General features: G+C 72.9%; 121 protein-coding genes and 2 pseudogenes (1 of these 123 running past the window's edge). 41 read left to right on the top strand and 82 right to left on the bottom strand.

Annotated elements, in window-relative coordinates; genetic code table 11:
* A protein-coding gene (locus tag PKE99_RS23470; RefSeq protein ID WP_037047060.1) for an aminotransferase class V-fold PLP-dependent enzyme crosses the window boundary here: on the bottom strand, window positions 1-699 show its 5' portion. It extends 318 nt beyond the left edge of the window; the window shows 699 of its 1,017 coding nt (coding positions 1-699); its start codon is at window positions 697-699; the stop codon falls past the left edge of the window.
* A gap of 197 nt (window positions 700-896) precedes the next feature.
* On the opposite strand from PKE99_RS23470, the gene PKE99_RS23465 reads away from it, so the two are divergent.
* A complete protein-coding gene (locus tag PKE99_RS23465) occupies window positions 897-1,307 on the top strand; it encodes a secondary thiamine-phosphate synthase enzyme YjbQ (RefSeq protein ID WP_037047058.1) in 411 nt (136 codons plus the stop codon).
* A gap of 12 nt (window positions 1,308-1,319) precedes the next feature.
* Here PKE99_RS23465 and PKE99_RS23460 read toward each other — a convergent pair whose 3' ends face one another.
* Window positions 1,320-1,643 carry a hypothetical protein gene (locus tag PKE99_RS23460; protein WP_037047056.1) on the bottom strand — a complete coding sequence of 108 codons (324 nt, stop codon included), beginning with the start codon at window positions 1,641-1,643 and terminating at the stop codon, window positions 1,320-1,322.
* A 74-nt stretch (window positions 1,644-1,717) separates the two neighbouring features.
* On the opposite strand from PKE99_RS23460, the gene PKE99_RS23455 reads away from it, so the two are divergent.
* Both PKE99_RS23455 and PKE99_RS23450 read left to right on the top strand, forming a co-directional pair.
* On the top strand, window positions 1,718-2,698 hold the full coding sequence (locus PKE99_RS23455; protein WP_037047055.1) for a DUF8017 domain-containing protein: 981 nt from the start codon (window positions 1,718-1,720) through the stop codon (window positions 2,696-2,698).
* 129 nt (window positions 2,699-2,827) lie between these two features.
* Complete coding sequence (locus PKE99_RS23450; RefSeq protein WP_051737571.1) at window positions 2,828-4,558, top strand: serine/threonine-protein kinase; 1,731 nt, start codon at window positions 2,828-2,830, stop codon at window positions 4,556-4,558.
* Window position 4,559: 1 nt separating this feature from the next.
* On the opposite strand, the gene PKE99_RS23445 is transcribed toward PKE99_RS23450, so the two are convergent.
* The 4 genes from PKE99_RS23445 to PKE99_RS23430 form a co-directional block, all read right to left on the bottom strand.
* Window positions 4,560-5,918, bottom strand: coding sequence for an FAD-dependent oxidoreductase (locus tag PKE99_RS23445; RefSeq protein ID WP_037047053.1), 1,359 nt, complete (start codon window positions 5,916-5,918; stop codon window positions 4,560-4,562).
* Window positions 5,919-6,049: 131 nt separating this feature from the next.
* Window positions 6,050-7,792: a proline--tRNA ligase gene (locus PKE99_RS23440; protein WP_037047051.1), complete on the bottom strand. Its 1,743-nt coding sequence runs from the start codon at window positions 7,790-7,792 to the stop codon at window positions 6,050-6,052.
* A 422-nt stretch (window positions 7,793-8,214) separates the two neighbouring features.
* The gene (locus PKE99_RS23435) at window positions 8,215-9,345 is read right to left on the bottom strand and encodes an LLM class flavin-dependent oxidoreductase (RefSeq protein WP_037047049.1); all 1,131 of its coding nucleotides are present in this window, start codon (window positions 9,343-9,345) and stop codon (window positions 8,215-8,217) included.
* A gap of 13 nt (window positions 9,346-9,358) precedes the next feature.
* A complete protein-coding gene (locus PKE99_RS23430; RefSeq protein WP_051737570.1) occupies window positions 9,359-10,279 on the bottom strand; it encodes an alpha/beta hydrolase fold domain-containing protein in 921 nt (306 codons plus the stop codon).
* A 203-nt stretch (window positions 10,280-10,482) separates the two neighbouring features.
* Between PKE99_RS23430 and PKE99_RS23425 the strand changes: the two genes are divergently transcribed.
* From PKE99_RS23425 to PKE99_RS23405, 5 genes are all read left to right on the top strand, one after another.
* Window positions 10,483-11,322, top strand: coding sequence for a mycofactocin-coupled SDR family oxidoreductase (locus PKE99_RS23425; RefSeq protein ID WP_037047047.1), 840 nt, complete (start codon window positions 10,483-10,485; stop codon window positions 11,320-11,322).
* Window positions 11,323-11,416: 94 nt separating this feature from the next.
* Window positions 11,417-11,851: a PPOX class F420-dependent oxidoreductase gene (locus PKE99_RS23420; RefSeq protein ID WP_037047045.1), complete on the top strand. Its 435-nt coding sequence runs from the start codon at window positions 11,417-11,419 to the stop codon at window positions 11,849-11,851.
* Window positions 11,852-11,963: 112 nt separating this feature from the next.
* The gene (locus tag PKE99_RS23415; RefSeq protein WP_197040668.1) at window positions 11,964-13,229 is read left to right on the top strand and encodes a phosphodiester glycosidase family protein; all 1,266 of its coding nucleotides are present in this window, start codon (window positions 11,964-11,966) and stop codon (window positions 13,227-13,229) included.
* A gap of 46 nt (window positions 13,230-13,275) precedes the next feature.
* Entirely contained in the window at window positions 13,276-13,857 is a 582-nt protein-coding gene (locus PKE99_RS23410; RefSeq protein WP_037047043.1) for a VldE C-terminal domain-containing protein, read from the top strand.
* A gap of 4 nt (window positions 13,858-13,861) precedes the next feature.
* Window positions 13,862-14,509, top strand: coding sequence for a Dph6-related ATP pyrophosphatase (locus tag PKE99_RS23405; protein ID WP_231498246.1), 648 nt, complete (start codon window positions 13,862-13,864; stop codon window positions 14,507-14,509).
* Here the strand turns inward: PKE99_RS23405 and PKE99_RS23400 are convergent.
* From PKE99_RS23400 to PKE99_RS23390, 3 genes are read right to left on the bottom strand one after another with little or no spacing between them, the layout of a single operon-like run.
* On the bottom strand, window positions 14,493-15,254 hold the full coding sequence (locus PKE99_RS23400; RefSeq protein WP_037047041.1) for an MBL fold metallo-hydrolase: 762 nt from the start codon (window positions 15,252-15,254) through the stop codon (window positions 14,493-14,495). The genes PKE99_RS23405 and PKE99_RS23400 overlap by 17 nt on opposite strands.
* Window positions 15,255-15,296: 42 nt before the next feature.
* Window positions 15,297-16,442, bottom strand: a complete 1,146-nt coding sequence (gene metX, locus PKE99_RS23395; protein ID WP_037047040.1) for a homoserine O-acetyltransferase MetX — start codon at window positions 16,440-16,442, stop codon at window positions 15,297-15,299.
* A complete protein-coding gene (locus PKE99_RS23390; RefSeq protein ID WP_037047037.1) occupies window positions 16,439-17,749 on the bottom strand; it encodes a bifunctional o-acetylhomoserine/o-acetylserine sulfhydrylase in 1,311 nt (436 codons plus the stop codon). The genes metX and PKE99_RS23390 overlap by 4 nt, the downstream gene beginning before the upstream one ends.
* A 205-nt stretch (window positions 17,750-17,954) precedes the next feature.
* On the opposite strand from PKE99_RS23390, the gene yaaA reads away from it, so the two are divergent.
* A complete protein-coding gene (gene yaaA / locus PKE99_RS23385; RefSeq protein WP_037047035.1) occupies window positions 17,955-18,701 on the top strand; it encodes a peroxide stress protein YaaA in 747 nt (248 codons plus the stop codon).
* A 353-nt stretch (window positions 18,702-19,054) separates the two neighbouring features.
* Here yaaA and PKE99_RS23380 read toward each other — a convergent pair whose 3' ends face one another.
* A complete protein-coding gene (locus PKE99_RS23380) occupies window positions 19,055-19,810 on the bottom strand; it encodes an SDR family NAD(P)-dependent oxidoreductase (protein WP_037047033.1) in 756 nt (251 codons plus the stop codon).
* Between the two features lie 102 nt (window positions 19,811-19,912).
* Here PKE99_RS23380 and PKE99_RS23375 point away from each other — a divergent pair, with 102 nt between their 5' ends.
* Together PKE99_RS23375 and PKE99_RS23370 are read left to right on the top strand one after the other, a co-directional pair.
* A complete protein-coding gene (locus PKE99_RS23375; RefSeq protein WP_051737568.1) occupies window positions 19,913-20,494 on the top strand; it encodes a TetR/AcrR family transcriptional regulator in 582 nt (193 codons plus the stop codon).
* A gap of 206 nt (window positions 20,495-20,700) precedes the next feature.
* Window positions 20,701-21,549 carry a serine protein kinase RIO gene (locus PKE99_RS23370; RefSeq protein WP_156067671.1) on the top strand — a complete coding sequence of 283 codons (849 nt, stop codon included), beginning with the start codon at window positions 20,701-20,703 and terminating at the stop codon, window positions 21,547-21,549.
* A gap of 34 nt (window positions 21,550-21,583) precedes the next feature.
* Here PKE99_RS23370 and PKE99_RS23365 read toward each other — a convergent pair whose 3' ends face one another.
* Window positions 21,584-22,585 (bottom strand): RNA polymerase subunit sigma-70, encoded by a 1,002-nt coding sequence (locus tag PKE99_RS23365; RefSeq protein WP_037047029.1) that lies wholly within the window; start codon window positions 22,583-22,585, stop codon window positions 21,584-21,586.
* A gap of 121 nt (window positions 22,586-22,706) precedes the next feature.
* Here PKE99_RS23365 and PKE99_RS23360 point away from each other — a divergent pair, with 121 nt between their 5' ends.
* Window positions 22,707-23,354, top strand: a complete 648-nt coding sequence (locus tag PKE99_RS23360) for a dihydrofolate reductase family protein (protein WP_063739778.1) — start codon at window positions 22,707-22,709, stop codon at window positions 23,352-23,354.
* Between the two features lie 299 nt (window positions 23,355-23,653).
* The gene (locus PKE99_RS23355; protein ID WP_037047028.1) at window positions 23,654-25,042 is read left to right on the top strand and encodes a DEAD/DEAH box helicase; all 1,389 of its coding nucleotides are present in this window, start codon (window positions 23,654-23,656) and stop codon (window positions 25,040-25,042) included.
* A 60-nt stretch (window positions 25,043-25,102) separates the two neighbouring features.
* On the opposite strand, the gene PKE99_RS23350 is transcribed toward PKE99_RS23355, so the two are convergent.
* Both PKE99_RS23350 and PKE99_RS23345 read right to left on the bottom strand, forming a co-directional pair.
* The gene (locus PKE99_RS23350) at window positions 25,103-25,513 is read right to left on the bottom strand and encodes a LapA family protein (RefSeq protein WP_051737567.1); all 411 of its coding nucleotides are present in this window, start codon (window positions 25,511-25,513) and stop codon (window positions 25,103-25,105) included.
* A gap of 137 nt (window positions 25,514-25,650) precedes the next feature.
* Complete coding sequence (locus tag PKE99_RS23345) at window positions 25,651-26,109, bottom strand: GNAT family N-acetyltransferase (protein ID WP_037047026.1); 459 nt, start codon at window positions 26,107-26,109, stop codon at window positions 25,651-25,653.
* A 61-nt stretch (window positions 26,110-26,170) separates the two neighbouring features.
* Here PKE99_RS23345 and PKE99_RS23340 point away from each other — a divergent pair, with 61 nt between their 5' ends.
* Window positions 26,171-27,553 carry a mycothione reductase gene (locus tag PKE99_RS23340; RefSeq protein WP_037047025.1) on the top strand — a complete coding sequence of 461 codons (1,383 nt, stop codon included), beginning with the start codon at window positions 26,171-26,173 and terminating at the stop codon, window positions 27,551-27,553.
* A 99-nt stretch (window positions 27,554-27,652) separates the two neighbouring features.
* Window positions 27,653-28,636, top strand: a complete 984-nt coding sequence (locus tag PKE99_RS23335; protein ID WP_081924202.1) for an acyl-CoA desaturase — start codon at window positions 27,653-27,655, stop codon at window positions 28,634-28,636.
* Between the two features lie 56 nt (window positions 28,637-28,692).
* Here PKE99_RS23335 and PKE99_RS23330 read toward each other — a convergent pair whose 3' ends face one another.
* On the bottom strand, window positions 28,693-29,514 hold the full coding sequence (locus tag PKE99_RS23330) for a lysophospholipid acyltransferase family protein (RefSeq protein ID WP_231498245.1): 822 nt from the start codon (window positions 29,512-29,514) through the stop codon (window positions 28,693-28,695).
* Between the two features lie 165 nt (window positions 29,515-29,679).
* Here PKE99_RS23330 and PKE99_RS23325 point away from each other — a divergent pair, with 165 nt between their 5' ends.
* Window positions 29,680-30,381 (top strand): alpha/beta hydrolase, encoded by a 702-nt coding sequence (locus tag PKE99_RS23325; RefSeq protein WP_051737591.1) that lies wholly within the window; start codon window positions 29,680-29,682, stop codon window positions 30,379-30,381.
* Between the two features lie 147 nt (window positions 30,382-30,528).
* Here PKE99_RS23325 and PKE99_RS23320 read toward each other — a convergent pair whose 3' ends face one another.
* The 10 genes from PKE99_RS23320 to dxr form a co-directional block, all read right to left on the bottom strand.
* Window positions 30,529-31,098 carry a pyridoxamine 5'-phosphate oxidase family protein gene (locus PKE99_RS23320; RefSeq protein ID WP_037047023.1) on the bottom strand — a complete coding sequence of 190 codons (570 nt, stop codon included), beginning with the start codon at window positions 31,096-31,098 and terminating at the stop codon, window positions 30,529-30,531.
* Between the two features lie 31 nt (window positions 31,099-31,129).
* Complete coding sequence (locus PKE99_RS23315; RefSeq protein ID WP_037047021.1) at window positions 31,130-31,675, bottom strand: TIGR03086 family metal-binding protein; 546 nt, start codon at window positions 31,673-31,675, stop codon at window positions 31,130-31,132.
* Between the two features lie 46 nt (window positions 31,676-31,721).
* Entirely contained in the window at window positions 31,722-32,573 is an 852-nt protein-coding gene (gene map, locus PKE99_RS23310; protein ID WP_037047019.1) for a type I methionyl aminopeptidase, read from the bottom strand.
* A gap of 283 nt (window positions 32,574-32,856) precedes the next feature.
* On the bottom strand, window positions 32,857-33,240 hold the full coding sequence (locus tag PKE99_RS23305) for a DUF3054 domain-containing protein (RefSeq protein WP_037047018.1): 384 nt from the start codon (window positions 33,238-33,240) through the stop codon (window positions 32,857-32,859).
* Between the two features lie 980 nt (window positions 33,241-34,220).
* Entirely contained in the window at window positions 34,221-36,041 is a 1,821-nt protein-coding gene (locus PKE99_RS23300) for a penicillin-binding transpeptidase domain-containing protein (protein ID WP_037047017.1), read from the bottom strand.
* Window positions 36,042-36,087: 46 nt separating this feature from the next.
* Entirely contained in the window at window positions 36,088-36,924 is an 837-nt protein-coding gene (locus PKE99_RS23295; RefSeq protein WP_037047016.1) for a GNAT family N-acetyltransferase, read from the bottom strand.
* 100 nt (window positions 36,925-37,024) lie between these two features.
* Window positions 37,025-38,170 (bottom strand): flavodoxin-dependent (E)-4-hydroxy-3-methylbut-2-enyl-diphosphate synthase, encoded by a 1,146-nt coding sequence (ispG, locus tag PKE99_RS23290; protein WP_037047015.1) that lies wholly within the window; start codon window positions 38,168-38,170, stop codon window positions 37,025-37,027.
* An 87-nt stretch (window positions 38,171-38,257) separates the two neighbouring features.
* A complete protein-coding gene (locus PKE99_RS23285) occupies window positions 38,258-38,749 on the bottom strand; it encodes a phosphatase domain-containing protein (RefSeq protein ID WP_037047014.1) in 492 nt (163 codons plus the stop codon).
* A 39-nt stretch (window positions 38,750-38,788) separates the two neighbouring features.
* Window positions 38,789-40,081: a M50 family metallopeptidase gene (locus PKE99_RS23280; protein WP_037047013.1), complete on the bottom strand. Its 1,293-nt coding sequence runs from the start codon at window positions 40,079-40,081 to the stop codon at window positions 38,789-38,791.
* Window positions 40,078-41,253, bottom strand: a complete 1,176-nt coding sequence (dxr, locus tag PKE99_RS23275) for a 1-deoxy-D-xylulose-5-phosphate reductoisomerase (RefSeq protein ID WP_037047012.1) — start codon at window positions 41,251-41,253, stop codon at window positions 40,078-40,080. The genes PKE99_RS23280 and dxr overlap by 4 nt, the downstream gene beginning before the upstream one ends.
* Before the next feature lie 81 nt (window positions 41,254-41,334).
* On the opposite strand from dxr, the gene PKE99_RS23270 reads away from it, so the two are divergent.
* Window positions 41,335-41,586, top strand: a complete 252-nt coding sequence (locus PKE99_RS23270) for a DUF2631 domain-containing protein (RefSeq protein ID WP_037047011.1) — start codon at window positions 41,335-41,337, stop codon at window positions 41,584-41,586.
* A 16-nt stretch (window positions 41,587-41,602) separates the two neighbouring features.
* On the top strand, window positions 41,603-42,559 hold the full coding sequence (gene ligD, locus PKE99_RS23265) for a non-homologous end-joining DNA ligase (RefSeq protein ID WP_037047009.1): 957 nt from the start codon (window positions 41,603-41,605) through the stop codon (window positions 42,557-42,559).
* 57 nt (window positions 42,560-42,616) lie between these two features.
* Here the strand turns inward: ligD and mug are convergent, their stop codons facing one another.
* The 4 genes from mug to PKE99_RS23245 all read right to left on the bottom strand — a co-directional run bounded on the left by mug (window position 42,617) and on the right by PKE99_RS23245 (window position 45,954).
* Complete coding sequence (gene mug, locus PKE99_RS23260; protein WP_037047007.1) at window positions 42,617-43,171, bottom strand: G/U mismatch-specific DNA glycosylase; 555 nt, start codon at window positions 43,169-43,171, stop codon at window positions 42,617-42,619.
* Between the two features lie 78 nt (window positions 43,172-43,249).
* Window positions 43,250-43,705: a MarR family winged helix-turn-helix transcriptional regulator gene (locus PKE99_RS23255; RefSeq protein WP_231498244.1), complete on the bottom strand. Its 456-nt coding sequence runs from the start codon at window positions 43,703-43,705 to the stop codon at window positions 43,250-43,252.
* 60 nt (window positions 43,706-43,765) lie between these two features.
* Window positions 43,766-44,833 (bottom strand): ATP-dependent DNA ligase, encoded by a 1,068-nt coding sequence (locus tag PKE99_RS23250; protein WP_037047006.1) that lies wholly within the window; start codon window positions 44,831-44,833, stop codon window positions 43,766-43,768.
* Window positions 44,834-44,952: 119 nt separating this feature from the next.
* Complete coding sequence (locus tag PKE99_RS23245; protein ID WP_306470751.1) at window positions 44,953-45,954, bottom strand: LacI family DNA-binding transcriptional regulator; 1,002 nt, start codon at window positions 45,952-45,954, stop codon at window positions 44,953-44,955.
* Between the two features lie 348 nt (window positions 45,955-46,302).
* On the opposite strand from PKE99_RS23245, the gene PKE99_RS23240 reads away from it, so the two are divergent.
* The 4 genes from PKE99_RS23240 to PKE99_RS23225 are packed head-to-tail and all read left to right on the top strand — an operon-like array spanning window position 46,303 to window position 50,584.
* Window positions 46,303-47,652: an ABC transporter substrate-binding protein gene (locus PKE99_RS23240; protein WP_037047166.1), complete on the top strand. Its 1,350-nt coding sequence runs from the start codon at window positions 46,303-46,305 to the stop codon at window positions 47,650-47,652.
* On the top strand, window positions 47,649-48,590 hold the full coding sequence (locus tag PKE99_RS23235; protein WP_037047004.1) for a carbohydrate ABC transporter permease: 942 nt from the start codon (window positions 47,649-47,651) through the stop codon (window positions 48,588-48,590). The genes PKE99_RS23240 and PKE99_RS23235 overlap by 4 nt, the downstream gene beginning before the upstream one ends.
* On the top strand, window positions 48,590-49,465 hold the full coding sequence (locus PKE99_RS23230; RefSeq protein ID WP_037047002.1) for a carbohydrate ABC transporter permease: 876 nt from the start codon (window positions 48,590-48,592) through the stop codon (window positions 49,463-49,465). The genes PKE99_RS23235 and PKE99_RS23230 overlap by 1 nt, the downstream gene beginning before the upstream one ends.
* Before the next feature lie 30 nt (window positions 49,466-49,495).
* A complete protein-coding gene (locus PKE99_RS23225; protein WP_037047000.1) occupies window positions 49,496-50,584 on the top strand; it encodes an ABC transporter ATP-binding protein in 1,089 nt (362 codons plus the stop codon).
* 129 nt (window positions 50,585-50,713) lie between these two features.
* On the opposite strand, the gene rlmN is transcribed toward PKE99_RS23225, so the two are convergent.
* Together rlmN and PKE99_RS23215 are read right to left on the bottom strand one after the other, a co-directional pair.
* Entirely contained in the window at window positions 50,714-51,826 is a 1,113-nt protein-coding gene (gene rlmN / locus PKE99_RS23220) for a dual-specificity RNA methyltransferase RlmN (protein WP_037046998.1), read from the bottom strand.
* Between the two features lie 70 nt (window positions 51,827-51,896).
* Window positions 51,897-52,454, bottom strand: coding sequence for a hypothetical protein (locus PKE99_RS23215; RefSeq protein ID WP_037046996.1), 558 nt, complete (start codon window positions 52,452-52,454; stop codon window positions 51,897-51,899).
* 176 nt (window positions 52,455-52,630) lie between these two features.
* On the opposite strand from PKE99_RS23215, the gene PKE99_RS23210 reads away from it, so the two are divergent.
* Complete coding sequence (locus tag PKE99_RS23210) at window positions 52,631-53,119, top strand: Rieske (2Fe-2S) protein (protein WP_037046994.1); 489 nt, start codon at window positions 52,631-52,633, stop codon at window positions 53,117-53,119.
* Between the two features lie 11 nt (window positions 53,120-53,130).
* On the opposite strand, the gene PKE99_RS23205 is transcribed toward PKE99_RS23210, so the two are convergent.
* From PKE99_RS23205 to rpsB, 6 genes are all read right to left on the bottom strand, one after another.
* Window positions 53,131-53,859, bottom strand: coding sequence for a class I SAM-dependent methyltransferase (locus tag PKE99_RS23205; RefSeq protein WP_051737566.1), 729 nt, complete (start codon window positions 53,857-53,859; stop codon window positions 53,131-53,133).
* A gap of 37 nt (window positions 53,860-53,896) precedes the next feature.
* The gene (locus PKE99_RS23200; protein ID WP_051737587.1) at window positions 53,897-54,799 is read right to left on the bottom strand and encodes a phosphatidate cytidylyltransferase; all 903 of its coding nucleotides are present in this window, start codon (window positions 54,797-54,799) and stop codon (window positions 53,897-53,899) included.
* 102 nt (window positions 54,800-54,901) lie between these two features.
* Complete coding sequence (frr, locus tag PKE99_RS23195) at window positions 54,902-55,459, bottom strand: ribosome recycling factor (RefSeq protein ID WP_037046992.1); 558 nt, start codon at window positions 55,457-55,459, stop codon at window positions 54,902-54,904.
* Between the two features lie 32 nt (window positions 55,460-55,491).
* The gene (gene pyrH / locus PKE99_RS23190) at window positions 55,492-56,247 is read right to left on the bottom strand and encodes a UMP kinase (protein ID WP_051737565.1); all 756 of its coding nucleotides are present in this window, start codon (window positions 56,245-56,247) and stop codon (window positions 55,492-55,494) included.
* A 2-nt stretch (window positions 56,248-56,249) separates the two neighbouring features.
* Window positions 56,250-57,065 carry a translation elongation factor Ts gene (gene tsf, locus PKE99_RS23185; protein WP_037046990.1) on the bottom strand — a complete coding sequence of 272 codons (816 nt, stop codon included), beginning with the start codon at window positions 57,063-57,065 and terminating at the stop codon, window positions 56,250-56,252.
* A 94-nt stretch (window positions 57,066-57,159) separates the two neighbouring features.
* Window positions 57,160-58,029, bottom strand: a complete 870-nt coding sequence (gene rpsB, locus PKE99_RS23180) for a 30S ribosomal protein S2 (RefSeq protein ID WP_037046988.1) — start codon at window positions 58,027-58,029, stop codon at window positions 57,160-57,162.
* Between the two features lie 633 nt (window positions 58,030-58,662).
* Between rpsB and PKE99_RS23175 the strand changes: the two genes are divergently transcribed.
* Window positions 58,663-59,109: a M23 family metallopeptidase gene (locus tag PKE99_RS23175; RefSeq protein WP_037047160.1), complete on the top strand. Its 447-nt coding sequence runs from the start codon at window positions 58,663-58,665 to the stop codon at window positions 59,107-59,109.
* Window positions 59,110-59,121: 12 nt separating this feature from the next.
* Here the strand turns inward: PKE99_RS23175 and PKE99_RS23170 are convergent, their stop codons facing one another.
* The 4 genes from PKE99_RS23170 to PKE99_RS23155 all read right to left on the bottom strand — a co-directional run bounded on the left by PKE99_RS23170 (window position 59,122) and on the right by PKE99_RS23155 (window position 63,982).
* A complete protein-coding gene (locus PKE99_RS23170) occupies window positions 59,122-60,297 on the bottom strand; it encodes a FliA/WhiG family RNA polymerase sigma factor (protein WP_081924198.1) in 1,176 nt (391 codons plus the stop codon).
* Between the two features lie 10 nt (window positions 60,298-60,307).
* On the bottom strand, window positions 60,308-61,183 hold the full coding sequence (locus PKE99_RS23165) for a tyrosine recombinase XerC (protein ID WP_425566433.1): 876 nt from the start codon (window positions 61,181-61,183) through the stop codon (window positions 60,308-60,310).
* A 373-nt stretch (window positions 61,184-61,556) separates the two neighbouring features.
* Complete coding sequence (gene dprA / locus PKE99_RS23160; protein WP_231498243.1) at window positions 61,557-62,714, bottom strand: DNA-processing protein DprA; 1,158 nt, start codon at window positions 62,712-62,714, stop codon at window positions 61,557-61,559.
* A complete protein-coding gene (locus PKE99_RS23155; protein WP_231498242.1) occupies window positions 62,711-63,982 on the bottom strand; it encodes a YifB family Mg chelatase-like AAA ATPase in 1,272 nt (423 codons plus the stop codon). Before PKE99_RS23155 ends, dprA begins: the two co-directional genes overlap by 4 nt.
* Before the next feature lie 81 nt (window positions 63,983-64,063).
* Here PKE99_RS23155 and PKE99_RS23150 point away from each other — a divergent pair, with 81 nt between their 5' ends.
* The 7 genes from PKE99_RS23150 (at window position 64,064) to PKE99_RS23120 (ending at window position 68,992) form a co-directional block, all read left to right on the top strand.
* Window positions 64,064-64,423, top strand: coding sequence for a hypothetical protein (locus tag PKE99_RS23150; RefSeq protein ID WP_037046987.1), 360 nt, complete (start codon window positions 64,064-64,066; stop codon window positions 64,421-64,423).
* A 30-nt stretch (window positions 64,424-64,453) separates the two neighbouring features.
* Entirely contained in the window at window positions 64,454-64,669 is a 216-nt protein-coding gene (locus PKE99_RS23145) for a hypothetical protein (RefSeq protein WP_037046985.1), read from the top strand.
* A 95-nt stretch (window positions 64,670-64,764) separates the two neighbouring features.
* Window positions 64,765-65,130, top strand: a complete 366-nt coding sequence (locus tag PKE99_RS23140; RefSeq protein ID WP_037046983.1) for a hypothetical protein — start codon at window positions 64,765-64,767, stop codon at window positions 65,128-65,130.
* On the top strand, window positions 65,127-65,501 hold the full coding sequence (locus tag PKE99_RS23135; protein WP_037046982.1) for a hypothetical protein: 375 nt from the start codon (window positions 65,127-65,129) through the stop codon (window positions 65,499-65,501). Before PKE99_RS23140 ends, PKE99_RS23135 begins: the two co-directional genes overlap by 4 nt.
* Before the next feature lie 64 nt (window positions 65,502-65,565).
* Window positions 65,566-65,757 carry a hypothetical protein gene (locus tag PKE99_RS23130; RefSeq protein ID WP_037046981.1) on the top strand — a complete coding sequence of 64 codons (192 nt, stop codon included), beginning with the start codon at window positions 65,566-65,568 and terminating at the stop codon, window positions 65,755-65,757.
* A gap of 100 nt (window positions 65,758-65,857) precedes the next feature.
* Window positions 65,858-66,568, top strand: a complete 711-nt coding sequence (locus PKE99_RS23125; RefSeq protein WP_197040666.1) for a DUF2637 domain-containing protein — start codon at window positions 65,858-65,860, stop codon at window positions 66,566-66,568.
* A gap of 249 nt (window positions 66,569-66,817) precedes the next feature.
* A complete protein-coding gene (locus tag PKE99_RS23120; protein ID WP_051737563.1) occupies window positions 66,818-68,992 on the top strand; it encodes an FtsK/SpoIIIE domain-containing protein in 2,175 nt (724 codons plus the stop codon).
* 130 nt (window positions 68,993-69,122) lie between these two features.
* On the opposite strand, the gene PKE99_RS23115 is transcribed toward PKE99_RS23120, so the two are convergent.
* The gene (locus PKE99_RS23115) at window positions 69,123-69,719 is read right to left on the bottom strand and encodes a helix-turn-helix domain-containing protein (protein ID WP_156067669.1); all 597 of its coding nucleotides are present in this window, start codon (window positions 69,717-69,719) and stop codon (window positions 69,123-69,125) included.
* A gap of 125 nt (window positions 69,720-69,844) precedes the next feature.
* Between PKE99_RS23115 and PKE99_RS23110 the strand changes: the two genes are divergently transcribed.
* From PKE99_RS23110 to PKE99_RS23075, 8 genes are all read left to right on the top strand, one after another.
* Window positions 69,845-70,096: a helix-turn-helix transcriptional regulator gene (locus PKE99_RS23110; RefSeq protein WP_037046978.1), complete on the top strand. Its 252-nt coding sequence runs from the start codon at window positions 69,845-69,847 to the stop codon at window positions 70,094-70,096.
* Window positions 70,093-70,239, top strand: a complete 147-nt coding sequence (locus tag PKE99_RS23105; protein ID WP_156067668.1) for a hypothetical protein — start codon at window positions 70,093-70,095, stop codon at window positions 70,237-70,239. Before PKE99_RS23110 ends, PKE99_RS23105 begins: the two co-directional genes overlap by 4 nt.
* A gap of 154 nt (window positions 70,240-70,393) precedes the next feature.
* Entirely contained in the window at window positions 70,394-70,648 is a 255-nt protein-coding gene (locus PKE99_RS23100) for a hypothetical protein (RefSeq protein WP_037046976.1), read from the top strand.
* Window positions 70,648-70,860: a hypothetical protein gene (locus PKE99_RS23095; protein ID WP_037046975.1), complete on the top strand. Its 213-nt coding sequence runs from the start codon at window positions 70,648-70,650 to the stop codon at window positions 70,858-70,860. The genes PKE99_RS23100 and PKE99_RS23095 overlap by 1 nt, the downstream gene beginning before the upstream one ends.
* Entirely contained in the window at window positions 70,857-71,075 is a 219-nt protein-coding gene (locus PKE99_RS23090; RefSeq protein ID WP_037046974.1) for a hypothetical protein, read from the top strand. The genes PKE99_RS23095 and PKE99_RS23090 overlap by 4 nt, the downstream gene beginning before the upstream one ends.
* 106 nt (window positions 71,076-71,181) lie before the next feature.
* Window positions 71,182-72,222, top strand: a complete 1,041-nt coding sequence (locus PKE99_RS23085; RefSeq protein ID WP_051737562.1) for a bifunctional DNA primase/polymerase — start codon at window positions 71,182-71,184, stop codon at window positions 72,220-72,222.
* A complete protein-coding gene (locus tag PKE99_RS23080) occupies window positions 72,219-73,589 on the top strand; it encodes a hypothetical protein (RefSeq protein ID WP_037046972.1) in 1,371 nt (456 codons plus the stop codon). The genes PKE99_RS23085 and PKE99_RS23080 overlap by 4 nt, the downstream gene beginning before the upstream one ends.
* A 23-nt stretch (window positions 73,590-73,612) precedes the next feature.
* Complete coding sequence (locus tag PKE99_RS23075) at window positions 73,613-73,927, top strand: hypothetical protein (RefSeq protein WP_037046971.1); 315 nt, start codon at window positions 73,613-73,615, stop codon at window positions 73,925-73,927.
* A gap of 339 nt (window positions 73,928-74,266) precedes the next feature.
* Here the strand turns inward: PKE99_RS23075 and PKE99_RS23070 are convergent, their stop codons facing one another.
* From PKE99_RS23070 to trmD, 25 genes and pseudogenes are all read right to left on the bottom strand, one after another.
* The gene (locus PKE99_RS23070) at window positions 74,267-74,518 is read right to left on the bottom strand and encodes a hypothetical protein (RefSeq protein ID WP_037046970.1); all 252 of its coding nucleotides are present in this window, start codon (window positions 74,516-74,518) and stop codon (window positions 74,267-74,269) included.
* Window positions 74,519-74,574: 56 nt separating this feature from the next.
* Window positions 74,575-75,327 carry a WhiB family transcriptional regulator gene (locus tag PKE99_RS23065; RefSeq protein ID WP_037046968.1) on the bottom strand — a complete coding sequence of 251 codons (753 nt, stop codon included), beginning with the start codon at window positions 75,325-75,327 and terminating at the stop codon, window positions 74,575-74,577.
* Between the two features lie 132 nt (window positions 75,328-75,459).
* Window positions 75,460-76,077 carry a hypothetical protein gene (locus tag PKE99_RS23060; RefSeq protein WP_037046967.1) on the bottom strand — a complete coding sequence of 206 codons (618 nt, stop codon included), beginning with the start codon at window positions 76,075-76,077 and terminating at the stop codon, window positions 75,460-75,462.
* Window positions 76,078-76,089: 12 nt separating this feature from the next.
* Window positions 76,090-78,276 carry a hypothetical protein gene (locus tag PKE99_RS23055; protein ID WP_037046965.1) on the bottom strand — a complete coding sequence of 729 codons (2,187 nt, stop codon included), beginning with the start codon at window positions 78,274-78,276 and terminating at the stop codon, window positions 76,090-76,092.
* Between the two features lies 1 nt (window position 78,277).
* Window positions 78,278-80,155: a phage tail protein gene (locus PKE99_RS23050; protein WP_037046964.1), complete on the bottom strand. Its 1,878-nt coding sequence runs from the start codon at window positions 80,153-80,155 to the stop codon at window positions 78,278-78,280.
* Window positions 80,155-80,577: a hypothetical protein gene (locus PKE99_RS23045; RefSeq protein ID WP_037046963.1), complete on the bottom strand. Its 423-nt coding sequence runs from the start codon at window positions 80,575-80,577 to the stop codon at window positions 80,155-80,157. The genes PKE99_RS23050 and PKE99_RS23045 overlap by 1 nt, the downstream gene beginning before the upstream one ends.
* 161 nt (window positions 80,578-80,738) lie before the next feature.
* Window positions 80,739-81,068: a hypothetical protein gene (locus PKE99_RS23040; protein ID WP_271214912.1), complete on the bottom strand. Its 330-nt coding sequence runs from the start codon at window positions 81,066-81,068 to the stop codon at window positions 80,739-80,741.
* A complete protein-coding gene (locus tag PKE99_RS23035; protein ID WP_037046960.1) occupies window positions 81,065-81,469 on the bottom strand; it encodes a hypothetical protein in 405 nt (134 codons plus the stop codon). Before PKE99_RS23035 ends, PKE99_RS23040 begins: the two co-directional genes overlap by 4 nt.
* Before the next feature lie 2 nt (window positions 81,470-81,471).
* Window positions 81,472-81,891, bottom strand: coding sequence for a hypothetical protein (locus PKE99_RS23030; protein WP_156067667.1), 420 nt, complete (start codon window positions 81,889-81,891; stop codon window positions 81,472-81,474).
* The gene (locus tag PKE99_RS23025; RefSeq protein ID WP_037046957.1) at window positions 81,891-82,550 is read right to left on the bottom strand and encodes a head-tail connector protein; all 660 of its coding nucleotides are present in this window, start codon (window positions 82,548-82,550) and stop codon (window positions 81,891-81,893) included. Before PKE99_RS23025 ends, PKE99_RS23030 begins: the two co-directional genes overlap by 1 nt.
* A 27-nt stretch (window positions 82,551-82,577) precedes the next feature.
* A complete protein-coding gene (locus tag PKE99_RS23020; RefSeq protein ID WP_037046955.1) occupies window positions 82,578-83,870 on the bottom strand; it encodes a phage major capsid protein in 1,293 nt (430 codons plus the stop codon).
* A 186-nt stretch (window positions 83,871-84,056) separates the two neighbouring features.
* Entirely contained in the window at window positions 84,057-84,605 is a 549-nt protein-coding gene (locus PKE99_RS23015) for an HK97 family phage prohead protease (protein ID WP_051737561.1), read from the bottom strand.
* Window positions 84,602-84,808 carry a hypothetical protein gene (locus PKE99_RS23010; RefSeq protein WP_197040665.1) on the bottom strand — a complete coding sequence of 69 codons (207 nt, stop codon included), beginning with the start codon at window positions 84,806-84,808 and terminating at the stop codon, window positions 84,602-84,604. The genes PKE99_RS23015 and PKE99_RS23010 overlap by 4 nt, the downstream gene beginning before the upstream one ends.
* A 5-nt stretch (window positions 84,809-84,813) precedes the next feature.
* Window positions 84,814-86,250, bottom strand: a complete 1,437-nt coding sequence (locus PKE99_RS23005; RefSeq protein ID WP_051737560.1) for a phage portal protein — start codon at window positions 86,248-86,250, stop codon at window positions 84,814-84,816.
* A complete protein-coding gene (locus tag PKE99_RS23000; protein WP_156067666.1) occupies window positions 86,237-86,425 on the bottom strand; it encodes a hypothetical protein in 189 nt (62 codons plus the stop codon). The genes PKE99_RS23005 and PKE99_RS23000 overlap by 14 nt, the downstream gene beginning before the upstream one ends.
* Window positions 86,425-87,858, bottom strand: coding sequence for a terminase large subunit domain-containing protein (locus PKE99_RS22995; protein WP_037046952.1), 1,434 nt, complete (start codon window positions 87,856-87,858; stop codon window positions 86,425-86,427). The genes PKE99_RS23000 and PKE99_RS22995 overlap by 1 nt, the downstream gene beginning before the upstream one ends.
* A complete protein-coding gene (locus PKE99_RS22990) occupies window positions 87,855-88,238 on the bottom strand; it encodes a terminase small subunit (RefSeq protein ID WP_037046950.1) in 384 nt (127 codons plus the stop codon). Before PKE99_RS22990 ends, PKE99_RS22995 begins: the two co-directional genes overlap by 4 nt.
* Before the next feature lie 823 nt (window positions 88,239-89,061).
* Complete coding sequence (locus PKE99_RS22985) at window positions 89,062-90,483, bottom strand: recombinase family protein (RefSeq protein WP_037046947.1); 1,422 nt, start codon at window positions 90,481-90,483, stop codon at window positions 89,062-89,064.
* 34 nt (window positions 90,484-90,517) lie between these two features.
* Window positions 90,518-90,760 (bottom strand): annotated as a pseudogene (locus PKE99_RS22980) (magnesium chelatase domain-containing protein); the annotation flags it as partial.
* Window positions 90,760-91,128, bottom strand: a complete 369-nt coding sequence (locus PKE99_RS22975) for a YraN family protein (RefSeq protein ID WP_037047145.1) — start codon at window positions 91,126-91,128, stop codon at window positions 90,760-90,762. The gene PKE99_RS22975 and the pseudogene PKE99_RS22980, both read right to left, overlap by 1 nt.
* A 135-nt stretch (window positions 91,129-91,263) precedes the next feature.
* Complete coding sequence (locus PKE99_RS22970) at window positions 91,264-91,587, bottom strand: DUF2469 domain-containing protein (RefSeq protein ID WP_037046945.1); 324 nt, start codon at window positions 91,585-91,587, stop codon at window positions 91,264-91,266.
* Entirely contained in the window at window positions 91,584-92,384 is an 801-nt protein-coding gene (locus PKE99_RS22965) for a ribonuclease HII (protein WP_081924213.1), read from the bottom strand. Before PKE99_RS22965 ends, PKE99_RS22970 begins: the two co-directional genes overlap by 4 nt.
* Before the next feature lie 61 nt (window positions 92,385-92,445).
* The gene (lepB, locus tag PKE99_RS38865) at window positions 92,446-94,080 is read right to left on the bottom strand and encodes a signal peptidase I (protein WP_306470750.1); all 1,635 of its coding nucleotides are present in this window, start codon (window positions 94,078-94,080) and stop codon (window positions 92,446-92,448) included.
* Window positions 94,081-94,123: 43 nt separating this feature from the next.
* Entirely contained in the window at window positions 94,124-94,483 is a 360-nt protein-coding gene (rplS, locus tag PKE99_RS22955; protein WP_037046942.1) for a 50S ribosomal protein L19, read from the bottom strand.
* 165 nt (window positions 94,484-94,648) lie between these two features.
* A complete protein-coding gene (trmD, locus tag PKE99_RS22950; RefSeq protein WP_037046940.1) occupies window positions 94,649-95,401 on the bottom strand; it encodes a tRNA (guanosine(37)-N1)-methyltransferase TrmD in 753 nt (250 codons plus the stop codon).
* On the opposite strand from trmD, the pseudogene PKE99_RS38860 reads away from it, so the two are divergent.
* Both PKE99_RS38860 and PKE99_RS38855 read left to right on the top strand, forming a co-directional pair.
* A pseudogene (locus PKE99_RS38860) lies at window positions 95,379-95,657 on the top strand (MgtC/SapB family protein); the annotation flags it as partial. The gene trmD and the pseudogene PKE99_RS38860 overlap by 23 nt on opposite strands.
* Window positions 95,658-95,721: 64 nt before the next feature.
* Window positions 95,722-95,979, top strand: coding sequence for a hypothetical protein (locus tag PKE99_RS38855; protein WP_051737559.1), 258 nt, complete (start codon window positions 95,722-95,724; stop codon window positions 95,977-95,979).
* Here the strand turns inward: PKE99_RS38855 and PKE99_RS22940 are convergent, their stop codons facing one another.
* The 16 genes from PKE99_RS22940 to ftsY all read right to left on the bottom strand — a co-directional run.
* Complete coding sequence (locus tag PKE99_RS22940) at window positions 95,980-96,546, bottom strand: Clp protease N-terminal domain-containing protein (RefSeq protein WP_037046933.1); 567 nt, start codon at window positions 96,544-96,546, stop codon at window positions 95,980-95,982.
* Window positions 96,547-96,557: 11 nt separating this feature from the next.
* Window positions 96,558-96,773 (bottom strand): Lrp/AsnC family transcriptional regulator, encoded by a 216-nt coding sequence (locus PKE99_RS22935; RefSeq protein ID WP_037046931.1) that lies wholly within the window; start codon window positions 96,771-96,773, stop codon window positions 96,558-96,560.
* 111 nt (window positions 96,774-96,884) lie between these two features.
* Window positions 96,885-97,520, bottom strand: a complete 636-nt coding sequence (rimM, locus tag PKE99_RS22930; RefSeq protein WP_081924193.1) for a ribosome maturation factor RimM — start codon at window positions 97,518-97,520, stop codon at window positions 96,885-96,887.
* The gene (locus tag PKE99_RS22925) at window positions 97,498-97,737 is read right to left on the bottom strand and encodes an RNA-binding protein (RefSeq protein ID WP_037046929.1); all 240 of its coding nucleotides are present in this window, start codon (window positions 97,735-97,737) and stop codon (window positions 97,498-97,500) included. The genes rimM and PKE99_RS22925 overlap by 23 nt, the downstream gene beginning before the upstream one ends.
* Window positions 97,734-98,183 carry a 30S ribosomal protein S16 gene (rpsP, locus tag PKE99_RS22920; RefSeq protein WP_037046927.1) on the bottom strand — a complete coding sequence of 150 codons (450 nt, stop codon included), beginning with the start codon at window positions 98,181-98,183 and terminating at the stop codon, window positions 97,734-97,736. The genes PKE99_RS22925 and rpsP overlap by 4 nt, the downstream gene beginning before the upstream one ends.
* Before the next feature lie 147 nt (window positions 98,184-98,330).
* Window positions 98,331-99,173, bottom strand: coding sequence for a CPBP family intramembrane glutamic endopeptidase (locus PKE99_RS22915; protein ID WP_231498241.1), 843 nt, complete (start codon window positions 99,171-99,173; stop codon window positions 98,331-98,333).
* Between the two features lie 54 nt (window positions 99,174-99,227).
* Window positions 99,228-100,295 (bottom strand): amidohydrolase family protein, encoded by a 1,068-nt coding sequence (locus PKE99_RS22910; protein ID WP_425566431.1) that lies wholly within the window; start codon window positions 100,293-100,295, stop codon window positions 99,228-99,230.
* Complete coding sequence (ffh, locus tag PKE99_RS22905; RefSeq protein ID WP_037046924.1) at window positions 100,295-101,833, bottom strand: signal recognition particle protein; 1,539 nt, start codon at window positions 101,831-101,833, stop codon at window positions 100,295-100,297. Before ffh ends, PKE99_RS22910 begins: the two co-directional genes overlap by 1 nt.
* Before the next feature lie 207 nt (window positions 101,834-102,040).
* Window positions 102,041-102,664, bottom strand: a complete 624-nt coding sequence (locus PKE99_RS22900) for a P-loop nucleotide/nucleoside kinase family protein (protein ID WP_051737558.1) — start codon at window positions 102,662-102,664, stop codon at window positions 102,041-102,043.
* 223 nt (window positions 102,665-102,887) lie between these two features.
* On the bottom strand, window positions 102,888-103,226 hold the full coding sequence (locus PKE99_RS22895) for a P-II family nitrogen regulator (protein WP_037046923.1): 339 nt from the start codon (window positions 103,224-103,226) through the stop codon (window positions 102,888-102,890).
* A complete protein-coding gene (locus PKE99_RS22890) occupies window positions 103,223-104,500 on the bottom strand; it encodes an ammonium transporter (protein WP_156067664.1) in 1,278 nt (425 codons plus the stop codon). The genes PKE99_RS22895 and PKE99_RS22890 overlap by 4 nt, the downstream gene beginning before the upstream one ends.
* A gap of 90 nt (window positions 104,501-104,590) precedes the next feature.
* A complete protein-coding gene (locus PKE99_RS22885; protein ID WP_425566430.1) occupies window positions 104,591-106,927 on the bottom strand; it encodes a [protein-PII] uridylyltransferase in 2,337 nt (778 codons plus the stop codon).
* Window positions 106,928-107,117: 190 nt separating this feature from the next.
* Window positions 107,118-107,456 (bottom strand): P-II family nitrogen regulator, encoded by a 339-nt coding sequence (locus tag PKE99_RS22880; RefSeq protein ID WP_037046918.1) that lies wholly within the window; start codon window positions 107,454-107,456, stop codon window positions 107,118-107,120.
* 166 nt (window positions 107,457-107,622) lie between these two features.
* On the bottom strand, window positions 107,623-107,961 hold the full coding sequence (locus tag PKE99_RS22875) for a P-II family nitrogen regulator (RefSeq protein WP_037046916.1): 339 nt from the start codon (window positions 107,959-107,961) through the stop codon (window positions 107,623-107,625).
* Window positions 107,962-107,964: 3 nt separating this feature from the next.
* The gene (locus tag PKE99_RS22870) at window positions 107,965-109,323 is read right to left on the bottom strand and encodes an ammonium transporter (protein ID WP_051737584.1); all 1,359 of its coding nucleotides are present in this window, start codon (window positions 109,321-109,323) and stop codon (window positions 107,965-107,967) included.
* Window positions 109,324-109,612: 289 nt separating this feature from the next.
* Window positions 109,613-110,741, bottom strand: a 1,129-nt coding sequence (ftsY, locus tag PKE99_RS22865; RefSeq protein WP_271214911.1) for a signal recognition particle-docking protein FtsY, incomplete at its 5' end; no start/stop codon positions are given.

Genomic DNA, 110,741 nt, shown 5'->3' with positions numbered 1-110,741 from the left:
CAGCTTCGGCGGCAGCCCGGTGGTGCTGCCCCACGGGTCCTCGGCCGCATACCAGTTCGCGGCGTGCGGGACGAGCTCGAGATCCGGGTGCACCGCCATCCAGGCGGCGCCGCGCGGGGCGAGGAGCCACTTGTAGCAGGCGCCCGCGACGGCGTCGGCCCAGCCGAGGTCGAGCGGCGTCCAGCCGGCGGCCTGGGTGACGTCGAGCAGCACCCGGGTGCCGGACGCGCGGGCGGCGCGCAGGGCGTCGAGGTCGGCCAGCCGGCCGTCGAGGGACTGGACCACGCTGACCGCGACCACGTCGGCCTCCGGCGCCCGCTCCCCCAGCTCCTCGAGCGGCACCTCGGTGACCGTGATCCCGCGGCCCTGCACCGCGAACGGGTAGCTGACGCTGCTGAACTCGCCCTCGGCCACGAGGACCCGCGCACCGTCCGGGGTCGCGGCCGCGACGAGCCCGACCAGCGGGGACACCGAACCCGCGACGGCGACCCGGTCGGCGCCGACCCCCACGAGGCGGCCGAAGGCGGCGCGGGCCCGGGCCACCACGCCGTCGAAGTCCGTCGCCCGGCCGGTCCCGTGCCGCCAGGCGTCGAGGGCGCGGTCGACGGCGTCGGCCGTCTCGCGCGGCGGGACCCCCACGCTCGCGGTGTTGAGGTAGCCGTCGGGCACGTCGAAGATCCGTCCGAACGCGTCGCGCACGCCCCGACCCTACGACGGCCGCTGACCGCTGTCCCGGAACTCCCGACTCGCGCTGCCAGAACTCCCGACACGCGCTGCCAGAACTCCCGACACGCGCTGCCAGAACTCCCGACACGCGCTGCCGCAACTCCCGACTCGCGGGGGGCCACGGCGCGACTCGCGGGGGGCCGGGTGGGGGGCTCTCCTAGGGTCGGGGCATGCACACCGAGCTGATCGAGGTCCGCACCGGCGGCGAGGAGCGGGTCGTCGACCTGACCTCGCGGATCGCCGACCACCTGCGCTTCGTCGACGCGCGGGAGGGCCTGCTCAACGTCTGGGTGCCGCACGCCACCGCGGGCGTCGCGGTGATCGAGACCGGTGCCGGCAGCGACACCGACCTGCTCACCGCGCTGCGCGACCTCCTGCCCGCCGACGACCGCTGGACCCACCGCCACGGCAGCCGCGGGCACGGCCGCGACCACGTGCTCCCGGCGATCGTCGCGCCCTCGATGTCCGTGCCCGTGATCGACGGCGAGCTCGCGCTCGGCACCTGGCAGTCGGTGTGCCTGGTGGACACGAACGTCGACAACGCCGTGCGCTCGGTCCGGCTGTCGTTCCTGCCCGGATGACGGGGCGGGCGGTCAGAGGTCGCGGACGGTGCGGACGGCGGCGGCGAGGCCGGTGGCGGGGCGCAGCTCGCGGAGCCGGTGGATCGCCGCGACCTCGCCCTGGCGCAGCTTGACCTCGCGGATCTCGTCGATCTCGTCCTCGTCGAGGTCAACGGGAAGGTGGGCGACGGTGATGCGGCGCAACGGCTCCACCATGAGCAGCGCCGCGGCGGCCACGACCCCGGCCGCGGTGTAGGCGCCGCCGAGGACCAGGACGAGGGCCGCCAGCAACCCGACCGCCGGGATCGCCCAGAGCAGCCAGGGCATCCGCCGCCGCAGCACCTCCACCACGTCCACGCCGGAAGGACACCACACCCCGGCCACGGCCGCCATCATGATCAGCCGCGCGCGCCCGCGCTAGTCTCCGCGGCGTGGACAGACCGGACGGGTCGGACGAGCCCCGCCAGCCCGCGGACACCCCGGAGCCCACCACTGCCCCGGATGCCGAGGAGACCCCGAAGGCTCCCGGCGACGCCGCCACGACCGCCCCGGCCCCACCGACGCAGACCGGCGTCCCCACCGCCGACGCCACGCCGACCGGCCGCCCACCGCTCGCCGCCTCCGACGCCCCCCACTACCCCGGCCAGCGCTACCCCGCCGTCCCCGGGCGGGAGGGCGAGCCCGAGATCCCGGGCGAGCAGCCCTGGGGCCCGCCGCCCGGCCACGGCACACCGCCGTCCTGGACCCCACCGGCCGTCGAGCAGCGGCAACAGCGCACCGGCCGCTGGATCGCCGGTCTGTCCGCCGTGATCGTCCTCGCCCTCGCCGCGATCGGCGGCGGCGCCTGGTTCCTCGTCACCGCGCTCTCCGGCCCGATCGTCCCGGCGGGCTACCGGCCCGTCGACACGCCCTACCTCACCTATGCCGTGCCCGGCGACTGGACGCCGCTCGACGACGTCGCCGCCCGCGGCCTCGGCGTCGCCTTCACCGGCGGCGCGGACGCGCCCGGCTACGTCTGCCGCGGCGACCCCTACAAGCGCGGTACCGCCACCAGCGCGCTCGTCCAGGCGCCCGACGACCCGGCGACCCTCGCGCGACGCTTCGCCGCCGAGTTCGGCCGCTCCTTCTACACCAGCACCGCGGGCCAGGGCCCACGCGTGACGCTGAGCGAGCCCCGCACGGTGGAGATCGGCGACGCGACCGGGGTCGTCGTCGAGGCCGTCTCCACCACCCCGGTCGACGACGGCTGCCTCGCCACCGGCGGCCGCACCCAGGTGCTCGCCGTGCCGGTGGCGGGCGGCACCGCGCTGCTGGTCGCGAACGCCGACACCACCGGCGGTCCGGCGACGCCGCCGTTTGTCCCGCCGTCGACCGTCGAGGACGTCATCGGCAGCGCCGCCCTCCCCCGATGAGTCCGTCCCGGTAACACCGCCGCGCGTCCGCCCGAGATCGCGTGCGGTGGTGACGGTCCGATCTCGGACGGGCCGGTCCGGGTCCCGCGGCGGCTACCGTGACGCGACCGCGGGGTGTGAGGGGGCACGGTGCAGGGCACGACGTTCGGCCCCTACACGATCGAGGAGCTGCTCGGCCGCGGCGGCATGGGCGAGGTCTACCGCGCCTTCGACACCGACACCGACCGCGAGGTCGCGCTGAAGGTCCTGCCGTCCGCCCTGGCCGGCGACGCCGAGTACACCGAGCGCTTCCGCCGCGAGTGCCGGGCGGCGGCGCGGCTGCGCGAACCGCACGTCGTCCCCATCCACCGCTTCGGCGAGATCGACGGCCAGCTCTACCTGGACATGCGCCTGGTCGAGGGTTCGGACCTCGGGTCCTGGCTGGCGGCGCACGGCCCGCTCTCCCCCGCCGCGGCCGTCGCGGTGATCTCGCAGATCGCGAGCGCCCTCGACGCCGCGCACGCGGAGGGGATGGTGCACCGGGACGTCAAGCCGTCGAACATCCTGCTCGCCGGGGTCGGCGACGAGCACGAGGTCGACCCGGGCGAGGTGTTCGCCTACCTCTTCGACTTCGGCATCGCCAGCTCCACCGCGGCCGGCGAGGGCGGCGAGCAGCTCACCCGCAGCGGCACGGTCCCCGGTTCGGTCGCCTACCTCGCGCCGGAGCGGTTCCACGGGGTGCCGGCAGACCGCCGGGTGGACGTCTACGCCCTGGCCTGCGTGCTGCACCAGGCGCTGTCCGGGCGGCAGCCCTTCACCGGCGACCTGCCGACGCTGATGCACGCGCACCTCGCGGTGCCGCCGCCCCCGATCGGCCGGCCGGACGTGCCGTCGGCGCTCGACGAGGTCGTCGCGCGCGGGATGGCGAAGGACCCCGACCAGAGGTTCCCGACGGCGGGCGCGCTGGCCGCGGCGGCCCGTGCGGCCCTGGGGACCTCGGCCGGCCCCGTGCCGACCGCACCGCCGCCGCCGACCGGGGAGCCCCGGACGTCGACCTTCGGTTCCGGGCCGCCCACCCCCGCCTGGAGCGACCCGCGACAGACGCCCGTCGGCCCGCCCGCGCCGGCCTGGAGCGACCCGCGACGGGCGCCGGCCGGGATGGCCGCGGGCTGGTCGTCGGCGCCGGACACGATGGTCGGACAGGGGTGGCAGGCCCCGCCGCCGCGCAAGCGGACCTCCCGGGCGGCCGTCGCGGCCGTCGTCGCCGGGGTGCTGATCGTGCTCGGCGGCCTGGCCACCGCGGGCGTGCTGCTGGTGCGCGGCGCCGGTTCCACCCCGGCCCCCACCCCGACCGCGGCACCCACGGCTCCGCCCACCGCGGCGACGCCGCAGAGCGTGGCCCCGACCGTCGCCGCGGGATCGGGTGATGCCGCCCTGTTCGCCGACCTGCCCGCGGGGTTCTCCACGAGCAACTGCACAGCCGACGCGGGCACCGCCGGCACGATCGGCGCCGTGTCCTACCTGGAGTGCGAGAACGGCCCCGCCGACGGCCCGGACGGCGGCACCTTCACCCGGTACGACCAGCAGAGCCGGCTCGACGAGGGCTTCGACGGCGCCGCACGGTCCGCGAACGTCCCGCTCGTGGAGAACGGGCAGCACTCGAGCTGCAAGACCGGGACCACGATCGCGACCGGGTACAGCCAGAACGACGAGTTCGCCGGCCGCGTGGGCTGCTACGTCGACGCCGCGAGCGGGGCGGCGTACCTGTTCTGGGCGGACAACGCCGCCCTCGCACTCGGCTACCTCCGCCGCAGCGACGGCGACATGACCGCGCTCTACGACTGGTGGAGCGCCAACGACTTCAAGGCACCGGGTCGGTGACTCAGCCCACCTGCGACAGCTCCACCATCTCCGCACGCGGCACGACCTTGATCCGCTCGCGGCCGCGCTCCTCGCCGAGCCCGCGCTCGTGCTTGTCCAGCTGCAGCCAGCCGTCCCACGTCGTGTAGCGAACGCCGCGCTCCTCCAGCAGCTCGACGACGGCGGCCGGGTCCGGCACGGGGGCCGGGTCGAGGTCCGCGGCGTCGGCCAGGAGGCTGCCCACGGTCTCCAGCGCGCAGCCCTTGGTGTGCCCGATGAGCCCGACGGGGCCGCGCTTGATCCAGCCGCACGCGTACACCCCCGGTACCTGCTGGCCGTCGAAGTCCAGGACCCGGCCCGCGGCGTGCGGCAGCGTGCCGGACAGCGCGTCGAACGGCAGCTCGGGCAGCTCCGAGCCGATGTACCCGACGGCCCGGTAGAGGGCCTGCAGCGGATGGTCGGTGAAGACACCGGTGCCGCGGACGCCGCCACCGCCGTCGAGCTCCATCCGCTCGGTGCGCAGCCCGGTGACGCGATCGGTGCCGAGGACCGCGACCGGCGCGGCCAGGAAGTGCAGGTGCAGCCGGCGCAGCGCGGGATCGTCGGCCGGGCGGCGGTCGCGCAACGCCCAGTCCTGCAAGGTCTTCACGACCATCTGCGTCTGCCTGCTCTCGCGCAGGGCGGCGAGCGACCCGTCGTCGAATTCGACGTCCTCCGGGTCGACGACGACCTCCACGCCGGGGACGTGGTCCAGCTCGCGCAGCTCCATCGGCGTGAAGCGGGCCTGGGCGAGGCCGCGGCGGGCGAAGACGTGCACGTCCGTGGCCCGGTTCGCCGCGAGCCCGCGGTGCACGTTGTCGGGGATCTCGGTGACGAGCATGTCCTCGGCCTGTTTGGCCAGCACCCGCGCGACGTCGAGCGCGACGTTGCCGGCCCCGATCACGCCGACGTGCCGGGCCTCGAGCGACCAGTCGCGCGGGACGTCCGGGTGCCCGTCGAACCACTTCACGAACTCGGCGGCGCCGTGGCTGCCGGGCAGGTCGATGCCGGGGATGTCGAGGTCGCGGTCCCGCTCGCAGCCGGTGGCGACCACGACGGCGTCGTACAGGGTGCGGACGTCGGCGAGCAGCAGGTCGCGCCCGTAGGCGACGTTGCCGAACAGCCGGGCCGACGGGTTGTCGAGCACCCGGTGCAGCGCGTGCACGATCTGCTTGATCCGCGGGTGGTCCGGCGCGACCCCGTAGCGGACCAGGCCGAAGGGCGCGGGCAGCCGGTCGAACAGGTCGACGGTGCAGGGCGTGCCGGATTTCATCAGCGTGTCGGCCGCGTAGATCCCGGCCGGACCGGCCCCGATGACGGCCACCCGCAGCGCCCGCGTCATGCCCACTCCTTCGCTCGCGGAATCGATCGGTTCCACCGTAGCGAAGATAGGTGAGCCTTACCTAATGAAGACGATCACAGGCCCTCGAGCGGGCGACGGCCGCGAGAGCGACTGCCGCCACCCACAGGGGTTCAGCCGCGCACCAGGGCGGCCAACGCCTCGCCGGCACCCTCGCGGGCGATCTCCGAGCGCTCGCCGGTGCGGCGGTCCTTGACCTCGAGCTTCCCCTCGGCCAGGCCCCGCCCCACGACGACGATCGTGGGCACGCCGATCAGCTCGGCGTCGGCGAACTTGACGCCCGGGCTGGCCTTGCGGTCGTCGAGAATGACCTGCAGGCCCGCGGCCTCGAGCTCGGCGGCCACGGCCTCGCCGCCCTCGAGCAGCTCCGCGCTCTTGCCGGCCACCACGACGTGCACGTCGAACGGGGACACCGCCCGCGGCCAGACCAGGCCGGACTCGTCGTGGCTCTGCTCGGCGATCGCCGCGACCAGCCGCGAGACGCCGATCCCGTAGGAGCCCATCGTGATCCGGACGGGCTTGGAGTCCGGGCCGAGGGCGTCGAGGGCGAAGGCGTCGGCGTACTTGCGGCCGAGCTGGAAGATGTGCCCGATCTCGATGCCGCGCGCGGCCTCCAGCACCCCGGTGCCGTCCGGCGAGGGGTCGCCGGCGCGGACCTCGGCGGCCTCGATGGTGCCGTCCGGGGTGAAGTCCCGGCCCGCCACGAGGTCGACGACGTGGTGGTCGAGCTTGTCCGCGCCCGTCACCCAGGCCGTGCCGGTGACGATCCGCGGGTCGACCAGGTACCGCACGCCGTTGGTCTGCAGCGACTCCGGGCCGATGTAGCCCTTGACCAGGAACGGGTTGGCCGCGAAGTCCTTCTCCTCCAGCAGCGCCACCTCGGCCGGCTCCAGCGAGGCCTCGAGGCGCTTCATGTCGACCTCGCGGTCCCCGGGCACGCCGATCCCCAGCAGCTCCCACTCGGTCGCGCCGGGCTGCTTCGTCTTGACCAGCACGTTCTTCAGCGTGTCCGCCGCGGTGAACTTGCGGTCCGTGTGCGCGTTGAGGAAGTCGACGAGCGTCTCGATCGTCGGGGTGTCCGGCGTGTGGTGGACGACGGCGGCGGGCTTGTCCTCGACCGGCAGCGCGGGCGGCGCGGGCGTGGTGACGGCCTCGACGTTCGCCGCGTACCCGCCGGGGCCGCGCACGAAGGTGTCCTCGCCGGTCTCCGACTCGGCCAGGAACTCCTCCGACGCCGACCCGCCCATCGCGCCCGAGGTCGCGGCGACGATCACGTACTTCAGCCCGAGCCGGTCGAAGATCGTGATGTACGCCTTGCGGTGCTTGGCGTACGACTCGGAGAGCCCCTCGTCCGACAGGTCGAAGGAGTACGAGTCCTTCATGAGGAACTCGCGGCCGCGCAGGATGCCCGCGCGGGGGCGCTCCTCGTCCCGGTACTTGGTCTGGATCTGGTACAGGATGACCGGGTAGTCCTTGTACGACGAGTACTCGCCCTTCACCGCGAGCGTGAACAGCTCCTCGTGCGTGGGGCCGAGCAGGTAGTCGCCGCCCTTGCGGTCCTTGAGCCGGAACAGGTTCGGCCCGTACTCGGTCCAGCGGTTCGTGGCCTCGTAGGGCTCGCGGGGCAGCAGCGCGGGGAACTGGATCTCCTGGGCGCCCATGGCGTCCATCTCCTCGCGCACGATGTTCTCGACGCGCCGCAGCACCTTGAGCCCGAGCGGCAGCCAGGAGTAGACGCCCGGGGCCACGCGGCGGACGTAGCCCGCGCGGACCAGCAGCTTGTGGCTGGGCACCTCCGCGTCGGCCGGGTCCTCGCGGAGGGTGCGGAGGAACAGCGACGACATCCTGGTCAACACGCTGAGCAGGGTACTGCGCCACGAGCCGGTCCAGCACCGGCTCGGCCGCGCGCAGCAGCCGCGGCGTGCCGGAGCGGTCCGGGTCGGCCGGACCGGTCGGCATCCGGCCGGGGTCCACGCCGGAGAGCAGCGAGCGCCGCCAGGACGCGGCGATCTCGGGGCGGACCAGCCCCTCCGACGCCGCCGGGGCGCCGGGATCACCGGGGCCGGACAGGAGCCGCTCCCGGGCCCGGCGGATCAGCCGCTGGCCCTCCGGGCTCCAGCGCGCCGGACCCGGCCGCTGCCGGCCTTGCACGACCACGCCTGTGGACGACACCTGCACCATCCGACCTCCTCGTCGGCATGCCCCCGATCTTCTCGACCCTGCCTGTCGAACGGTCGTCAGGGCAAGGCCTGACGACCGTTCGGCCAGGGCGCGGGGATCATCCGCCGGCGGCCGCCCGGCGCTGGCGGGTGGTGCGGTGCTCGGTCTCGGTGTCGAACTTCGGGATGACGTGGTCGCCCATCAGCTTGATCATGCGCAGCGTCTCCTCGCGGCTCTTCACGCCGCGCAGCATCAGGAACTGGTCGGCCCCGGTGGCCTCCCAGCGGCGCAGCTGGGCGATCACGTCGTCGGGGTCGCCGACGATCGCCGCGCCCAGCTCGAGGAACCCGTCGAGGGCCTCCTCGGTGAGCTCGGGGAGCACCTCCGGCCACACCGGGAAGCCCTCCGGCCGCGGGAAGGTGTCGTGGTACCGGAAGACCTGCGACATCTGGTAGTGGTTGCCGCCGTTCAGGAAGTCGCGGCGCGCGGTCTCCCGGTCCTCGGCGATCGAGTTGAAGCCGTTGGCCACGATGAGGTTGTCGTTGACCCAGGCGCCGATCGGGTCGTCGCAGCGGGCGACGGCGTCCTTGTAGGCCTTGATCGCCACCTCGGTCCTCGGGATCTCGTCGAGGGAGAAGCCGAGCGCGCCCATGCCGCGGCGGCCGCACATCTCGAAGCTGGAGGTGTTGCCCGCGGCGTACCAGATCGGCGGGTGCAGCGGCCCGTACGGCTTGGGCAGGACCCGCCGCGCCGGCATGTCCCAGTACTTGCCGGAGAAGCCGGGGTACTCGTCCTGCATCCACATCTTCGCGAACTCGGGCACCGTCTCGAAGAAGATGTCCTTGGTCTCGTTCACGTCCGTGACGCCGGTGTGGAAGCCCTTCACCTCGTGGCTGCCGGCGCCGCGACCGACGCCGAACTCGAAGCGCCCCTCGGTGAGGTGGTCGAGCATCGCGACCCGCTCCGCCACCACCGCGGGGTGGTGCACGCGCGGCAGCGGGTTGAAGATCCCCGAGCCCACGTGGGCGCGGGTGGTGAGCGCCCCCAGGGCGCCGAGGAACACGTCGTTCGACGAGATGTGGCTGTACTCGTCGAGGAAGTGGTGCTCGGAGATCCAGATGTACTTGAACCCGGCCTGCTCCGCGGCCAGGCACAGCTCCAGGTCGTCCATGAGCACGCGGTGCTCCGCGTCCCGGTCGGTGCGGCGGTCGGCGGGCAGGTAGCCCTGGGTCAGGAAGCCGAACTCCATCGTCGCCGCCCCCTCAGACCGCGGCCACGTCGACGACCGCGCTGCGGACCTGGGCCCGGACGAAGGCACCGATCCGATCGACCGCGGCGGCGCCCTCGGGAAGCCGGTCGGCGAACATCTGGAACACGTGCACCATCTCGTACCCGATCTGCAGGAACGCCTCGCCGCCCGCGCGGAGCACGCCGTCGGCGATCCGCACGGCGTCGTCCTCGAGGACCTCGCTGCTGCCCACCTGGACCAGCAGCGGCGGCAGCCCGGCCAGGTTCCCCAGCAGCGGCGACGCCCGGTGGTCGGCCGGGTCCGCGCCCTGCAGGTAGCCCTGCTGCATCTCGGTGAGCACGGCCCGGCTCACGAGCGGGTCGACGGCCTCGCGGCCGGTCATGGAGTCGCCGGCGAGGGTGAGGTCGGCCCAGGGCGACATCAGGACGCCGGCCGCCGGGAGCGGGTCGCCGGCGTCCCGCGCCGCGGCGAGGACCGCCAGGGCCAGGCCGCCGCCGGCGGAGTCGCCGGAGACCACGAGCGAGGCCGGGTCGACGCCGTCGGCGAGCATCCCACGGTAGGCGGCGACGCCGTCGTCGTACGCGGCCGGGAAGGCGTGCTCCGGGGCGAGCCGGTAGTCGGCGAGGAAGACCCGGGCCCCGGCGGCCCGGGCGATCCGGGCCCCCAGGTCGCGGTGGCTGGTGGGCGAGCCGATCAGGTAGCCACCGGCGTGGAAGTGCAGGACCGTGGCCGCCGACCCCGTCGCGCCGCTCTCCGGGACCTCCACCCACGTGCCGCGCACCCCGCCGACGACGCCCTCGGCGAGCGTCACGTCGGCGGCCGGTTCGGGGCACATGCCGTCGAAGCCCGTCCGCATCTCCTCGAGGGTCGCGTCCTCCCGCAACCAGCCCGCGTAGGCCGCCGCGGCCATGTCGTTCACCCGTGCCGAGACCATCGCTCCTCCGTCGGTCGTGCGGGCCGCGCCGCCCGCGCCACGACGGAGATCACCAGCCCGCGGGTCGTCGCGGAGGTCTCACTCTGAGACCGGCCGGTCTCGGAACTGAGACCTCCGCACCGCCGACCCCGCTGCCTAGCGTCGAGGACGGGACCGGCGGCGTGGCTGGTCCGGAGCGAACCGATCGGGACGGTGGTGCACCCATGGGACGGATGGACGGCAAGGTCGCGCTGGTCACCGGGGCGGCGCGCGGGCAGGGCCGCTCGCACGCGCTGCGGCTGGCCGAGGAGGGCGCGGAGATCGTCGCCGTCGACCTCTGCGCGCAGATCGAGACCGTGCCCTACGGCATGTCGCAGCCGGAGGACCTCGCCGAGACGGCCAAGCTGATCGAGGAGCTGGACCGCCGGGTCCTCACCCGCGAGGCCGACGTCCGGGACTCCGCCGCGCTCGACGCCGCGGTCCAGGCCGGACTCTCGGAGTTCGGGCACATCGACGTCGTGTGCGCCAACGCCGGCATCTTCAGCTACGCGCCGGCGTGGGAGATGACCGACCAGATGTGGGACGAGATGCTGGCGGTCAACGTCACCGGCGTCTGGCGGACGCTCAAGGCGGTGCTGCCGTCGATGATCGAACGCGGTCAGGGCGGCTCCCTGGTGCTGACCAGCTCCACGGCCGGGCTGCGCGGTTTCGCCAACATGGTCCACTACACCGCGGCCAAGCACGGCGTCGTCGGGATCATGCGGACGATGGTCCAGGAGGTCTCGCAGTACGGGATCCGGTGCAACACGGTGCACCCCACCGCCGTGGACACCGACATGATCCAGAACCGGCCGATGTACGAGCTCTTCCTGCCCGACGCGAAGCCCGAGGAGCTGACCCGGGAGCGCTACGGGGAGGCCTTCCAGGCACTGCACACGATGCCGCACCCCTGGGTCGAGCCGCGCGACATCTCCAACGCCGTGCTCTGGCTGGCCTCCGACGAGTCCCGCTACGTCACGGGCCAGACCGTCGCCGTCGACCTCGGGTTCATCGAGAAGGTGTAGAGCAGCTCCGCTGCCCGTGCGCGGTAAGTGGTGCTCCGGCACCACTTACCGCGCACAGCGGAATGGACGGCACGGGCTGCGGGTTGGGCCGGGTATGACCGCGGCCACAGAGTTCGACCCCCACGCCCTGCTCGCCGAGAGCCGGCTCGCCGTGCTCGCCACGATCAAGAAGGACGGGGTGCCCCAGCTCTCCCCGGTGACGCCCTTCTACGACCGCGAGGCCGGCACCATCTCGGTGTCGATGACGGAGGGCCGGGCCAAAACGGCGAACCTGCGCCGCGACCCGCGGGCCGCGCTCGAGGTGACCAGCCCCGACGGGTGGGGCTGGGCCACCGCGGAGGGCCCGGTGACGCTGACCGGGCCGGGGGCGAGCCCCGACTCCCCCGAGGTCGAGGCGCTCGTCGAGTACTACCGCCGCGCCGCCGGTGAGCATCCGGACTGGGCGGAGTACCGGGAGACCATGGTCGCGGACCGCCGGGTGCTCATGACCATGACGGTCGAACGGGTCTACGGGGCCCGGATCCGGTAACCCGACACGGGAACGTTCCTCCACTGCGGAGTGAACCGCGTGTCGCTCCCTCGGAACTCCTCGCTCTTCGTGGTCGCATTCCCCCGGAACACGGTCTCCGGGGGGAGCGGACATGCGGATGGGGATCCTGTCGACCACGGTCGGGCGACTGCTCGTCACGGTCGGTGCCGGACTGGTCCTGCTGGCGCCGGCGGCGAGCGCCGAACCACTGCCACCGCCGCCGGACCGGCCCGAGCGGATCGTCGAGTCGCTCTCCGAGGCGGTCGAGGTCGCCCCGGGGGTCACGCATCGGGACATCACCACGACCACCGCCGCCGGCAACGTCATGGGCGACGTCGTCGAGGTCGACCTCACGACGCCCGGGGTGCGGGCCGACCTGCTCACCCCCGGCGCCGTCGCCGCCCGGGCGCCGATCAAGGGCATGGCCGACGGCAGCGGTGCCGTCGCCGGGATCAACGGGGACTTCTTCGACATCGGCCGCACCAGCGCGCCGGCCGGGCCGGCCGTGCAGGACGGCCGCTTCCTCAAGGCCGCGGTGCCGCAGGGCCGCCGCGCCGCGCCCGCGGTGCCGGGCGCCGAGATGGACTACGTGTTCGCGGTCGGCACCGACGGCGTGGCCCGGGTCGACCGGCTCCCGCTGCGCGGCGAGGTGCGGCGCGCGGGGATCGAGCGGGTGTCCTACCCGGACCGGACCGAACAGGACTCCCTGCCGATCGTCGCGCTCAACCAGCACGCGGTGCCGGTCAACGGGATCGGGGTGTTCACGTCGGACTGGGGCGACGTCGACCGCGCCCGCACGCTCTGCGGCTCCGACACCGACCGGGACGCTCCGTGCGCCGCCGACCAGGCCGAGGTGGTGGTCCGCGACGGCGCGGTGACCGCGGTCCGCCCGCCCGGGGCGGGCCGGCTGCCCGCGGAGGAGACCGCGCTGGTCGGCCGCGAGCAGGGGGCCGTGGCGTTGCGCGGCCTGAAGGTCGGCGACCGGGTGACCGTGGACTACGCGCTGGTCCCGGCGAGCGGGGTCGCGCCGCGGATGGCCGTGGGCGGCAGCCCGATCCTCCGCGACGCCGCCCCGACCGAGCGGCTCGACGACAGCGCCCGCGCCCCGCGCAGCGGCGCCGGGGTGACCGCCGACGGCCGGCGGATGTTCCTGGTCACCGTCGACGGCCGGCAGTCCGACAGCGTCGGCGCGACCCTCCTGCAGTTCTCGAACCTGCTGCGCGAGCTGGGGCTGGACGACGCCGTCAACCTCGACGGCGGCGGCTCCTCCACCCTCGCCTACCGCGACGGCGGCGCCCCGGCGACGACGATCGTCAACGACCCGTCGGACCCCTCGCCGCGGCTGGTGCCCAACGGGATCGGGGTCTACGCGGGGTAGTCGCCCGGTATCCTCGGCACCGGACGTTCCGGACCGAGGAGCCCGCGTGCACCGCACCCGCCCCCGCAGTTCACGCCGCCGCACGGGCCGGGCGGTCGCCGCCCTGGTCGCGCTGGCCCTGGCCGCCGTCGCGGTCGTCGCGCTGGTGCGGTTCGACGCGGTCGACCGGTTCCGCGAGCGGGTCGCCCCGCAACCCTCCCCCGGGTGCGTCGCCGACGACCCGACCAGCGAGGGGTGCCTCACCCCGGCCGCGCTCGCCCTGCACGACCGGGCGGTGGCGGAGTTCGGCGACCGGTTGCGCGGCACCACCTGCTGGAGCGCGCACGAGTGGAACCCGTCGAGCGACCATCCGCAGGGCCGGGCCTGCGACTTCTTCCCCACCCGGGCCGGCACCTTCCCCGAGGGCGCCGAGCTGGAGGCCGGGTGGGCGGTCGCGAACTGGCTGCGGGAGCACGCCGAGGAGCTCGACGTCCGGTACGTGATCTGGCAGGGCCGGATCTGGTACCGCAGCGCCTTCCTCGCCGACGAGGACGGGTGGGGCCGCCCGTACAACGGCGGCGGCGTCTACGACCCGTCCGACGCCACCGGCGGCCACTTCGACCACGTGCACGTGTCCGTGCGACGGTAACCGGGTGGCCGCCTGGGTGAGCTGGTCCTGCGGGAAGGACGCCGCGTACGCGCTGGGCCTCCGCGCCGACGTCACCGGGCTGTTCACCACGGTCTCGGCCGGTCGGGTCCCGGTGCACGGCGTGCCGCGGGAGCTGGTCGAGGCGCAGGCCGCGGCGCTCGGCCTGCCGCTGCACGTCGTCGAGCTGCCGTGGCCGTGCCCGAACGCCGAGTACGAGCGCCGGACCGGTGCGGCGCTCGCGGCCGCCCGCGCGGCCGGGGCGGACACCGTCGTCTACGGGGACCTCTTCCTCGCCGACATCCGCGCCTACCGCGAGCGCACGCTGGCCGGCACCGGGCTGACGCCGGAGTTCCCGTTGTGGGGCAGGCCGACCGGCCCGCTGGCCCGGGCGATGATCGCGGCCGGGCTGCGCGCCGTCGTCGTGTCCGTGGACCCGGCCCGGGTGCCGGCGGAGCTGGCCGGGCACGCGTTCGACGAGGAGTTCCTCGCCGCCCTGCCCGAGGCCGTCGACCCGTGCGGGGAGAACGGCGAGTTCCACACCTTCGTCACGGACGGCCCGGGCTTCCGCTCCCCCGTGCCCGTCGTGGTCGGCGACGTCGGGGAGCGCGACGGGATGGCGGTCGCGGAGCTCGGGCTCAGTCGATCGGCGTGACCTCCCCCGGGCGCAGCCAGCGCACCCGGTCCCGCACGTCGGCGGCCACGGCGAACGCCCGCTCCGCCTCGGCCCGGCCCTCCCGGAAGTGCGACCAGCCCTCGTAGTGCACCGGGACCACCACCCGCGGCTGCAGCGCCCGGCTCAGCGCGACGGCCTGCTTGCCGGTCATGCTGTACCGCAGCGGCCCGGTGACCGGGAACCGCACGCAGCCGAGGTGCAGGACCGCGACGTCGACCGCCAGCCGCCGGACCACCTCGCGGGTGCCGCGGAACGGCACGGTGTCCCCCGAGATCCACAGCACGCCGTCCGGCAGCGCGAGCGCGAAGCCGATCACCGCGCCCGCCACCGGCCTGCTCAGCGGCGGACCGTGCCGGCACGGGGTGGCGGTGACCTCCACGTCCCCGATCCGGGTGGACGCCCAGGGCGCCAGCCCGCGGACCGCGCCGCCCAGCCGCCGGGCCCCGGGGACGGTCGTGACGACGGTGCCGACGCCGGCGAGCAGGGCGCGGCCGCGGTCGTCGAGGTTGTCGGCGTGGTGGTCGTGGCTGAGCAGGACCGCGTCGATCGGCCCCAGCTCGTCCGGGCCGAGGGCCGGGCCGGCCAGCTTGCGCGACGACGTCCCCCAGCCGAACCCGTACCGCCGGCCGGGCGGGTCGAAGGTCGGGTCGGTGAGGATCCGCAGGCCGGCGGCCTCGACCAGCAGGGTCGGGCCGCCGACGTGCGTCAGCCGGAGGTCGGACACGGGCGGGGCGGGACGGCGACGCGGAGGTTCATGCCCGGATGTCTACCGGGCCAGCAGGTCCTCGACCAGGGTGCCGACGGCCTCGGACTCGATGAGGAAGCCGTCGTGGCCGTAGGGGGACTCGATCACCCGCAGCTGCGCGTCGGGGATCCCCGCGGCCAGCTCCTCCTGCTGCGAGACCGGGTAGAGCCGGTCCGAGCTGATCCCGACGACCGCGGTGCGGGCCGTGACCCGGGCCAGCGCCTCGGCCGTGCCGCCCCGTCCGCGCCCGACGTCGTGGGCGTTCATCAGCTCGGTGAGCCGCACGTAGGAGCCGGCGTCGAAGCGGTGCACCAGCTTCGCCGCGTGGTGGTCCAGGTAGGACTCGACGGCGTACCGCCCGCCGTGGAACGGGTCCTCGCCGGTCTGCGGCTCGCGGCCGAACCGGGTGGCCAGCTCGTAGCCGGTGCGGTAGCTCAGGTGCGCGATCCGCCGCGCGACGCCCAGGCCCTCGTGCGGCCCGGCACCGGGCGGGAGATCGTGGTAGTCGCCGCCGTGCCAGCCCTGGTCGCCCCGGATCGCGGCGAGCTGCGGTGCGGCCCAGCCGATCTGGTCCGCCGAGGCCGCCGCGGGCGAGGCCAGCAGCATGAGCCGGGCGACGCGCTCCGGCTCGGTCGCGGCCCACTCGAGAGCGCGCATGCCGCCCATCGACCCGCCGACGACCATTGCCCAGGTGCCCACGCCGAGCGCGTCGGCCAGCGCGACCTCGGACCGGACGGTGTCCCGCGCGGTGACCAGCGGGAACCGGCTGCCCCACGGCCGTCCGTTCGGGGCCCGGGACGCAGGCCCGGTGGTGCCCTGGCAGCCACCGATCACGTTCGGCGCCACCACGAACCACCGGTCGGTGTCCAGCGGGCGGCCCGGCCCGATCAGCCCGTCCCACCAGCCGGCGGTGGGCTGGCCCGGGCCCGCCGGGCCGGTCACGTGCGCGTCGCCGGTGAGGGCGTGCAGGACCAGCACGGCGTTGGACCCGGTGGCGTCGAGCTCGCCCCAGGTCTCGTAGGCGAGCCGGACGTCCGGGAGCTCCCCGCCCGCCTCGAGCGGCACGGCGGCGGGGAGGTCCAGGAAGCGGCGACGCCCGGGGTCCGCCCCCTCCCGCCACGCGCCGGTGGCGGGAGGGAGCAGAGTCTCCGGGTCGGTGGTCGTCACGCGCTCTTCGCGGCCCGGAACCCGGCGTCGAGGTCGGCCTTGATGTCCTCGATGCCCTCCAGGCCCACGGACAGCCGGATCAGGCCCGGGCCGACACCCGTGGACAGCTGCTCCTCGCCGGAGAGCTGGCTGTGGGTGGTCGACGCCGGGTGGATCACCAGGCTGCGGACGTCGCCGATGTTGGCCAGGTGGCTGTGCAGCTCCAGCGCGTCGACGAACTTCTTGCCCGCCTCGACGCCACCGCGGATGTCGAACGCGACGACCGCGCCCGCGCCCTTGGGCAGGTACTTCTGCTGCAGCGCGTGCCACGGGCTCGACGGCAGCGCGGCGTAGTAGACCTTCTCCACCTCGTCGCGCTGCTCGAGCCACTCGGCCACCGCGAGCGCGTTCTGCACGTGCCGCTCGATCCGCAGCGACAGCGTCTCGATGCCCTGGATCAGCAGGAACGAGTTCAGCGGCGCGATCGCCGGGCCGAGGTCGCGCAGCAGCTGCACGCGGAACTTGATCAGGAAGGACAGCGGGCCGAGCGCCTCCCAGTAGTTCAGGCCGTGGTAGCTCGGGTCCGGGGTGGTCAGGCCCGGGAACCGCTCCGCCTGGGTGCCCCAGTCGAAGTTGCCGGAGTCGACGACCACGCCGCCGATGCTCGTGCCGTGGCCGCCGAGGAACTTGGTGGCCGAGTGCACCACGATGTCCGCGCCGTGCTCGAACGGGCGGACCAGGTACGGGGTGGGCACCGTGTTGTCGACGATCAGCGGCACGCCGGCCTCGTGGGCGAGGTCGGCGACGAGCCGGATGTCCAGCACGTTGCTGCGCGGGTTGCCGATCGTCTCGGCGTAGAACGCCTTCGTGTTTGGACGGACCGCCGCGCGCCACTCCTCGGCGTTGTCCGGGTCCTCGACGAACGTGACGTCGATGCCCAGCTTCGGCAGCGTGTAGTGGAAGAGGTTGTAGGTGCCGCCGTAGAGCGAGGCGCTGGACACGAAGTGGTCCCCGGCCTGCGCGATGTTGAGGATGGCGAGCGTCTGCGCGGCCTGCCCGGAGGCGACCGCCACGGCCCCGATGCCGCCCTCGAGCGCGGCGATCCGCTGCTCCAGGACGTCCTGCGTCGGGTTCATGATCCGGGTGTAGATGTTGCCCAGCTCGGCGAGGCCGAACAGCGCCGCGGCGTGGTCGGTGTCCCGGAAGGTGTACGACGTCGTCTGGTAGATCGGGGTGGCCCGGGCACCGGTGGTCGGGTCGGCGGAGGCGCCGGCGTGGACCTGCTTGGTCTCGAAGGACCAGGCGGCGGTGGGGTCGTTCTCGGGCATGCGAGGTCTCCTGGGGTGATCGTTCGGGGGCTACGCGTGGGGATGTGGTTCAGCCGCGGGGGCGACAGGCCGCGCTGGTCACGCGCATGAAGTCGACATGGCGACGGGCCACGAGGCGGATCACGAAGGCGACCGTAACCGGGGTCGTCATACCGGCACAACACCGGTCCGGGTGGCTGATCACCGTGGTCGTACGCTGCCGGGCGTGCTCGTCCTGCTGCCCCCGTCGGAGACCAAGCGCACCGGAGGCGAGGGGCCGCCGCTCGACCTCGCCGCGCTGAGCCACCCCGAGCTCGACCCGGTGCGCAAGGCGCTGGTCGACGAGCTGGTGGAGCTGGCCGACGACGTCCCCGCCAGCCGGGCGGCCCTCGGCCTGTCCGAGCGGCAGGTCGACGAGATCGAGCGCAACGCGGCCCTGTGGACCGCCCCCACCGCCCGGGCGATCACCCGGTACACCGGCGTGCTCTACGACGCGCTCGACGTCGGGTCGCTGCGCGGGGCCGCCGCGGGCCGGGCGCGGGAGCGGCTCGCCGTGGGGTCGGCGCTGTTCGGGCTGGTTCACGCCGGCGACCCCATCCCGGCGTACCGGCTGTCCGCCGGCTCGACGCTGCCGTCGGGCGGGACGCTCGCCGCGCGGTGGCGGCCGGTGCTGGAGCCCGTTCTGGCGAGGCTGGCTTCGGAACAGTTGGTGGTGGACCTGCGGTCGGGCGCCTACGGCGGGCTGGCTCGCGTGCCGGGAGCGGTCACGGTGAACGTGCTGGCCGAGCGCCCCGACGGGTCCCGCTCGGTGGTGAGCCACCACAACAAGTCGCACAAGGGCGGGCTGGCCCGGCTGCTGGTGAGCAGCAGGGCGGAGCCGGCCGACGCGGCGGCGGTCGCGCGCCTCGCCCGCCGCGCCGGCCACGTGGTCGAGCGGACCGACGACCACCTCGACCTCGTCATCCCCGCCTGACCCCGAACCCAGGAGCGCGACTCACCGAAGCCGAGAGCGCGACTCGCGCAAATTTTCCCCGCGAGTCGCGCCCTGGGCTCCCGCGAGTCGCGCTGCCAGCTCCCGCGAGTCGCGCGTTCCAGCACCGCGAGTCGGCAGTTCCAGCACCGCGAGTCGGCAGTTCCAGCACCGCGAGTCGGCAGTTCCGGGAGCCCGAGTCGGCAGTTCCGGGAGGCGCCGCCGGGTCCGGAGCAGGGAGCCCTCCGGATCCGGCGGCCGAACCTCACCGGGCCGAACTTCACCGGGCCGACCTCACCGGGCCGACCTCACCGGGCCGACCTCACCGGGCCGACCTCACCGGGCCTGCGCCGACCTCACTGGGCCGCGTAGCCGCCGTCGACCAGGTGGTAGCTGCCCGTGATGAAGGTGGCGGCGTCGGAGGCGAGGAAGGCGACCAGGTTCGCCACCTCGTCGACGGTCCCGAGCCGGCCGAGGGCGTGCTTCTCGGCGAGCGCCCGCTGCGTCTCCGCGTCGAGGTTGGCCTCGAGCAGCGGCGTGGTGATGAAGCCGGGGCCGACCGCCGTCACGCGCACGCCCTGGGCGGCGTGCTCGAGCGCGGCGTTCTTGGTAAGGCCGACCAGCCCGTGCTTCGCGGTGACGTAGGCCGACGAGCCGGGGATGCCCACCGAGCCGAGCACCGACGCCATGTTGACGATCGCCCCGCCGCCGTGGGCCGCGATCGCCGGGATCTGCGCCTTCAGCCCGTAGAAGACGCCGTTCAGGTTGACATCGATGACCTTGCGCCAGCTGTCCTCGGGGTACTCCCCGACCGGCTCGTTCGCCCCACCGATCCCCGCGTTGTTCACCGCGATCCGGAGCGGCGCGAGCTTCTCGGCCGCCTCGACGGCCGCGCGCGCTACCTCGGGGTCCGCCGCGTCGCCGACGAAGGCCTCCGCGGTGCCGCCCGCCGCCCGGATCTCCTTGACCACGAGCTCGGCCGCGTCCGCGTTCAGGTCGTGCACCAGGACCGCGGCACCGTTCGCGGCCAGCAGGTGCGCCACCGCCCGGCCGATGCCCGACCCCGCCCCGGTGACGATCGCGGACCGGTCCGCCACGTCGTAGGTCGCCATGCTGATCCCTCTTCCTGCGGTTGCCCGACGTTCGTCGCTTATCTAAGTCCTACAAACGTCGGCTAACATCGGCCCCTTCCCGCGAATCGAGTGAGGTGGGTCATGGACGCACGGCGGCGTCGCAGCCGCGACCGGCTGCACCGGGCCGTCCTGGTGCTGGCCCGGGAGACCCCCGTCGCGGACCTGACGATCACGCAGCTCGCCGAGGCCGCGGGCGTGCACCGCTCGACCTTCTACGAGCACGCGGCGTCCCCCGGCGACCTCCTGCGCGAGGCGCTGCGCGCCGAGCTCGACGACCTGCGGGCCGGCCTGCTCGACGACCCCGGCGACACCGACGCCGCCGTCCGGGAGGTCACCCGGCGGGTCCTGGAGCACATCCGCAGGCACGCCCCGATCTACCGCCGCGGACTCGCCCGCGACAGCGGTCCGGGTTCGCTGCACGGCATGCTCAGCGAGCACTTCCTGGAGACGAGCCGCCGGCTGATCGAGACCGGCCGGCTGCGGCTGCCGCTGCAGGTGCCCGGCGTGCCGGACGACGCCGTGGCCGACACCGCCGCGCGGTTCGTCGCGCAGGGCACGGTCGGGGCGATCCAGGGCTGGCTGGACCTGCCCGGCGAGCCCGAGGTCGCGATGTTCGAGGACCTCTACCGCGCGCTCGTCCCGGCCTGGTGGGTGCAGGGCTGAAAAACGGTTGACCCGCGGGTGTCCGACCCCGGATCCTGCGTGCACCGACGTGGAGCACAGGAGGTGCCCGATGACGACCGCCGCCCGGGTGGCGGCGCGCCGGCGCGCGCCCTCCCGCCCCCGCACCCTGCGCTGAGGCACCGTCGAGGTCGCTCGCGTGGGGTGTCCACCCCACGTCAGGAGAACCCTCCTCAATGCGCGAGCGCATGCCCAGACGCCGTCGTGGATTCGACGACGACGAGTACGTTCCCCACCCCGTGCACCTGCACGAGGACCCCGACCTCCCGCCCGCCGGCGACCGCTGGTCCACCTGGACCGGCGCGCAGCACGGGCCCGAGCCCCGGCCCGCCTGGGTGGAGACCGCGCACGCCGCGGTCGACACCGAGCTCGGCGTGCTCAAGACCGGCAAGGAGGCCGACGTCCATCTCGTCGAGCGCGGGATCCCCGGTTCGTCGGGGGTGCTGATGGCCGCCAAGCGGTACCGCACCGCCGAGCACCGGATGTTCCACCGCGACGCCGGCTACCAGGAGGGGCGCCGCGTGCGCCGCTCCCGGGAGATGCGGGCGATGACGAACCGGACCGCGTTCGGCCGCGAGCTGCTGTCCGGGCAGTGGGCGGCCGCGGAGTTCGCGGCGCTGTCCACGCTGTGGTCGGCCGGCCTGCCGGTCCCCTACCCCGTCCAGCTCGACGGCACCGAACTGTTGCTGGAGTTCGTCGGGGACGGGGAGTCCGCGGCGCCCCGGCTGGCCCAGCTCCGGCCGTCGGACGCGGAGCTGGCCGACCTGTGGGCCCAGCTGGGCGAGGCCCTGCGCGGGCTCGCCCGGCACGGCTGGGCCCACGGCGACCTGTCCGCCTACAACCTGCTGGTGCACCGCGGCCGGCTGGTGCTGATCGACCTGCCGCAGGTCGTCGACCTCGTCGGCAACCCGCACGGGGCCGAGTTCCTGGTCCGCGACGTCCGGCGGGTCGCCGAGTGGTTCACCGCCCGCGGCCTGCCGGAGCCGGCCGGTGAGGAGCTCTTCCACGAGCTCGTCGCCGAGGCCGGCCTGGCTTGACGGACGGCGCCCTCGCCCATCCGGGCGAGGGCGCCTACCCGGCCGGGAGCTCCGCGGGGAGCCCGCAGACCCGGAGCGCGCTCCCGTCGAAGCGGGTCATCGCGCCGATCCGGTCACCGACGAGGGTGAGGACGTACACGCCCGTCCCGGGCCGGCCCGCCGCCCCACGGAGGTAGGCGCCGAACGCCAGTTGACCGTTCGCCCGGGTGGGCACGAGATCGAACCTGCGGCCCGCGCCGAAGAGCCCGGCGCAGAAGCGGATCGCGAGGTCGCGGCCCTGGTACTCGAGAGGCATCGGGGGCATCACGAGAAGGACGTCCTCGGTCAGCAGGGCCACCAGGGCGTCGAGATCGGCCGACTCCCATGCCCGGACGAAGGCGGCCGCGAGCGCCTGCTCCGCGGGTGAGCCGGGTGCGGGCGGCGGGGCTGCGGGCGTCGGCATCCGATGCCGGAGGCCGAGGCGGGCGCGCTTGAGCGCGCTCTTCACCGCGTCGACGGTCGAGCCGAGCATCCCGGCCACCTCGTCGGCGCGGAACCCGAGCACGTCGCGCAGGAGGAGCACGGCGACCTGGCGCGGGGGCAGGGTCTGCAGGGCGGTCACGAACGCGAGGGACACGGTCTCGGCCCGCTCGTACCGGGCCTCGGGGCCCGGCCGCGCATCGCGGACGTCGTCGAGCAGGGTGTCGGGCAGGGGCCCGAGCCAGGTGACCTCGCCGAGCCGGGTCGGCTCGGGTGGGTCGACGCCGGGGACGTCCCAGGCCGCGGCGGGGCGCCGCGCCGCCGACCGCCGCGCGTTGAGGCACCGGTTGGTCGCGATCCGGTAGAGCCAGGTGCGCAGGGACGCGCGCTCCTCGAAGGCCGGGAGTCCGCGCCAGGCGGCCAGCAGCGTGTCCTGCAGCGCGTCCTCGGCGTCGTGCACGGACCCGAGCATCCGGTAGCAGTGCACGTGCAGCTCACGGCGGTACGGCTCGGTCAGCGCGGTGAACGCCGCGCCGTCCCCGGCCCGCGCGCGGGACAGCAGCTCGCCGGTCGACACCTGCCCCTCACCCCCTCACCGGTACGGACACCGGCCGGACGACCGACGGGGCGCCCCTTTCCCCCGTCGTCGCGGTGTCCGTACCGGAGCATGCCGAGCCCGCCCGGACCGGAGGACCACGATGGGGCAGATCGTCGTCAGTGAGAACGTCACCCTCGACGGGGTCGTCGAGGACCCGACCGGTGAGGAGGGCTTCGACCGCGGGGGCTGGTTCACGCGGACGAGCGCGGCCGACCGCGAGGCGTGGGCCGCGCTCGAGGTCGACGAGGCACGCCGGGCCGGCGCGTTGCTGCTGGGCCGGCGCAGCGACGAATGGTTCGCGGCGCGGTGGCCGTCGCGGACCGGCGAGTGGGCGGACCGGCTCAACGGCCTGCCCAAGTACGTCATCTCCGCGACGCTCGACGAGCCGCGATGGGGGAACGGGACGGTGCTGCCGCGGGTGACGGACGTCCCGGCGCTCCGGCAGCGGGTCGAAGGCGACGTCGTCGTGTACGCCAGCGCCCGGCTCGTCCGGACCCTGCTGGAGCACGACCTCGTCGACGAGCTGCGGCTCACCGTGCACCCGGTCGTCCTCGGGGCCGGGCGGCGACTCTTCGGGGACGTCAGCACGCCGCTGCGGCTCGTCGACGCACGCCGGATCGGCGAGGGCCTCGTCCACCTCGTGCACCGACGCGCTCAGCCGCACACGCGGCACTCGACGGGCGAGGCGCCGTCCCCTGTCGGCGAGGGAGCGCGAGATCACGTGTCCGCCCCCGCGATCGCGCGGTGACCGACGGGTAGGGTGGACCGAGGCGCCCGCACCGACGGCGCCTTGCACGTACCCGTCGGGCGCGCTCCCCCTGGCGCCCGGGCCCGTCCCGTGCCGGCCGCGCACCGTCGCCCGAGCCGCTCCGTGTGACGCGCCGACGTCCCGGAGGTCCAGTGACCAGTCCGTCCCGCCGCCCTGCCCGTCAGCAGGGCGCGCACCAGCCCGCCTCGGCGGGCACCCGCCGGCCGCGCCGCTCCGGTGGCCGCCGCTCCGGCGCCCCGCAGCAGCAGCGCCCGGCCCGCGTGGCGCCGAAGCCCGCCATGCCCGAGGAGGTCCTCTGGACCGCCCCGGAGAGCGGGCTGCCCACCTTCGCCGCGCTCGGCCTGCCCGAGCCCGTGCTGCGCGCCCTGGACGCGGAGGGCTTCACCGAGCCCCGCCCGATCCAGGCCGCGACCCTCCCGGAGACCCTCCGCGGCCGCGACCTGCTCGGCCGCGGTCAGACCGGTTCCGGCAAGACCCTCGCCTTCGGCCTCGCGCTCGTCGCGCGCCTCGCGGGCGGCCGCGCCCAGGCCCGCCGCCCCCGCGGCCTCGTCCTGGTCCCGACCCGCGAGCTGGCCCAGCAGGTGGTCGACGCCGTGGAGCCCTTCGCGAAGGCGCTGCACCTGCGGCAGGCCGTCGTGGTCGGCGGGCTGTCGATGAACCGGCAGATCGACACCCTCGCGCGGGGCGTCGACCTGCTCGTCGCCACCCCCGGCCGGCTGACCGACCACCTCAACGAGGGCACCTGCGACCTCTCCGCGGTCGAGATCACCGCGATCGACGAGGCGGACCGCATGTCCGACATGGGCTTCCTGCCGCAGGTCCGGCGGATCCTCGACCGCACCCCGGCCGACGGCCAGCGGCTGCTGTTCTCCGCGACCCTGGACAACGAGGTCTCCACGCTGGTCGACCGCTACCTGCACGACCCGGTCACCCGCGCCGTCGCCTCCGCCGCCGCGCCGGTCGAGACCATGGACCACCACCTGTTCATGGTCGACCGCGCGGACAAGAACCGGATCGTGCACGAGATCGCCGCCCGCGAGGGCCGCACGATCTTCTTCGTGCGCACCAAGCACGGCGCCGACCGCGTGGTGAAACAGCTGCGCCGCGAGGGCGTGCAGGCCAGCGCGCTGCACGGCGGCAAGGCGCAGAACGCCCGCAACCGCGCGATCGACGCCTTCAAGGACGGCAGCATCCCGGTGCTGGTGGCCACGGACGTCGCCGCCCGCGGGATCCACGTCGACGACGTCAGCCTCGTTGTGCACGTCGACCCGCCGGGCGACCCGAAGGACTACCTGCACCGCGCCGGCCGCACCGCCCGCGGCGGCGAGTCCGGCGTGGTGGTCACGCTGGTCACGGCCGAGGAGCGGCGGGACGTCGACACCCTCATGCGCCAGGCCGGCGTCAGCCCGGACGTGGCCGACGCCGCCCCCGGCTCCGCCTCGCTGGTCGACGTCACCGGCGCGCGCCGACCGAGCGGCGTCCCGGTGGAGGCCCCGAAGCCGCCGCAGCAGCAGCCCGCCGCCGGCACCGGACGGCGGCGCCGCAGCTCCGGGCGCGGCGGTCCGGCCCGGCAGCAGACCGGCGGGGGTCAGCGGCAGCAGGCCCCTTCGGTCGGGCAGCGTGGTCGTCGCGGCGGCCGGGGCGGGAGCCCGCGGAACGCCGCCTGACGTGCCCTGATCCACACCCGGGCAGGGAAGGTCGCCTCCCCTGCCCGGTCCCGGATCGGCCTACGGCGCCCGGCGCCCCTTCCGTGCCGCCCGGCGGAGCTGGACGATCCGCGCAGTGCCGGGGATCGCGACCAGGAGCACCCCGGCGATCGCCGCCAGGAGCAGGGCGACGCCGGTGGGCAGGGTGCCCGCGGCGCCGAGGAAGTAGATCCGCACCGGGTCCAGGTTCTGCAGGATGAAGATCAGCAGGAACAGCAGGACGACCGCGGACAGGATGAGCCCCACCCACATCCCGCCGGTGCGCGTGTGGCCCGCCCCCGACGGCCCGGTGGAGCGCGGCGGCGCCGAGGGGCGGCCGGTCGGCAGCACCGAGGTCGCGTCCGGGTCCGGCGTGCCGTTCTGCCCCGGCGGGGCGGTCCCCTCCTGTGTGGACGGCCCGGTCCCGGTCGGCCGGGCCTGCTCGTCGCTCATCGCTCTCCTCCGCTGCCGCGCTCCCGGACGTCCGTCCGGGTGGCCGGAGTACCCCGCAGCCGCGCCCGGTACGCCGGGAACGCGAGGTCACTGCGACGGGTGAGCCGGAGTGCTCTGCCCGGACCGTGTCTCCGTCCTCAGCGCGCGGGACGCCGCATCGGCAGGTGCGCGACGCCGTCCCAGTCGTAGGCCGGGCCGGTCGCCTCGAACCCGTAGCCGCGGTAGAAGTCGGCGAGGTGCTCCTGGGCGTCGAGCACGCAGGCGCCGTCGCCGATCTCCGCGATCGCGGCGTCCATCAGCTGCTTGCCGAGCCCGCGCCCACGCGCGGTCTTCGCCGTGCACAGCCGCCCGATCCGGTAGCCGCCGTCGGGCTCCTTGAGCAGCCGCAACGTCCCGAGGACGGCGGCGGGCTCGCCGTGCCCGGTCAGCCAGTAGTGCCGGGCGCGCTCCTCGAGGTCCCGCCCGTCGAGCTCACCGTAGGGGCAGGCCTGCTCGACCACGAAGACGTCGACGCGCAGCCTGAGCAGCTCGTAGAGGGTGGCGGCGTCGAGGTCGAGGGCCCAGGATCGGCGGAGCGTGGCGGCGGTCTCGGTCATGGCCCGTGCCTACCAGACTTCCGGTCGCGCCGACGCGGCCGCGGGCGATTAGCCTCGTCCCGTGCCCCACCACGATCTCGTCGTCATCGGTACCGGATCCGGCAACACGTTCCTCGACGAGCGGTACGCCGACAAGGACGTGGCCCTCGTCGAGCACGGCGTCTTCGGCGGGACGTGCCTGAACGTGGGGTGTATCCCGACGAAGATGTACGTCTACGCGGCCGACGTCGCCGAGCACGTCCGGCGGGCGGCGAAGTACGGCGTCGACGCGAGCATCGACAAGATCCGCTGGAGCGACATCCGGGACCGGGTCTTCGGGCGCATCGACCCGATCTCGGCGGGCGGGCGGGAGTACCGGGTCCAGCGCAGCCCCAACATCACCGTGTACTTCGGGCACGCCTCGTTCACCGGGCCGCGGGCCCTGCGCGTCGAGCGCACGGACGGCTCGGGCGAGGACGAGCTGACCGCCGACCAGGTCGTCGTCGCCGCGGGCGGCCGGCCGATGATCCCGCCGGTGATCGCGAAGTCCGGGATCCCGTACGAGACGTCGGACACCGTCATGCGGATCGACGACGTCCCGCGGCGGCTGGCCGTCATCGGTGGCGGCTACATCGCCGCCGAGTTCGCGCACGTCTTCTCCGCGCTCGGCAGCAAGGTCACCCTGGTCGTGCGGGGCAGCCGACTGCTCAAGTCGCACGACGGAACCATCTCGCAGGCCTACACGGATCTCGCGGTCCAGGGCTCCCGCATCGACGTCAAGCTCAGCACGCAGGTGAAGCGGGCCTCGCGGACCGGCGACGAGACCACCCTCGAGCTCGACGACGGCACCACCCTGGCCGCGGACGTCGTCCTCGTCGCCGCGGGCCGCGTCCCCAACGGCGACCGGATGAACCTGGGCGCCGCCGGCATCGGCACCCACTCGGACGGCCGGATCGAGGTCGACCGCTTCCAGCGCACGAGCGCGAAGGGGGTGTGGGCGATGGGCGACGTCAGCTCGCCCTGGCAGCTCAAGCACGTCGCCAACCGGGAGGCGAAGGTCGTGGGGCACAACGTCCTGCACCCGGACGACCTGGTCGAGATCGACCACCGGTACGTCCCCTCGGCGGTGTTCACCGACCCGCAGGTCGCGAGCGTCGGGAAGACCGAGGAGCAGTGCCGGGAGATCGGCATCGACTACGCGGTCAAGGTCCAGCGCTTCGGCGACGTCGCCTTCGGCTGGGCCATGGAGGACACCACCAGCCTCTGCAAGGTCATCGCGGAGAAGGGCACCGGCCGGCTGCTCGGCGCGCACATCATGGGGCCGGACGCGTCGTCGCTGATCCAGCCGCTGATCCAGGCGATGTCCTTCGGGCTGCACGCCCGTGAGATGGCCACCGGCCAGTACTGGATCCACCCGGCCCTTCCCGAGGTGGTGGAGAACGCACTCCTCGGCCTGGACATCTGATCTCGCCATCGCGGTGAGGGTCCACTTACCCTGGACGGGCCGATCCGCCGCGGCCGACCTCCCGGGGCCGGGCCGCAGACCGACACACGAGGTACCCGCATGACCCTGGCCGCCCAGCCGGAGCAGACCCAGCCGGAGCAGACCCAGCCGGAAGCCCGCACCGGGCCGAAACCCGTCCTCGCCGGGACGCGCGGCCTCCCCCAGCAGGTCGGGGTCTACGTCTTCGTGTTCACGCCCCTGGTCGCGCTGCTGGCCGCCATCCCGCTGGCCGTGACCGTCGGGTTCCTCGGCTGGTCGGACGTCGTCATCGGCCTCGTGTTCTACGTGGTCAGCGGCTTGGGCATCACCGTCGGGTACCACCGCTACTTCACGCACGGCTCGTTCAAGGCCACCCGCGGGCTGAAGATCGCGCTCGCGATCGCCGGCAGCCTCGCCATGCAGGGCCCGGTGATCAAGTGGGTCGCCGACCACCGCCGGCACCACGCGTTCTCCGACAAGGAGGGCGACCCGCACTCCCCCTGGCTCTTCGGCACGTCGGCCCGGGCGTTGGCCAAGGGCTTCTGGCACTCGCACACCGGCTGGCTGTTCGACCGGAACCTCACCAACGAGGAGCGCTTCACCCCGGACCTGCTGGCCGACGACGACCTGCGCCGGATCGACTCGCTCTTCGGCCTCTGGAGCGTGCTGACCCTGCTGGTCCCCGCCGCGCTCGGCGGGCTGGTCACCTGGTCCTGGTGGGGCGCGCTCACGGCGCTGTTCTGGGCCGGGCTGGTCCGCGTGGCGCTGCTGCACCACGTCACCTGGTCGATCAACTCGATCTGCCACATGTGGGGCGAGCGGCCCTACGCCGCGCGGGACCGCTCCGCCAACGTCTGGTGGCTCGCCGTCTTCTCCTTCGGCGAGTCCTGGCACAACCTGCACCACGCCGACCCGACCTGCGCGCGGCACGGCGTCCGCAAGGGCCAGATCGACCTCTCCGCGATCACGATCCGGGCCTTCGAGAAGCTGGGGTGGGCCACCGCGGTCCGCTGGCCCACCACCAAGCGCCTCGACCGCCTCGCCAAGGACCCCGCCGCCGCCTGACCGGCGGCGCGATCCCGCACCTGCCGTGCCGGACGTCGGTTCCGCGTGCGAGCCCCTCAGCTCGCCGCAGGGGGCTCCGCGACGGGCCGGGGAGGGCCGGCGGGGGTGGGCGTGGCGGCGGGGTCGTAGGGCTCCGCGGGCGGCGTCTCCCCCCGCACCTGCCCGACGAGCTCGGTGACGGCCGACATGATCGCCGCGGTGGCGCCGTCGAGGTTGGTCCTCGTCCGCGGCTTGCCGACGTACGCCGACAGGTCGACCGGCGGCCCGGCCACCACGCTGACGCGCTTCCGCGGCCAGATCGAGGGCTTCCCGTCGGTCGGCAGGACGTCCTGCGTACCCCAGTTGGCCAGCGGGATCACCGGCACCCCGGTCATGACCGCGATCCGCCCGATCCCGTTCTTCGCCTTCATCGGCCAGCCCGCGGGGTCGGCCGTGTACGTCCCCTCGGGGTAGAACACCACGACCTCGCCGCGCTCGAGCGCCGCGACGGCCTCCTTGTACGCGTCGGTGGCCCGGGAGGACTGCCGGTACACCGGGATGTGCCCGCCCTTGCCGAGGACCGAGCGCACGACCGGGACGTCCCACAGCTCCGACTTAGCGAGGTAGCGCGGCATCCGCCGGTGCGAGATCACGAACGCGGTGTCGAAGATCGGGTCGGACGACGACACGTGGTTGGCCGCGATGAGCACGCCGCCGGTCCGCGGGATCCGCTCGCCGCCCGACCAGCCGAGCTTCGTGAAGAGCATGACGAACGGCCAGATCAGCTCGATGGCGAGGCCGAACCAGAAGCCCGAGCCGCGACGCCGGCGGCGCAGCGTCAGCAGCAGGCGCCGGCGGGCCGTCAGCGGCGGCGGCAGGTCCGGTTCGGGACTCGTCACGTCTCCTCCATCGGTCGGGTGTGCCCCCGATCCTCGCCCACGGCGGACGGGCGGCCGGGCCCGGGTCGGGCGAGGATCTGCGAGGTGTGACACGTCTCCCAGGACACCAGCCGCCGGGGCGGGTGGAATCGGAGGAACTACGGAGCCCGATCAGCTGGAGTGGACGTGCCCGACCGCCTGCCGCGCCTCGAACCCGTCGGACCGCAGCCGGCCCGGCCGGCCGCGCTGGCCGTCGTCGCGCACGGGGGCAGCGCCAACGCCACCGACTCCGGCGGCCGGCGCCGGCTCGCGTACTGGCGGATGATGCCCTTCGCTCGGGCGCTCGCGCGGACCGACGGCCTCGCCGTCCTCATGCTGCGGTACCGGCTGCGCGGCTGGAACGGCGCCGCCCGCGACGCCGCCCGGGACGCCGAGGAGACGCTGGCCGTGCTGCACGAGCGCCGTCCGGGCTTGCCGACGGCGCTGGTCGGGCACTCGATGGGCGGCCGCGCCGTGCTGCACGCCGCCGGCGCGCCGGACGTGCGGGCCGTCGCCGCCCTGGCCCCCTGGCTCGACGGCACCGACCCCGTCGAGCAGCTCGCCGGCCGGAGCGTCCTGATCGCCCACGGCGACCGCGAACGCATGACCGATCCGCGCGAGTCGCTGGCCTACGCCGTCCGCGCACGCCGGGTGACCGAGCGGGTCGCGCGGTTCGACGTCCTCGGGGACGGGCACGCCATGCTCCGCCGCGCCCCGGAGTGGCACGCCCTCGTCACCCGCTTCGTGCTCGGCGAGCTCGGGCTCGGCCCGCAGGACCCGGCGATCGCGGACGCCATGCGGCGGCCCACCCCGGATGGCCTCCAGGTGCCCCTCTCCGGAGTCCGATGAGTACGGTCGCGGTGATCTGTTCCCTCTGCGATCGTCGGGTGGTCCGGTCGGGGTGGACGACGTGTCCGAGGGGGAGGACGACGGGTGACCGAGTCCGCGGCCGTCGGCGCCCGGCCGGTGCCGCGCGGCGGGTTCAGCCCGGCGGGTTCAGCCCGGCGTGACCATACCGGGCAGGCCGTCGAGGCTGACGTCGTTGCGGGTGCGGTGGTACTCGACCAGTTGCTCGGGCGACTTCTTGTCCAGCGCCTTGTCCAGGATGTCGCGTTCCTCGACCAGGTCCATGCGCGGCACGGCGAACCCGCACGAGTCGGCCACCCGCGTGACGTCGACGGTCACCACCGAACGCGCCCCGTGAAGGCGGCTCGTGCCGGCCTCGCCGAACCCGGCCACGGCCTCCTCGAACCCGGGCTCGCCGACGGCCACGACCCGGCCGGTCCCGTGCAGCCGCAGGATGGTCGGGCGACCCTCGAAGGCGCAGAACATCAGGCAGATCCGCCCGTTCTCCCGCACGTGGGCCACGGTCTCGATGCCGCTGCCGGTGAGGTCGAGGTAGGCGACCGTGTGGGCGTCGAGCACCCGGAAGGTGCCGCGCGTGCCCTTCGGCGACAGGTTGATCAGGCCGTCGCCGGCGAGCGGGGCCGTACCGACGAAGAAGACCGGCTGCCGCTCCAGCCACTCCCACAGCTTCGGCGTGATGCCGTCGTAGACCGTGCTCACGATCCGAGGGTAGAGCCGGACCCCCTCCCCATCACCAGGCTTTCCGGCCGGTCTCCGCGAGCAGGCGGGTGTGCGCGTCGGCGTCGGACGGCGGGGTGAGGGCGGACCCGAACACGGTTCCGGCGTCGCGGACCTCCTGGGGTATGCCCTGGACCTGTCCGGCGATCCGGGTCACCTCGTCCTCCGGGATCACCACCTCGAGCCCCGTCGCCCGGCCCAGATCCCAGCGGTGCAACACCAGGTCGAACGTCACGAAGTTGTCGACGGACCACTCGAAGGTCTGCGTGCCGAACATGCCGTCGTACGTCGTGCCGGCCCGCTCGGGGTTCTCGAGGTCGGCCTGCACGATCCGCCTGACGTGCGCGAACGCCTCCGCGCGGTCCTCCGGGACCGACTCGGGCCTGCGTCCCACCAGGCCCAGGAACATGCCGTGCACGTCGACGACGTGCGACACGACGTCGGCCGCGGTCCACCCCTCGCAGGGCGACTGCGCCGACCAGCGGTCCGCGGGGACGGCGGCGATAGTGGCCGCGAAAGCGTCCGCATGCCGGGCGTAACGGTCCGAGATCTCCGTCATGCGCCCAGCGTGGCACCGCGCGCAGTGCCGGAATAGGAGATACCCGTCAGGGCAGGGTGAGGATCTCCGCTCCGTCGGGCGTGACGAGCACGGTGTGCTCGAACTGCGCGGTCCTCTTCCGGTCCTTGGTGACGACCGTCCAGCCGTCGTCCCAGATGTCGTAGTCGATCGTGCCGAGCGTGATCATCGGCTCGATCGTGAACGTCATGCCCGGCTCGAGGACGGTGTGGACGTCGGGCTGGTCGTAGTGGAGCACCACGAGGCCGCTGTGGAACGACCGGCCGATGCCGTGCCCGGTGAAGTCGCGGACCACGCCGTAGCCGAATCGCTTCGCGTAGGACTCGATGACCCGTCCGACGACGTTGAGCTCGCGGCCCGGCCGCACCGCCTTGATGGCGCGCATCGTGGCCTCGCGGGTGCGCTCGACCAGCAGCCGGTCCTCCTCGCTCACGTCGCCGGCCAGGAAGGTGGCGTTGGTGTCGCCGTGCACGCCGCCGATGAAGGCGGTGACGTCGATGTTCACGATGTCGCCGTCGTTGATCACCGTCGTGTCGGGGATCCCGTGGCAGATGACCTCGTTCAGGCTGGTGCAGCAGGACTTCGGGAAGCCGCGGTAGCCCAGCGTCGACGGGTAGGCGTCGTGGTCGACCAGGAACTCGTGGACCACGCGGTCGACCTCGTCCGTGGTGACGCCGGGCCGCACGGCCTCGCCGCCCACCTGCAGCGCCTGCGCCGCGATCCGGCTCGCGACCCGCATCGCCTCGATGGTCTCCGGCGTCTGCACGTCCGAGTCCCGGCTCGGCGACGGCGCCTTCTTCCCGACGTACTCCGGCCGCGGGATGTGGGCGGGGACGTCACGGATCGGGGTCGGCGCGCCGGGAACGAGAACTGCGGTCACGCCCCGACTGTAGCTCGCAGCTCCTACGCCCTTCCGCCCACGGCAGCGCAGGTCGCACCGGACGCAACGCTCGCACAGCAGGTCGGCGCTGGACGGGGTGCGGGCGTGGGAGCAGGGATGGGGCGTGTGCGGATGGGACGGGCCTGAGACGGGGTGCACGCGGGACCGGTGCATGTTCGAGACGGCGTTGCAGGCGCGGGGCCGGCGCCGGCCGGTTCGGGACGGGATGCAGGCGCGAGGGTGGGTGCACGCGCTGGACGGGTTAGGCGCGCGGGAGGGTGCGTCAACGGACGGAGGTGCGGCGGCGGGAGAGGTGCGAGGTGAGGGCGGCGATCCCCCGCCAGCCCAGCAGGAACACCGCCAACGAGACCGTGGCGACGATGGCGAAGCTCACGGGCAGACGGCCGGTGAAGGCGGCGCGGAGCAGCAGGCCGAGGACCGCACTGCCGGCAAGGACCAGCGCGCCCGCCTTGATCCCGACGGGATGCGCCCGCACCCACGGCGTGGCCCAGGCGGCGACCGTGCCCACCAGGAAGGGCGCGGCGGTGCCGAGCAGCCCGACCACGCTGCCCGCCTCCTCGTGGCTCGCGCGCCCGATCGCGGCGAACACCAGCACGGCGACGGCGTCGGCGGCGAAGGCGAGGACGGGGATGCGGGGACGGCGCACGGGACGAGCCTACGCCCGCCCTCGACGGGAGAGTCGCAGCGCCACATCACAACCCCACGCGCACACGACCGACGACCAACGCCGCCAAGATCGCCGAACGCGTGCAGTCAGTGAGCCTCGAACCACCCTCCCCGCACCGAACCGGCGATCACGATCTTCCGAACCGCCCCGGCCGCAGCGCCACGCGCTCACGCCCGACGCCTAGCGCCGCCATGATCGCCGACCGCGTGCGGAAGGGCGCCCCGCTCAGCTACAGCCGCACGAAACCGCCGACCAGCGCCGCCATGATCGCCGAACGCGTGCAGCCAGGTCGCTCCGCACCGCCACAGCCACACGGAACCGCCGATCAACGCCGCCAAGATCGTCGAACGCGTGCGATCAGGGCGCACCGAACCGCCACAGCCGCACCGGACCGCTGATCACGACCCCTGCAGACCCGCCACGGCCGTAGCGCCACGTCCCGCCCCACTCACCCACGCCCGACGACCAGCGCCGCCATGATCGCCGGACGCGTGCAACCAGGGCGCTCCGCACCGCCACAGCCGCACGGAACCGCCGATCAAGGCCACCAAGATCGTCGAACGCGTGCGATCAGGGCGCACCGAACCGCCACAGCCGCACCGGACCGCTGATCACGACCCCTGCAGACCCGCCACGGCCGTAGCGCCACGTCCCGCCCCACTCACCCACGCCCGACGACCAGCGCCGCCATGATCGCCGGACGCGTGCAACCAGGGCGCCCCGCGCCGCCACAGCCGCACGGAACCGCCGATCAACGCCACCAAGATCGTTGAACGCGTGCCATCACGGCGCCCCGCAGCGCCACGGCCACACCGGACCGCCGACCACAATCCCCAGCGCCACAGCCGTAGCGCCACGTCACGACCCCCGCGCTCACGCCCGACGACGAGCGCCATCATGATCGTCAATCTCGTGCAGCCAGGGCGCCGCGCACCGCCACAGCAGCACGCAACCGCCGATCACGACCCCTGCAGACCCGCTAGGAAGCGCTGGGCGATCCCGACCGCCGGGCCTGAGGAGCCGCCGTCGACCACGAGCACGGCGAAGGCGAGGTCGCCGCGGTAGCCCACGAACCACCCGTGCGCCCGGTTCGTCCCATTCTGGCTGTACTCGGCGGTGCCGGTCTTGCCGTACACCTCGCCGGACCCGCGCAGGCCGGTGGCGGTGCCCGCCGTGACCACCTGCCGCATCATCGGGCGCAGCTGCTCGAGCGCCGCCGCGTCCGGCTGCGTCGCGGCGGTGACCGTGGCGGTGGGCCGGTCGCGGATGAGCTGCGGGACGACCGGGGCGCCGTGCGCAACCGTTGCCGCCACCAGGGCCATGCCGAAGGGCGTGGCGACGACCAGCCCCTGGCCGAAGCCGTCCTCGGCGCGCTGGACGAGGTCGTCGGCCGGCGGGACGTTGCCGGTCACGGTGGTGAGCCCGGGCACCGTGTAGTCCGCCCCGAACCCGAGCTGCAGCCCGGCGGTGGGCAACGCGTCGGGGGCCAGCTGGGAGGCGAGGGTGGCGAAGGTCGTGTTGCAGGAGCGGGCGAAGGCCTGCTGCAGCGGGACCGTGCCCAGCACGAACTCGTCCTCGTTCGGCACCACCCGGCCGCCGATGGACGTCGTGCCGGGGCAGGGCTCCGGCGTCGTCGACGTGACGCCGAGGTTCTGCAGCGCCGCGTTGGCGGTCACGATCTTGAACGTGGAGCCCGGCGGGTACCGGCCGGTGAACGAGATCGCCCCGGCCTGGTCGGCGGCGGCGTTCTGCGCCGCGGCGAGGACGTCGCCGGTCGACGGCTGGACCGCCACGATCGCGACCTGCTGCGGCAGTGAGTCCGCGGCGTCCTCGGCGGCGGCCTGGATGGTGCGGTCCAGGCTGACCTGGGCGGTCGTGCCGGGGGTGACGGGCTGCTCGGTCAGCGTCTTCTGCGTGGCCCCGGTGCCGTCGACGGCGTCGACGGACCAGCCGTCCTTCCCGTTGACCTGCGCCGCGACCTCGGTCCGCACGCCCGGCAGCACCTGGGAGGCGAAGTCGGCGTCGGGCGCCAGCAGCCGCGACGACGAGGTGAACCGCACCCCCGGCAGGTCGTAGATCTCCCCGCGGACGGTCTGGTAGTCGGTCTCGCGCAGCACCGCGACGGTGTAGGCCTGCCCGTCGGGCGTGCGCGCCGCGCCGTCGGTGATCGACTGCTGGGTGATCTCGCGGTCGATCGGGCCGAGGGCCCGCGCGAGCGCCCCGGTCACGGCGTTGAGGTCGCCGGTCGCCTTGCGGTCCAGCAGGATCGTGACGACGGTCGTCGGCGCGAGCAGGGGCGTCCCGTTGCGGTCGGTCACCGGGGCCGGATCCGGGCTGGTCGTGCGCAGCGCGAGGGCCTGCCCCGTCTGCAGGTCCGGGTGCACCGCGCCAGGCACCCAGTGGATCCGCCAGCCGGTCTCCGCGTCCGGAGCCGGCTGCAGGTCCAACTGCGCGAGGTAGCTCCAGCGCCGGTCCTGCCCGAGGTCCCAGGTCACGTTGACCGAGGCCGACGACCGCTGACCCGCCGTGCGGACCTGCGCGACCTCCGCGCTGATCGCGGCCGGTCTCAGCGCGGTGCGGACCGAGCCGAGGAGCTCGCGGGCGGCCGCGGCGTCGTCCGTCTGCGCGGCGGCCCCGGCGTCGTCGCCCCCGGTCCAGGCCTGCACGTACGCGTCGACGGTGTCCTGCGGGCCGCTGTCGCCGAACAGGCCGCACCCGGCCGTCGCGAGCACCGTGACCAGCGCGAGCAGGAGGGCCGGGATCCGGGCGGGTCGGGGCACGACCCGAGTATGCCGACGGCCCGGGACGCGTGCCGCGGGGGCCCGCCTAGAAGAGGACCGTGGCGAAGCTCGCGACCTGTGTGAACCCGATCCGGTCGTAGGTGCGGCGGGCGGGCGTGTTGAAGCCGTTGACGTAGAGGCTGGAGATCCGGCCGAGCGCGGTGAGCCGCTCGACCACGGCCGCGGTGCCGACCGTGCCGAGGCCCTCGCCGCGGCGCGCCGGGTGCACCCACACACCCTGGATCTGCCCGACCCGCGCGGACATCGCGCCGATCTCGGCCTTGAACACGACCTCGCCGTTCTCGTCGAAGCGGGCGAACGCCCGGCCGGCGGAGATCAGCTCCGAGACCCGCGCGCGGTAGCCCGCACCACCGTCGCCGGCGCGGGGGTCCACGCCGACCTCCTCGGTGAACATCGCGATCGCGGCCGGCAGGTACCGGTCGATCTCCTCCGGCCGGACCGGGCGGACCAGCGGGTCCGGCGCGATCCGCGGCGGGCCGGCCAGGACCATCAGCGGCTGGTCGGCGCGCACCTCGCGGGCCGGCGCCCAGCTCGGGGCGAGCTCCTCCCACAGCGGCAGGACGAGCTCGGCGCGGCCGACGAGCGACGAGCAGGAGCGGCCGTGCCGGCGGGCGCGGTCGGCGAAGGCGCGGATGGCCCCGCGCTGCCCGCGCAGCGGGACGAGGTTGGCACCGGAGAAGCAGAGGCCCTCGAGCCGGGAGCCCGAGGCCCAGATCTCGCCGCCGAGCCGCCAGGGGTCGAGCCCGGCGGCCTCGACCCGCGCCGCGACCATGCACGACGCCACCGGGTCGGCCTCCAGGGCAGCGCGGACGCCTCCGCGGTCCCGATCATCGAGCAACCGAGCCCCGGCGACCCTCAGCACCCCTCTACGGTGCCACACGCGGGGCGTGCTGCCTACGCCAGGATCACCGGTCCGATCACCGGCACGGTCACCCCCGCCCCGCAGGACGTTCATCCGGCGCTCACCCCACGGTCACCGACGGCTCGCCGGCGCCCTCCTCCATCGTCTCGGCGATCTTCATCGCCTCCTCGATCAGGGTCTCGACGATGGCGTGCTCGGGCACGGTCTTGATGACCTCGCCCTTGACGAAGATCTGGCCCTTGCCGTTGCCCGACGCCACGCCGAGGTCGGCCTCGCGGGCCTCGCCCGGGCCGTTGACCACGCAGCCCATGACGGCGACGCGCAACGGCACCTCCATGCCGGTGAGCCCGGCGGTGACCTCGTCGGCCAGCTTGTAGACGTCCACCTGGGCGCGCCCGCACGAGGGGCAGGAGACGATCTCCAGGCGGCGCGGCTTGAGGTTCAGCGACTCGAGGATCTGCCGGCCGACCTTGACCTCCTGCACCGGCGGGGCCGACAGCGACACGCGGATGGTGTCGCCGATGCCCCGCGAGAGCAGTGCGCCGAACGCGACGGCGGACTTGATCGTGCCCTGGAACTCCGGCCCGGCCTCGGTGACGCCGAGGTGCAGCGGGTAGTCGCACTGCTCGGCCAGCAGCTCGTAGGCCCGGACCATGACGACCGGGTCGTTGTGCTTGACCGAGATCTTGATGTCGTGGAAGTCGTGCTCGGCGAACAGGCTCGCCTCCCACATCGCCGACTCGGCCAGCGCCTCCGGGGTGGCCTTGCCGTACTTCTGCAGCAGCCGCTTGTCCAGCGAGCCCGCGTTGACGCCGATCCGGATCGGGGTGCCGTGGTCCTTGGCGGCCTTGGCGATCTCCTTGACCTGGTCGTCGAACTTGCGGATGTTGCCCGGGTTCACGCGCACGGCCGCGCAGCCGGCCTCGATCGCGGCGAAGACGTACTTCGGCTGGAAGTGGATGTCCGCGATCACCGGGATCTGCGCCTTGCGGGCGATCGCCGGCAGCGCGTCGGCGTCGTCCTGGCTCGGGCAGGCGACGCGCACGATGTCGCAGCCCGCGGCGGTCAGCTCGGCGATCTGCTGCAGGGTGGAGTTGACGTCGGAGGTCAGGGTGGTGGTCATCGACTGCACCGAGATGGGGTGCTCGCTGCCGACCCCGACCGTCCCGACCATCAGCTGCCGCGTCGGACGGCGCGGCGCCAGGGTGGGAGCGGGGGTCGAGGGCATGCCCAGGGAGACGCTCACGACCCCCAGTATGCGCCTCTTACGCCGCCCGGATCGTGTGACCCGGATCCGTCACCTGCCGTTCACCCCTGTCGCGGGTGCGCAGGATCAGGTGCGGCCCTTGGTCTCCTGGGCGTCCTGCAGGGTCGACGAGTGCGGCAGCCAGGTCGCCAGCTCGACCGGCCAGCCGTCCGCCTCCAGCACGCGGACGACGGCGGGGTCGTCGTCGACCACGGAGGCGATCTCGCGGCGGTCGGAGAGCAGGCGCAGGACCTCGCGCTTCATCAGCCGGGCCGGCCGGTAGTCGTCGTCCTCCCGCATGAAGAGCGGGCCGGTGGGCAGGCCGTGCCCACCGAGCCAGCGCTCGGTGAGCCGCCGGTTCCGCTCGGGCCGCCCGGTGAGGTAGACGACGTCGTGGTCGGACTGGGCGGCCCGCAGCCGGTCCGCGCCCTCCTCGAGCAACGGGTCGACGTCCGCCGCCGCGAAGAACCGCTCCCAGCGCTGCGGCCGGGCACGCAGGTGGTGCAGGCGGTGCGTGACGTCGGCCAGGACGCCGTCGATGTCGAAGACGGCCAGGGGGCGGGCTCCGTTGCGGGTCACAGCACGATCACCGGTCCAGTATCGCCGGTGATCGCGGTCTCAGCTCAGCCGGACCGGGTTGATGACGTCCGCGACGAAGACCAGCGCGCTCCAGCCGATGAAGATCAGCGCGACGGTCATGGCCACCGGCATGAGCTTGGCCGCGTCGACCGGCCCGGGGTCGGGCTTGCCGCGCAGCATCGCCAGCCGCCGCCGGATCGCCTCCCAGATGGCCGGGAAGATCTGGCCGCCGTCGAGCGGCGGGATCGGCAGCAGGTTGAACAGGAACAGCGAGATGTTGACCAGCGCCAGCAGCGACAGGAACGCGGAGATCTCCTGGCCCGGCGGGGCGTCGCTGGCGAGGATCTGACCCCCGATCCGGGAGGCGCCCACGATCCCGACCGGCGAGTCCTGGTCGCGCTCCTCGCCGAGGAAGACCGCGCCGAACAGGTTCGGCACGCGCTGCGGCATCTCGACGAGCTTCTGCCCCACCTGGCCCACGATGTCGACCATCGTGGTGCCGACGGCGTCGATCCCCTGGCGCTGGATCTCGCGCAACGGCGAGAGGCCGAGGAAGCTGGCCTGCTCGGTCTTCTCCGGGTCGTCGAGGTCCGGCAGCTCGGTGGTGATGAGCGTCGGCGTCAGCGTGACCTGCTGCCCGCCCCGGTCGACGACGACGGTGACGGTGCCGCTCGCCTTCCGGATCGCGGCCTGCAGGTCCTCCCACCGCTCGAACGGCTGCCCGTCGAACGACACGATCCGGTCGCCGGCCTGGAAGCCGGCGGCCGCGGCGGGGGTGAGCGGCGCGTTCGGCGGGCACGTGTCGGTCTGCGTGGCCGTGGCGGGCAGGACGCACTGGCTGACCGTGCTCACGGTGAGCGTGGAGGTCATCTGCCCGAAGCCCATCAGCACGATCGCGAACAGCACGACCGCGAGGACCAGGTTCATGATCGGCCCGGCGGCCATCACGATGATCCGCTTCCACGGGCGGCGGGTGTAGAACTGCCGGTCCGCGTCCTCCGGCCCGACGTCGGCCATCGAGGCCTGCCGGGCGTCGTCGATCAGGCCCTGGAACGGGCCGGTCCGCCGGCTGCGCCCGTACACCTCGCCCTTGGCGGGCGGGAGCATGCCGATCATCCGGACGTAGCCGCCGAGCGGGACGGCCTTCACGCCGAACTCGGTCTCCCCGACCTTGCGCGACCAGACGGTCCTGCCGAACCCCACGAAGAACTCGGGCACCTTGATCCCGAACCACTTCGCCGTGGCGAAGTGGCCGAGCTCGTGCCAGGCGACCGAGAACAGGATGCCCAGGAAGAAGACGACGATCCCGACGATCGTCCAGAGGATGGTCACAGCACTCTCTCCTGTGCGTGGGCCCGCGCCCACTGCTCCGCTTCCAGGACGTCCGCCACGGTAGCGGGGTCACCCGTCCAGGCGTCCGCGGCCTGCAGCACGCGCTCCAGCTCGTCGGTGATGTCCGGGTAGCCGATCCGGCCGGCCACGAAGGCCGCGACCAGCTCCTCGTTGGCCGCGTTGAACACCGCGGGCAGGCACCCGCCGGCCTCCCCCGCCGCGCGGGCCAGCCGCACGCCCGGGAAGGCCTCGTGGTCGAGCGGCTCGAAGGTCCAGCTCTGCGCGGTGTCCCAGGTGCACTGCGGGGCCGCGCCGGGCACCCGGTCCGGCCAGCCGAGCGCGAGCGCGATCGGCAGCCGCATGTCCGGCGGGCTGGCCTGGGCGATCGTGGCGCCGTCGGCGAACGTGACCATGGAGTGCACGATCGACTGCGGGTGCACCACCACGTCGATCCGGTCGTAGGGCACGTCGAAGAGCAGGTGCGCCTCGATCAGCTCCAGACCCTTGTTGACGAGGGTGGCCGAGTTGATCGTGACGACCGGGCCCATGTCCCACGTCGGGTGCTTGAGGGCGTCCTCGACCGACACGTGCTCGAGATCGCGGCGCGGCCGCCCGCGGAACGGCCCGCCCGACGCCGTGAGCACCAGCCGGGCGACCTCCTCCCGGCTGCCCCCGCGCAGGCACTGCGCCAGCGCGGAGTGCTCGGAGTCGACGGGCACGAGCTGCCCCGGGGCCGCGGCGTCGAGCACCAGCGGTCCGCCGGCGACCAGCGACTCCTTGTTGGCCAGCGCGAGCACCGCCCCCGAGCGCAGGGCGGCGAGGGTGGGGCCGAGGCCACGCGATCCGGTGATGCCGTTGAGCACGACGTCGACCGGGGTGGACTCCACCAGCTCGGCGGCCGCGCCCGGCCCGTCGAGCACCTCGACCGCGCCGTCTCCCGCCCGACCCAACTCCTCGCGCAGCCGGGCCGCGGCCGCCGGGTCGGCGACGGCGACCCGGCCCGCCCCGGTGGCCTTGACCTGCGACGCGAGCAGCCCGACGTCGCCGCCGCCCGCAGCGAGGCCGGCCACGGTGAACCGGCCGGCCGCCTTCTCGACGACCTCCAGGGCCTGGGTCCCGATCGAGCCGGTCGAGCCCAGGACCAGCACCGACCGCGGTGGGTTCGCGTTCATCACCGCCCATCATCCCCGGCGCGGTGTTGTGCGACGATGAGGCCCGCACGACACGTGCCCACGCGGACACAGGAGGAACTCATGGCGAGCAGCTCCCGCGAGCTGGCGAAGGTCGACCCCGCGGACGAGCCCTCGGCCGAGTGGGGCTGGCACGGCACCTTCCCGAAGGCCATCCCGACGGCCGGTGTCGTCGTCGCGATCCTGCTGTGCCTGATCCTGATCGGCCACCACGCGAGCTGGACGGAGATCCTCTACGCCGTCGTGCCCGCCGTGGTGATCCTCCTGGCCGTGATCCTCGGGACGATCCGCAAGCGCAACGACTGGCGGCGCTGAGCCACCGGGCCGGCCTGTGGCGGGGGACGCGGTCGAGCTGGAGGTCGGGGACCGCACGGTCCGGCTCTCCAGTCCCGAGCGCGTGTACTTCGCCGCCCGGGGTGAGACCAAGCTGGACCTCGCCCGCTACTACCTCGCCGTCGGCGACGGCATCGTCCGTGCCCTCCGCGAGCGGCCCTGCATGCTGCACCGCTTCCCCACCGGCACGGACGGCGAGAAGGTGCACCAGAAGCGTCTGCCGCGGGGCGCGCCGGACTGGGTCCGCACCGTGCGCGTGCACTTCCCCCGCTACAACCGGCACGCGGACGAGCTGTGCGTGACGCATCCCGCGGACGTCGTCTGGGCCGTACAGATGTCCACGGTCGAGTTCCACCCCTGGAACTCCCGCGCCGCCGACACCGAGTCGCCGGACGAGTGGCGCATCGACCTCGACCCGATGCCCGACGCGTCGTACGCGGACGTCCGGCGGGTCGCACACGTCGCCCGTGAGGTGCTCGACGAGCTGGGCGCCACGGGCTACCCCAAGACGTCGGGCGGCAAGGGGATGCACGTCTACGTGCGGATCCCGCCGGAGCACGGGTTCGCCGAGGTGCGCCGGGCCGCGCACGCGTTCGCCCGCGAGGTGGAGCGGCGCTGCTCGATCGTCGACCTGAGCTGGTGGCGCAAGGACCGCGACCCGAAGTCGATCTTCGTCGACTACAACCAGAACGCGCGCGACCACACCATCGCCTCGGCCTACTCGGTGCGCGGCACCCCGGAGGGCCGGGTGTCCACGCCGATCCGGTGGGACGAGATCGACTCGGCCGAGCCCGGCGACTTCACCATCGCCACCGTCCCGGCCCGGTTCGCCGAGCTCGGCGACCTGCACGCCGGCATCGACGACGACGCCTTCCGCATCGAGCCGCTGCTGGAGTGGGCGGACCGGGACGCCCGCGACTCGGGGACGGACGTTCCGGACCTCGACGACCTGTGAGCGGCGACTGCCCCTAGAGGGGCACTCGCCACGCACGACCCCCGGTGACCTGCGGTGTCAGAAGGCTGCGGCCCGCAGCCGCGCGAACTCCTCGGTGAGCGTGGCGCGCGACCAGTGGGCGTTCAGACCGCTGGGGTTGGGCAGCACCCAGATCCGCGTGGCGCCGAGCGCGGGCTCCTGCGCCCCGACCAGCGCGCCACGATCGGCGAAGGCCGTGCGGTAGGCCCCCATCCCGACCACGGCGAGCCAGCTCGGGCGCAGCCGCTCCACCAGCGCGCGCAGCACCTCGCCGCCCTCGAGCAGCTCGGCGTCCGACAGCTCGTCCGCCCGGGCGGTGGGCCGGGCGGCCATGTTGGTGATACCGAGGCCCCAGCCCGGCAGCTCGCCCTGCTCGTCCGGGCGCAGCAGCCGCGGCGTGAACCCGGAGTCGTGCAGCACCGGCCAGAAGCGGTTGCCGGGGCGGGCGAAGTGGTGGCCCGTGGCCGCCGAGACGAGCCCCGGGTTGATGCCGCAGAAGAGCACCCGCAGGGCCGGGTCGTCCGGTCCCGGCAGGACGTCCGGGAGCAGGCGCTCCCGTGCGGCCTCCAGTTCGGCCGCGGTCGGCATCGCCATGGGCTCATCATCGCCGCAGGCGGGAGGGCGCGCACCCGGACCCGGACGGAAGGGCCCGTTCGGGCGGGTCCGGCCGGTTCAGGAGAGGTTGCGGGCCATCCGCCGTAGGACCGCGACGGTGGCGCGGTACTCGTCGTCGCTGATGCCGTCGGTGATCCGCGCGCGGTGGTCGCGGACCGCGGCGACCAACCGGCCGCGGGCGGCGGCGCCCGCGGGGGTGATCGTGACGCGTCCGGCCGCCTCCTGCACCCAGCCCTTGGCTCGCAGCTGGTCGAGGACCATGCGGATCTCGGGTCCGGTGCCGCGGAAGGGCGCCAGGGACGAGTCGAGCGCGGCGAGGGTGTCGGCGCCGCCGGCGATCGCGTTGAGGGTCTGCCAGTGGCGGCGGCCGATCCCCTCCCCGGCGAGGGTCCGGTCGAGCGACGACTCGATCAACCGGTCGACGTGTTTGAGCCACCAGCCGATCGGCTTGTCGGCCGAGTGGTCGCAGCCGGGCCCGTGCACGTGTCCGGGCCGGTCGTGGGCGGTGTCCACGGGATCAAGGATGCCCTCTCCCCGCCCGGCTGACCAGCGGCGACGCCGGGGCGCGCCGGATCAGCCGCTCGCCAGCACCTCGGCGAGGTCGAAGGAGACGGGCCGCTCGAGCTGCTCGTAGGTGCACGACCCCGGCTCGCGGTCGGGCCGCCAGCGGACGAACTGGGCGGTGTGCCGGAAGCGCGCGCCCTCCATGTAGTCGTAGCGGACCTCGACGACCCGCTCGGGGCGCAGCGGGGTGAACGACAGGTCCTTGCCCGCGTTCCACCGACTGGTCTCGTTCTTGCGCGGGGTCCGCTCCCCGTCCAGGTGCGCCGCCCAGTTCCAGGGGTGCCCCTCGAACTCCGTGACCAGCGGCTGGAGCTCGGTGAACAGCGATCGCCGGGTCGCCATCGGGAAGGCCCCGACCACGCCGACGGACGCGAGCACGCCCCGGTCGTCGAACAGCCCGAGCAGGAGCGAGCCGATCGCGTCGGGCCCGGACTTGTGCACCCGGTAGCCGGCGACCACGCAGTCGCAGGTGCGCTCGTGCTTGATCTTGGCCATCACCCGCTTGTCGGGCTGGTAGGTCTGGTCGGGCTTCTTGGCGATCAGCCCGTCGAGCCCCGCGCCCTCGAACTGCTCGAACCAGCGGCGCGCCTCGTCGGTGTCGCGGGTCAGCGGGGTGAGGTGGACCGGCGGCTGTGCCTTCGCGAGCGCCTCCTCCAGCCGGGCGCGCCGCACCTCGAAGGGCTCCTCGGTGAGGTCCTCGTCGCCGATCGCGAGCAGGTCGAACGCGATGAAGCTGGCCGGGGTCTGCTCGGACAGCAGCTTCACCCGGCTCGCCGCGGGGTGCACACGCTGCTGGAGGGCCTCGAAGTCGAGGGTGTTGCGGCCGGTGTCGGCCACGACGATCTCGCCGTCGATCACCGCGCGCTCCGGGAAGTTCGCCCGCACCGCCTCGACGACCTCGGGGAAGTACCGGGTCATCGGCCGCTCGTTGCGGCTGCCGATCTCGATCTCGTCGCCGTCGCGGAAGACGATCGACCGGAAGCCGTCCCACTTCGGCTCGTACAGCTGACCGGGCGGGATGTCCTTGACGGGCTTGGCCAGCATCGGCGCGACGGGCGGCATCACGGGCAGGTCCACGCCGTCCAGTGTGGCGTGCGGCGACGACGGAGGCGAGCGGACTCCCCTGCCGGTGGACGCGTTCTCGCAGCTCACCCGAGGTCGTGCGTGGCGACTGCCCCTCTAGGGGCAGTTGCCGCTCACGGGCAGCCGCACGAGTCGCGGTGCACGAACCGGGGGGTGAGACGGGTGGTCACGGGCTCGGCGGTGGGGTCGGCCATGCGGCGCAGCAGCAGTCGCACCGCCTCCCGCCCCATCTCCGCGAAGGGCTGCGCGACGACGGTGAGCCGCGGGGCGAAGAGGTCCGCCCAGGGGAAGTCGTCGAAGCAGGCCAGCGCGACGTCCCGCGGCACGTCGACCCCCGCCTCCCGGAACGCCTGCATCGCCCCGATCGTCATGGAGTTGTTACCGGTGATCACCGCCGTGGGCGGGTGGGCCGTGGCGAGCAGGGCGTGCACGGCGACCCGGGCGGGCTCTTCGGCCGAGTGCCCGTCGACCAGCAGCCGGGGGTCCCGGTCGAGGCCCGCGCGGCGCAGCCCGAGCCGGTAGCCCTCGATCCGTTCGACCGTCGTCTGCAGCCCGGGGTGGCCCGCCACCAGCGCGACGCGGCGGTGCCCGCGCCCGGCGAGGTGGGCGACGAGCCCCGCGACCGCCTCGACGTTCTCGCTGCCGACCTGGTCCATCCGGTCGTCGATCAGCCGGTCGACGAGCACGGTCGGCACGCCGCGGGCGCCCAGGTACTTCAGCGCCTCCCCCGGCCGGGCGGAGGGCGCGAACAGCACGCCGTCGACCCGGCGGGCGTGCAGCCGTCGGATCACCGTGTCCTCGTAGTCGGGGTCCTCGTGCGGGTCGACGAGCAGCAGCGTGTAGCCCTGCCGGGCGGCCTCGGCCTCGATCGCGTGGATCAGCTCGCCGAGGAACGGGTTGGAGATCGCCGAGAGCGCGAGCCCGATCGTGGTGGTGCGGGCGGTGGCGAGCGACTGCGCCACGGAGTTGGGGGTGTAGTCGGCGGCGCGGACGGCGTCGAGCACCAGGGCCCGCGTCGCGGGGCGGACGGCGCGGGTCCCGTTGAGGACGTGGGACACCGTCGCGATCGACACCCCGGCCAGCCGCGCCACGTCGGCCATGGTCGCCACGCGCACCTCCCGCTCCACCGGCCCCGGGCACAGACGGCCCCTTCGGCGTGAGCCGTGTCACCGGATGCAGGGAACCATACGACGTAAGCGGTTGCGCAAGCGCTTAACTTCCCCTTACCGTGCTTCCGTCGTGACATGGAACACGTCCGGTGCGGGGTCTGCACGACGGGGAACCCGCGAAGACAGTCGGTTCCGCCGCGGTGCACCGGGACGGCCCCACGGGCGCCCGCCGCGGCGGGGCGGACGACGGCGACCGATCAGGAGGGCATCGTGGCCCCACCGCACAGGAGATCCGACCGACCGCCCCGTCGCACCCCGGGCCGGCTCCGGCTCGCCCGGTCGGGGCCCCTCGCCCTGCTCGCCGCACTCGCGCTCGCCCTCTCCGGCTGCGCGGGCGCCGGTGACCTCGGCGGCGGGGGCGACGGCCAGCGCACGATCACGATCGCGATCGTGTCCAACCCGCAGATGCAGGACGCCATCCAGCTCTCGCCGCAGTTCGAGGCCGAGAACCCCGGCATCCGGCTGAAGTTCGTGAGCCTGTCCGAGAACGAGGCCCGCGCCAAGATCACGGCGTCGGTCGCCACCGGCGGCGGCGAGTTCGACGCGGTCATGATCTCGAACTACGAGACGCCGCAGTGGGCCGCCAACGGCTGGCTCGTCGACCTCGACCCGCTGATGGCCCGCAGCCCGGGCTACGACGAGAACGACTTCATCCCCGCCGTCCGCGAGGCCCTCTCCGGCCCCGACGGGCACATGTACTCCGTCCCGTTCTACGGCGAGTCGTCCTTCCTGATGTACCGCAAGGACCTCTTCGAGCAGGCCGGGATCACGATGCCGGCGCAGCCGACGTGGCAGGAGATCGCCGCTGCGGCCCAGAAGCTCGACAACCCGGACACGGGCATGTCGGGGATCTGCCTGCGCGGCAAGCCCGGCTGGGGCGAGGTCATGGCGCCGTTCGACACCGTCGCCAACACCTTCGGCGCCCGCTGGTACGACCCGCAGTGGAACGCCCAGCTCACCTCGCCGCAGTTCCGGCAGGCCGCGAACTTCTACGTCGACCTGGTCCGCCAGTACGGCGAGCCCGGCGCCGCGACCAGCGGGTTCAGCGAGTGCGGCACGCAGTTCAGCCAGGGCAACGCGGCCATGTGGTACGACGCCACGGTCGCCGCAGGCATCGTCGAGAACCCGGACGAGAGCCGGGTCGCCGGCAAGGTCGGCTACGCGCCGGCGCCGATCGTCGAGAAGCCCGACTCGGGCTGGCTCTACACCTGGTCGCTCGCCATCCCGAAGACCTCGGACGAGAAGGGCAGCACCGAGGACACCTGGAAGTTCCTGTCCTGGATGACGAGCAAGGAGTACGGGCCGATGGTCGGCCAGCAGCTCGGGTGGGAGCACGTACCGCCCGGCGCCCGGCAGTCGACCTACCAGATCCCCGAGTACGTCGAGGCGTCGAAGGCCTACGCGCAGCAGACGCTCGACGCCATCGCGGCGGCCGACCAGAAGAACCCGACCGTCGAGCCGGTGCCCTACACCGGCGTGCAGTTCCTCGCCATCCCCGAGTTCCAGGACCTCGGCACGCGGGTCAGCCAGCAGCTGTCGGCGGCCATCGCCGGCCAGCAGACGACCGACGAGGCGCTCGACCAGGCCCAGGTCTACGCCGAGACCGTCGGCGAGTCCTACCAGCGACAGGGGGCCGGACAATGACCGTCACCGCCGAGCGGCCCGCGGAGCTCACGCCCCGCCGGCCGGACCGCGGACCGGGATCGCGGGCCGACGGGTGGATCCGCCGCGCCCCGCTGCTGCCGGCGCTGGTCTTCACGATCATCGTCACGCAGCTGCCGTTCCTGTTCACGATCTACTACTCGCTGCAGTCCTGGAACCTGGTGCGCCCGGGCAGCCGGCAGTTCGTGGGCGTGGACAACTACATCCTGGTGTTCACGGACAGCCAGTTCCGCCAGGTCGCCCTCAACACGGTGCTGCTCACCGCGGGCGCCGTGCTGTTCTCGCTGCTCCTGGGGCTGCTGTTCGCCCTGCTCCTGGACCGGGCCTTCTTCGGCCGGGGGTTCATCCGCACGCTGCTGATCACGCCGTTCCTCATCACGCCGGTCGCGGCCGCGCTGCTGTGGAAGACGGTCCTGTTCGACCCGACCTACGGCCTGATCAACTTCGTGCTCTCGCCCTTCGGCGCGGGCGACACGGACTGGATCTCGACGTTCCCGCTGACCTCGGTGATGATCGCCCTGGTCTGGCAGTGGACGCCGTTCATGATGCTGCTGATCCTCGCGGGCCTGCAGAGCCAGCCGCACGACGTACTGGAGGCGGCCCGGGTCGACGGCGCCAACACCTGGGGCGTCTTCCGCGAGGTGACGATCCCGCACCTGCGCCGGTTCATCGAGCTGGGCATCGTGCTCGGCGCGATCTACCTGATCAACACCTTCGACGCCATCTACATGATGACCCAGGGCGGCCCGGGCACCGCCAGCGCGAACCTGCCCTTCTACATCTACCAGCGCGCGTTCCTGGGCTTCGACATCGGACAGTCCGCCGCGATGGGCGTGGTCGTCGTGGTCGCCACGATCATCGTCGCCACGTTCGCCCTGCGGTTGATCTTCCGCAGCTTCTCCGGAGGAGAGGAGACGTGATGGCCGCCCCCACCGCCGAACGTGCGCCCGCCGCGCGCACGGAGGAGCTCGCCCCTGCGAAGAAGGGCAAGGTCGGCTCGAGCCTGCTGACCGTGCTGGCCTGGATCGTCGGCATCGGGTTCTTCTTCCCGATCCTCTGGATGGTCCTCACGGCCTTCAAGCAGGAGGCCGACGCCTACACGTCGCCGCCGAAGCTGTTCTTCACGCCGACGCTGGAGCAGTTCCGCACGGTGTTCGACGCCGGCATCGGCCCGTACCTGCTCAACTCGCTGTTCGCCACGGTCGTCTCGACGATCCTGGTGCTGGCGCTGGCCACGCCCGCGGCGTTCGCGGTGTCGTTGCGCCCGGTGAAGAAGGTCCAGGACGTCCTGTTCTTCTTCATCTCCACGAAGATGCTCCCGGTCGTGGCGGCGATCGTGCCGATCTACGTCGTCGTCAACAACGTCGGGATGCTCGACAACATCTGGACGCTGATCATCCTCTACACGGCCATGAACCTGCCGATCGCCGTGTGGATGATGCGGTCGTTCTTCCAGGAGGTCCCGAAGGAGCTGCTGGAGGCGGCGAGCATGGACGGGGCCTCGCTCGCGCGGTCGCTGCGCGAGGTCGTGCTCCCGGTCATCTCCCCCGGCATGGCGGCCACCGCGCTGATCTGCGTGATCTTCGCGTGGAACGAGTTCTTCTTCGCCGTCAACCTCACCGCGGCGCGGGCCGCGACCGTGCCGGTGTTCCTCGTCGGGTTCATCACCTCCGAGGGGCTGTACTTCGCCAAGCTGTGCGCCGCGGCCACCCTGGCCGCGCTGCCCGTCGTCATCGCCGGGTGGATCGCCCAGAACAAGCTCGTCCAGGGCCTCTCCTTCGGAGCCGTGAAGTGACCGGGGCCAGTCCAGTGAAGGAGGCCCGTCGTGGCTGAAGTCGAGTTCGACCAGGCGTCCCGGATCTACACCGCCGGGGCCAAGCCCGCCGTCAACCGGCTGGACCTGGAGATCGAGGACGGCGAGTTCGTCGTCCTGGTCGGCCCGTCCGGTTCCGGCAAGTCCACCGCCCTGCGCATGCTGGCCGGCCTCGAGGAGATCGACGGCGGCCAGATCCGCATCGGCGGCCGCAACATGGTCGGGGTGCCGTCGCGGGACCGGGACATCGCCATGGTGTTCCAGAACTACGCGCTGTACCCGAACAAGACCGTCGGCGAGAACATGGCGTTCCCGCTGAAGATGCGCGGGGTGCCCAAGGAGGAGCGGGCCTCGAAGGTGCGCGCCGCCGCGGAGATCCTCGGGCTGTCGGAGTACCTCGACCGCAAACCGCGGGCCCTGTCCGGCGGCCAGCGGCAGCGCGTCGCGATGGGGCGCGCGATCGTCCGGGAGCCGCAGGTCTTCCTCATGGACGAGCCGCTGTCCAACCTCGACGCGAAGATGCGCGTGTCCACCCGCACCGAGATCGCCGCGATGCAGCGCCGGCTCGGCGTCACCACCGTCTACGTCACCCACGACCAGGTCGAGGCCATGACGATGGGCGACCGGGTGGCGCTGCTCAAGGACGGCGAGCTGCAGCAGTTCGCCACGCCCGCGGAGCTCTACGACCAGCCGGCCAACGCGTTCGTGGCCGGGTTCATCGGCTCGCCCGCGATGAACCTGTTCACGCTGCCGGTGAGCGAGCAGGGCGTGCGGATGGGGTCGTCGGAGCTGGCGCTCCCGCGGTCCCTGCGGTCCCGGATCTCCGACGCCGGGCTGTCGACCGTGCAGCTCGGGATCCGGCCGGAGCAGTGGACGGTCGGTGCCGACGGGAACGGGTCCGGGGTGAAGGCGCAGGTCGACGTCGTCGAGGAGCTGGGGAGCGACGCCTTCCTCTACGCCCACCTCGACGACGGCGAGCAGACCCCCGTCGTCGTCCGGACCAGCGGGCGGTCGGGGGCGCGGCGGGGCGACCAGATCGCCCTCACACCCACCAGCGAGGACCTGCACCTCTTCGACCCGTCCACCGGCGAGCGCGTCTGACCCCTGTGAGTGGCGATAGTCGCTATGGCAGCTATCGCCACTCACGAGGCCTGACTGCACGAACCCGACGAGCGAGCGGCGCCTTCGCTCACACCTGGTGAGCGAGAGCGCCGTTCGCTGCGGTCGGGGTCAGGTGCGGGCGGTGGCGGCGAGCTGGCCGCAGGCGGCGTCGATCTCCTGGCCGCGGGTGTCGCGGACCGTGCAGGAGACGCCGGCGGCCTGCACCCGGCGCACGAACTCCCGCTCGACGGGCTTGGGGCTCGCGTCCCACTCGCTGCCCGGCGTCGGGTTGAGCGGGATGAGGTTCACGTGCACGCGCTTGGTGCCGATCCGCTGGCGCAGTAGCTTGCCGAGCAGGTCGGCGCGCCAGGGCTGGTCGTTCACGTCCCGGATCAGGGCGTACTCGATGCTGATCCGACGCCCGGTCGTCTGCGCGTAGCGCCGCCCGGCGTCGAGGACCTCGGCGACCTTCCAGCGGTTGTTGACGGGCACGAGGGTGTCGCGCAGCTCGTCGTCCGGGGTGTGGAGGGAGATCGCCAGGGTGACCGGCAGCCCCTCCTGCGCGAGCTTGTCGATGGCCGGGACCAGCCCGACGGTCGACACGGTGACCCCGCGCGGGGAGATGCCGAGGCCGCTCGGGGCGGGCTCGGTGATCCGGCGCAGCGCGGCGACGACCCGCTTGTAGTTCGCGAGCGGCTCACCCATGCCCATGAACACGATGTTCGACAGCCGCCGGGGCTCGCCCAGCGCGCCCTCCTGCGCCTTGCGCGCGGCCTGCCGCACCTGGTCGACGATCTCGGCCGTGGACAGGTTGCGCTGCAGCCCGCCCTGGCCCGTGGCGCAGAACGGGCAGGCCATGCCGCAGCCGGCCTGGCTGGAGATGCAGACCGTGGCGCGGTCCGGGTAGCCCATGAGGACGGACTCGGCGAGCGTGCCGTCGTGGCCTTTCCAGAGGGTCTTGCGGGTCTGCCCGTCGTCGCAGACCTGCTCCTTGACCGTCCGGACCAGCGGCGGCAGCAGCGCCCCGAGCTGCGCGCGGGCGGCGGCCGGCAGGTCGCTCATCTCGCCGAGGTCGGCGGTCAGCCTGCCGAAGTAGTGCCGCGCCAGCTGGTCGGCCCGGAAGCCGGGCAGGCCGAGCTCCGTCACCGCCGCCTTGCGCTCGGCGGGATCGAGGTCGGCGAGGTGACGGGGCGGGGTCGCGCGCTTCGGCGCGTCGAAGACCAGGGGCAGGGAAGTCGACATGGCCCTTCCAGTGTGCCATCCGCTCCCGCGGGGCCGGGCCGCCCGTGACCGGCGACGCCCCGTGGCCGGGTCAGCGCCCGACGCGCTCGCGCAGCTCCGCGACCAGCCCGAGGCGCCGCACCCCGGCGACCCACAGCGCCACGGCGCCACCGATGCCGACCACGCCGAGCGGCATCGCGGCGCCGCCGGTGTTCAGCGCGAGCAGCGCCCCGACGGCGCCGAGCACGACCAGCAGACCCCCGACGGCGACGAACGACCGCTCCCCGAGCAGCGACGACAGCGCGCACAGCCCGGCCCCGACCACGACGGCCCCGACGGGCACCGTCAGCTCGCCCCAGCCCTGCCCGATCAGCGGCAGCCCGACGCCCACCACGACCAGCACCACCCCGACCACGACGACGAGCCGCAGCACCCGCGCCCGCAGGCCCCGGTCGAGGCGCGCGCCGAGGCCCTGGCGGCGCCGCACCGTGATGAACAGCCAGCCCGTGACCAGCAGGCCCGCGGCCATCACCAGCGTCCCGCCGCCCGCGCCGAAGCCGAGCGACCCCGCGACCCAGCCCGCGCCGCCCAGCAGGATCTCCAGCTGCGGCAGGGGGATGCCGGAGGCGGTGCGCACGGTTCGGCTCATGCCGCCACGGTAGCGAGACCGTCACCCGGCCGTGGCGGCCAGGGCGCCCCTCGCGGTCGTCCGGCGCAGTCGCACAGCGCGGTCGCACAGCGCGGTCGCACAGCGCGGTCTCAGCCGGGACGTGCCAGGGTGTCGCACACCACCACGAAGCCGGCCGAGCCTCTCGAGGAGCTCCGATGCCCGACAACCCCGACGCCGCACCGACCACTCCCGCCGTCTCGCGACGCGCCGCCGTCGCCGGGGCCGGCGCCGCCGCCGTCGGAATCGGGCTCCTGGCCGCCGGCTGCTCCGGCGGATCGGGCGGCTCCGGCGGGTCCGGAGGCTCGAGCGGCGGCGGGAGCGGTGCGACGACGGGAGGTGCCGCGCCCTCGGCGGCCGCCGGAGGGGTGCTGGGCCCGGCGTCGAGCGTGCCGGTGGGCAGCGCCGCCGTGTTCGCGGACCAGAAGGTGATCGTCACGCAGCCGACGGCGGGCACCTACGAGGGCTTCTCGTCGACCTGCCCGCACCAGGGCTGCGCCGTGACCGAGGTGAAGGGCGCCGCGCTGGTCTGCCCGTGCCACGGCAGCACCTTCGGCCTCGACGGCCAGGTGCAGAAGGGCCCGGCCACCCGGGGCCTGACGCCGCAGAACGTCACGACGTCCGGGGACCAGATCACGCTGGCCTGAGCCGGCCCGAGTCAGCGGGCCGTGATGATCCCGGCCGGCCTGCGGCGGGTGTGCAGACGGTAGCCGACGGGGATGCTGAGGCCGGTCGTCTCCCCGATCGCGTGCGTGGCCGTCGCGGGGGCGAACTCGATCCGCAGCACGGCCTCGAGTGTCTCCCGGTCCGGAAAGCGCCAGGTCGAGGTCACGCGCTCCTGCGTGAAGCCCTGCCGCGCGAAGAACCGCTCGACGGCGGCGGGGTCGTAGCGAGGCAGGTCGGCGCGCAGCCAGTCGCCGTAGGGCGGCACGGTGAAGTCGAGGTCGACGATCGCGAGCACGCCGCCCGGCCGGAGCACCCGGTCCGCCTCGGCGAGCCCCGGCTCGCAGCCCTCGCCGAAGAAGTAGGCGGTGCGGGCGTGCACGACGTCGGCGCACGCGTCGGGCAGCGGGAGCGCCTCCGCTCCCCCGCGCAGCACCTCGTACCCGCGCCGCCGGGCGCGCTCGACCAGGGGCGGGTGCGGTTCGACGCCGACGACCGAGCGGGCCTCCTCCGCGAAGTGCGGCAGGTGGAAACCGTCGCCGCAGCCGACGTCGACGACGTCGAGCCCCGCCCACGGCGCCGCGGCGCGCAGGGCCGCCCAGAGCACGCCGTCGGCGTCCTGCGCACGGTTCTCGCGCTCGTACACGTCCGGCCAGTGCCAGATGTTGGGGCTGGGGATCGCGGGGCCCGTCTTCAGCTGCCCGCCGAAGCCCTTGTACCTCATGCGGTCATCCGGGGCGGCACCCTCGACGCCGGGTTCCTCATGCGACGGGGACGAAGACGCTCAACAGCGCCCACGACACGAACGCGGCCGGGAGCATCGAGTCCAACCGGTCCATCAGGCCGCCGTGCCCGGGCAGTAGCGTGCCCATGTCCTTGATGCCGAGGTCGCGCTTGATCATCGACTCGGTGAGGTCGCCCAGCGTGGCCGTGACGACCAGGACGGCACCGAGGATCGCGCCGAGCCACCAGGCGCCGGCGAGCAGCAGGAGGACGCACAGCGCACCCGCGGCCATGCCGGCGAGCAGCGAGCCCCCGAAGCCCTCCCAGGACTTCTTCGGGCTGATCCGCGGGGCCATGGGGTGCTTGCCGGCGACCACCCCGGCCGCGTACCCGCCGACGTCGGACGCGACCACGCAGATCATGAAGGTGAGGACCCGGCCGACGCCGTCCTCGGGCAGCACGAGGAGAGTGCCGAAGGAGACGAAGAAGGGCACGTAGGCGGCGCAGAAGATGCCGGCGCCCACGTCCCGCAGGAAGCCGTCCGCGGCATTGGCGCCGCTTCCCCGCGCGCCGAAGCCCATCCGCCACAGGAGCGAGACCAGGACCGTGACGGCGAAGGCCACCGCGGACCCGCGCAGGCCGAACGGCCACGCCAGCCAGACCATGGCCTGCCCGCCGAGCAGCAGGACCGGCAGCGGGACCTTGATCTGCTGGTTGCTGCGCCGGAAGGCCCCGGCGAGCTCCCAGGTGCCGACGGCGGTGGCCGCGGCCAGCACGATGATGAACGCCTGCCGCTGCACCAGCAGCGACGCCAGGATGACCGCCCCCAGCGACAGCCCGACGGCGATGGCCGCGACGAGGTTGCGGCCGAGCCGCGCCGAGCGCGGCGGCGGAGCGGACGGCGTGCCCGGCAGCCCCGACCCGGGCAGGTCCGAGGTCACCGGAGGCTTCCCGGCCGCGTCGGGCGTGGGGCCGGGGTCGGCCTCGTGGTCGGTCACGTGGTCGGCCTGATGGTCGGCACTGGACGAGGTGGTCACGGTCCTTCAGAGCTCGAGAAGCTCGGATTCCTTGTGCTTGACCAGCTCGTCGACCTGGTGGACGTACTTGTCGGTGACGCCCTGCAGCTCCTTCTCGGCGCGCGTCACCTCGTCCTCCCCCGCCTCGCCCTCCTTGACGATGCGGTGCAGCTCGTCCATCGCCTTGCGACGGAGGCTGCGGATGGTGACGCGCGCGTCCTCGCCCTTGCTGCGCGCGACCTTGACCATCTCGCGGCGCCGCTCCTCCGAGAGCTGGGGGATGATGCACCGGATGATCTGGCCGTCGTTGCTCGGGTTCAGGCCCAGGTCCGAGTCCCGGATGGCCTTCTCCATGGCCTTGAGCTGGCTCGCGTCGTACGGCTTGATGACCGCCATCCGCGCCTCGGGGATCGACACCGAGGCGAGCTGGTTCAGCGGGGTGTAGGCGCCGTAGTAGTCCACGACGACCTTCGAGAACATCGCCGGGGTGGCCCGGCCGGTGCGCACGCTGGCCAGGTCGTCCTTGGCCACCTCGACTGCCTTCTCCATCTTCTCCTCGGCGTCGAAGAGGGTTTCGTCGATCACGGCTGCTCCCGGTGCGTTCTGGCGTGTCGTTCTCAGGTCTCGGGCGTACTGACCAGCGTGCCGATCCTCTCACCCGCGACCGCGCGGGCGATGTTGCCCTCGGTCAGCAAATTGAACACGATGATCGGCATCCGGTTGTCCATGCACAGGCTGAAAGCGGTGGCGTCGGCGACCTTGAGGCCGCGCTCGAGCACCTCGCGGTGGGTGATCTCGTGGAACATCTCGGCCGTCGGGTGGATCTTCGGGTCCGCGGTGTAGACCCCGTCGACGCCCTTGGCCAGCAGCAGCGCCTCGCAGCCGATCTCGAGCGCGCGCTGCGCCCCGGCCGTGTCGGTGGAGAAGTAGGGCATGCCGACGCCCGCCCCGAAGATCACGACCCGGCCCTTCTCGAGGTGCCGGATGGCCCGCCGGGGGATGTAGGCCTCGGCGACCTGCCCCATCGTGATCGCCGTCTGCACGCGGGTGTCGAGGTGGTGCTCGCGCTCCAGGAAGTCCTGCAGCGCGAGGCAGTTCATCACGGTGGCGAGCATGCCCATGTAGTCGGCGCGGGAGCGGTCCATCCCGCGCTGCTGCAGCTCGCTGCCGCGGAAGAAGTTGCCGCCCCCGATCACGACCGCGATCTGGGCGCCGCTCGCGACGACCTCCGCGATCTGCCGCGAGACGGTCTCCACGACCTTGGGATCGACGCCGAGCCCCCCGCCGCCGAACATCTCGCCGCCGAGCTTCAGCAGCACGCGGCGGTACCCGCGGCGGGTGGTGTTCTCGGCGTCGATCCCCTGGTCGGTCATGCTCAGGCCTGGCCGACCTCGAAGCGGACGAAGTCCTTGACGGTCACGCCGGCCTCGTCCAGCAGCGCCTTCACGGTCTTCTTGGAGTCCAGCACGGAGGCCTGCTCGAGGAGCACGACGTCCTTGTAGAAGCCCGTGATCCGGCCCTCGACGATGCGGTCGAGGATCTTCTCCGGCTTGCCCTCCTCGCGGGCGGTCGCCTCGGCGATCCGCTTCTCGTTCTCCACGACCTCGGCCGGGACCTGGTCGCGGGTGGTGAACTGCGGGCGCGCGGCGGCGATGTGCATCGCGACGTTGCGGGCGGCCTCCGCGTCGTCACCCTCGTAGGCGACGAGCGCACCGATGGCCGGCGGCAGGTCGTTCGAGCGGCGGTGCAGGTAGACCGCGACCGGGCCGTCGACGTGGATGTAGCGCTTGAGCTCGAGCTTCTCGCCGATCCGGGCGGAGAGCGCCTGGATCGCGTCGGCCACGGTGCCCCCGTCGAGCGGGGCCTTGGCCAGCGCCTCGACGTCCGCCGGCTTCTGCTCGACGGCCACGGCGAGGATCTTGGTGGCGAGGTCGACGAAGTCGTCGCTCTTCGCGACGAAGTCGGTCTCGCAGTTCAGCTCGACCATGGTGCCGCCCTCGGCGACGACCAGGCCGTTGGAGGTGGAGCGCTCGGCGCGCTTGCCGACGTCCTTCGCGCCCTTGATGCGGAGGAGCTCGACGGCCTTGTCGAAGTCGCCCTCGGACTCCTCGAGCGCCTTCTTGCAGTCCATCATCCCGGAGCCGGTGAGCTCACGGAGCCGCTTGACGTCGGCGGCGGTGTAGTTCGCCATCTCGGTGTCTTCTCGTCCTTCGCGGTACGGGTGGGTCGGGGGCCGATCGGCGGCCGGGGCGGGAGGTGCCCCGGCCGCCGTGATCGGGTGGTTCTCAGCCGGCGGTCTGCTGGGTGCCGTTGCTGGTGCTGGCAGGGGCCGAGCCCGCGCCAGCGGCGGCGGTCTCGCCGCCCAGGCTCGCGCCGTCGGACCCGCCGCCGGTCAGGAGCTCCTGCTCCCACTCGGCCAGCGGCTCCTCGGCGCCCTCGGCCTTCTCGCCCTCGCCGCGGGCGCGCGCGGAGCGGGCCATCAGGCCGTCCGCCGCCGCCTTGGCGATCACCTTGGTGAGCAGCGCCGCGGAACGGATCGCGTCGTCGTTGCCCGGGATCGGGAAGTCGACCTCGTCGGGGTCGCAGTTGGTGTCCAGGATGGAGACGACCGGGATGTTGAGCTTCCGGGCCTCGCCGACGGCGATGTGCTCCTTCTTGGTGTCCACGATCCAGACCGCGCTCGGGACCTTCGACATGTCGCGGATGCCGCCGAGGGTCTTCTCGAGCTTGTCCTTCTCGCGGGTGAGCATGAGGATCTCCTTCTTGGTGCGACCCTCGAAGCCCCCCGTCTGCTCCATCGACTCCAGCTCCTTGAGGCGCTGGAGGCGCTTGTGCACGGTCTGGAAGTTGGTGAGCATGCCGCCCAGCCAGCGCTGGTTCACGTACGGCATGTTGACCCGGCCCGCCTCCTCGGCGATGGCCTCCTGGGCCTGCTTCTTCGTGCCGACGAACATGATCGTGCCGCCGTGGGCCACGGTCTCGCGGACGAATTCGTAGGCGCGGTCGATGTACGACAGCGTCTGCTGCAGGTCGATGATGTAGATGCCGTTGCGCTCGGTCAGGATGTAGCGCTTCATCTTCGGGTTCCAGCGCCGGGTCTGGTGCCCGAAGTGCACGCCGCTGTCGAGCAGCTGCTTCATGGTGACGACGGCCATGGCCGGTGTTCACCTCTCGGTCGGGCGCGGGCCGCGGAGGGTGATCACCGATCACACCGGCCGGTCCGCGCGTGGCGGTTGTCGCGGGACCCCCTGCGGGGCTCCGCCCTGGCGCCGCGCCGGCTCCCGGACCCGCACCCGGCCGCTCGGCAGGAGTACGGGACCGCCCGGTCGCCGACCCCGCTTCCGCAGGGCACGCGAGCGCGCGAAGTCACCTCGAGTGGTCGAGGTGCGGGGTCAAGTGTACGCCCGGCCGCCGATCGGCCTCACCCGGGACGGCCGCCCGCGGCCGATCCGTCCCCAGGTTCGGGGGCCTGTGGATCGATCGTCCCCGCGACGGCGGATCCGCGCTGCTCCGGGCAGGGTGGCGGCATGGGACGGGCGGCGGCTCGGCGTGCGGTGGGTTCGTGCACGGCGCGGCCGGGAGCGGGTCGGCGGACGGCGGCCCGACGGCTGGTGGTGGTCGTTGCGTGCGGGCTGCTGCTCGGGGTGGGGGATGGGGCGGGACGGACGGCCTCCGCGTCGCCCGTGGCGCCGTCCGATCCGGCGGTCGCGCGGTCGGCGGCCGCGAGGTCGGCGCCCTCGGAACCGGCGCCCTCGGAGCCGGCAGCCGGGGAATCGGCCGGTGAGCTCATGCCCGGGGTGGAGTACGGGTGGCCGCTCGCGCCGGTGCCGGCGGTGGCGCGGCCGTTCGACCAGCCGCCCTTCCGCTACGGCCGCGGGCACCGCGGTGCCGACCTGGTCGGCGGTGTGGGGCAGGCGGTCCTCGCGGCGCGGGACGGGGTTGTCGTATTCGCCGGGCCCGTGGCCGGGCGCGGGGTGGTGTCGGTGGAGCACGCCGACGGGCTGCGAACGACCTACGAGCCGGTCACCGGCACCGTCGCCGTCGGGGTGCGGGTGGCCCGGGGCGACCCGATCGGCGTGCTCGACGCCGGGCACGCCGGGTGCCCGGCCGAGGCCTGCCTGCACTGGGGCGTGCGGCGCGGCGTGCGTTCGACGTCGGAGTACATGGACCCACTGGTGTTGCTGCGGCCGCGGCACGTCCGGTTGCTGCCGCTGCCCGACCCGTGGCCGGGGTGAGGGTCGGCGTGTTCAGGCCGGTTCGGTCAGCCGGGTGCGCAGCCGCGTGACCAGGCGGGAGTGCAGCTGGCAGACCCGCGACTCGGTCACGCCGAGCAGGCGGCCGATCTCGGCGAGCGTCCGGTTCTCGAGGTAGTAGAGGCGCACGACCTCGCGGTCCCGCTCCCCCAGTGCGCCCACGGCGAGAGCGAGCTCGCGGACCGTCTCGCCGTGCTCCACGACCTCCAGCGGGTCCGGCGCCGACTCGTCCGCGACCAGCTCCGCGACGGGCACCTGCACCTCGCCACCGGACTCGAGCGCCTCCACGCTCACGAGCTGCCGGTGCTGGAGCATGCCGCGCAGCTCGCGCAGCCCGACACCCAGCTCGTCGGCGATCTCCCGGTCGTCCGCCGTGCGGCCGAGCCGGGTCTCCAGCCGCTCGCGCGCCCGCTCGGCCTCGCGGCGGCGGGCCCGGGCGGTGCGCGGCACCCAGTCCTGGGCACGCAGCTCGTCGAGCATCGCGCCGCGGATCCGCTGCGCGGCGAAGCTCTCGAACCGGACCTCACGCTCGGGCTCGAACCGCTCGACGGCCTCGATCAGTCCGAACATCCCGACCTGGACCAGGTCGGCGGCGTCGACGTGGGCCGGCAGGCCGCCGGCCATCTTGCCCGCGACGCCGCGCACGAGCGCCCGGTAGTGGATCACGAGTCGGTCCCGGGCGGCCGGTCCACGGCTCGCGAGGAAGTCCGACCAGAGGGTCGAGGTGATGTCGGCCGCCGCGGGCGCCTCGCTCCCGGGCGGGTCGACCGCAGGCGCCGCCGCAGGCGTCTCGCCCACGTCGGGGATGCCCTCCCCGGTGGGCAGGACGGCGTCGGGCGTGCCGCGTCGGTCGACGGCCGGGGCGTCGGGACCGGGTGTGCCGTTCGCCGAGCCGCGGTGCCCGATCGGGGGACGGGCTGCGGCGTCGGGCGTGTCGCGGCGATCCGGCCGGAGCGGCGCGACGAGGGCGACGTGCTCGGCGGCCCGGTGCGGCCCGCCGAGGTTCGACTCCGCACCCCCCGCCCCGTCCGGTGACACCCCGGACCCGGCCGGGACCGCCCGCAGTGACACCCTGCGTTCGCCGACCGCGGGCACGTCCGCGGCGGTCAGGGCCGTGGCCAGGGCTCCTGCAAAGCCGCCGACCTGCCGCGTGACCTGCGCAGACTCCATATCCGGAGCGTCATGCCCGGGGATGAGCCTGGTCATGGACCACCTTCAGACGGTCGACGGTCACGTGCGTGTAGAGCTGAGTAGTCGACAGCGTAGCGTGACCGAGCAACTCCTGTACGTGACGAAGGTCCGCGCCCCCCTCGAGCAGGTGTGTCGCCGCGGCGTGCCGGAAGCCGTGCGGACCGATGTCCGGTGCGCCGGGTAGCGCCGCCATCGCGCGGTGCACGATCGTGCGCGCGACGCGAGGGTCCAGTCGCCCTCCGCGGACGCCCAGGAACAACGCGGGCGGCGAGTCCGGACGCGCCAGCGCCGGTCGGCCGAGCGCCCGCCAGCGTCGCAGCGCGTCGGCCGCGGGCACCCCGAACACCACGGTCCGCTCCTTGTCGCCCTTGCCCAGAACGCGCAGAGTGCGGCGCTCGTCATCGACGTCGTCGACGTCGAGTCCGCAGGCCTCGCCCACCCGGATGCCGGTCGCGTACAGCACCTCGAGCAGCGCGAGGTCGCGGAGGGCCTCCGGGTGTTCCTCGGCCGCACCGGAGGTCGCCGCGTCGAGCACCGCCGCGGCCTGGTCCGCCCGCAGCACCTCGGGCAGCTCGCCCCGAGACCTGGGCGAGCTCAGCCGCGCCCCGGGATCGCTCGCGAGCACCCCGTTGCGGGCCGCCCACGCGGTGAAGGTCCGGACCGCCGCCGCCCGCCGGGCGAGCGTCGCCCGGCTCGTCCCCGCGGCGTGCGCCTCGCCCAGCCGCCGGCGCAGATGCGCAAGGTCGAGCGCCGCGAGGGACGGCAGGCCGCCCAGCATCCCGACGAGGTCAGAGCGGTAGGCGCGCACGGTGTGGGCGGACCGGCCCCGTTCCAGCTCGAGATGCCGGAGGAAGCGGTCCACCACCTCCCCGACCTCCGCCACGAGCGCGCGCTCCGGCGAATCGGCGCCGGTCTCGCCGGCGCCGCGTCCCGTCGAACTGGCGCGCTCGTTCACGGCCTCACCCCGGGTCGGGAAGGCGAGCTCGTCCGCGGCCCCGCGCCCACTCGGGACGGCGAGCTCGTCCGCGGCCTCGCTCCCGGTCGGGTCGACGTGCCCGCTCTCGGACCTGTCCTCCGGCGGCGTCTCACGATCGGGCGGGCCATCCGTCGACGGTGCGTGTCGGGCGAGCCGGGGTCAACGACCCACGCCGGTCGCCCCTCCGAGCCGTCCTCGCCTCACCCTCCTGCACACCGACCGCCCGCTCGCCGGGATGAACGCCAGCGCTCGCCGAAGGCCCTCACCCACCCCCTCCCACCGACCGCTGCCACCGCCCCTCGTGGAACTCGGCGAGGCCGCGGCGCTCCAGCTCGACCAGCGCGGAACGGACGGTGTCCTGCTCCAGACCCGCCTCGACCGCCAGCCAGGCGATGTCGCGGGCGGCGCGCGGGGGCAGGGCGTCGTGCACGCGGGCCTGGGTCTCATCGAGGACGTCCGTGCGCCGCTGCGGCCGCTCCGGTTCGCGGGCCAGTTCCACCCCCAGCCGCCCGGTCGCCTCGGTGATCTCCTCGGCCCGGGTGACCAGGAGGGCGCCCTGCCGGATCAGCTCGTGGCAGCCCGCGGAGGCCGCCGAGGTCACCGGCCCCGGAACCGCCATGAGCACGGTGCCGAGCTCGCGGGCGTCGGACGCCGTGCGCTGCGCCCCGCTCCGCAGCGCCGCCTCGACCACCACCGTGCCCACCGACAGCGCCGCGATGAGCCGGTTCCGCACCAGGAACCGGTGCCGCGCCGGCACCGCGCCCGGCGGGTACTCGGACACCACCAGCCCCTGACGGGCGACGCGGTCGATCAACCCGGCGTGGGAGGTGGGATAGGCCCGGTCGAGCCCGCACGCCAGCACCGCGATCGTGGGTCCGCCGCCGGCCAGAGCCCCGCGGTGGGCGGCCCCGTCGATCCCGATCGCCGCGCCCGACACCACCGTCTGCCCGGCCGCGGCGAGCCCGGCTCCGAGCTCCGCGGCGGTGTGGGTGCCGTAGCCGCTGGCCGCGCGGGCGCCGACCATCGCGACCGCCCGGTCCGTGAGGTCTGCCAGCGAGCCGGTCCCCCGCACCCACAACCCCAGCGGCGGTGCCAGCTCCTTCTTGTCCGTGAGGCCGAAGCACGCGAACGGCCACTGCGGCCAGTCCGGGTCCTCGGGCACGACCAGCCGCGCGCCACAGTCGGCGGCCGCCGCGAGGTCGGCGTCGACACGGTCCGCCCCGCGCCGCGCGGAGGTCTCGTCCGCCACGCGCTCGGGGACGTCGCCGCGCCGGATCGCGTCGGCGGCCGCGACCGGGCCGAGCAGGTCGACGAGCCTCCCGGTGTGGAGCGCGGACGGCTCGGCGACCCGCAGCAGGTACGCCCGCGCCCGCAGGACCTCTTCGGCCACCACGATCGGGCGGGGCGCCGCGGCGGTCACGCCGCACCCCGCTCGCGGTAGTACAGCGCGTTGTCCACGGTCTCCCGGTCCGGCGACGTGGCGCCCGCCAGATCGGCGAGCGTCCACGCGACCCGAAGCGCTCGGTCCGCCCCGCGTGCGGACAGCTCGCCCGCCCGCATCCGCTCCTCCAACGGCCGGACGACGGTGCGGGGCAGGCCGAAGGTGCGCCGCAGCGCCGGGCCGGGGACCTCGGCGTTGGTCCGCCACCCGTGCGCCGACCATCGCTCCGCCGCGGCCGCCCGGGCGGCGAGCACCCGTGCACGGACCGTGGCGGTGTCCTCCTCCGCCTCGCCCGCGCCGCCGATTTCGGTGACCGGGACCATCCGGGCCCGCAGGTCGACGCGGTCGAGCAGCGGGCCGGACAGCCGCCCGAGGTACCGGCGCCGCACGATCGACGTGCAGATGCAGTCCCGGTCCCGCGCCGGCGCGCACGGGCACGGGTTGGCCGCGAGGACCAGCTGGAACCGCGCGGGGTACCGCACGCTCCCGTCCGCCCGGGCCAGCCGGACCTCGCCCTCCTCGAGCGGGGTGCGCAGCGCGTCGAGCACATGGGGCTGGAACTCGGCGCACTCGTCGAGGAACAGGACCCCGCGGTGCGCGAGCGACACGGCGCCGGGCCGGGCCAGCCCGCTCCCGCCACCGAGCAGCGCCGCCATCGACGAGGAGTGGTGCGGCGCGACGAACGGGACGACGCGGCTCAGCGGGTCGCCGCCCGCCTCCCCGATCACCGAGCGGACCGACGCCAGCTGCAGCGCCTCGTCCCGGCTGAGTTCCGGCAGCAGCCCGACGATCCGCCGGGCCAGCATCGTCTTGCCGGTGCCGGGCGGGCCCACGAGCAGCAGGTGGTGCCCGCCGGCGGCGGCGACCTCGAGCGCGCGGCGCGCGTCCGGCTGGCCCACGACGTCGGCCAGATCGGGCACCGCGGCGGCCGCCGTGGGCGGTGGGCCCAGCGGCCGGTCCAGCTCGCGCTCCCCTGCGAACCAGCCCACGACCTGGTCGAGTGTGGTGGCCCCGTAGACGTCGACATCGTCGACCAGGCCGGCCTCCTCGAGCGCGGCGACCGGCACCACCACCCGGCGCAGCCCGGCCGACCGCGCCGCGAGGACGCTCGGCAGCACCCCGCGCACCGGCCGCACGCGCCCGTCGAGGGCGAGCTCGCCGAGCAGTACCGTCGCCCCGAGCCGGTCGGGGTCGACCACACCCGCACCGGCCAGCACGCAGCAGGCGAGGGCCAGGGCAAAGGGCACTATCGGTGCGTCCTACTTGAAGACGCCCCACCCGCCCTGATCCGACGGGTGAGGCCGAGACCCGGAAGAGGCCCGAGTCCCGTGCCCAAGCATCGCATCGCCCGCACCATCGCCGTCAACGTCGGCCGCCGCGCCGCGCAGCTCCTGTCGGTGGGAGCCATCACGTACGGCATCCTCGCGCTCGTCCGCGCCACCGAAGCTGACCAGCTCCTCGCCGCCGCCTACACCTGGATGGGAGCGAGCTTCGTTCTCATCGGCCTTCTCGGCCTCGTCCTGACCTTCCCCCGCCGGACGAGCCGCGACCGCGCCGCGCACGCCGAGCTCGTCCGCGAACGCGACTACTGGCGCAACGCCTACACCACCGAGCGCGTCCGACGGTTGGCGGACGAGCGCGACCAGGCCGCGGGCGACACCGCCCTCCGCGCCAACTACGCCCGCTGACCCACACCTAACCGAGGAGCCCAGCACACCATGCCCTTGTATTTCACCCCGAGTGTCGGCCCCTTCCGCTTCGTCAAGCGGATCAGCGCCGGCAGCAACTCGGCGTGGTTCTGGGTCTGCCTCGGCTGGTGGCTTATGCCGCTCGTGTGGGCGGCGAAGTACACCGTCCTCGGCTGTCTGATCGTCGCCCGAGGCGTCGCACAGTGGGTGCGCGTCGTCCGGGCGGAAAGGCCGCGCCGCTCCTGAAAGCGGCCGGAACGTAAGGCGGCCCGAACCGCGGACTGGTACTCCGCGGTGCGGGCCTAACCGACACACCCCTTGCACAGAAGGAGGTGGCGGCTGTGGCTCATCCTGCCCTGCCCGCCCTGATCACTGAAACACCGACTCACGATCATGCCGCCTGGTGCGCTCACCACACCGACGGCCTGCTCGACCAGATGTGTGACTCGCAGCCGTGGCTCCTGACACCGGCCGCGTTCAAGCCTGCCGACCCCGGCCGAGTCACCCTCCGGGCGTTCCAGTACCAGGAGCTCACCCGCGACACCCATGCCTGGGACGTCCAGCCCCCGCAGCTCGAGATCTTCCTTGAGGGCGCAGACGGCAAGGTCGGAGCCGCCCTGACCCCGCGTGAGGCTCGGAAGGTCGCCGCGCAGCTGCTGCACCTCGTCGACCTCGTTGAGCGCGAGACCGGGCGGGTGACCCGATGACCGCCCCCACCCAGCCCACGGCGACGTCCATCTACGACGCCCTGGCCATCACCGAGAAGCGGGCGCTCGCCTGCCCCTACTGGTGCTCCGGGACGTGGGACCACGGCATCACCGACGCCGAGATCGATCGGGTCGGTGAGCTCTGGCGGCACCACGTCAGCCGTGAGGTCGTCGCCGTCGAGAGCCCCACGTTCGGCCGGAAGCCGGTCACGGTGCAGCTCGAGCAGATGGTGGTGCGGCACGGCGAGGACGGTGTCTCCGCCCAGCCGGTCACGCTGCCGGTCCACGGGCTGCCGGACGAGGGGCTGACCACCAACGAGGCCGCCGCGCTCGCACACACCCTGACCCTGATGGCGAGGAGCGCCCGATGAGGTTCCGCGCCCGGAAGACGCTCCGCGTCGGCCCACTTTCGCTGCACTGGGGCGGAGGCAAGCGATGATCCGCGCGCTCCTCGTCATCGGTGCGATCGCCGTGATCGTCGTGTGGCTGCAGTCGCGGACACCCGAGCCCGTCGAGATCCCGCCGCCGACTGCCGCGCAGGTGTGCGACATCGGCGAGAGCCACGCCGAGTCCGTCATCCGCGTCCTCGACGGCGGGAAGGTCGAGGTGACCCCGTGCAGCGACTGACCCTCGCCGAGGCCCTCACCGTGATCGGGTGGGCGTTCGGCACCATCGCCTGCGGCCTCGTCGCCGGCTACCTCCTCGGCCTCCTCATGGGGTGGTGGGCGTGAAGCGCGCACCGTGGATCGTGTGGGCCGGTCTGGCGGTCGTCCTGTCCGCCGCGGCGATCCTGAGCTTTGACGCCCTTCGCGGGCTGGCCATCGCCGTGTCGATCCCGTCCGGCTTCGCGTGGCTCCTGCCGATCGTCGTGGACGCCGGCGCGGCCGTGGCGTGCACGATCTGGCTCAGCCCCTCCAGCCCGCGGGACGCCTCACGGTTCGCCGCCTGGATGACGTGGTCCCTGCTCGTCGCGACCGTCGCCGGGAACGCCGGCCAGTTGGGCCTGCACGCGCACGGGATCACCCCGCCGTGGTGGGTCGCGGTCGCTGTCGGGGCCATCGCCCCGGCGGTGGTCGGCTCGGTGGTCCACCTCGTGGTCCTGCTGGTCCGCGAGACCGGACCGGTCCCGGACCGGGTGCCCCTGCCCGAGGTCGACGATGCCCCGGCAGAGGTCGAGTCCGAGGCGTGGCGGGACCCCTGGTCCCGGTGGGCCGGCCCAGACGTGGACACCCCGCCCGTGCTCGAAGCTGTCCCGGCGCTTGACCAGCAGGGACCGCCTGTCCCAGCCAGCGCTGATCCGCTCCTGCCCGAGGTGCTGCGGTGGGCCCAGGAGCGCGGTCTGGACCGGGTGTCGCAGAGGGCGGTCCGCGCTGAGTTCGGGGTCGGTGGACCGCGGTCCGCGCGGCTGCTGTCGCAGCTGCAGGAGGTGGCCCAGTGAGCCGCGTCGGCGTGTTCCTGCACCGCATCGTCCGGGCCCTTCGTGCCCTCTTCCGCGCCTTCCGGACCAGCGGTCCGGGCCGCACCCGGACCGGGACCAGTGCCCTGTCCCCCCGGTCCCGGACCCGGCGCAACCCCTGGCCTTACTGCCCTGCGTGCCACCGGCGAGTAGCCGGGCTGTGCGAGCGCGGATGCGGCGTCTGCCCCGTCTGCTGCCCCGGGCACGACGACACCCCCGAGGGGGCCTCTGATGACCGCGCTTGATCGCCTCACGGCTGGCCGGGAGACCCGGCCGGCCCTGGACACGACCGTCCCGATCCTGCCCGTGTGGCTGCGGGACCGGCTGACCTTCACGTCGACCGCGAAGCTGTGGGCCCGCCGGAACGCCTACCGCTCCGGCCGGTTCACCCTCCACCTGCCGGCGCTGCTGATCCTGCTCGTCCTGTACAGCCCGCGTGGCCTCGGTCGCATTGTGGGGGCCGTCGGTCGGTATTTGTACGATCACGATTCCGCGGAGGTCCGCCACGCCCACGCGGAGAAGGCGGAGACGTCCGACTACCTCAAGGCCCAGCGTGTCCGCCAAGCCAACTTGAGGGCCCGCTGGCTGGTCGCCGGCACCCTCGCGGTAATCCTGCTCGGCCCGGTCCTCGCTTGGACCGCGCCGCGGGTGCTGTCGGGGATCGTCGGTGCCGCCGTCTTCGTGTGGCTTGTGAAGCTGATCCCGGGCCGCGGCCTGACGGAGGTCGCGGTCGGCTTGGGCGCAGGTGTGGCCACCTGGTGGTTCCTGCCCTACGGCCTGGCCCTCATCCCCCGCCCGCCGGCGTGGGCCGTGGTGCTGGTCGTCGTCGCCTTGGTCCTCGCCCTCGGCTGGCACGGCCGGCCACGCGGCAAGAGCCTGCTCAAGGACACCTCGGTGAAGCCGGGGATCGTGGAACCACTCCGCGCCCCGGTAGTGACGGCCGCGCTGTGCGAGCTCGGCAACTCGAAGATGAAGGAGCCCGAGCAGATCCGGCTCCTTATGGACCCCGCCCGACAGGGGCCCGGGTACCAGATCGACCTCGAGCTGCCCGGCGCGGTGCCGGCCACGTGGGTGATCGAGCGTCGCGAGGAGCTGGCTGCCGCGCTCAAGAGGGAGCTCGGCACGGTGTGGCCGGCGGTGGGGAAGCGCAACGCCGCGCACCTCAGCCTCTACGTCGCCGATCAGCCGCTCGTCGAGGCACCGCAGAAGCCGTGGCCGCTGATGAAGCAGGGCGGGGTGGACCTGTTCCAGCCCGTTCCGATGTTCACCGACCAGCGCGGCGACTGGATCACGCTCACATTTGCGTACGCGAATATGGTCATTGGCGCTTTGCCGAGAATGGGCAAAACGTTCCTCCTGCGACAGGCGCTATTGGTGGCGGGCCTTGACGTCCGAGCGCGGGTTTATGCATTCGACGGAAAAGGCACTGGCGACCTCGCTCCGTGCGCGCTATACGCCCACTGCTACAGCGTGGGCGACGAACCCGAGGAGATCGAGCGGGTCCTGCTCAAGCTGCGTGAGCTGCGGCAGGAGATGCGGCGACGCGCCCGCGTGATTCGGGAGCTGCCGCGCGAGGAAGCGCCCGAGTCGAAGGTGACCAGCACGCTGGCGAACCGTCGTGACCTCGGCCTAGAGCCAATCGTCCTCGGAATTGACGAGACGCAAGCCTATTTCGAATACGGCGATAAGGGGAATAAGGAGCACAAGGCGATACGCGAGGAGCTGGCCGCAATTGTCACGGACCTCGTAAAAAGGGGGCCAGCGTTGGGGATAATTGTCATTCTCGCGACGCAGCAGGTGAACGCTCAGACCATGCCCACCACGATCTCGAACAACGCGGTGATCCGCGCGTGTTTGAAGATGTTCGGCCAGGACCCGAACGACCGCGTACTCGGGACCGGTTCCTACAAGCGCGGTATCGACGCGACGCAGTTCGCGCAGGAGGACCGCGGCCTTGCGTACCTGCGAGCCGAGGGCGACGAGGCACGGATCGTGCGGTCAGTGTTCGGGCTGGACGCGGTGGCGTCGGAGAAGGTCGGCGTCCGCGCCCGGCAGATGCGGGAGGCCGCGAACCGGCTCACCGGAGACGCTGACGACGAGGTGATCGAAGCCGAGGAGCAGCAGGTGGAGTTCCTCGCCGACGTCCGCACCATCATGGACAACGCCCGCACGGCGCGGATGCACCTCGGTGAGATCCGGGAGGCGCTCGTGGCGTTCCGGCCGGCGACGTGGCAGCAGCTGGACAACGACTCCGTGGGCGGTCTGCTCCGGCAGGCCGGCGTGCAGCCCGGGACGGTGTGGTCCCCGACGCTGCGGAAGGACGGCAAGGGCGTGAAGCGGGAGCAGTTGGACGTGGCCGCGACCGAGACGATCGGCGTCGGCGAGGACCTGACCGAGTCCGCTTGAACCTGACCGGCGGGTCAGGTGCCCGGTAGGGACGCTGACCTGCGGAAACGCTAGGACCTGACCGAGATCAACCAGGTTGCGGCACCCCTGATTCCGGCCCTCTGGGAGGGGTCGGGGGTGTCCGCGGCGGTCAGGTCAGGTCGCCCCCGGGGTCGTCGTTCTCGGCCAGCAGCAGGTTCCACGCCTCGTTCACAAGCCGGCGAGCCTGGGCGACCCGGGGAGCATCGCCGGCCCCCAAGAGGTACTGGAAGAGCGCTGCCCCGACGGCCTCCGTCGTGTCCTTGAGCTGCTGCTGCGGATCGGGGTTACGACCACGGAGCTTGATCGGGTGGTCACGCACGAATGGCGAGTCCGAAGGCCACGAGGCGACCACCTCGAGGCCCCCGAGGTCGGCTTCAGCGGCTGGAATCTCGGTGACTGTTGCGGACTCCGTCATCGTCGCGCTGTCTTGGCCGGAGTTGTAGACCACAACCTCGCTTAGCCGCGCCTGAGTGGCGGTGCCGTCGAGGATCGCCTGGACCGTGCCGGGCCTCCAGTGAAGTGAGGTGTCGAGCTTGGCGAGGGTGGACGGCCTGAAAGCGGCGTCGGGGCGGCCCTGCTCGATCGTGCGAATCGTCTGGTGGGAGGGGCCACCATGCTTGACGAGATCTTCCTGGCTGTAGCCGAGTTGGCGGCGGCGGCGGATCACAGCGTCGCCAAGTGCGCGCCTCCGATGACTGTCGTCCACGGCGACACCTTGTCAGCCGAGACCGACGAAAACGATCCCCTATTAGCGGACAGGCGCAAGTATCACCCGCTTGGCCTAGCGCGCACGCTTGCGGTAAAGATAGCGATCCCGCTAGCTTCGTCGCTATGAAGTCCGCTGGTTCCGCAAAGTCTCCACTTTGCCAGGATCCGCTCCACGGCACCCTCGGCGACGACCCCGACAGGCTCATCGACACCCGGCAGCTCGCGATCCTGCTGGACTGCGACGAGCAGACAGTTCGCGCTCTGGTCCGGCGGGGCAATGGCCCGGCCCGCATCCGAGTCACTGATCGGGTCATCCGCTACCGCGTCGGCGCAGTCCGCGAATGGCTGGACCAGCGCACGGAGCGTGCCGCGTGATCGAACCCGTAACCGACGACCTCGCGGCCTACGTCAAGGCGATCGTCGACACCGCCCCGCCACTTAGCGAAGAGCAGCGCAACCGCATCTCTGCCCTCCTCCGCGAGGAGCCGGGCACGGAGGCAACAGCCGCCGCTGCGTGACCCGCACGACCACCGCCTAACCAGCGGAACCTCCGGGACCTGACTCCCCACCCCGGAGATGAAAGACGCCCCCGAGGTGGGCTCGGAGGCGTCTGCGACACGAAGGAACCACCTTCATGTACCAGCACGATCGTAACTGCCCCGGAGGTGCCCGGTGAAGACGTACCGCCGTCACAACTGCGGCAGCCACCACCGCTCTCCGCGCACCTTCGCCAAGTGCGTGTGGAAGCGGGCGCACTGGGTCAACGGATCCGGCCCGTTCGCGACCGTCTCCTACTGCCGCGGTGTCACCGTGATGCTGCATGCCACGGAGACCAGCGCAACCGAAGCGCTCAACGGCATCGGGGCCTACGGCTGCGGCGGTGCCTGCTGCCGCCGGCACGACCTCGTCCGGTTGGAGGTCGCGTGATGACCGAGCAGCACATCCATGTCGGTGGCGTCTCCGTCGCCGTGACGGTCACCCCCGCCGACCGAACCAACTGCGCGACCCCGTCCCGCGCCGGCGACCACCCCGCTGCCTGGACGGTGACGCAGGTATCCACTCACGGCCCGGTCATCTGCTCGTGGTGCGAGCAGCACATGCCGGACCGGTTCCAGCACCTGGCCCGAGGTGCAGCATGACCGACGCACAGACGCGCGCGCTGCGGGTGCTCGATCAGCTGCCGCCGCACCTCAAGGTGGCGGTCGTCATCGACGCCGACAGCGGTGAGGAGGTCGCCTGCTTCGATGCAGCAACCCTCCACGACAACGTCAGGGCGGGCACCGCATCGCCCCACGACGTCCTCGAGCTGCTCGCCCAGGCCGGTGTACTCATTCCGAAGTCGGAGGCGGAGTGATGGACACCGACCTGTGGCTGTGCGACTGCGGGCGCGTCCACGTCGGAAGCGGTCCGCACCGTCGGATCCGTCGGCTGATCCGCCGCATCTGGACGGCGGTCACCCGATGACCGAACCGATCTACTCCTGGCACATCCTCGCCGAGCTCGCCGGCGGCCAGGGCCTCGACGGCTGCGCGATCTGCGGCGTCTCCTCGATCACCCACTGGCGCAGCCGGGGCCTGCACGAGCGGTGCGTACCGGCGATGGTGGAGCGCCTCGCTCCGTCCGTCGGGTGGGCGTTCGTCGGGGCCCAGACGCCAGCAGCCGGCCCAGCCGTCGAGAAGGGTCTAAGCACTGTTGAGACCCTCGATTCAAACGAGGGTGCCCCGGTCGACACAAGCGGTGTCCCTGCGGACGTCCTCGGCTGCATCCAGTCCGGCGCGTCGGTGCTGCCGCTCCACTGGCGCACCGACGAGGGCACCTGTTCCTGCGGCGCGGACTGCGGCAACAACGCAGCCAAGCACCCGCTCACCAGGAACGGGAAGGACGACGCCACCACCGACCCCGCCATCGTCGTGGAGTGGGCCGCGCGGTGGCCGCGCTGCAACTGGGGCATCCGCCCGCCCGAGGGGGTCGTCGTCGTCGACGTCGACCCGCGCAACGGCGGTCACGAAACCCTGGCGAGGCTGCAGGACGAGCACGGCGCGCTCCCCCGCACCCTCACCGCCCGCACCGGCGGCGGTGGTGTCCACCTGTGGCTCACCATGCACGGCCCGAGCCGCGGCCGGCTCGGCCAGGGCGTCGACATCAAGCGGAACAGCGGGTACCTCGTCGCCCCTCCAAGCGTGCACATCACGGGCGGGCGCTACGAGTGGGTCGACCGCCGGCCCTCCGCAGTCGCCCCCGCGTGGCTCCGATCTCTGCTCGACCCGACACCGCCCCGCCCGAGGAACGCCCCCACTACGGGCGACCTCGCCCCCCTGGTCAAGTTCGTTTCCGCTGCGCAGGAAGGCGAACGGAACCGCTCGCTGTACTGGGCAATGTGCCGCGCCGCGGAAGCCGGCCACGACCTCGCTCCCCTGATCGACGCAGGCATCGGTATCGGCCTCACCCCCCATGAGGCCCACGCTGCTGCTCGCTCCGCGCAAAGGACGGCCGCAGCGTGACCGGCAATGTCTTCGAGTTCGTCAACCCGGCTGCCCCCGAGCAGCCGGGGCAGCTCCCCAACATCCCGACGGACTTCTGGGAGGCACGCGAGGAGCTGCGCCACATCCGGCAGGCCGCCCACTCCCGGCTCCGGTCCGCGGACCTGGTCCTGCACGCGACCCTGGCGCGGATCTCCGCGATGGTCGACCCGGGTCTCGAGCTCGACACCGGCCTCGGCCCCGGCTCGCTGAACTACTTCGCCGCAGCCGTCGCCCCCAGCGGCGTCGGCAAGTCCACCGGCGCGCGCGCGGCGCGGAGCCTCGTCGACGTCCCGGGCTACCTCGACCAGCCCGCCGAGGACGGCAAGCCTGCCTTCCTCGACGGCATCGCAATCGGCTCCGGCGAGGGCCTGGCGGAGAGCTTCTACGGGACGGTGTGGCGGGAGATCCCCGGCGCGATCGACAAGCAGGGCAACCCCCGCACTGAGAAGGTCCGCACGCAGGTCCGGAAGCACGCCTTCGTCAGCGTCGACGAGGGTGAGGTGTTCACGAAGCTGGCCGAGCGGTCCGGGTCGACCCTGGCGACGACGATCCGGTCCGCCTGGCCCGGCGAGACGCTGGGGCAGGCCAACGCCAGCGAGGAACGCACCCGCATCGTGAAGGCTGGGTCCTACAGCCTCGGGCTGCTCGTCGGCTACCAGCCGTCGACCGCGGCACCGCTGCTCGCAGACTCGGACACCGGCACGACGCAGCGGTTCGCCTGGGTGGCCGGCACCGACCGGAACGGGCCGACCGAGCGGATCCCGACTCCGGGCCCGCTGAACCTGCGCCTGACGGACGAGTACGGCGCGCCCCTCACCGGGACCATCTCCGCGGCCGTCGAGATCCAGGAGGAGCTGTTCCGGCGGCAGGTCCGGCTCAACCGGGGCGAGGAGATCCCGGACCCGCTGAACAGCCACGAGAGCTTCATGCGGTCGAAGATGGCCGCGCTGCTGACCCTGCTCTCCGGCCGCACCCACATCGGGCTCGGTGACTGGGAGCTGGCCGGGATCTTGTGGGACACGTCGTGCGCCGTGCGGGACTCCCTGATCGAGATGGCCAAGGAGAAGAAGCGGGAGATGCAGCGGGTCGCCGACGACGCCGCGGTGGAGCTCGCTGCCAGGAAGGCGGACGTCACCTCGCCGGAGGCGGTGCAGGTGCGGCTGCAGCGGGTCGCGAAGGTCCTGGTGAACAGCCTCAAGAACGCCGGCGGGGAGATGACTCGCAGCAAGGCGAAGCACGCCCTCGCGTCCCGCGATCGGTTCATGTTCGACGTCGCCGTGGAGTTCGCCGAGGCGAAAGGCTATGTGACCGCCACCGAGTACGGCATCCGGCTGCGGGTCGCCTGATGACCACCACACGAGGAGTGACCATGAAGATGTCGGCCCGCGAGGAGGCCCAGTTGCGTGACCAGGTCGCGCGGGCTCAGCTCGCAGAGAAGGTCCGCCGCGACGCCCGTAGCGGGTGTCGTGCCTGCTGGGCGATGGGTGAGCTCGGCAGCGACGACCTCTGCGCGAAGCACGAGCGCATGCCCCCCGAGGTCCTCGTGAACGAGTTCCACGAGGACACCATCTCCGTCCGCGCCCGGAAGCTTGACCGCGACGTCGAGGAGGCCCGGCGGCAGCTCCTCGAGCAGCGCATGCGCACCCGCCGTTCGATCACCCGCACCCCGAGGAAGGCCGCCTGATCGGGATGGCCCGCTAGTCTCTGCTCGTCCCGCTGAACAAGCGGCACCCTCGGCCCCGGACGCTCCGCACAGGAGCCGCCGGGGCCGAGCTGCGTCCGAACGGGCTCGCAAAAATTGCCGACGACGTGCGCCACATGCAGTTGGTGACGGAGCTCAATGCCCCGTGTGCCAGAGTTCGTCCGCGCCAACGAGGAGCCGAAGGGGTTCGGCGTTGACTCGGATGCGTGGCCCCGCGAGGGGCCTGGCGGCGGAGGGAAAAGGATCTGGGGGGCCGTTGGGGGCCTCGGCCAGTCGCCCGGGCTTAAGCCGGGGAATGCAAGCTACCTCCGCCGCCAGCATTCACTGATCTGCAGGTCGGCGAAGCTCCACAAGGTCGCGGCACACCTCGACAGCCTTCGCGCGGATCCGCACGTCCAGGTCACCGAGGCGTAGCGCGATCTCGTCGAGGACCGACGCCAGCCCGAACGCCGGGTCCGGGTTCGTCCGGCCCGCGTACTGGTCCATGACGGTGTCGTGGCGCAACTGCCGGGCGGCGCGGTTGATGAGATCGCGGTCGGCGGACAGCTGCTGCCAGACGTCGCGTTCGTGCATGGCTCCCCCAGGGGGTCGTACGGACCGGGCACCCGGGGGAAGCGGGCCGGCCAATCCTAGGCCACCCGCCGGGCCTGCTTCTCGGCTCGCTTCCGCGCCGCCCACTCGGCCTGCTTAGCGGCCCCGCACTTCTTGCACAGGTACTCCGTCGACGTCCACTCGCGGACTCCCTTCCCGAACTCCTCGCGCGGCTTCGTCTCGTGGCACTTGAAGCAGGTGACCCGGTTCGGGTCCTCGACCTTCACCGCCGGGTGCGCCCGGTACCGCGACGACGTCACGAGGTGGCCGGCCCACACTCCTGCACCGTCCGGTGTCGTGGGCGCAGCCAGGGCGACGGCATCGATCATGTCGAGGCAGACGCTCTTGACCGGGCACACGTCGCACACCTGCGCGGCTGCCCACAGACGAGCTGCTCGCTCCTGCTTCCCCTCGGGGTGCTCGTCGTCGGAGGGATCGAACAGATGTGCCGACTCCAGCGTGCACGCCGGGCGGGCCGACATCGCCGCGAGCTCTCGCAACTGCCTCGGAGGCGGAGGCGGCACATAGACGAGCTCGGCAGGTCCGGGTTCCCCGAAGTCGCTCCAGTGCTGGTAATGGGTGTGGCACCAGCCGTAGGCGTGCACGGTTGTCGACGGGCAGCCTTCGACCTTGCACTTCGCGGGTCGGTACGAGTTGATCCGGTAGGGCCGCGCCTTGACCGGCTTCGTCCCAGCGCGGGAGTGCCGGAAATGGGGCCAGCACAGCCCGTCCGCCCACAAGTCATCCGACAGGCAATCCTCGTGCCCGCAGGTCAGTCTCGTGTCGCCCATGCTCCCGTCCCCCGCCCGTCGCCCTACATCAGCGGCGGCGACCCTGCCGCCATAGCAGTGCCCCGAGAGCGAGGCCCTCGACGCACGTGACCGCTACCCACACCCACAGCGGGACGGTCTCCGCCAGCCACGTCACGGCCCGATCCACGAGAGGTTGATCCGACCCCAGCCGGCCCCGTTGTTGGCCTCGAGGTCCTTGGCGCTGCCGGAGTTCTGGAACACGCGCACGTCCACGTCCGCGGCGGTCGTGTTCTCGTCGCCCGGGTTGATCCGGAACACCGCCGACAGGTTGTGCGTGATCGGGGAGGTGCCGGCCAGCAGCGCGCCCTGAGACGCCTTGCCCGCGGTAGCGACGTTCAGCCGGGCGTACCGCTCTCCCGTGGAGTTCGACGCGAACCGGACCGTCGTCGAGACGAACCAGCGGCCGGGACGCTGCAGCCGGAAGAAGTGCCCCGGCCCGGTGGTGCCGCGGACGACCAGCGGGGTGGTCTGGTTCGCCTGCCCGAACGCGACGATCGTGTCCCCGTTGTTCGGGATCGACTGCGTGGCGCTGGCCTGGTACTCGGCATCCGACCCGACCGAGCCGGTCGCCGCGACGTACCGCCACGCGGAGCCGTCGTAGATCGCGACCATCTGCGTGTCGGTCTCGAGGATCCACTGACCCGAGTGCCCCGTCGGGCGCGTCGTGGAGGTGCAGACGTAGGTCGACAGCTGCGACGCCCGCAGCTTCTGTCCCGCGGCGTAGGCCATGAGTGATCCCTTCTAGAGCGCCAGCACGGCCTGCCGCCACAGATCCACCGCGGCACCCGCGGGGATCGAGACGGTGAGCGCGTCGCACGTGAACGTCTGCGTGGTGCCGGTCCCGGTGCAGGCGGTGGCCCGGACGGGGTTGCCGCCGACGTCCAGCCACATCGGGAAGTCGTCGGCGGTCGTGGTCCAGCGGGGCCCGGACGGGGTGGTGACCGAGAGGCTCGTCTGCCCCGGTGTGCGGGCGGTCGCGAGCGTGGAGCCGTCCGACGTAGCGCGTGCCGCGTCCGTCCCCGTGTAGCCCGTCTCAGACGGGATCGCGGCCACGTTCCACGGGGCGGCCGGGGAGCAGGCGAGCTCGGACCGCCAGCTGCCCGGAGTGATGGTCAGCTTCACGCCCTCGATGTGGAGCAGCAGGTCACCAGTCGACACCCCGGGCAGGACCGCGCCGGGGTTCGTGATGGTGATCCGGTTCCCGGGGGTGAGCGGTGCCGGCAGGTTCGCCAGCAGCGTCGGGGTGGCGCGGTAGTCCAGCCCGATCTCCGGCCAGCGGTAGCCGGTCTGCGTACCCAGGTAGACGCGCCACTGCGCGTAGGCCAGCGCGTCGCCGTCCGAGGGGGCGTTGACCTCCACCGAGTCGTCGTACACGCCGACCGCGTTGATCCCGGCCGGGCCGGTCACGTCCTCGAACGTGACCTCGCTGCCCTGCGGGCGCGATGCGGTGACCCGGTTCCGGAGGCGCTGGTCGTCGTCAACCGGGCCGAACGGCTCCACCACCTGCGTGGCCGCCACGGTCAAGTCGACGGTGGTGTTCTCGAACTCCCGCTTCGGCACCCACGTGAGCCCGGGCCCGAGGCCGTCGTACAGGAACCCGGCCTCGACCTGCTCGGCCTCGCGGAGGATGTCCAGCGCGGTCGACACCGGCTGCGCCCCCATCGGCGGCGACCCGGTGGTGGAGGTGCCGCCGATGACCGTGACGGCGATGTCCTCCTCGGCGGTGACCCGCTGCACTCGCGCGGACGCCGGCTCTCCCGCGTACCCGGCCTGCGGGGGGTACGTCAGCCCCATCCCGGCCGAGGTGTACGACGAGGTCACGTACACCTGCGAGTAGTTCACCTTGACGTCGTTGCCGGCGATGGAGCCGAGGGTGATCGCGGTCGGCCTGGTGCGGGGCACCGCGGACGCGGTCAGGGTGTAGTTCTGCAGGTAGATCGTGCGGGCTGTGTCCAGTGGGTCGGGGAGCCCGCCGAAGTAGACGGTCGTCCCGTCGGTGGAGAGGATGAAGTGGTACCAGCGGGTACCGCCGGCGGTCCAGTCGCGGTAGCCGATGCCCTGGAACCCCAGCCACTGCTCCCCCGCGGGCACGTTCCCGGAGTACGCGGTGATCTGCGCGCCGGGGTCGCCGCCGTTCAGGGTGAACAGCCGGATGTTGATGTAGGCCCCGGCGGACCCGAGCATGTCGATCCGCACGAAGCGGTCGCCGTCCACGGCGTGGTCGAACAGCATCGAGAAGCCGACAGCCCACGACGTGCCGAGGGACTGGTACCGGATGGGGGCGACCATCGCGCCGCCCTGCGTGAGTTCCACGGACCCGGCCGCACCGGACGGGGCATCGTCCGAGGCGGACACCTTCGCCGCCCCGGTGGAGCCAGCCTGGTAGACCATGCCCGGCCCGCCGTCAACGCCAGAGAGGCCGAGCACCGACGTCGACGAGGTGGTCTCCAGCGGCCACCACTCGACGAGGTCAGAGCGGGTCGGCAGGTAGCGGGTCATCGCGGACCGCTCGGTGCCCTTGCCCTGGTTGAGCCGGCGCAGCACCCCGTTTGCGGTGAGCGCCACGGTGAGGTTGTCCCCGCCCGGGGTGAACGTCGGGGTCCACGAGGTGGCGTATCCCTGGAACAGGACCGTGGAGTTGAGGCGCACCCGCATGGGCACGTTGCGGCGGACGTTCGGGTAGTTCGGGCCGGGCCCGGTGAGGTATCGGCCGTCAGGGTTGGACAGCACCACCTGGCAGGAGGCGGGACCGGAGACGGACTGCTCGTCCTGCCGTCCGTTCTGGATCTCGATACCGGCCTCGGTGCGGACGTCGGAGGTGATGTCCGTCCACGTCCAGCCCGAGCCGGCGGAGTCGGTGAGGTCGGCACCCCAGGCGACCTCGACGGCGAGGCTGTAGCTGCTCGACCACGGGATCGTCCACGCCATGTCAGGCCACCTGCAGGACGCCGGTGCGGATGAGCTTCTGAATCATGGTCGCGACCGCGGAGTCTCCGTTTCCGACCACCTGGACGGTCACGCCCCCTTGGTTCGTGCCCGCAGCGGGCGATACAGGGCCGCTTGAGAAGCCTCCTGCGACGTTGACCGAGCCGTTGAACTGTCCCTGGGCGGCGGACATCATGCCGTCCACAGCGCTTCTGACGGACGGGACGCCGGCGAGGATGCCCTGCCCGAAGTCGGTGGCGAGGGCGCGACCCGAGTTGTCGGTGTAGCCGGACCCGGAGAACGGGCCTTCCTTCGCCGGCGAGAACGGGAACAAGTTGCGGATCGAGGAGAGGACCCCCGACACCTTGCTGGTCAGCCAGCCGACCATGCTCGAGATGCCGTTCCACAGGCCCTCGAGCAACGATCGGCCCGCGTTCACCAGCAGCCCGCCGAGGTTCCCGAGCGCGCCCAGGATCATCCCCGGGATGCCGCGGATCCACCCGACCATGCTGGTGAAGGCGTTGACCGCCCCGTCCTTCGCCCCGTTGAACCAGCCCGAGATCATCCCGGGCAGGTTGCCGAACCAGGAGATGATCCCCTTCACGGTGTTGACCGCCCCCGTGATGAACGAGGCGATGAACGAGAACACCGAGGACACGACGCTTGAGATGAGCTGGATCGCGGGGACGACGAGGCCGGTGATGACCGGGGCCAGGACCCCGGAGAAGATCGAGGCCAGGAGCTGCACCACCGGCACGACGACGCCCGCGATGATCGAGGCCAGCGGCGGGAGCAGCGCCGTGATCAGCTGCATGATCGGCGGGAGCAGCGGCATCAGCGCCTGCAGCAGCGTCATCGCCGCACCGACCAGCACCCCGATCACCGGCGACAGGATCGTGATGGCCTGAGTCAGCGCCCCGCCGAGCTGCATCGCCATCTCGCCGAGCATCGGCGCGAGCTGCTGGATCACCGGCAGCATCTGCCCGAGCAGCGAGGAGATCAGCGGGGCCAGCGCCCCGAGCAGCGGGGCGATCGCTGCGGCGAGGGTCTCGATCAGTGTCGCGATCACCGGCAGGATCGGGGACAGCCCCGACACCAGCGCCTGGATGATCGAGGTGATCGGCGGGCCGAGGGTGAGGAACGCCTGCGACAGGCCCTGCCCGAGGATGTCGACCAGGCTGACGACGAACGGCATGAGCGCGTTGAACGCCGGCCCCAGCCCCGTCACGAGCGAGGCGAGCAGCCCGCCGATCGGGCCGAGGAGCCCCTGCAGCGTGGTGCCGAGGGTGGACAGCACCGCGCCGGCCGGGCCGGCCGCGGTGGAGATCGCCATGAAGAAGTCGGACAGGCCACCACCGAGGCTGGCCAGCAGGTCAGCGAGCCCGTCCATCACGGGGCCGGCGGACTGCAGCGCGGTGAGCATGCCGGGCATCGCCTGGACGGCGAACCCGGTGACGCCCTCGGTGAGGGTGGTCAGCAGCGGCCCGACCGCCTGGAACGCCTGCCCCAACGCGGGGGCGAGCTGGTCGAACGTGGTCCGCAGCTGGGTGGCGATGTTCGTGAACACCGGGACCAGCGGCGCGGCCAGCTGCTGCGTCTGCTTGACGACGTGGTCCTTGAGCCCGGTGAACGCCGCCGACACCTGCGCGTTCGACTTGAGCGCCGCTGCGGCGATGCCACCGAACAGGAGCGGGACCGCGCCGAGCGCGCCACCGATCGCGACACCTGCAGCACCACCCGCTACCGACAGCCCGCCGAGGGCGAACGTCGATGTCTTGAGCGCCCCACCGAGCCCAGCCAGCCGGGACTCGGTTTCTTGGACCTTCTGATTGAGGTCCTTGGTGTCGCCGACGAAGGTGAGAGTGACCTTGTTGCCGGCCATCAGCGGGGGTCCAGACCGGCGGACCGGGCGAGGTTCTTCAGCTCGTCCTGGTAGGTGTCGAGGACCTGGTCCTTGTGCTCATCGAACGCGGCCCAGATGTACCGGCCCTTCTTGATGAACGACCTGGTCGTCGGGTTCGCGGTGTGCTTGTTGATCGTGCCGCCGAAGTCGAGCCACGGGAGATAGGGGAACCTGGCGGAACCCTCTGACACCCTCACCGCCGACTGGGTGGACGCCTTCCGTATCGACGAGGAGGCGTGCCCACCGCGCCCGGGACCAATCGGAACCCGCGGCTTCGCAGCCGCCACGACGATCTCCGCCGCCTTGTTACCGGCGGTGCGGACCCCCTTCGGCAGCGAGCCGTCGAGCTGCTTGAGACCGCGCCGGAACTCGCGGAGCCCGGTCACCTTGACCTCGGACACGTCACCTCCCCTTCGCTGCCAATTCCTCGCGCTGCCGGCGCAGCGAATGCCAGGCGACCCACTGCACGTATTCGGCGTTCGGCATGCGCTCCCGCATTTCCCACACCGGCATCCGGAGCCGGTCGGCTAGGAAGAACTCGAAATCCGAGTCGTCTGCGCCGCTACTGAAATCGGGCCATCTCGGTGCCGACCGCGCGGACCTTCATCCCGGACAGCTCGAGGATCACGGCCTGGATCGGCTCGAGCTCCCCCGCCGGCGCGGCCTGCTGCCACTGCGCGACCTCGTCCTCGGTGAGGGCCGGGTCGACCATCGCGGTGGCGAGCAGCACCCGCTCCATCCCGACGGCGTCCAGGTCGCTGCGAGACTGGATCGACAGAGCCTCGGCCCGGGTGAGGCCACGGACCTCGACCTTCCCGACGCCGTCGACCTCGACCCGGCGGGTGCCGAGGCCGCGGGAGGCGAGGAGCTTCGCCTTGATGTCCTCGCTCATACCTGGGCCCCCACCGTGACAGCGCCGGAGATGGTGAGCTCGGCTTCCCAACTGATCATCTCGTCGACCGGGACGGACTCCTTGTAGCTCTTCACCAGGACCTGGCAGGACGACTCCGGCTTACCGGTGCCGACACCCTCAGGCCGGTACTTGAGCGCCACCGTCGTGCCGAGCACCGCCTGCACCGCAGCACGCGGGCCAGTCAAGGCCGTGTTGTCATAAATTCCGGCGAGCTTCACCGAGCCATCGGTGAGACCACCCGCGTAGACATGACCGGTCGCGCCGAACGTCGTGACGTCGTGGTCGTCGGCGGTCTGCTCGAACTCGATGCTGTTGCAGAACGCCGAGCAATCCTTGGTCGCCAGCAGGACCGATCCGGACTTACCGTGAACCGTCGCCATAGCTAGGCCCCTGTTCCTTCGATATCGATGCTGAAAGTCGCGGCCAGGTACGCCTTGCCCGCGATAGTGGAAATGCCGAACTCAATGGACTCGACGCGGAGCGAGTCCCACGCCTTCACAGCCGGCGGGGTCGGAGACCACCCCTCGAGGACCTGCTTGATGGACTCGGGGCCCGAGCCGTCCGCGTACTTCGCGAGCCGGTCACGGGAGGACCGGGCATCGGCTCGGCCGACGACCACGATCAGCGGGATCGTGAAGCGGTCCGAACCGCGCTGCATCCCCGTGTCGAACAGGTACTCGTCCGGCCACCCGACGATCGCGGCCGGCGGGGTGACGTTCTCCGCGTAGTAGGGGTGGGCCCGAAGATCGGGGATGGTGGCGGCAGCGTCGCCGAGCTGGTCCATCACCTGCGAGAGCAGCATCAGGCCGTCCACCACTTCCGCGTGAACGGCTGCAGCAGCACCGCCACGTCCGGGTCGACCTTCGCCAGCAGGCGGAGCTCCGAGCCGGTCTCCGGGGAGCCGGCCACACCGAACGGGGCGTCCCGCCGGGCGTGGAACCGAGCCGCCTGCATGAGCGTGGCCTGCCGGATGGCCTCCGGGAACTCCGTCCAGCCCCACCGCGACGTGATCCGGACAGCGTCCGGGCGCAGCGGCAGAGCCTGCCGGGACACCAGCTGCGTCCACGGCCGGCCCGACATCGGGGCGTTCGACGGGCCCCACGACCAGGACGTGATCGTGGTGGCGAACCCGCCGTCCCCCGCGAAGTCCGCCGCGACGACGATCGGCACGGTGCCGGTCGACGGGAAGAACGGCGGGTACGAGGGCGGGTACGTCCCGTCGCCGGGGACGTACATGGTGTCGTCCACGTCCACGACGTGGCGGCCGTGCTCGTCGACCCGCGCCGTGTAGACGCGGGGCTTCGCGACGTCGTCGATCCCGAACTGCCGGCGGCAGGTGTTGTCCACCGCGCGTGAGGCGGCGGAGATGGCCAGGGCGATCTGACCGTCGTCAGCGGTGTCGCCTACCCGCAGGTAGTCGCACAGCTCGCCTACGGTGCAGTAGTCAGGGTTCCAGGCCATCTCCGCCGCCTCGTCTCGGGGAGCGGATCAGGCAGCGGTGATCTGCAGGCGCTTCACCGACGCACCCGCGTAGCGGGTCAGCACGCCGACGTACCCCCAGACACCGAGGCGGATCGTCTCGGGGCCGTCCGGCTCCTCGTAGCGGAACCGCAGCGTCTGCGACTCGAACAGCACGGTGTCCGCGGCGCGGGCGACCAGGATGCTCTCCGGGTACTGGGTGACGCCGTCCGAGGCGATGACGTTGAGGCCGAGGATGCTGCCGTCGCTTGCGATGGTGCCCTGACCGAAGGCGTTGACCGTGCCGTAGGAGGCGACCGGGATCAGCGGGCGACCCGTCGAGTCGGTCATCGTCAGCCAGGTGCTGTAGCGGGACACCGAGCCGATCAGCAGGTCGGCCGGGAGCTTCCGGGCGTTTCGCACCGCAGCCGCAGCACCAGCCAGGTCCTTGAGGAACGGGATGTTCCCGCCGGACTGCGTGATGGCCGTGTTGTAGGCGGACTCGGTGGCGTACGTCGCGGTGGCGGTGCCGGCCGCGGTGACCATCGAGGCGACAACGCGAGCCTCGACCGAGCTGTTGTAGGCGGCGATCAGGTCGCCGTAAATCAGCTGGTCAATCGCCGGCGACGAGGCGTCGAGCAGCTGCCGCGACACCTTCTGCCCGCCGACCACGGTGCTCGGGGTGACGGTGTCGACACCGGTGTTGTAGGCGTCGGTCCACGAGGTGGTGGCGTTCTCCGCAGACTGGGTCGCGACCGAGGTCGGGGCCGTCTGCTTCGGCAGGGTGATCGGCCGGGGGTCGTTGCCGAGGTTGACGTGGCGGACCGCGTCGGCGACCCGGCGGGTCTGGCGGGCCACGGTCGCGTACTCGTCCGACAGCCACTTCGGGGGCAGGATGCCGGAGCCGTTGGTGCCGGTCGACAGTGCGCGCTGGTGCTCGCTCAGGCGCTGCCGGGCGTCGCCGTCGTCCTCCTTGGCCCGCATGAGGTCCGCGAAGAACGAGCGGGTGCCGCCCTCGGCCTCGGAGCGGTAGTGCCCGGGATCGCGGTCGACAGCCTGGGTGTTGGACACGGCGCGGGTCTGCTCCGCGGCCTGGTCGATCTTCGAGCCGAGCTCGGCGACAGCAGCGGACCGCTGCTCGATCTCGACGAGGGCCTGGATCTCGTCGGCGATCTTCTTGGCGGTCTCGCCCTGCTCCTTGACGGAGCGCAGCTCGTCCTCGCTGAGGTCGCGCTCCTCGCTGGCAGCGCGGGTCTGGACACCTTCGATGGTGGAACGGAGCGCCTCGTACTGGTCGCGCTTCGCCTTCAGGTAGGGGTTCACCGGGTTTCTCCACGGGTCTCACGGAATGGGGAATCTCCGAGGGACCGGTGGGCCGGTGAACACGCTCGACCGGAGGTGTCCGCATCTCCATGAGTGGCGGAGGGGTCCTGCCGTGCGGCCGGGGGGCCGGTATCGCGTCCTGATCAGATTATCAGTAGGTGGGACCGAGATCCCACATACTGAGATTCACATTGGTAACAGTGTCGGGAGTGAGGCGAGGATCTGACGGGCCTCGTCCAGGCGCAGCGGCTGCACGGACCGGACCCCCATCGCCACCGCGAAATCGCCGTACGCGCCCTCAGGAACCACGGAAAGTTCCCGCAGCGTGGCGGTGACCCGCTCGACGATGCCGCCGGACAGCCGCCGGTTCTGGCCCTCCTGGAAGCCGATGGACACCTGGTCCAGCGCGCCGTCACGGAGCAGTTCGAGGGTGTCGTTGCCCATCGCGGTCTTCGCCACCCGAGCCTCGAAGTACAGGCCGGCGGCGTCGTCCCGCAGCTCGAGCACCTTCCCGATGATCTGCCCGCCCTGCGCCTGGTGGTCACGGGTGAACGGCACCCGGTGCCCACTCGTCAGCTGCTTCGCGAACGCACCCCGGGCGAACTGCTCGGTGAGGCCGGCGTGGATCCGCTGCGGCCGGGAGTACGGGACCGCGATGCCGTGCACCGTGCGGCCGTCCCCGCCCGAGCGGATCTCGATGTCCGGGGCGAAGGTGCGGGTGAGGACCTCAGTCACGCGACGGTCACTCCCTCGTCCTCGTTCTTCGGGGCGTCGGGGTCGACGTCGGCGAGGCCGCGGTGGGTGTACCAGTGCGCCTCGCACAGACCACGGTGGGCAGCGTCGTGAACGCAGCCGGGGAGCTTGCAGGACCCCTGCTTGGCGTCGGGCTTCGCCTCGGCCGGCCGGGTGTCCGTCTTCTTCGTACGAGCTGCAGCCATCGTGATCATCCCTTCCCTACGGGGTTCGTGCCCTTGCGTTCTCCGGGCCAAATCCCGAAGACATCGTGAAACCACTGCGAGGCGATCCGCTTCGCGCGGGTCGGCCCCACGTGCTTGACCAACTGCCGGTACAGCGCGGTCCAGGGGTGCGCCTTGCCCGCCCACTTCGCCAGACCCTCGCCGTGCTTCCAGTACCGCTCCAGCGCGTTCACGTCCGCCGCGGACCGGTCCTCCCCGAGCTCGGCCGCCCACTGCGCTGCGTCCTCCGGCGTCGGGTCCTCGTCGTCCTCGGCCGACTGCAGCGCCTTCTCGTCGATCCCGTCGACCGGGGGCAGGTCCTCCAGCCCGCGCGCCTCACTCGGCAGCAGGAAGCCGGCGCGGATCCCGATCTCGTGGGCCTGGTAGCGGGTCATCGTGTCCGACCGCAGCAGCCCGTCGAGGTTCAGCTTCGCCCACGTACCGCGCGGCAGGGCGGTGGAGAACGCCTGCTCAAGCCGGGAGATGTGCCCAATCAGGGAGAACCGGACGAGGTTGGTCGCCTCGGACTCCAGGTTCGAGTAGGTCATCGAGTCGCCCGAGGAGACACCGAGCCACGACGGGGACAGCCCGAAGATCAGTGCGATCTGGTGGAGGCTGTACTTCCGCGCCTCCAGCAGCTGCGCCTCCGTCGGGTTCCACGCCACCGGCGTGTACTCCATCGAGGAGTTGATGATCTGTAGCCCGCGGGTCCGCTGGTTCGCCTTCCACCCGGCGGCGACAGCGCGGGCGTCGCTCTCGTCGAACGCCGGGTCGGTCGACTTGAGCACCCCGGACGGGACCGCGGCGGTGTCGACGGACCGGGCCTGCTCGTCGAGCTGGTCCGCCAGCCGCAGCGACTTGGACAGGTGCGCCTCGAGGACCGACATGCCGCGCAGTGCACCCGGGCGGGACGGCCCCTTGACGTGGATGACCTCGTCGGCCGGGTAGAGGTCCTGGCCGATCTGGTAGATGACCTCGCCCTCGGTGAAACCGATCTCACCGCGGCCCGCGCGGCGGACCTGCACGCTCTCCGCCGGGACCAGCGCGACCGATGTGGGGTAGCCATCCCGCCCGCGCGACGCGATCAGGCCGATCGCGTTGCCGCGCCACACGAGGTCCAGCACCACCGAGGAGAACGTCGTCACGGCGGTGTCCGGCGGGGACGGCTGCAGCAGCAGCGGTGGGGTCGGCAGCCGCTCCTGCACGCCGGCCCGGTCCCGCAGCACCTGCCACGGCAGCGACCCGAGAAGGTCGGAGATCAGCAGCGACGCCCGCCACGCGCCGGGCAGGCTCATCGCGCCGGAGTACGCGCCGTGCGACCAGTCCGGGCTGAGGCTGTCGACCACGAACGTCTGTGACGCCCCGGTCGTCGTGTCCGTGGCCGTGTACTGGACGGCCCGTGTGAACAGGTCAGCGAACCCCATCGGTCACCGCCTCACGCCGCTTCGCGACGAGCTCGAGCCCGGTCGCGAGGGCCAGCACAGCGGTACCGCCGGCGAGGAGGAACCAGCCGAGCGGGAGCAGCAGCCACAGCCCGGCGAGCATCGCGAACACCGCGACCGCCTGCGCGAACACAGCCGCGCCCTGCATGAAAGTCATCAGACCTCTCCGGTGTAGAACACCCGCGAGCGCGGAACGGGGACGGGAACAGGGGCGGTCCGGGCGGCGTGCACCGCACCAGCGACCGCATAAAGGGCGTCCACGTGGCCCCCAGAGCGGGTGAACCGCCACGAGTCGCCCGACCACGCCTTGCCCGCGCCGGCGACGTGAGCGTCCAGCAGTGGGTCACCGGGGTGCCGCACCTGCCGGGCAGTGACGAGAGTGGCGAGCTCCTGGCAGCACTCCGCCACCTCTGCACCCTTGATCTCCACGGTGTCCAGGGAGCGAAGGTCCGCGGCGAGGCCGGCGGCCGGGCCGGACGGGAACCACGCCACCGTGCGCGGCGCGATCCGGGCGAGGATCCCGGGCAGCTCCCGGCGGGCCGCTGTCACGCTCTCCCACGCTGCGAACACCTCGACCCGCACCGACCCGTCGTCGAGCTGCGCCGCACCTGCCAGCGTCACGTGAGCGCCATCAGGGGCGACGTCCACGCACGCGGCCACCCGGTCCCGGAAGGGGGCGAGGGTCGCTGTGTGGTCGACCGACGCCTGCCACGCCACCAGGTCCACCGCGGAGTCGAGTGCGTCAACCCGGCAGCAGAGCGATTCCGTCCTGAACCGAGCCGCCGGCGAGGTCATCATGTCCGACCGGATCGCCGCCTCGGAGACGGTGTGCCCCAGCCCGGGGTTCGCCTGCGCCCACGCATGCGGGTCGTCGAGCTCGCAGTTCTCCGGAGCCGACCACTCGAAGATCCCAAGCGTGGGGTCCGAACCACTCAATGCCGTGGAGCGGAGCGCGTTCAAAACGACCGAAGCCGTCTCGCCCGCGTTGCTGATCCCGAGGATCAGAGCGTTCGCCTTCGCGGTCGTCGTCTTGCTCAGCGCAGCCCACGCATCCCAGGTCCGGTGCTCCCGCAGCTCGTCGAGCAGCAGCAGATCCACCGACAGGCCACGGCCGGCCGACCGGGTCGCAGCGGAGATCTTGTAGCGGGCCCCGTTCGTCAGGGTCAGCGTCTGCTCACCGTTCGCGTGTCGGACGTTGTCCAGCTCGGCGCGGAGGTCGTCGTCGTCCTGGACGATGTCGACCGCGCCCTGCCACGACTCCCGGGCGACGTCGAGGCTCTGCGCGCAGCCGAGGACCAGCTGAGCGCGACCGGTGAACATCATCCAGAGCGCCAGCAGCTTGCAGAGGTAGGTTTTTCCGTTCTGCCGCCCGACCAGGAGCAGTACGGTTCGGAACCGGAACCCGCCGTCCGGGCGCAGCTCGAGCGCGCGGATCAGGAACTCCTCCTGCCACGGCAGTGGCTCGACCCCCAGCACCTCGCGGGAGAACCGGGCAGCCTCGAACCCCAGCGACGTCTCCGGCGTCAATGGGCGCAGCGGCTCCGTCGACAGACGCGGCGTCGGGATCCCGACCAGCTGGGTCGTGGTCACGCACCACTCCGGAACTGCGTCAGCCGGCTGTTCGCAGCCGGGCGGCCCGGGGGCAGCTTCACCCGTGACGCGGACGTGGCGTGCAGCGAGGCCAGCACCGCCTCCAGCCGGGCACCCAGCTCCTTGAGTACGGCCTGCTCGGCGAGCTTCGCCTTGAGCGCGGACACCTGCTCGACGAGCTCGGTCTCCTCCTCAGCCGCCTTGACGGCCCGGAGGACGCGGTCCGCGGCGGACGAGGCAGCAGCAGCCTGATCAATCCGGCGGGCGTACGAGCGAGCGAGGGCGGCAGCCGCCTGGTCGCGCGGATCCAGATCGAGAGCAGCAAGGGACGCCTCGACTTCCGGGAGCAACTTCCCGGAGTCCGCCTGGTCCGCGCCCATCCCACCTCGCTTCTCACGCTTTAGGACCAGTATCCCACATTGTGAGACCCGTTCGGGCGTAGGAGCGGGTCACGATCGGATGCGTGTTGAACCGGACGTGACGATCATGCCCCTGACCTGCGGAAACTTCAGGGAGAGAGGAACACGCGGCGGGTGTCCTGGCCCCCCTGTCGGCCCCCAAAAAACCGCAGGTCAGCGGGCTGCGGTTGATCAATCACCACCAGGCGCGCGGCTGGGGTGCCGGGTCGGCTTTCGAGGGGTCCCCTGCCTTGAGGTTGCAGCTCCTGCATGCGGCGATCAGGTGGCTCGGGTCGTCACCTGCTACCTCTCGGGCGACGGTGTGGTGGACGTGGTCGGCCTTGCTCGTGCAGCCACTGAGGCTGAGCCGGCATCGGTAGCTGTCACGGGCCAGCACTAGGGCACGGGTCTGCCGCCATGCGCGGGTGCTGCCCTTCTTCCACCTCTTGGACACAGCATCAGGCTATGGCGGGGACACTCGGGGACATCGTGTCCCAGCCCATTCCTGCAGGTCAGACAGGGTGGGACATCGGGGACACGCTTGTCCCACCCCCCCTGTCGCGTGAGTGGGCGCGGGCTCGGTTGTGGGTCTTGCCAGCAGGCGTCGAATTCGGCCTCTGACCTGCGTATATATATAAATGATCTTGATCTATTTTCTTTCACTCGCGTAACACGCGAGGCCGAGCGACAGAGGGGGGGTGGGACAAAAGTGTCCCCGTTGTCCCCGACCCTGTTTCCGCAGGTCAGGGGCTGGGACACGGCTGGGACAAAGTGTCCCCGTTGTCCCCGCCTGTCCCCGCGTCCCCTACTGCTTCCACTCGATCCGCACGGCACGCGGGTCGAAGTAACCCTTGCCGGGCTGCCAGCCGGGAGGCCGCCCTTTGGGGGCAGGCATGAGGGTCACGTCCATCAGGCTGCGGACGACCGCCTTCCGCTTCCCGACTCCTGCGGCGTTCCATGCGGCCCGCACGTCGACAGCGTCCGCGATCCCGACGAGCGGTGAGACGCCCGTGTGCGACGCGATCTCCGCGTCCAGCTCCTCACTCTCGGCTCGCAGCTCCGTGGTCGCCTCGGTCAGCTGAGCGCCCGTGATGACGCCTCTCCCGAACAGGGCCGCCAGCTCCTTGAGCCGGTTGGCGTTGTCCTCCCGGCGGGCGTGCAGTGCCTCGAGGTCCACGCGCCGGTCCTCGGGGGCGAGGAGGAGCCGGGAGTCCGGTCGGGACAGCCGCTCGATCGCGACCTCGGAGACGAACTGGTCGAGAGGCTCGGCGATGCGGGTGAGGTGGGAGCCGTTGCGGCAGCGGTAGGCCGGCTTCGTGACGTTCCCCCGGTGGGAGGTGCGGGTGGCGGCCGACCGCATGGTGGTGCCGTCGCCGCAGTAGCCGCACAGGTACAGCCCGGACCCCAGGTACACGAGGTCCGACGAGCGCGGGGCCCGTCGGCCTTCTGCGGTCAGGAGCCGGCGCACGTTCCGCCACTTCGCCGGGTCGACGATGGCCGGCCACTCAGCCGGGCCGACCTCCGTCCCTTCGTGCTCGACGATGCCTGCGTTGCGGGCCCGCAGGAGGACGTTCCGGAGGTTGCGGGAATCCCACGGCGTGCCGGCGGAGGTCGAGATGCTGCGGGAGGCGAAGTCTCGCGCGACCGACGACAGGGCCTCGCCTGCCAGCACCCGGTCGGTCGCTTCGGCTACCAGCTTCGCCTCTTCAGGGCGAACGGTGACGCCGTCGCTCTCGTACCCGAACGGCCGGCGTCCGCCGCGCCACTTCCCCGCAGCTGCGGCCTGAGCCTTCGCCGACTTCTGCCGCTCGATCATGTGGTCCACCTCGTATCGGGCGACTGCCCCGAGCTGCCGGGCGACCATCCTGCCCGAGGGTGTGGCGAGGTCGAGCGGGCCGGCCTTCACCGTGTGGACGGGTACGCCGCGCGGCTCGCAGGTGGCGATCCATTCCTCCAGCTCGGCCGGGCTGCGGTGGAGCCTGTCGCTGTGCCAGGCCAGGACGAGGTCAACCTTGCCGTCTCGGATGTCCTGCAGCAGCTGTCGGTAGCCGGGTCGGGGCTTCCCTGAGTAGGCGGACAGGTCGTTATCCCGGTGGACGGCGACAACCTGGCCGTTGAGCTTCTCGGCGAGTTCGCGGCACTCTCGCTCCTGGCGTTCGACGCCCAGACCGGCGCCTTCGCGGTCCTTGGAGATTCGGACATAGATCGCCACGCGGGGAGCACTCACCGTAGTAGTGTCTCACTTGACACATCGCCAGGTCGAAGCGGGATCCCGTCTTGCGCAGCGTGGCCGGGGAGAGCGCGAGCAGGATCCGCACCGACGGCCACTCCCGGCCCGAGTTCACGATCGCCGACCGCATCCGGTGCACCGACTCCTGCAGCGCGGTGTCGGCCAGCCCGACGATCTGGACGCCGGGGATCCCGCCGCCCACGAGCGCCTCGATCTCGACGGGCACGCCCTCGACGCCGTGCAGCGCCACGGACCAGCCCCGGGCGAGCGCCATCAGAACGCCGCCTCGTAGTGCTCCAGGGTGACCGGCCGGCCGGGGCGCATCAGCACCGCGACCACGTCGAACCGGATCTCGCACCACGCCACGTGGTGCGCCGCGAGCCAGGCCTTGGTGACCCGCCGGATGCGCTGGGCCTTGAGCCCGGTGACGGCCTCGGCGGGCTCGCCGTACCGGGTGCCGGAGCGGGTCTTGATCTCGCAGACCACCAGGCGGGTGCCGTCCCGCTCCCGCTGGGTGGCCACCACGTCGATCTCGCCCTCCCGGCACCGCCAGTTCCGGGACAGCACGACGAGGCCCTTGCGTTCGAGGTACTCGACCGCGACGTCCTCGCCGCGGCGTCCGAGCTCGTCCTTGGCTGCCATGCCGGACACGATCTCCGCCCGCACCGACCCGTGGGGCGGAACTCGGAAAGTGCTCCACAGGAGCCGCGGACGGTGGACAACCGCCGGTGTCGACGGCCGGGAGGACCGGAACCGTCGGGGGGAGGTGCTAGGGGCCTAGTGGCCGAACTGGTCGCCCTCGGGCAACCGCAGGTCCGGCTTGTCGAGCTCCTCGATGTTGACGTCCTTGAACGTCACCACCCGGACGTTCTTCACGAACCGCGCCGGCCGGTACATGTCCCAGACCCACGCGTCGGACATCCGGACCTCGAAGTAGACCTCGCCGTCCGCGTTGCGGGGTGCGACGTCGACGGAGTTGGCCAGGTAGAAGCGCCGCTCCGTCTCCACGACGTACGAGAACTGGGAGACGATGTCGCGGTACTCCTTGTAGAGCGTGAGCTCCATCTCGGTCTCGTACTTCTCGAGATCCTCGGCGCTCACGACTCCACTCCCCCTGCGACCCTGTCCTCGCCCGCGTCCCCGACGAGGAGCGCCTCGTCGTCCGCGGCGAACTCCGCGTCCTCGATGTCCCCGGTCTCCTCGCCGGACGCCCCATTCTGGACCAACGCCACGCGATCGCCGACGCGGGCCACCGAGGCGACGTTCACGAACGAGAACCGGTGCTCGGGGCAGGGGCCGTGCTCGGCGAGGGCGGCATCGTGCACCGGCGTGCAGTAGCCCTTGTGCTCGGCGAAGCGGTACTGCGGGTACCGCCCGTCCAGCTCGACCATCAGCCGGTCCCTGGTCACCTTGGCCAGCACCGACGCCGCCGCCACGCAGGCCGCCGTGAGGTCGCCCTTGGGCACCGCGAGGGTCGGCCTGCCGAACCCGCGGACGGGGAAGCCGTCCGTGAGGACGTAGCCGGGTGGGTGGCTCAGGCCCGCGACGGCGCGGCGCATGCCCTCGATGTTGGCGACGTGCACGCCCCGCCGGTCCACCTCGGCGGGCGGGATCACGATCACCGAGAAGTCCTCGGCGCGGCGCAGGATCCGGTAGTAGAACTCCTCGCGCACGGTGTGCGTGAGCATCTTGGAGTCGGTCAGGCCCTCGAGCCGCTTGGCGTCGCCGGGGCGCAGCACACACGCCGCGACCACGAGCGGACCGGCGCAGGCCCCGCGGCCGGCCTCGTCGACGCCCGCGACGGGGCCGAGGCCGTGCCGTTGCAGCGTGCTCTGCAGGGTCCACGTGCCGGCGGATGCGCGCACGGTCGCCCGGCCGGGCTTCCACCCCGGGGGCAGGAGCTCGGCGGGACGCTTCCGGCGGGGGCGGCGGGCGGGCCGCTGGACGGGTGCAGCCACCTCAGGTTCGACGTCGGCGGGGCAGGAACTCCTCCTCGGCCGCCAGCAGGGATCTCCTGCGGAGCAGCCAGAACGGCACCACGCCGAGCACCCCCAGGGCGAGCGGTGCGCCGTCCCCGGCGACCCCGAGGGCGGTCGCCTGCGACTGCTGCGGGTTCGTGCTGTCGATGAAGCCGAACCGGCTGACCGGCAGCACCTTCATGCGGGCCTTGCCGATGACGTTGTCGACCGGGATGGGCCCGTGGCCGTCGATGCGGGAGTCCGACGAGTTGTTGCGGCTGTCGCCCATCACCCACAGCTCGCCCTGCGGCACCGTGATCGGGCCGAACGGGATCTGCCGCGCCGGCCCGGCCTCGGGCAGGTAGTAGATGTAGGGCTCGTCGAGCGGCTGGTTGTCGACCATGACCCGGTTGCGGGAGTCGCAGCACGACACCGTCTGTCCGCCGACGGCGATCACGCGCTTGACGAAGTCCTTCTCGTCCGGCGGCGCGAGCCCGATCAGGGACAGGAACTGCTGGACGACCTCGCCGAACGTGCTGGTGGGCTCGTCGACCGTGAACTCGGTGTTGACCCAGGAGTCCGGCCCGCGGAACACGACGACGTCCCCGGGCTGCGGATCGCCGAACCGGTAGGTGACCTTGTCGACGAGCACGCGGTCGTTGTTGCAGCCGGTGCAGCCGTGCAGCGTGGTCTCCATCGAGCCCGACGGGATCACGTACACCTTGGCCAGGAAGGCCTGGATGAGGATGGTGAGGACCAGCGCCACACCGACGAGGAGCGGAAGCTCCTTCCAGAAGGTGTTGCGCCGGCGCCGCCCCGAGCGGGGCTTCTTGCCGCCGGGACCGCGCTTCGGCACGTAGTCCGACGCGGGGTGGCTGCCGGACGTGGCACCCGCGCGGCGGCGGTGCCGGCCGGGGACGCCGTCGGACTCGGCGGCGGAGGGGTCGACCCGGCGCTGGGGCTCGACGGTCGAGTCGGCCGGCGCGGTCTCCTCGGTGACCTCCGCGTCCGCCTCCGCGGGCACGGGCGGCATGCCGACGACGTCCGTGGGGCGGTCGTCGTCGAGGGGGCGCCGGGGCGAGCCGCGGCGGGGGTCCGGCGGGCCGCCCAGCGGGGCACCGACCGGCCGGAAACCGGGGCTGCTGTGCGCGGGCGGCGGGCCGGCGGGCCGGAAGGGCTGCTCACCGTTCTGCGGGAGGCCGTTCGACGGGGGCCGCCCGTTCTGCGGGAGGCCGTTCGACGGGGGCCGCCCGTTCTGCGGGACGCCGTACTGCGCCGACGGCGCCGGGCCCGGGAACTGCGGGGCCGGCCCGTTCGGCGGCGCCTGCCCGTTCCGGAGCCCGTTCCCGTTCTGCGGGGCCTGCGCGGACTCCGGTCCGTACCCGTTCTGCGGGGGGTAGCCGTTCGACGGCACATACCCGCTCGACGGGGGCTGACCGTTCCCGCCCGGCCCGCGCCCGTCGAACCCGCCCTGCGGCCCCGGGAAGGGCGCGCCGGCGGGTCCGGTGCCGGGGACGTGCCGCGCGGGCACCTCACCGACGGGAGCGCCACCGCCCGACCGGGGGTCGGACGGGTCCGTGGGCCCGTACCGCCGCGACGGGGCGCGGCGGTCGTCGGGGAGCTCGGGTGACGCCACGTGGTGAGGCTACGTCAGGGCCGCGTCTCGAAGGGGTGACGGCTCAGGACGCGGTCGGGGTCTCGCGCTTCTCCTTGATCTTGGCGGCCTTGCCGCGCAGGTCACGGAGGTAGTAGAGCTTGGCGCGACGCACGTCACCCCGCGTCGCGACCTCGATCTTCTCGATGTTCGGGGTGTGCACCGGGAAGGTGCGCTCGACGCCCACGCCGAACGACACCTTGCGGACCGTGAAGGTCTCGCGGGCGCCGGCGCCCTGACGCCGGATGACGACGCCCTGGAACACCTGGACCCGGGAGCGGTTGCCCTCGATGACCTTCACGTGCACCTTGAGCGTGTCACCCGGCCGGAAGCTGGGGATGTCGGAGCGCAGGATCTGTGCGTCCAGGTCGTCCAGGGTGTTCATCGCGCGGTCCGTCCTCGTCCAATGTTCGTCGTGCAAGCGTGTGTGCCGGGGCTCGGGCAGGGGCACCCATCCCCGATGGGAGGCGCCGACACACGTTCGTCGGCCCGTGGCAACCCGTCCATAGTGCCAGACGGGTTCCGGGCGGGTGACACCGGTGGGGGCCGGTCAGCCCCGCTCCGCTGCCCCCAGGGTATCGAGCACCGCGCGGTCGGCCGCGTCCAGGGCCCCCTCGGGCAGCGCGGCGAGGAGATCGGGGCGCCGCTCGGCCGTCCGCTCGAGGGCTCTGTCGCGCCGCCAGCGGTCGACGGCGGCGTGGTTGCCGCTGCGCAGCACGGCCGGCACCGGCAGGTCCCGCCACACCTCGGGCCGGGTGTAGGAGGGCCCTTCGAGCAGGCCGTCGGAGAAGGAGTCCTCGGCCGCCGAGCGCGGGTTGCCGAGCACGCCGGGCAGCAGCCGGGCGACGGCCTCGACCATGACCAGCACCGCCACCTCGCCGCCGACCAGCACGTAGTCGCCGATGCTCACCTCGTCGACGGGCATCCGGGCGGCGAAGTGGTCGACCACGCGCTGGTCGATGCCCTCGTAGCGGCCGCAGGCGAAGACCAGCCGCTCCTCCCCCGCCCAGGCCCGCGCGGCGGCCTGCGTGAACGGCCGCCCGGCGGGGGTCGGCACGACGAGCCGCGCGGGCCCGTCCGCCAGCACCTCGTCGAGCGCCTCGCCCCACACCTGGGGCTTCATCACCATGCCCGGCCCGCCGCCGTAGGGGGCGTCGTCGACGGCCTGGTGGACGTCGTGCGTCCAGTGCCGCAGGTCGTGCACCCGGACGTCGATGAGTCCCTTCTCGACCGCCCGACCCAGCAGCGCCTCGCGCAACGGGGCGAGGTAGCCCGGGAAGATGGTCACGACGTCGATCCGCACCGGGCGGATCCTGCCAAAGAGGAGGTGGCGAGGTGCCCTCGGCCTGTCCTCGCTGTGGTCCTCCGGCGGGCAGTGGTCCCTCGTGCTCCCGGTGCTGCTCGCGCTGGTCCTGACCACGGTGATCGGGCTGGAGCGCGAGGCGGGCGCGAAGAGCGCGGGCCTGCGTACGCACACGCTCGTCGAGGTGGGCGCGGCGGTGTTCATGCTGGTGTCGAAGTACGGGTTCGGCGACCTGCTCGGCACGGAACACGTCGCGCTCGCCCCGTTCCGGATCGGCGTTCAGATCGTCTCGGGCATCGGGTTCATCGGCGGCGGGCCCGGTGCTGCGGCTCCGCTACGCCGGCGGCAGCGGCATCCTCCGCACGGTCCCGCAGCTGTGCACCCGGCGGGGGTGGGCGGTGCAGGACCTCGCGATCGCGCGGGAGAGCGTGAGCGACGACGGCGCCGGGGTCGCCGCCGTCCCCCTCCGGCTCGCGGGCCGGGGCGATCTCACCGCGCTGGCGAGCGAGCTCGCCGAGGTCGAGGGCGTCCGCTCCGCCCGCACGGGGCACGAGGACGCCTTCGACGTGGAGGAGTGATCAGCCGCTCGCCTCGCCGTGGCCGAGCCCCTCGACCGCGGAGCGCATGCCGTCGAGCGTGACGCCGCGGGCCGCCAGCAGGTCCCGCGCGCCGCCCTCGGCGTGCAGCAGGCCGAGGAGGACGTGCTCGCTGCCGATCTCGGAGTGCTTGAGCCGCAGCGCCTCGCGCAGCGAGAGCTCGAGCGCCTTCTTCGAGGCGGCGTCGAACGGGATGTGCCCGAACATCCGGCGCTGCTTGCCGGCCCGCGTCCGGTCGAGCGCGCCCGGCCCGAACGTCTCCTCCGCCTGCCGGCGCACCTCGTCCAGGTCGATGCCCAGCAGGGCCAGCTTCTCGGCGTCGGGCGCCGCCTCGGCCCGCGCGAGCCGCGCGATCTCCGCCTCGACGTCGGCCCGCTCGACGCCCGCGCGGCGCAGGAGCGCGGCGGCCGTCGACTCCGGCGTCGCCGGGGCGTCGTACAGGCCGAGGAGCAGGTTCTCGGTCCGGATCTGCGCCTGCCTGCGCTCGCGGGCGTCCTCCTGCGCGTGCACCACCGCGGTGCGGGCCGCCAGCGTGAACCTCTCGAACATCGCGTCTCCCCCTAGTACCCGAGCCGCCGGTACTTCTTGTGCACCGCCTGCTTGCTCACCTGCAGCACGCCCGCGATCTGCGCCCAGGACCAGCCCTGTGCCCGCGCGTTGCCCACCTGCAGCTCCTCGAGCGACTCCTGCAGCGCGCGCAGCGCCGCCACCGCCGCCAGGCCGACGTGCGGGTCCTTGCTGGACGCCGCCGCGGCCACCGCCGTCGCATCTGTCATGCCGTCAACCTACGTTGACGACGCCGAGCCGTCAACCTTGGTTGACGACGACGGCACGAGAAAGGCCCCGCCGCGGTGCGACGGGGCCTCTCGGTACAGATCAGGTGCAGGTCAGGGGGTGTCGAGGTTCAGCAGGCCCTCGGGCGGGTCGACGACCACGCGCCCGCCCTCGAGGTCGATCGTCGGCACGATCTCGGTGACGAACGGGACCAGCGCGTCGGGCCGGCCCTCGCGGGCGACGGCCAACAGGTCGCCGCCCGGACCGAGGACCACCTCGCGCACGGTCCCGAGCACGATGCCGTCGGGCAGCTCGGCGCGCAGGCCCTCGAGCTGGTGGACGTGGAACTCCTCCGGGTCCTCCGGCGGCGCCAGCTCGGCCGTCGGCACCAGCAGCTGCGCACCGCGCAGCTCCTCCGCCTTCGTGCGGTCCGGCGCCTCGCGGAAGCGGACGAGCAGCCGCCCGGAGTGGGGCCGGCTGCTCTCCACGGTCAGCGTCGCGTCCGGGGCGTCCCGCCGCCGGGCCCGCAGCACGGAGCCCGCGGCGAAGCGCTCCTCCGGTGAGTCCGTGCGCACCTCGACGGCCAGCTCGCCGCGCAGGCCGTGGACCTTCGCGACGATCCCGACGAGGACGTCCCCGCTCCCGGGACCGGCCGTGGCCCGAGGGGCCGGCGCGGCCGGCCTCCGGATGCCCGCCGACGCCCGCCGCCGGGCTCCCGCGGGCGTCCTACCGGTCGGTGTCGACGACATCGACCCGCACACCCCGTCCGCCGATGCCCCCCATCACGGTGCGCAGCGCGGTGGCGGTCCGCCCGCCGCGACCGATGACCTTGCCCAGGTCCTCGGGGTGCACCCGGACCTCGAGCGTGCGGCCCCGGCGGTTCGTGACGAGGTCCACCCGGACCTCGTCCGGGTGGTCGACGATGCCCCGGACCAGGTGCTCCAGGGCGTCCGCCAGAACGCTCACGACTCGGTCGACTCCGCCGCCTCGTCAGCCTTGGGGGCCTCGTCGGACTTCTCGGCCTTGGCGGCCCTCTTCTTCGGCGTGGTGGCCTCGGTGGTCGGCTCCTCGCCCGCGGCGGCCAGCGCGGCGTTGAAGCGCGCCAGCTTGTCGACCTTCTCCGGCTGCGGCTTGAGGGTGCCCTCGGCGCCCGGCAGGCCCTTGAACTTCTGCCAGTCGCCGGTGATCTCGAGCAGGTGCTGCACCGGCTCGGTCGGCAGCGCGCCGACGCCCAGCCAGTACTGCGCGCGCTCCGAGTCGATCTCGATCAGGCTCGGCTCGCTCTTCGGGTGGTACTTGCCGATCGTCTCGATGGCGCGCCCGCTGCGGCGGGTGCGCGAGTCGGCGACGACGACGCGGTAGTACGGCTGACGGATCTTGCCCAGACGCATCAGCTTGATCTTGACGGCCACGCTTCTCGGTGCTCCTCGCGGATCGTGTGTGCTGCTCGTGAGTCAGCGCAGGACCGCGTGGGGGTACGGCTCGCTCACTCGACTGCTCCCGGCCGCGGCATCGGTAGAGGGCCGGCCACGGACCCGACGCACCATTCTGCCAGACGCCTACAGGGACGCGGGCACCCCTCCGGTCAGCGCGAGCGCCAGTCCGAGCGCCGGCAGCAGGTTGTTGACCTGGTGCGCCACGATGCTCGCCGGCAGCCGCCCGGTGAACACCCGCGCCAACCCGATCGGCAGCGCCACGACCAGGAGCAACGGGGTGCGGGTCAGCTCGAAGTGGGCCATCGCGAACAGCAGCGTGGTGATGGCGAAGGCCACCCACCGGTTCGCCCCGTGCTTGGTGACCGCCCCCCACAGCAGCCCGCGGTAGACGATCTCCTCACAGAGCGGCGCCACGAACGCGACCAGCACGAACACCCCGAGCGCGACCGGCCAGCCGACCCGGATGCCGTCGAACGCCTGCCCGACGGCCGTGGTCGCGTTGTCCGGTCCGACGACCGCCACGTAGACCAGGGACGCCGGGACGCTCACGACGAGGCCGCCGAGGCCCCACAGCAGGCCGGCGGCGACGTCCCGGGCGGTCCACGTCAGGCCCAGGTCGATCCGCGGGCCGTTGCCGCGGACCCGGGTGATCAGCAGCGCCGTCGCCGCCGCCAGCACCGTCGGCACGGACAGCCCGAGGATCACGGCGGCGACCGACGGCCCCTCGGGATCGGCCAGCAGCGCGGCGATCAGGAACGACGATCCGAGGAAGAGGATCTCGACCAGCACGTACGCCCCGATCCCCCAGCGGTGCGGGGGCGGGTCCTCCGAGGCCGGCGGCTCCGGCGCACCGGCCGGGGCCTGCTGCGGCGGGTACGGCGGCGGGTCCTGCGGTGGGGCGGACGGGAACGGGCCGGTCGGCGGCGGCGCGGACGGCGGGTCCGGGATCGGGTCGGGCTGGCCCACGATCACGACGCTACCGGGCGCGGGCGCGCACGGCGCCCCCGCCGGGCGCCGGGTTCAGTACCGGCGGCCGCGGAGCAGGACGAGCGCCGGGTCGCGCAGGACCGCCGGGTTCCGGCGCGGGTCCTCCCGGTACGCGACCAGGTCCGCGGACGTGCCCGGCTCGAGGCCCGGCCGTCCGAGCCAACGGCGGGCGGTCCAGGAGGCGGCACCCACGGCGTCGGGGTGGCCGGCCTGCCGCAGCGCCTCGATCTCGTCGGCGATCCGGCCGTGCCGGATGCCGCCGCCGGCGTCCGTGCCGGCGAAGACGGGGACGCCGGCGTCGATCGCCCGCCCGACCGTGTCCCGGGCGGTGCGGTGCAGCTCCCGCATGTGCTCGGCGTAGGCGGGGTACTTGCCGGCCTTGTCGGCGATCCCCGGGAACGTGTCGACGTTGATCAGCGTGGGCACCAGCGCGGTCCCGCGCTCGGCCATCTCGGCGATGAGCTCGTCCGTGAGTCCGGTGCCGTGCTCGATGCAGTCGATCCCGGCGCCGATCAGCCCGTGCAGGGCCTCGGTGCCGAAGACGTGCGCGGTCACCCGGGCCCCGGCCGCGTGCGCGGCGTCGATGGCGGCCTTCAGCACGTCGTCCGGCCAGAGCGGGGCCAGGTCGGCGTCGGCGCCCATTCCCCGGTCGATCCAGTCCCCGACGAGCTTCACCCAGCCGTCGCCCGCGGCGGCCTGCTCGGCGACGGCGTCGGGCAGCAGGGCCGGGTCGTCGAGGTCGATCGACAGGCCGGAGATGTACCGCTTGGGCCGGGCCAGGTGCCGGGCCGCCCGGATGATCTCCGGGAGGTCCTCGCGGCCGCGCAGCGGCGAGGTGTCCGTGGGCGAGCCGCAGTCGCGCAGCAGCAGCGCGCCCGCGTTGCGCTCGACGACCGCCTGCTCCTCGCACTCCGCCAGGTCGGCGGGCGCGCCGCCGGTCGCGATGCCGACGTGGCAGTGGGCGTCGACCAGCCCGGGGAGGATGAACGGCGCGTCGACGACCTCGGCGCCGGGCAGGGGCTCCGCGCTGACCCGGCCGGCGTCGTCGACGTACAGGTCCGTGCCACCGTCCGGGAGGACGGTGCCGCGCAGGTGCAGCACTACTTGCCCTTCTTGTTCCCGAAGTTCAGCTTCGACGGGTCGAAGCCGGGCGGGAGCTGGTCGAGGCCGGGCGGCAGCTGCTGCAGGCTGGGCGGCATCTGCGAGAGGTCGGCGCCGAAGGGGTTCGCTGCGGCGGGCGCCCGGTTCGGCCGGCCGCCCTTCTTCGCCTGCTTGGCCTTGCGCTTGTTCTTCGCCTGCTTGCGGGTGGCCGAGCGGCCGCCGCCGAACCCGAACTGGCCCGCCATCATCTTCATCTGCTTGCGGGCCTCGAAGAAGCGGTTGACCAGGTCGTTCACGTCCGAGACGGTGACGCCCGAGCCGTTCGCGATGCGCAGCCGCCGGGAGCCGTTGATGATCTTCGGGTCGGCGCGCTCGGCCGGCGTCATGCCGCGGATGATCGCCTGCAGCTTGTCCAGCTGCCGGTCGTCGACCTGGGCGAGCGCCTCCTTCATCTGCGCGGAGTTGGCGCCCGGGAGCATGTTGAGGATGTTCCCGATCGGGCCCATCTTGCGGATGGCGAGCATCTGCTCGAGGAAGTCCTCCAGGGTGAGCTCGCCCGTGGAGATCTTCTGCGCGGCCTTCTGCGACTGCTCCTCGTCGAAGACCCGCTCGGCCTGCTCGATGAGGGTGAGCAGGTCGCCCATGCCCAGGATCCGGCTGGCCATCCGGTCCGGGTGGAAGACGTCGAAGTCCTCGAGCTTCTCGCCGTTCGACGCGAAGAGGATCGGCTGGCCGGTGACCTCGCGGACGGACAGCGCGGCACCACCGCGGGCGTCGCCGTCGAGCTTGGTGAGCACGACGCCGGAGAAGCCGACACCGTCCCGGAACGCCTCGGCCGTGGCCACCGCGTCCTGACCGATCATGGCGTCGACGACGAACAGCGTCTCGTCCGGCCGGACCGCGGCCTTGATCTCGCTGGCCTGCTGCATCAGCTCGGCGTCGACACCCAGGCGGCCCGCGGTGTCGACGATGACGATGTCGTACTGCTTCTCGCGGGCGAACGCGACACCGCGGCGCGCGACGTCGACCGGGTCGCCGACGCCGTTGCCCGGTTCCGGCGCGAAGGTCGGCACCCCGGCGCGCTCGCCGACGATCTGCAGCTGGTTCACGGCGTTGGGCCGCTGGAGGTCGCAGGCGACCAGGAGGGGCGTGTGGCCCTGGTCCTTGAGGTGGCGGGCCAGCTTGCCGGCCAGCGTCGTCTTACCGGAACCCTGCAGACCCGCGAGCATGACGACGCTCGGCGGCTCCTTGGCCAGCGCGATCCGGCGGGTCTCGCCGCCGAGGATGCCGATGAGCTCCTCGTTGACGATCTTGACGACCTGCTGCGCCGGGTTCAGCGCCTGCGAGACCTCGGCACCCTTCGCCCGCTCCTTGATCCGAGCGATGAAGGACCGCACCACCGGCAGCGCGACGTCGGCCTCGAGCAGCGCGATGCGGATCTCGCGCGCCGTGGTGTCGATGTCGGCGTCGGACAACCGGCCCTTGCCGCGCAGGTCGCGCAGCGCTCCGGACAGGCGGTCGCTCAGGGTGTCGAACACCCCAGCGAGTCTACGTGGCCCCGCCCCCGGGACGCAGACCCCTGCTCCCGTCCCCGCACCCCGCGAGTCGGGAGCTTCGGCACCGCGAGTCGGGAGCTCCGGCAGCGCGAGTCGGGAGCTCCGGCAGCGCGAGTCGGGAGCTTCGGCAGCGCGAGTCGGGAGCTTCGGCAGCGCGAGTCGGCAGTTCCGGGCGACCGAGTGTGCGATTCAGGAAGTGACGGCGAGACCGCGGGCGGCCGTGGGGCGGTCGAGGGAGATCGCGCGTGCCCACGGCTCGCCCAGGTTGCCCCCGGCGATCCGGGCCGCGACGCCGTCGGCCCGGCTCACGTGCCGGGCGAAGGACCGGCTCTGGATCATGCGGCCGCGATCGGCCTGCCCGCGCAACGCCTCCTCGGGCGCCGCGTCGATCCAGACGAGGTACGCCGCGCGGCCGGTGAGCCGGGCCAGGCCGCGGACCAGGCGCCGGAGCCGCGTGGACGTCGCCGGCAGGTGCACGACGACGACGCGGGCGGACCCCGTTGCGGCCAGCACCGCGGCGACCCGGTGCAGGAAATGCACCAGCGCCCGGATCCGCGGGTACGGCACCCCGGGCAGGACGCGCGTCAGCAGGTCACGCTGGGTCTCGGAGTCGAGCACCCGCAGCCCGGGCCGCTGCGGCATGCGACGCAGTAGCGTGCTCTTGCCGGCGCCGGGCACGCCCGCGACCAGCACCAGCGCGCGGCCCGGCACCGACAGCCGCACCGGCGCCGCGGCACCTCCGGCGGGCCCGGGCCCCAGCGGGAGGGGCAGCGGGCGGGGCGGAGTGTCGCCGGGCACGGTCGCGAGGGTCATGGGCACCCAACGTCCGGTTCCGCCGGTTCGTTCCGCCCACCCGGTTCCGCACAGCGTGGCCACAGCTACCGGCCCGCGACCTCCCGGGATCGCGCCTTCGGTCACGTGAAGTGCCGACTCGCGGTGCCGGAACTCCCGACTCGCGGTGCCGGAAGTCCCGACTCGCGGTGCCGGAACTCCCGACTCGCGGGGGCCACAGCGCGACTCGCGGGAACGCGGGGACTCAGAGGGCGTCGGCGCCTCGTTCTCCCGTGCGGACCCGGACGATGGTGTCGACGGGGGTGACCCACACCTTGCCGTCGCCGATCTTGCCGGTGCGGGCGGCGTCGACCAGGGCGTCGACGACCCGGTCGGCCACCGCGTCGTCGACCACCACCTCGACCCGGATCTTCGGCACGAAGTCCACGGCGTACTCCGCGCCCCGGTAGACCTCGGTGTGCCCCTTCTGCCGGCCGAAGCCCTGCACCTCGGTCACCGTCATGCCCAGGACGCCGAGCTTCTCGAGCGCCTCCTTGACGTCGCCGAGCGCGAACGGCTTGACGATCCCCGTCACCAGCTTCATGTCCAGTTCCTCTCCGGTCCCGAGCCGCGGGTGCGCAGCGGCGAGTACTCGTAGGCGCTCTCGGCGTGCTCGGCCTCGTCGATCCCACCGGTCTCGACGTGTTCCGGCACCCGGAACCCGATGGTCCGCCGCACCAGCCACGCCAGCCCGGCGCTGCCCGCGAAGGCCCACCCCGCCGCGACCAGGATCGCGACCACCTGCGCGCCGAGCAGGCCGAACCCGCCGCCGTAGAGCAGCCCGTCGCGCCCGGCCGGGTTGACCGCGTCGGTGGCGACGAACCCCGTCAGGAGGAGCCCGACCATGCCGCCGACGCCGTGGATGGCGACGACGTCGAGCGAGTCGTCGTAGCCCAGCCGGTACTTGAGCCGGATCGCCAGCTGGCAGACGACGCCCGCCGCGACCCCGATCAGCAGCGCGCCGAAGGTGTCGACGTACCCGCAGGCGGGCGTGATCCCCACCAGCCCCGCGACCGCGGCGGACGCGCCGCCGAGGCTGGTGGGCCGGCCGTCGAGCCGATGCTCGAGCGCCAGCCAGGCGACGACCGCGGCAGCGGCGGAGGTCATGGTCGTGACGGAGGCGTTGCTCGCCACCGCCCCCGCGGCCAGGGCGGAGCCGGCGTTGAACCCGAACCAGCCGAACCACAGCAGGCCCGCGCCCAGCAGCACGAACGGCAGGTTGTGCGGGCGCATCGGCTCGTGCGGCCAGCCCCGCCGCTTCCCCAGCACCAGCGCGAGGGCCAGCGCCGACGCCCCCGAGTCGATCTCGACGGCGGTCCCGCCGGCGAAGTCGAGCGCGTGCAGGGTGTTGGCGAGCCAGCCGCCCTTCTCGGACACCGCGCCGTCGAACGCGAAGATCCAGTGCGCGAGGGGCACGTAGACGACGAGGGTCCAACCGGCCACGAACAGCGTCCACGGCCAGAAGCGGGCCCGGTCGGCGATCGCCCCGGACAGCAGCGCCCCGGTGATCACGGCGAACATCAGCTGGAACATCGCGAAGGCCTGCACGGGCACCCCGTCGACCACGAGATCGACCTCTCGCAGCCCCGCGAACTCGAACCCGCCGACGAGCCCGGCGTGCGAGTCGCCGAACACGAGCGAGAACCCGACGAGCACCCAGACCAGGCCGATCACGCCCAGGCTGACCAGCGACATCATCATCATGTTGAGCACGCTGGAGGCGCGGACCATGCCGCCGTAGAAGAACGCCAGGCCCGGCGTCATCAGCATGACCAGCGCCGCGCAGCCCAGCACGTACGCCGTGTTCCCGGTGTCCATCACGCTCCTCGCCGTCGGCCGGGAGCATGATCCGTACCCTGTGTTTCCCGAATGTTTCGGGATGTTACGACCGCATGAAACGGCTCGGGCTCAGCGTTTCGCGGAGGTTGCGCGCACCTTCCCCGTCGCGGCGAGGACCGCCTGCTCGATGCGCCGGCGGTCGGTCCGGGGCACCTGTCCGTCGGGACCGGGGCCGGACACCCCGAACGAGTCGACGACCGACGCGCCGAGGGTGGCCACGCGGGCCCACCGGATGTCGAGCCCCGAGTCCTCGAGCGCGGCGGCGACCCGGTGCAGCAGCCCGATCCGGTCCTGCCCCCGCAGCTCGACGACGACGGCGCCGGTCGCCTCGTCGTCGAACCAGAGCACGCGGGGCGGGGCGGTCCGCTCCACCGCCTCGGTGGTCGGCGCGTAGTCGCGTTCCTTGCGGGCCAGCGCCTCGGCGAGCCCGAGGGTGCCGTCGAGGACCCGGCCCAGGTCGTGCCGCACGACGGCCGGGTCGGGCAGCCCTCCGAACCGCGGCGACACGGCGAAGCTCGCCACCGCCACCTCGCCCTCGGTCGTGACCGAGGCCGCGTGCACCTCGAGCGAGTGCAACGCGAGGACCCCGGCCGCGGCGGACAGCGCCCCGGGCCGGTCCGGCGTGCCGATCACGACCGTCGCGAGGTCCTGGTCCGAGATGAGCCGCAGCTGCGGCCTGCCCTCCTTCTCCACGCCCGCGACGACCTCGGCCGCGGCCTGTTCGGCCGTGTCGGCGATCCGGACGGGCCCGGGCGGCGGCTCGCCGATCATCAGCGCGCGGACCCGGCCGCTGAGGTCCCGGATCAGCGCCCGCTTCCACGGGCTCCACACACCCGGCCCGGTGGCCAGCGAGTCGGCCTCGGCCAGGGCGTCGAGCAGGTCGAGCAGTAGCGGGTTCCCGCCGAGGGTCTCGACGATCCGGCTGAGCGTGGCCGTGTCGTCGAGGTCGCGGCGGGTGGCGGTGTGCGGCAGGAGCAGGTGGTGGCGGACCATCGCGCCGAGCGTCTCGACGTCCCGCTCGCCGAACCCGAGCCGCCGGCCGATCTGCAGCGCGAGCGACTCCCCCACCTCCGAGTGGTCGCCGCCGCGACCCTTGCCGATGTCGTGCAGCAGCGCCCCGACCAGCAGCAGGTCCGGACGCGAGACGCGGGTGGTCAGCGTGGCGGCCTGCGCGCAGGTCTCGACGAGGTGCCGGTCGACGGTCCACATGTGCGCCCGGTCCCTCGGCGGCAGGTCCCGCACCGCGCCCCACTCGGGGAACAGCCGTCCCCACAGCCCGGTCCGGTCGAGCGCCTCGATCACGTCGACCATGCCCTCCCCCGTGCCGAGCAGGGAGAGCAGCTCGCCGAGGGCGGCCCGCGGCCAGGGTTCGCGCAGCTCGGGGGCGGTCTCGGCCAGCCGGTGCAGGGTGCCGGCGGCGACCGGCAGCCCGGTGCGCGCGGCGGTCGCGGCGACGCGCAGCACGAGGGCGGGATCGCGGTTGGCGGCGGCGTCGCGGGCGAGGGTGACCTCGCCGGCGTGCTCGACGACCCCGGAGTCCAGCGGCCGCCGGACGGGCGCGCGGCGCAGCGCGGAGAGCCCGCGGCGCGGCAGCGCGGCCTTGGCGGCCCGCAGCCCGACCTCGGCGGAGAAGGCGACGGCCCGCGCGGCCCCGGAGATCGCCCGGGCCAGGTCGAAGCGGTCGCCGAGCTCGAGGGTCGAGGCGATCTCGTCGGCGTCCTGGGCGCGCAGCACGTCCCGCGCGCGGCCGGCGATCCGGTGCAGCTCGGTGCGCACGTCGAGCAGCAGCGTCCGGGCCTCGGTGACCTCGCCGGAGGGCCGGTCGACCAGCTGCGCGGCGGCGAGGTGGTCGAGGAGCTGGACGTCCCGCAGCCCGCCGTGTCCGGACTTGAGGTCGGGCTCGATGCGGTGGGCGACGTCGCCGACCTTGGCCCAGCGGTCCCGGGCGGAGTCGGCGATGTCGTCGAAGCGGTTGCGGATGCCGGCGCGCCACGCCTGCCGGACGGCCTGCTTGACCTTCTCCGAGAGCGCCGGGTCGCCCGCGATGTGCCGCAGCTCGAGCAGACCGTAGGCGGCCCGCAGGTCGGTGGCCGCCACTTGGACCGCCTGGCCAGGGGTGCGGACCGAGTGGTCCAGCCCGATGCCGGCGTCCCACAGCGGGTACCAGAGCTGGTCGGCGAGCCGGTCGACGTCCTTGCGCCCGTCGTGCAGCAGCACGAGGTCGAGGTCCGAGTACGGGGCCAGCTCGCGCCGCCCCAGCGCCCCGACTGCGACCAGCGCCGCGCGGTCCGAGATCCCGATCGACGCGCACCGCGACGACAGCCAGAAGTCGTGCAGGTCGACCAGCGCGGTCCGCAGCGCGTCCGGGGCGAGCCGCCGCCGGCCGTTCTGGCGGTCCAGCAGCACGGCCTTCGCGCGGACGAGATCCTCCGCCGAACCCGACGCCGGTCCCGCCCCCGACCCAGACCCCGGACCCGATCCCACTGCCGTCACCGACTCGCCCTCGTTACTGCCGGCCCGCGGCCGGCTCCGCTCCACCCCGCCGTGGGCGTCCCCGACCCCGGCACGACCGCCACGGCTGTCACCGCCACGAGCCTCACAGCGCGTCCGGGCCCCGCTCCCCGGTCCGGACCCGCACCACCGTCTCGAGCGGGACGACCCACACCTTCCCGTCACCGATCTTCCCCGTGCGCGACGCCTGCACGACCGCGTCGACGGTCTTCTCGACCACCGAGTCGTCGACGACGATCTCGATCCGCACCTTGGGCACGAAGTCCATCTGGTAGTCGGCGCCGCGGTAGACCTCGGTGTGCCCCCGCTGCCGGCCGTAGCCGGTCACCTCGCTGACGGTCATCCCCGCCACGTCCAGCCGCTCGAGGCCGGCCCGGACGTCGTCGAGCGCGAAGGGTTTGACGATCGCGGTCACGAGCATCATCACGGTTCTCCGATCGGTGGTGGGTCGGCCGGACCGACGGCACCCGCCCGCCCCGGGAGGGGACGGAACGGGAGGAATCAGACGCCCTCGCGAGACGCCGGAGGCCCGCCGTGCCGAGTGGCACGACGGGCCCCGCCAGATCGGACGGATGCCGTCGGGCGGTCCGTCAGATGGCGTCGGTCCCGCGCTCGCCGGTGCGGACCCGGACGACGGTCTCGACCGGGGCGACCCAGACCTTGCCGTCGCCGATCTTGCCGGTGCGGGCGGCCTCGACGACCGCGTCGACCACCTTGTCCGCGAGGGCGTCGTCCGCGACGACCTCCACCCGGACCTTCGGCACGAAGTCCACGGAGTACTCCGCACCCCGGTAGACCTCGGTGTGGCCCTTCTGCCGGCCGTAGCCCTGGACCTCGGAGACGGTCATCCCGAGGACCCCGATCTGCTCGAGGGCGCCCTTGACGTCCTCCAGCACGAACGGCTTCACGATGGCGGTGATCAGCTTCACGGCTCAGCTCTCCTTGCCTGCGGCGACGTGCGCGGCCGCCTGCGGGGTGGCGGCGTCCGGGCGCGGGGTGCCCGCGGTCCCGGCCAGCCCGCGGTGGCTCGAGAAGTCGTAGCTGGTCTCGGCGTGCTCGGTCTCGTCGATGCCGGTCGCCTCGTCCTCCGGGCTGATCCGGATCTTGCCGCCGAAGATCGCCTTGACGATCAGCGCGATGACGAAGGTCAGGATGCCCGAGTAGAGGAGCACCGCCAGCGCGCCGACGACCTGGCGCCAGAGCTGGTCGACGCCGCCGCCGTAGAACAGGCCGGCCACCGCCGCGCCCGAGCCCGGGTCGGCGAAGAAGCCGATGAGCACGGTGCCGGCGAGACCACCGACGAGGTGAACGCCGACGACGTCGAGCGAGTCGTCGTAGCCGAAGCGGAACTTCAGGCCGACGGCCAGGGCGCACAGCGCCGAGGCGATGGCACCGACCGCGATCGCGCCCATCGGCGAGACCGAGGAACAGGCCGGGGTGATCGCGACCAGACCGGCGACGACACCGGACGCGGCGCCGAGGCTGGTGGCCTTGCCGTCGCGGATCCGCTCGACGAGCAGCCAGGCGAGCATCGCGGCGCAGGTGGCGATGATCGTGTTGATCATGGCGTAGGCGGCGAGGCCCGAGGAGCCGACGGCCGAACCGGCGTTGAAGCCGAACCAGCCGAACCACAGGATGCCGGCCCCGAGCATGACCAGCGTCAGGTTGTGCGGGCGCATCGGCTCGCGCGGCCAGCCGCGGCGCTTGCCCACGACGATCGCCAGCGCCAGCGCGGCGACACCGGCGTTGATGTGGACCGCGGTACCACCCGCGAAGTCGATCGCCTTGAGCTGGTTGGCGATCCAGCCGCCGGTCTCGGCGGTCACGCCGTCGAACGAGAAGACCCAGTGCGCGACCGGGAAGTACACGACGGTCGCCCAGATGCCGGCGAAGAGCAGCCAGGCGCCGAACTTCATGCGGTCGGCCACCGCACCCGAGATCAGGGCGACGGTGATGATCGCGAACGTGGCCTGGAAGCCGACGAACACGAGCGCCGGGATCGAGCCGACGAGCGGGAAGCTCACGTCGGGCGCCGCGTCGGTGGCGACGTAGTTGCCGACGAACAGGCCCTTCAGGCCCCAGTGTTCGGTCGGGCTGCCGAGCAGGCCGCCGCCGACGTCGTTGCCGAAGGCCATCGAGTAGCCGTAGAGCACCCACAGGACGCCGACGAGCCCCATCGACGACAGGCTCATCATCATCATGTTGAGCACGCTCTTGCTACGGACCATGCCGCCGTAGAAGAACGCGAGCCCAGGCGTCATGAACAGCACCAGCGCGGTACTGGTGAGCATCCACGCGGTATCGCCGCTGTTGAACGCGTCCACGGATCTCCCTCCCGATCGTGTCCGCACCCTCGGTGCGGCAGGTGCCGGAATAATCGAAGCGGGATGTTTCCGGGAAGATCGCACTATGTTTCCGGGGGATGAACCCCGTCCCCCGGCGGGTTACATCCAGGTTTCCCCTCCCGGCCGTGGCGGCTCGTGCGCACAGCGTGACGGGAAATGTGACCGTTTCGTGCCCTTGCGCCGGGGACGTCACGATCGGTGATCATCCCCGGCAGCGGCCGGACCGTACGGGAGCTCAGCCCAGCAGGGCGTCGACGAAGGCCTTCGGCTCGAACGGGGCCAGGTCGTCCGGGCCCTCGCCGAGGCCCACGAGCTTCACCGGGACGCCGAGCTCGCGCTGCACGCGGAAGACGATGCCGCCCTTCGCCGTGCCGTCGAGCTTCGTCAGGGCGATGCCGGTGACCTTCACGACCTCGCCGAAGACGCGGGCCTGGATCAGCCCGTTCTGGCCGGTCGTGGCGTCGAGGACGAGGATCACCTCGTCGACCTCGGACTGCCGCTCGACGACGCGCTTGACCTTGCCCAGCTCGTCCATCAGGCCGGTCTTGGTGTGCAGCCGGCCGGCCGTGTCGAGAATGACCGCGTCGGCGCCGTCGGCGGTGCCGCGCTTGACGGCGTCGAACGCGACGGCGGCCGGGTCGGCCCCCTCGGGACCGCGGACGACGGCGGCGCCGGCCCGCTCGCCCCACGTCGCGAGCTGCTCGGCCGCGGCGGCACGGAAGGTGTCGGCCGCACCCAGGACGACGTGCCGGCCACTCGCGACCAGCACGCGGGCGAGCTTGCCGGTGGTGGTCGTCTTGCCCGTGCCGTTGACGCCGACGACGAGCAGGACGCCCGGACGACCGTCGTGCGGCAGCGCGCGGATCGAGCGGTTCGCCTCGGTCTCGAGCGCCTCGGTGAGGACCTCGCGGAGCAGCTGGCGGGCCTGGTCCGGGGTGCGGACGGCACGGCGGGCCAGCTCGTCGCGCAGGATCTCGACGAGCTCGGCGGTCATCTCGGGGCCCAGGTCGGCCTGCAGGAGGGTGGCCTCGACGTCCTCCCACGACTCCTCGTCGAGCTCACCGCCCCCGAGCAGGCCGAGCAGGCTCTGGCCGAACGCGGAGCGCGAGCGGGAGAGGTTGCCGCGCAGCCGCTCGAGGCGCCCCTCCGCGGGGGCGATCTCCTCGGTGGGGGCCGGCGGGGCCGTGGGTGCGGGCGCGGCCGGCGGCGCGGTGGTCTCCGCGGGCGGGACCGGGGTCGGGCGTTCGACGGGCGGGGCCTCGGGGGCACGCTCGGCCGGCGGGGCCTCGGGGGCACGCTCGGCCGGCGGGGCCTCGGGGGCGTCGGCGACCGGGGCCGGGGTGGTCTCGACCACCTCGGTGACC

The organism is Pseudonocardia halophobica (assembly GCF_027922425.1).
GTDB lineage: Bacteria > Actinomycetota > Actinomycetes > Mycobacteriales > Pseudonocardiaceae > Pseudonocardia > Pseudonocardia halophobica.
The sequence above is the reverse complement of the archived record's forward strand: the minus strand, read 5'-3'. Positions and strand labels throughout refer to the sequence as shown.

What these genes read in the sequence shown, in the direction of transcription:
- PKE99_RS23235 (WP_037047004.1), top strand. Translation starts at nt 47,649, where the DNA reads ATGACCGTCACCGCCGAGCGGCCCGCGGAGCTCACGCCCCGCCGGCCG.
- PKE99_RS23075 (WP_037046971.1), top strand. Translation starts at nt 73,613, where the DNA reads ATGAAGATGTCGGCCCGCGAGGAGGCCCAGTTGCGTGACCAGGTCGCG.
- PKE99_RS23375 (WP_051737568.1), top strand. Translation starts at nt 19,913, where the DNA reads ATGGACGCACGGCGGCGTCGCAGCCGCGACCGGCTGCACCGGGCCGTC.
- rpsB (WP_037046988.1), bottom strand. Translation starts at nt 58,029, where the DNA reads ATGGCCGTCGTCACCATGAAGCAGCTGCTCGACAGCGGCGTGCACTTC.
- rplS (WP_037046942.1), bottom strand. Translation starts at nt 94,483, where the DNA reads ATGAACACCCTGGACGACCTGGACGCACAGATCCTGCGCTCCGACATC.
- PKE99_RS23445 (WP_037047053.1), bottom strand. Translation starts at nt 5,918, where the DNA reads ATGACGCGGGCGCTGCGGGTGGCCGTCATCGGGGCCGGTCCGGCCGGG.
- PKE99_RS23415 (WP_197040668.1), top strand. Translation starts at nt 11,964, where the DNA reads ATGCGGATGGGGATCCTGTCGACCACGGTCGGGCGACTGCTCGTCACG.
- PKE99_RS23430 (WP_051737570.1), bottom strand. Translation starts at nt 10,279, where the DNA reads ATGGTCTCGGCACGGGTGAACGACATGGCCGCGGCGGCCTACGCGGGC.
- mug (WP_037047007.1), bottom strand. Translation starts at nt 43,171, where the DNA reads ATGGCGATGCCGACCGCGGCCGAACTGGAGGCCGCACGGGAGCGCCTG.
- PKE99_RS22940 (WP_037046933.1), bottom strand. Translation starts at nt 96,546, where the DNA reads ATGTTCGAGAGGTTCACGCTGGCGGCCCGCACCGCGGTGGTGCACGCG.
- PKE99_RS23070 (WP_037046970.1), bottom strand. Translation starts at nt 74,518, where the DNA reads ATGCACGAACGCGACGTCTGGCAGCAGCTGTCCGCCGACCGCGATCTC.
- PKE99_RS23345 (WP_037047026.1), bottom strand. Translation starts at nt 26,109, where the DNA reads ATGACCGAGACCGCCGCCACGCTCCGCCGATCCTGGGCCCTCGACCTC.
- PKE99_RS23000 (WP_156067666.1), bottom strand. Translation starts at nt 86,425, where the DNA reads ATGACTTTCATGCAGGGCGCGGCTGTGTTCGCGCAGGCGGTCGCGGTG.
- PKE99_RS23110 (WP_037046978.1), top strand. Translation starts at nt 69,845, where the DNA reads ATGAAGTCCGCTGGTTCCGCAAAGTCTCCACTTTGCCAGGATCCGCTC.
- PKE99_RS23170 (WP_081924198.1), bottom strand. Translation starts at nt 60,297, where the DNA reads ATGGAGTCTGCGCAGGTCACGCGGCAGGTCGGCGGCTTTGCAGGAGCC.
- PKE99_RS22900 (WP_051737558.1), bottom strand. Translation starts at nt 102,664, where the DNA reads ATGACCCTCGCGACCGTGCCCGGCGACACTCCGCCCCGCCCGCTGCCC.
- PKE99_RS23465 (WP_037047058.1), top strand. Translation starts at nt 897, where the DNA reads ATGCACACCGAGCTGATCGAGGTCCGCACCGGCGGCGAGGAGCGGGTC.
- PKE99_RS23360 (WP_063739778.1), top strand. Translation starts at nt 22,707, where the DNA reads ATGGGGCAGATCGTCGTCAGTGAGAACGTCACCCTCGACGGGGTCGTC.
- PKE99_RS23010 (WP_197040665.1), bottom strand. Translation starts at nt 84,808, where the DNA reads ATGGCTGCAGCTCGTACGAAGAAGACGGACACCCGGCCGGCCGAGGCG.
- rimM (WP_081924193.1), bottom strand. Translation starts at nt 97,520, where the DNA reads ATGTCGTCGACACCGACCGGTAGGACGCCCGCGGGAGCCCGGCGGCGG.
- PKE99_RS23130 (WP_037046981.1), top strand. Translation starts at nt 65,566, where the DNA reads ATGATCCGCGCGCTCCTCGTCATCGGTGCGATCGCCGTGATCGTCGTG.
- PKE99_RS23205 (WP_051737566.1), bottom strand. Translation starts at nt 53,859, where the DNA reads ATGAGGTACAAGGGCTTCGGCGGGCAGCTGAAGACGGGCCCCGCGATC.
- pyrH (WP_051737565.1), bottom strand. Translation starts at nt 56,247, where the DNA reads ATGACCGACCAGGGGATCGACGCCGAGAACACCACCCGCCGCGGGTAC.
- PKE99_RS23025 (WP_037046957.1), bottom strand. Translation starts at nt 82,550, where the DNA reads ATGGCCTGGAACCCTGACTACTGCACCGTAGGCGAGCTGTGCGACTAC.
- PKE99_RS22975 (WP_037047145.1), bottom strand. Translation starts at nt 91,128, where the DNA reads ATGGCAGCCAAGGACGAGCTCGGACGCCGCGGCGAGGACGTCGCGGTC.
- PKE99_RS23120 (WP_051737563.1), top strand. Translation starts at nt 66,818, where the DNA reads ATGACCGCGCTTGATCGCCTCACGGCTGGCCGGGAGACCCGGCCGGCC.
- PKE99_RS23175 (WP_037047160.1), top strand. Translation starts at nt 58,663, where the DNA reads ATGCCCGGGGTGGAGTACGGGTGGCCGCTCGCGCCGGTGCCGGCGGTG.
- PKE99_RS22935 (WP_037046931.1), bottom strand. Translation starts at nt 96,773, where the DNA reads ATGACAGATGCGACGGCGGTGGCCGCGGCGGCGTCCAGCAAGGACCCG.
- PKE99_RS23425 (WP_037047047.1), top strand. Translation starts at nt 10,483, where the DNA reads ATGGGACGGATGGACGGCAAGGTCGCGCTGGTCACCGGGGCGGCGCGC.
- PKE99_RS23370 (WP_156067671.1), top strand. Translation starts at nt 20,701, where the DNA reads ATGCCCAGACGCCGTCGTGGATTCGACGACGACGAGTACGTTCCCCAC.
- PKE99_RS23380 (WP_037047033.1), bottom strand. Translation starts at nt 19,810, where the DNA reads ATGGCGACCTACGACGTGGCGGACCGGTCCGCGATCGTCACCGGGGCG.
- PKE99_RS23350 (WP_051737567.1), bottom strand. Translation starts at nt 25,513, where the DNA reads ATGAGCGACGAGCAGGCCCGGCCGACCGGGACCGGGCCGTCCACACAG.
- PKE99_RS23040 (WP_271214912.1), bottom strand. Translation starts at nt 81,068, where the DNA reads ATGAGCGAGGACATCAAGGCGAAGCTCCTCGCCTCCCGCGGCCTCGGC.
- PKE99_RS23215 (WP_037046996.1), bottom strand. Translation starts at nt 52,454, where the DNA reads ATGAGCCGAACCGTGCGCACCGCCTCCGGCATCCCCCTGCCGCAGCTG.
- PKE99_RS23270 (WP_037047011.1), top strand. Translation starts at nt 41,335, where the DNA reads ATGGCGAGCAGCTCCCGCGAGCTGGCGAAGGTCGACCCCGCGGACGAG.
- PKE99_RS23355 (WP_037047028.1), top strand. Translation starts at nt 23,654, where the DNA reads ATGCCCGAGGAGGTCCTCTGGACCGCCCCGGAGAGCGGGCTGCCCACC.
- PKE99_RS23085 (WP_051737562.1), top strand. Translation starts at nt 71,182, where the DNA reads ATGACCGAACCGATCTACTCCTGGCACATCCTCGCCGAGCTCGCCGGC.
- PKE99_RS23145 (WP_037046985.1), top strand. Translation starts at nt 64,454, where the DNA reads ATGCCCTTGTATTTCACCCCGAGTGTCGGCCCCTTCCGCTTCGTCAAG.
- PKE99_RS23030 (WP_156067667.1), bottom strand. Translation starts at nt 81,891, where the DNA reads ATGCTGCTCTCGCAGGTGATGGACCAGCTCGGCGACGCTGCCGCCACC.
- PKE99_RS22890 (WP_156067664.1), bottom strand. Translation starts at nt 104,500, where the DNA reads ATGGACACCGGGAACACGGCGTACGTGCTGGGCTGCGCGGCGCTGGTC.
- PKE99_RS23210 (WP_037046994.1), top strand. Translation starts at nt 52,631, where the DNA reads ATGCCCGACAACCCCGACGCCGCACCGACCACTCCCGCCGTCTCGCGA.
- PKE99_RS22880 (WP_037046918.1), bottom strand. Translation starts at nt 107,456, where the DNA reads ATGATGCTCGTGACCGCGATCGTCAAACCCTTCGCGCTCGACGACGTC.
- dxr (WP_037047012.1), bottom strand. Translation starts at nt 41,253, where the DNA reads ATGAACGCGAACCCACCGCGGTCGGTGCTGGTCCTGGGCTCGACCGGC.
- tsf (WP_037046990.1), bottom strand. Translation starts at nt 57,065, where the DNA reads ATGGCGAACTACACCGCCGCCGACGTCAAGCGGCTCCGTGAGCTCACC.
- PKE99_RS23135 (WP_037046982.1), top strand. Translation starts at nt 65,127, where the DNA reads ATGACCGCCCCCACCCAGCCCACGGCGACGTCCATCTACGACGCCCTG.
- PKE99_RS22870 (WP_051737584.1), bottom strand. Translation starts at nt 109,323, where the DNA reads ATGCTCACCAGTACCGCGCTGGTGCTGTTCATGACGCCTGGGCTCGCG.
- PKE99_RS23230 (WP_037047002.1), top strand. Translation starts at nt 48,590, where the DNA reads ATGGCCGCCCCCACCGCCGAACGTGCGCCCGCCGCGCGCACGGAGGAG.
- PKE99_RS23420 (WP_037047045.1), top strand. Translation starts at nt 11,417, where the DNA reads ATGACCGCGGCCACAGAGTTCGACCCCCACGCCCTGCTCGCCGAGAGC.
- PKE99_RS23335 (WP_081924202.1), top strand. Translation starts at nt 27,653, where the DNA reads ATGACCCTGGCCGCCCAGCCGGAGCAGACCCAGCCGGAGCAGACCCAG.
- PKE99_RS23005 (WP_051737560.1), bottom strand. Translation starts at nt 86,250, where the DNA reads ATGGGGTTCGCTGACCTGTTCACACGGGCCGTCCAGTACACGGCCACG.
- PKE99_RS23090 (WP_037046974.1), top strand. Translation starts at nt 70,857, where the DNA reads ATGACCGACGCACAGACGCGCGCGCTGCGGGTGCTCGATCAGCTGCCG.
- PKE99_RS23050 (WP_037046964.1), bottom strand. Translation starts at nt 80,155, where the DNA reads ATGGCCGGCAACAAGGTCACTCTCACCTTCGTCGGCGACACCAAGGAC.
- PKE99_RS23435 (WP_037047049.1), bottom strand. Translation starts at nt 9,345, where the DNA reads ATGGAGTTCGGCTTCCTGACCCAGGGCTACCTGCCCGCCGACCGCCGC.
- PKE99_RS23065 (WP_037046968.1), bottom strand. Translation starts at nt 75,327, where the DNA reads ATGGGCGACACGAGACTGACCTGCGGGCACGAGGATTGCCTGTCGGAT.
- PKE99_RS23055 (WP_037046965.1), bottom strand. Translation starts at nt 78,276, where the DNA reads ATGGCGTGGACGATCCCGTGGTCGAGCAGCTACAGCCTCGCCGTCGAG.
- PKE99_RS22895 (WP_037046923.1), bottom strand. Translation starts at nt 103,226, where the DNA reads ATGAAGCTGGTGACGGGGATCGTCAAGCCGTTCGCGCTCGGCGACGTC.
- PKE99_RS22990 (WP_037046950.1), bottom strand. Translation starts at nt 88,238, where the DNA reads ATGGGCGCGGACCAGGCGGACTCCGGGAAGTTGCTCCCGGAAGTCGAG.
- PKE99_RS23060 (WP_037046967.1), bottom strand. Translation starts at nt 76,077, where the DNA reads ATGGCCTACGCCGCGGGACAGAAGCTGCGGGCGTCGCAGCTGTCGACC.
- PKE99_RS23390 (WP_037047037.1), bottom strand. Translation starts at nt 17,749, where the DNA reads ATGCCCGAGAACGACCCCACCGCCGCCTGGTCCTTCGAGACCAAGCAG.
- PKE99_RS23095 (WP_037046975.1), top strand. Translation starts at nt 70,648, where the DNA reads ATGACCGAGCAGCACATCCATGTCGGTGGCGTCTCCGTCGCCGTGACG.
- rlmN (WP_037046998.1), bottom strand. Translation starts at nt 51,826, where the DNA reads ATGTCGACTTCCCTGCCCCTGGTCTTCGACGCGCCGAAGCGCGCGACC.
- PKE99_RS23035 (WP_037046960.1), bottom strand. Translation starts at nt 81,469, where the DNA reads ATGGCGACGGTTCACGGTAAGTCCGGATCGGTCCTGCTGGCGACCAAG.
- PKE99_RS23315 (WP_037047021.1), bottom strand. Translation starts at nt 31,675, where the DNA reads ATGACGGAGATCTCGGACCGTTACGCCCGGCATGCGGACGCTTTCGCG.